This window comes from Brevibacterium aurantiacum (genome assembly GCF_900169065.1).
Lineage (GTDB): Bacteria > Actinomycetota > Actinomycetes > Actinomycetales > Brevibacteriaceae > Brevibacterium > Brevibacterium aurantiacum.
The window spans coordinates 1-112,732 of record NZ_FXZB01000011.1; the positions used below are offsets into that span (position 1 = coordinate 1).

The following is a 112,732-nucleotide window of genomic DNA, read 5'->3' on the forward strand; positions in this document are numbered from 1 at the left end:
CCACACCTGGGTTGATTCCTAGGAAGAGACACTGAACATGCTTCCAGAGCATGTTTAATCCTGTCTTGCCTTACTGTTTACTGGGGAAGGGGCCTATCCTGTACACACATTTATGCCGCTAACCCGCGAATCTCGGGCAGCGCATGGGTAGGTTATGCTTACCTTATGAACTCTTCTTCCCGCCGCGCCCGAGCAATGGCCGCAACGGCGTTGTCCGTCCTCCTCCTCACTACCGCCTGCTCTCCAGGCACCGACAACGACAAGAATGAGGGCACAGGCAAAAAGGATGTCGCCACAGGTGGCAAGGCCTTTGCCACCGCGGATGAGGAGACTGCGAAGCTGGGCAGCGATGCCGACCCCGGAGCCTTCCCGCGTTCGATCGAACATGCCAACGGCACAACCGATATTGCTGAGAAGCCCCAGCGGGTCGTCGTCTTGGATACCGGAGAACTCGACGATGTCCTCTCCCTGGGCATCACACCTGTCGGTATGGTCACGACCGAGGGAGCAAACCCCGTCCCGTCCTATCTGGCCGACCGTGTCAAAGGCGTCGACACGGTGGGAACGATCAACGAACTCGATCTGGAGGCGATTGCCGCGCTCGAACCGGACCTGATCCTCGGCAGTCAGCTGCGCGCCGATCAGCTCTATGACGAACTCGATTCCATCGCACCCACGGTGTTCTCGATTCGCCCGGGCTTCCCTTGGAAAGAGAACTTCATGCTCGTCGGGGAGGCTCTGGGAATGGAGACGGAAGCGACCGACGTGCTCAACGGCTACGCCACGGCCACCGACGAACTCGATGATGGAGTCGAAGGCAACCCGACGATCTCACTGGTGCGTTTCATGCCGCAGCGCCTGCGACTCTACGGCAATAAATCGCTCATCGGAGTCATCCTCGACGACGCAGGACTTGCTCGCCCGAAAGCACAGGACGTCGAAGAGCTCGCAGTCGAGATCTCCCCAGAGAACCTCGATCAGGCCGGTGGCGACTATGTCTTCTACACCAGCTACGGCGACCCTGATGCCACCGGTGAGACTGCGGCGCTTTCCGGCAGCCAGTGGAAGAGTCTCTCGGCCGTAGAGGACGATAGGGCCTTCCGCGTCGACGACGATGTGTGGTTCCTCGGGTTGGGCCCCATCGGAGCCGGCCAGATCGTCGATGACCTCGAAGGCCACTTCGCGAACTGAACACTTCACGGCAGATCGGCCGCTCCCCCGCGCTCAGGCCCGAATACCGCCGTTGAACAGATGACTCAGGCCTCTGGGATCCGATCGGATCCCAGAGGCCTGAGTCTCATTCAGTGTCGACCTTGCCCGGCGTCAGTTGCCTCCGCTTTCATCAGCCGGAGCACTGGCTGGAGCAGACGCCCCATCCTTCGAACCATCCTCGGCGAGTGAAGGATCGGCTGCCACCGCATCTTCAATCGCATTCTTCAGACGGTCCTGGGCCTTACCGTACTCCTCGAAGTCACCCTCCTTGAGGGCTGCATCGGAATCCTCCATTGCCTTCTTGGCTTCCTGCAGCGCCTCATTGAGGTTCTGGTCATCCTTCGGCGCCGCGGCGGAGTCGCCTCCGCTGCTTGACCCACCGGACTCACCTGCAGCACCGCTGTCCTCGGTGCCTGCGTCACCGGCCTTGGCGCCGGAATCGCCGCCGAAGACCTGGTCGAGAGCCTCGTCAAGGGTCGGAGCGAATCCGATGTCCTCACCGAAGGCCACCAGCACGTGCTGAAGCAGCGGGTAGGACGTATCGCCGGCGGACCGGACGTAGACGGGCTGGACGTAGAGCAGACCGCCGCCGACAGGCAGAGTCAGCAGGTTGCCGTTCTGAACCTCAGACTCACCCTGACGCAGCAGGTTGAGGCTGCGCTGCACATCGGGAGCAGTGTTGAAGTTGTTCTGCGCCTGCCCGGGGCCGGGCACCGTCGTGTTACGCGGAAGCTGCAGAAGCCTCAGCTTTCCGTAGCCGTCTGCCACCTCGCCCTTGGAACTGCCGGCGTCAGCATCAGCTGAGAGGAACCCGGTCAGGTTGTTCCGGGCCTGTCCTTCAGAAGACCGTGCCGGAATATAGGAACTTGTCAGGGAGAAGGACGGATTCTTCTGCCCCGGCATCTGCAGGGTCATGTAGAAGGGAGGCTGAGTAAGGCCGCTGTTGGCCTGTTTCGTCGGATCCGTCGGCAGGGTCCAGAAGTCCTGGCCGGTGTAGAACTCACTGGCTGTGGTCACGTGGTACTTCGTGAGCAGATCACGCTGCACCTTGAACAGGTCTTCGGGATACCGTACGTGGCTCATCAGGTCGCCCGACATCTCGGAGGACGGTTTGATGAGGTCTGGGAAGATCTTCATCCACGTTTTGAGGACGGGGTCTTCCTTGTCCCACTGGAACATGTCGACCGAGCCGTCATAGGCGTCGACCGTGATCTTGACCGAGTTCCGGATGTAGTTGACCTCTTCATCCGGAAGTGTGGCCACGGCGTTCGGCGCGGTCGCCGTCACCGAATCCTCGGTAGCCTCCCGCAGAGGCTGAGGGGTCGAATACGGGTAGTCCTTCGCCGTCGTGTAACCGTCGAGGATCCACTTGATCTTGCCGTCGACGACAGCGGGATAGGGGTCGCCGTCGATCTTGAGGAACGGTGCCAGCTTCTGCACGCGCTCACGTGGGTGGCGCTCGTAGAGGATCTGAGAATTCTCGTTGACAGCGTCAGAGAGCAGGATCTGCTCATCCTGATACTTGAGTGCATAGGCCAGTCGGTTGAAGAGGCCTCCCACAGATGGACCGCCGTCGCCGGTGAACGTGTTGTTCACCTGGCCCGAACCGCTGTCCTCATCGGAGGGGTAGTCGAGCTCTCGAGGAGTCGCGTCCTTCGCACCGCCGACGATCGAGTAGTCCGGTGAACTCTCGCCGAAGTACACACGCGGCTCGTATTCGGGGAACTCTCCCTTAGGCGGGATGTCGGATTCCATGAACAGCGGCTCACCATCAGGACTGCGCTGGTTGCCGTTGGCGGCAACGACACCGAACCCGTGAGTGTAGACGATCGCGCGGTTGTACCAGCTTTGGTTGTTCACCGAGTCCGGAGCCAGTTCGCGCACCGCGATCACGGTATCGCGCATATCGCCGTCGATGTTATAGCGATCGACGTCGAGCTGCTCAGGGAAGGAGTAGTAGGGCCTGACCTGCTGCGCCTGGCGGAATGTATCCGAAACCAGGTTCGGATCCAACAGACGAATCGACGCAGCAGTCTCGGCGTCCGCACGCAATGCGCCCTTCTCACCGGTCGTGCTCGGTTCATAGGGGGTCACGTCGATGTCTTCGAAGTCGAAGCCGTCACGAGTCGCATCGATGTTGTGCTGAATGTATTCCGACTCCAGGCTCTGCTGGGACGGGCTGACCTGGAACTGCTGAACCAGCGCGGGGTAGGCGATGATCGAGATGCCGCCGAGGACGATGAGCGTGGCAGTCGCAATGAGCGAGATACGCCAGTTGCCCTTCCACGCCGTGTAGACGAACAGGAACGCTACGAGCACCGCTGCGATTGCGACGATGGCCATGGCTGGCAGTGCCGCCCTGTCGTCGGTGTAGGTCACACCCGGAACGATGCCGGTGGTGCCCGTCAGCCGCTCATAGCGGGCAAGCCACAGTCGACCTGCCTGCACCAGGATCAGAGCCGCAACTGTGATTCCCAACTGCCACTGGGCTGTCTTCGTGAGGATGACGCCCTTCTGCTCGCCTGGCCGAATGCCGCCGAAGAGATAGTGCCCGACGAGAGCAGCGATGAGAGAGAGCAGGATCGCCATCCCCACCTGGTCGCCGATGAGCCGCAGGCCCGGCAGGACGAAGACGAAGAAGGATTTGTCCATCCCGAACTGGGCATCCTTCGAGCCGAAGGACGTGGAATTCATCCACTGCAGGACAGTGTTCCAATGCGCCGAGGCGGTGATTCCGCTGAGCACACCGACCACCGCTGGGATCGCGAATGTCGCAACCTTGCGCAGGGGTTCGATCGCTTCACGGTACCGGTCGAGGTTCTCCTGTCGCGGAGTCGTCGGAGCGTATACCGGGCGGCTGCGGAAGGCCAGATGCAGGCTCAGCCACACGGGAACGGCCATGACGATGAACCCAGCCAAGAAGGTCAGGCCACGAGTGAACCACATAGTGCGGAACACCTGCGAGGCGTCGATCTGCTTGAACCACAGGACTTCGGTGTACACCTGTGTGAACGCGATGAAGGCGACGAGCAGAATCGCCACCGACACGAGAGTGAGCAACAGGGGCGAACGTCTGGGCCGGTTCGTCGGCATTCGTGCGGAGGTGGGTGAGGACGGAGAGCTCACTACTGCCCTTTCTCGTTGTTGTCGGCGCCGCCGGCTGAACACTTCTTGAGGTTCGAGGTGTCTCCGGCTGCGTACTGCTCCACGGCGTTCTGCGCGTCATCGAGCGTGTCGATGCGTGCCACCGTGATTTTGGACTGATCGGCAGCTTCGATGACCTCTGCACAGTTGTCTGCGGGCGAGAGGAAGAGCTTGGCTCCCTTCGCCGTCGAGGCTGCTACCTTCTGTCGGGCACCACCGATGGGCCCCACATTTCCTGCAGGATCGATCTCCCCGGTTCCTGCCACGTGCTTTCCACCGGTCATGGCACCGGGGGTGAGTTCGTCGACGATCGCCAATGCGAACATGGTGCCGGCGGAGGGACCGCCTATGCCTTCGACGTTGAATGCCACGTCGACGGGGAATTCGAAGTCCTGCTTCATGCTGATGCCGATGGCTTTGCGCCCATCGATCGTTGCCGGCTTCAACGCGACATCGACTTCCTTGTCGCCGCGTTCGACGACGAGGTCCACGGAATCGGAGGACTGGACCGTCTCGCTCATGATCTGCGCTGCTGCCGGATCGGAGTCCAGCTTCTTCCCATTGACGGAGATGATGCGATCATCTTTGCGCAGCTCCGCCTCGGCGGGCGAATCGGGAACCACGTCGCCGACGAGGAGATGAACCTTGTACGGCTTGTCGAGCTGTTCCATCGCTGCGGCCACGGCCACATCCTGGCTGGAAGACATCTCCACTGCGTTCGAAGCGGTCACGTCCTCACGCGTCGTGTCCAGAGGATAGTAGGCCTCGGTGGGGATGACGGTCTCCTTGCCGTGGAGCAGAGCGCCCAGTGCCTGAGAAGCGTAGGTGTCACGCCCCGGACCGCCGCTCACGGCCACGGTGAGCATGTCGATACGGCCATCGGTCGGGTAGGTTTTGGCGCCGGAGACATCGATCATGGGCTTACCCTGATAGTCACCGAGAGTGTTGAACACGGGTCCGGGCAGCTGCAACATGTATGGAACTGGCAGTAGAACTGCAAGAGCGATGAGGATATATGTCATGACCCCTGAAGTCGTGGTCAGACGTGGAGCGCGTCGTCGAGTTTCGCCACGCATCGGTGCTGCGGGCACCGGCACGGCCCGAGGGGCATTATCTGTCATGTGTTCCTTTCGCTGCACCGCCCCACCAGTCTAGTTGAAACCTGACCGTGAGTTTCACAGACTCCTTTCGCCTGGTGCGAACATCCTCCGAAACCTCCCGGAATTGGGAAGCTTCCCACATCCGGAACCGTTAACGTAGAAGACAAACCGATTCTTGGGGGCATTGAGAAAATGAGCGACGACAACAACAACGAGCAGAATCCGTTCGAACAGATCTTCGGAATGCTCTTCGGAGCGAATGGTCCCGGCTCCGGTCAGGGCGAGGACAAGTACGGCAATGCAGGTCCGCAGGGCTTTCAGATCGACCCGGCGATGATGTCAACCATCATGAACCAGATGCAGGGTCTCTTCGGGCAGGGTGCCGATCCCCAGGCCCAGGCAACATCGATCGCTCAGAAGTCGGTTCCGAGTCCTGATCCCGCTGTGGGAGACGAAGCGGTGAAAGCCACGACTGATGCCTTCCGTCTGGCTGAGCTGTGGCTGGCCGAAGCGACCGAGTTCTCCGTGTCCAATCGCACGGCCCGCACTGTCACCCGCGCGGAGTGGGTCAGCGAGACGATGCCCGGATGGCAGAAGTTCGTGCTCCCGATCAAGGCGAACATGTCCTCTGCCCTGACAGAGACCCTCGAGACTCAGGTTCCAGCGGAGATGAAGGGCATCCTCGCCGGTGCCTCGTCGATGTTCGGTTCGATGAGTGACTCGATGTTCGCGATGCAGATCGGACAGGCCGTGGGCGCATTGTCGGAGAGCGTTCTCACCGGCACCGAGGTGGGTCTGCCACTTCTGCCTCATGACACAGCGGTCCTCGTGGAGACCAATGTGGAGAAGTTCGCCTCGGAGATCGATGTCGATGCGTCTGAGGTTCGCATCTTCCTCGCAGCCCAAGAGCTTGCGCATCTTGCGCTGTTCGAGCGCGCCCCATGGTTGAGCGCCCAGGTCGAGACTGCACTGACTCGCTATGCACAGGGCCTGAAGGTCGATACTTCTCAGATCGAGGACATGGCGACTCAGATCGACCCGTCCAACATCTCCGACCTCAGTGACAACATCCGTCAGGGGCTGTTCAACCCTCCGACCACTGAAGATCAGAAGAAGGCACTGACGAATCTGGAGAACCTCCTTGCCGTCATCGCAGGATGGGTCGACGTGGTCGTCTATTCCGCATGTGCGCATCTCCCAGGACGCGATCAGATCCGGGAGGCGCTGCGCCGCCGCCGGGCTACTGCAGGTCCGGCCGAGAAGACGTTCTCGACCCTGGTGGGCCTGGAGTTCAACCCCCGGCGTCTGCGCGATGCTGCCGCACTCTTCGGGTATCTCGAAACTCAGGGCGGCACCGAGGCCAGAGACAAGGTGTTCTCACACCCCGACCTTCTGCCGACGACACAGGATCTCGATGATCCCTTGGGCTACTCGGAGCGTCGTCACGCCGAATGGACCAGCGAATCGACACTCGACGAGGCGCTGAGCCGCATTCTCGACGAGGGAATCGAAGGAACTGAGACCTCCGAATCCAACTCCGACTCGGGCTCCGATTCCAAGTCGGAATCCGGCTCGGAATCCGATGGCGATGAGGGCACAGATGACAGTGATGGTACCGGCGGCCGCGGCGAGAGCTGAATGATTCGTCTCGATACCGCCCGCGCCGAGGTTGGAGCTGCGCCGACTGCAACCGGCTTCACGCGCGACTTCGACCACTTGTTCTCCACTGTCGGCGATGCCGCGCTGCGGCGCGATGCAGGTGGTGAGCATGTCACGGCCAGTTGTCTGGTCATCGATCCCGACACCGAGTCCGTGCTCCTCAACCACCACCGCAAGGCTGATCTTTGGTGCCAATTCGGCGGGCATCTCGAGCCCGAGGATGACAGCCTGTGCTCCGCCGCGCACAGAGAAGCCACGGAGGAAAGCGGACTGAGCAACCTGTCTTGGTTCTCCCCCACCCCGATCGACCTTCATGTCCATGACCTGTCGGCTTCGTTCGGTGCGTGCGAACGCCACTTCGATGTGGTCTTCGCAGCATTCGCCTCCGTGAACCAGGCCCCTACGGTCTCGGCGGAGTCCTTGGCGGTGAAATGGTTCCCGCTGACTTCTCTGCCGGCATCGCTAATGCCTGATCTCGTGGTCCGTCTGCCGAAGCTCTACCGGGCAGCTGTGGAGTCGCGGCAGGTCAGCGACATCAACCGCGGCTGAACTGCTCCCCCGCGCTGAAGCCTTCAAGATAGTGCTTCGCGTCTGCCTGTCTCGGATGTCTGTCGGCCAGTTCATGAAAGGCCTTGGAATGCGGTCCGATCTGCAGGTGAGCGAGCTCATGGACGATGACCGTCTCCAAGACCCAACGAGGCACCGCCTGCAGGCGGTGGGAGACCCGAATATCACCTGACGAGGTCGTTGTGGATGCCCAGCGGCTGATGTTCTGATTCGTCACCCATCTGATCGACTGGGGACGCAGGCGGCCATCGAAGTAGCGTCGGCTCATCTCCTCTGCCAATCCGACGAGGTCCTCCGCCGATGAATGGTCCCTGGCCGCCAGCCGATTGAACAGATTGGTCAACGACCTGATGTTGTGCTCCACGCTGTATCTCACCGGCGTGCTGAGCACATACGTCCCCAATTCCTTTGAGACCGAGATGGTCTTCTTCCGACGTGCCGAACGGCGCACTTCGATCTCCCCACGGGCGATCGCCCGCAGTACGTCCTCTTCGGTCCATCGCTGTTGAGTCACCACACACCCATCATAGGAAATTCGACGCCGGCAGATTCACCGGCCTCTTCTTGTGAGTTTGCTGAGTATCGATATTTCACCTTAATCAACAGGCTGTCCACAGGACGGATTGTGCGTTGCTAGCAGGGGAAGCGGAAGTGACCTACGCTTTCACTCTCCTCTGTGGCCATCGTGCAATCATTCAAGGCACCTTTTCTCCACAACTCATGTCGACATATCCACAGGTTATCCACACGCTGTTGACTTGCCTGTGGAAGAACCGACATTGACGGGGAGGCAAATGAAGAATAGGTTCTATGATTGACCCCGGAAAACCCGGAGATGCGTGCGGAAGGGGAAGCTGCACGAGTCTCCGCGAGCGCCTGGGGCTCAAAGCGGTTGAGGGCACGTCGGAATGCATATTCCGGTCTGCCCTCAACTGTTTTCCACAGGCTTTTCCACAGAATCACCTCGACTCTGGCGCACGCCTTCGACCTTCACTACTGTGGAAGTCTGAGGCAGCCGATGCGAGGTGGAGACATGTTCCGGATTTTTCCCAGTGTGCCGATCACATGGCGGTCGTCGGCGTGTGTCCAGTTCGGTGTCGATGACCCTGTCCTCATCGATGGCCTTCTGCCGGCAGATGTCGCTCTCATCGAGGAATTGCGAATGGGAGTCGGTTCGGCGCAGTACTACTCTCGTGCACAGGATCTCGGTGCTGATCTGGGTCGCGCGAGCTCCCTGATAACGTTGCTCGACGAGGCGGGCGTCATGGTTCCCGATGATTCCGATGCCGCAATGGTGACGAAGAGCTCATCTCTGCTGGCTACCGCGCAGATATTCGCCCTCTCACCCGATCGTGTGTCGAGGCTCCTCAGTGGTTCACCAGTCGTGGTCATGGGTCCGCTGAGAGCCATCACCGAACAGTATCTGTCGGCCTCCGGCTTCGCCATAGCGCCACACCATCACGTCGACGACCTTGATCTCCTGACCTCACCGCTGGTGATCACGACCTCCTACCTCGTCCCGGATCTCCACACGGCCGCCTGGCTCACGGATCGCGAGGTCCCCCACTGCCAGGTTGTGATCGGAGAATATTCTCTCGAGGTCACCGGTCTCATCCGTCCCGGCGCAACGCCTTGCGTCATGTGTGACTGCCTGCGACAGAAGGATGCCGATGACTCCTGGCTGAACCAGTACTCCCACATCCGGGCTCTCCCGGATCGAGACAACCTCAGCGACCCTCTGTCACGGGCGCTCGGCGGACTCAACGCCGTGCAGATCCTCCGGCGTTCTCTGCTGTGCCCAGACGCTGACCCGGTGTGCAGGAGGGTCTCACTGGCCACAGGGATCGGAACCGAGGAACCGCTGTCGTTCCACCCGCGGTGCCAATGCCGCGTCCCCGTTCCACACTTCGATCTAGTCGACGAGCAGGCTCAGTAACCCTGAACCATAGAGTTCGAGCTTGGTGGCACCTACGCCGGGAATCCGCGCCAATGACGCCATGTCCTGAGGCTTGATTTCTGCGATCGCCGAAATGGAGGTGTCGGTGAGAACAAGATAGGGGGGAAGCCCCTGTTCCAAACCGACACGGGCCCGCCACCGTCGCAGACGGTCAAGGAGTTCGAGGTCGAGGTCGGCAGGACAGTTCGCACACCGCGACAGCGCTCGATCGACTTGGGACACAAGCACCTTGCCGCACGATCGGCAGCGGTTCATCGCCACCGATGTCGCCGTCCGACGACCCTGCCCCACGGTCTGCTCGACACGGCCGAGTTCGCTGAGGAATCGCGACGGTTTGCGTGGCCGTTGCTTGGAGTCGTGGCGCGACAGCGACCAACTCATACTCAGGTCTGTACCTGCACGAGTCAGCGCCACATAGAACAGGCGCCGCTCCTCAGCGATCGCTCGAGGCGTCTGTGCGTAGCTGATCGGCAACAGTCCCTCGCTGAGTCCGACAAGGTGCACGCTGTCCCATTCGAGACCCTTAGCCGAGTGGAACGAGGCCAAGGTGACACCTTCGATATCGGGAGCGAACTGGTGCTCGGCCCGATCGCTGAGATCAGCCAGAAACGTCTCCAACGGCACTGGCAGTTCAGACCCTGCCTGGAGCGTCTCCGCCAAGTCGACCAAAGCCTTCAGAGACTCCCACTTCTGCCGGCTGGCCCCGGCGGCGGGCGGCTTGGTCGAATATCCCAGGGAGATGAGAACTTCGGCGACGACTTCCGGCAGGGGCCGACCGCTCGAGGTGGCACGGGCCGCCTTGAGCATGAGAATCGCTTCTTTGACTTCCTTGCGAGCGAAATACCTCTCTCCACCCCGCAGCACATAGGGAATCCCAGCTGTGGCCAGGGCTTGCTCGTAGGCGGGACTCTGACCATTCGTGCGAAACAGCACAGCGATGCTTCGCGGCCGCCGTCCGGCATTGATCTCGGCGGAGATGGCCTTGATGACACCCGCAGCTTCGGCATCGTCGGTCGGATACTCAGTCATTGCCGGCTGTCGGCCGTCTGGGTTGTCGGTACGCAACGTCAACGCAGTCCGGGAGGTGTGCCGAAGCAGGTTGTTCGCCGTGGACACAATCGCCTTCGACGAACGATAGTTGCGCACCAGTTGGATCGTCGTCGACGTCGGCAGCGAGGAATCGAGCGTTCCCAACAGTGAGGAGTCCGCACCGGCAAACGAATAGATCGTCTGGGCTGGGTCGCCGACGACACACAGATTGTCGCGTGGCCCCAACCAGCGTGAGAGCACATCGTATTGGAGCGGAGACACGTCTTGGAACTCGTCGACGACGAAGTGGCGGTATTGTTCGCGAATGTCCGCTGCGATTGCTGGATACTCCGCCAGCACCCCGTTGAGGACGAGCAGCACGTCTTCGAAATCCATGAGTCGGCCACGTGTCTTCGCTTCGCTGTAGGCCTCGAAGATGCGCACCATATCTTCGACACTCAGTTGGCCGGGCAGATCGCGGCCGGCTGCCTGAGTCGCGTAGTCGTCGACTCCGAGTAGAGACGCGGCAGCGAACTCCAGTTCAGAGGCCACGTCCCGATTCAGCTCCCGACTGGTCTCGATTCCCATTCCCTGCAGCACCGAGCCGAGGATTCCGGCCTTGTTGTCGATGATCCGGGGGAAATCGCCCGTTGCGAATCGATCCCAGAAAAAGCGCAGCTGGCGAAGTGCCGCGGAGTGAAAAGTCCGGGCCTGGACCGCGGGAACTCCGAGGTCGCGCAGACGTGACCGCATCTCACCCGCGGCCTTGGCCGTAAAGGTCAGGGCCAGCACGTGGTTGGGAGGAAACACCTCGGTGGCGATGCCGTAGGCGATGCGGTGGGTCATCGCACGAGTCTTGCCTGTCCCTGCTCCGGCGAGGACGATCACCGGGCTGGAGAAATGTGTGGCGACCTCTCTCTGCTCCTCGTCGAGAGCATTGAGCAGTGCTGCAGCCTGAGCGTTCAAATGTTGTCCAGCCAGCTGTAGAGGAGCTGTCCGGCGATCGATACGAGTCCGGGAGCACGGACCTTGCCGTGCTCGATGGCCGCACGCAGCTCGTCTCGAGTGAACCAGGTCAAGGTAGCGATCTCCGCTTCGTCGGCGGCGAATTCGAGGCTTGGCGCCTCTGCTGAGAAGCCGAGCATGAGCGAGCAGGGGAAGGGCCAAGGCTGGGATCCGAGATACCTCGGGTTCTCAACTTCGACGTGGGCCTCTTCATAGACCTCACGGATCACTGCGCGTTCCAGGGTCTCACCAGGTTCCACGAACCCAGCCAGCAGGGAGTAACGGTCTGCTTCCCAGGCTGCGTTGTTGCCCAACAGCACTCTTTCGATTCCCTCATCGTCAGTGTTGATGATGAGGACGATGACGGCAGGATCCGTACGCGGGAAGTGTTCGCTTCCGTTGTCTGGGTCTGTTCTGACCCACCCGCCGAGCGTGGGATGTGTCGCTCGTCCGGTGCGGGGCGAGAATTGGTGAGCCCGATGCCAATTGCCCAGTCCCACGATCTCGCACGCCAGGGAGACTTGAACGTCGTCGAGGGATTCAGCCAGCTGACGCAGGGGCAGCCATACGGGTTCGGAACTGTCGATGCCTTCCCCTGGGGCGGTCAGCAGATCGGTGGCATCGCGTGCACGCGATGTCGACAGAGCGGTGTCCAGCTCGCTGCGGCCTGCGTCATCGAGAGAGACCCCGATGTATCGGTTGCCGTCGGCATCGCGGCCCAGGTAGATCTCGGTCTGCTTCCCCGGAACCATTCCCGGCTCAGTGCTGAAGAGTCCCCCCGCCGCCACGAGGAGCGAACCACGATGTTCGAAGACGGGACTGGCTCCGCTGGCCCATAGTTCACGCAGGTCACCGTCCTGACCCCGTGAGAGATGGTCACGATCGATTCCATGGCGAGCCAGACTCATCGGCTTCACGGGTGGCAGTGGCTTCATGCCTTCCACGATAACGCAGGGCACTGACGTGGGAAGCGCGGGTGCTGACACGCTCAACAGCCGAATCCTCGGTCTTCGGCCATGTCAGACGGTAGATTGGGGAGGGTGAATACCAAGGCGCTCAAGTTGGCAGCTGTCGCGGCAACGATGCTCGATGACTATTCCCCGACGGAATGGGTTCCCCTGCCGTCGTTGGGACTGGGAATCAGAGTTCTCGTCGACGACGGTCAGCAGCAGTTGGTGGCGACGGCACAGACGGGTCTCGACCGTTCCGCCGACACCGGATCTGCTGCTGAAGCTGGTCGGATCTACGACTCGATGTATCCGCATGCCGGGTTCACCTGGCCCCATCTGCGCGCCATCACCGAGGTTGAGGCCGATTACTTCGGCACGTCTGCACCGACGACAGTCACCCTCATCGAGCCTCTGCCCGGTGCCCCCGTAGGCGATCAGGCCATCGCCGACACTGCACGGGCGAGTTCCTTGGCGCAGGCTCTTGCCACGCTGCATTCGGCGGCGCCCGAATCGATCTCCGAGGCGGGATTCCCTGTCGAAGACCCATCGCGTTTCCAATTTCAGATCTTGGAGCGACTCGATCAGGCGGCAGCCACCGGACGAGTGCCTGCGGGCCTGCTCCAACACTGGGAAGAGGAATTCGAGAAGGTCTCGCTTTGGCGCTTCCTCGCCACTCCCATTCACGGTGCAATCGATGAGACGAGCGTCTTCACCGATCAGGAGCGTGTGCTCGCGCTGTCTGGAATCGAGCGCCTGCGAGTCTCCGATCCAGCCATTGATCTGGCCGCAGCCTCAGCGCTCATCGATCCGGCCGCAGTCCCGACCTTCTTCAGTGAGTACACCAATTCACGGCCCCGTGCCGACGAACACGTGATCACACGCGCCGAGTTGCTGGCAGAGTTTGCTGTCCTCGACTGGCTGCTTGAAGCGGTGGACTCTGGTGACGAAGAGGCGATCCAAGACGCTGGCGAGCTGCTGTCCTCGTTCAACGACGTTCTGTTCTCCCACGACGCGGCGGAACCGGAAGCGGTCGAAGACAGTCCCCCATCGACCCCAGACACAGAGCTGACCTCGGAAGCAGAGGACGTCGTCGATGAGGGAACAGCACCGGACGAATCCGGCTCGGCAGACGACACTCATCGCCCCTGACTTTGTCAGCTGATCTGATCAGATGACCTGGTCAGACCCTACGGCTGAGAAGCCGGTTCGTCACCCGGTCATCCCTTTCCAGCACTTCACGCGCGATCGTTGGCCTCTAACCATGCAATGATCTCGGTTTCCTCCGGCAGGTGGGTGAATCTCACTATGTCGTCGCTGCCGACGAAGTAGAACGTTCCGGTCACCTCGGTGATTTCGGGATGCACCCGCTGAATGGCGAAACGGTACAGAGCCAGCTGCCACTTCATCACCTCAAGAGTCTTCTCCTCGGGCAGTTTCGAAGTCTTCCAGTCAACGACTTCTGCATGATCGCCGGTGATGAAGACCGCGTCGATCTTGCCCGGGACCCTGAACCTCCCAAGGACGAGTTCGAACGACATTTCGATGTGGTCGGCATGCCTGCTCGCGAACTCAGAGCCGATGAACGTCTGCTGCAGGCGTTCAATGGTCGCTGTGTCGATGGGCCGGACCTGCTGCTCGTCCTCGATGTCGATGCTCGCCTGGCCGAAGTGCTGCTCGACCCAGGAGTGAAAAGTGGTGCCGATCTCTGCGGCTCGGCTCGGCGGACTGGGCACGGGCCGCAGCGTCTGCTTCATGAAGTCGTTCGGATCGCGACGCCACGACACGAGTGCGGTGGCTGAGAGCCGATCCGGGACTGCTCCGGTGCCCTCACGTTCCGGACGGCTGCTGATTCGCAGGGCTTGACGCGCATACTGCCCCACAGGGGTGGGCTTCTGGGCGAGTTCACTGAGTCCTGTCGGTGCGGCACGACTGACCCATTCGGCGGCACGTCGGGCGGTCGAGACGAGGGCTGTGCGGGGAACGGGCCAGACGCTCGTCTCCACACGATCCTCAGCTGATTCGTCAGCCGGCTCCGGCATGTCGACATCCAGGTTCAGTTCCTCGATCGCTTCCATCAGGAACGGGGATGGTTCGTCGGGGTTGGCTCGCGCGCCCATCAGCTCTGCCCCCAGCCACAGATGGTGTTTGGCGCGGGTGAACGCCACGTACGCGAGGCGTCGCTCCTCTTCCTCATGTGCATCGGCGATAGCGGGTTTGATGAACTCGTTGACCCATTCGTCAAGAGCCTTCTTCGTGTCGAAGTCGGCGGTGCGCAGATCGTAGTCGACGAGATGGGCGCGGTCACCGCGCAGCGGATAGGGCAGAGCCGTCCTCTCCATCCACCCTTCTGGGTCGCGCGGTGAGGTCGGGAAGTCCTTGACCACCAACGATGGAACCGCCACCGCTTCGAATTCGAGGCCCTTGGACGCGTGGACGGTCATGATGTCGATGGCCTCGGCCGCAGAGTTCGGCTCGGCCACGCTGAGTGCGTCCTTCTCTTCCATCAGGCTCAGCCATTCGAGGAAGCCGGGCACCGATGGCTGGTCATCAGCCGCCGAATACTGGCTCGCAGCAGAGAGGAACGAATCGATGGCCGAACGATGGAGGTTGCGCAGCGAATCGCTCAGCCCCCAGATATCGGTGTCGACTCCTGTCTCGGTCATCGCGGTACGGATGATCGAGGCGATGGTGCCCGAACCTGACCGCACGTGCCGCAGAGCCTGAGCCAACCTGACGAGACGCTTCAGAGCAAGCTCGCTCAGCCCCGAGTTGCGGAAGTTGCTCACCATCGCCCGCGCACCGGGGAACTTCGCTGAGCCCGACAGTGCTTCGAAGAGATCGACGAGCTCATCGAGGCCCTCGACGATCGTCGCCTGGTCGATGTTCTCCGGAACAACTCCGGAATTCTCGGGATCCTCGCCCAGGAATTCGGTGACTCGCGAATCGTTCTGTCGTCTGGTGAACGATTGCAGCGCTGCGATATCGGTGGCGCCAAGACCCAGCAGTCGACCGCTGATCAAGCGCATGAGACTGTCCCCGGCCATCGGATCGACCGCTGCGGTGAGCACGGCCCGCAGGTCGGCGACGAACGGATCGCTGAGGAGGCCGGAGGAACCATGCACATGCACGGCGTAGCCGGCAGTCTCCAGAGCTGCGGCCACCGGCGCGAAATGTGCCCGTTTGCGGCACAGAACCGCCGTCGACGACCCGTCGGGAAGACTGGCGACCCATTCGGTCAATGAACGCAGTCCCACGGTGAGGAAATCGGGGTCATGTGCACCAGAGCTGATGTCGATGGCCACGTCTCCCTCGCCGGCGCCGGTGCGCGCGGACAGAGGTGTCTCCCGGCTGCCCGCCAATCCGTTCGCGGTGCGGTTGGCGACGGTGAGGATTCTGTGGTCGTTGCGCCAACTTGTGCTCAGAGTCAGTGACTCGACGTCGTGGAAGTCCGAGGAGAAGCGGATCATGTTGTCCGCACTCGCCCCGCGCCAGCCGTAGATGGCCTGTCGCGGGTCGCCCACGGCCGTCACCGCTGTTGAGTGGAACAGGTCGCGCAGAAGCTTCAGCTGTGCAACAGAGGTGTCCTGGAACTCGTCGAGGAGAACGATCTTCCACCGGTGCTGTTCAGCTCGGCGCGCGGCGGGCACCTCGTCGAGGATGCGTTGGGCGAACCTGACCTGGTCTGAGAAATCCATAGCCAGGTTGCGTCGCTTCGCGGCCATGTACTCGTCGGCGAGCTTCGCCGTCTTGATCTTCGCCTCGAGCTTCGCCCGTCGGCCGCTGGGGTCGACGGGTTTGCCTTTGCTCGACACCAGCGCCTGCAGGCACTGGTCGAGGTAGTCCGTGACCTCGTCGACATTGCGCCCGTGATCGTTCATTGCGGCCGCCAGCGCGATGATATCGGCAATCATCGTCTCCCGCGCCTTGTCACCGGGAATGTCCTCTGTGCTCGCTGCGTCGATGATTCCACCGGCGATCGTGTGAGCCGCGGCCTCATCGAGCAGCACGGTCTCAGGTTCGATGCCGATGCTCACACCGTGTTCGCTGACGATCGATGCCGCATATGAGTTATAGGTCGACACCGTAGGATTGTCGAGCCCGGGCAACGTCATCTCACTTCCGAGCCCCAGATTGTGACGCAGCCTGGCCAGCAGCACCCTGATCCTGCCGCCCAGCTCTCCCACGGCCTTGCGGGTGAAGGTGAGACCGAGGATCTCTTCAGGATCGACGAAGCCGTTGGCCACCAGCCATATGACCCGTTGGGAGATGACGGTCGTCTTGCCGGAGCCGGCTCCGGCCGTGACCTTCATCGACTGCTGCGGGTCGGCCTCGATGATGATCCTCTGTTCCTCACTCGGCGGAAAGGCCTGGGCAGGATCGGCAGCGGTGAGACGGGCGAGTTGCTCAGCGGAGAAGCGCATCAGGAATCTTCCAACATCTTGGGCCCGATCGCCGGGCAGGAGGTTCGGACAGGGCAGCTCATACATTTCTGGGGTTCGACTCGTGCCGGGAACTCCGCGGCACGCATCCGTCCGGATACGTCGTTGATGAGGTCTCTGGCCCAGCCTGGATCCTCATCGATCTCGAGAGCGGACTGCTCCCTCTTCTTCTGCTTGGTATATCGGAGGAAGACGAGTTCAGCACCGTAGGCCTTGGCATCGACCACTTGATCGTCGCCGATTGTGATCGAGCCGGAGTTGATCGCCTCCTGGTAGACCCCGAGCTGGGCATGGCGTGGCATCTCCTGGCCTGTAGGTGTGTTCTTGCCGGTTTTGAAGTCAACGATCCGGATACCCTCGGGCGTTCTCTCGATGCGGTCGAGGCGCCCTGTGACCTTCCATTCCTGCCCGTTCTCGTCGACGCCGGTGGCGTACACCTGGGCCTCGACTCCGATGGGTTCGCCCGGTGAGTCCTTGATGTACTCGCCGAGTCGGTCGGCCATCTTCATAGCCAGAACGTGCTCGCGGTCTCGTTCCCATTCGGCGTCGAAGTCCAGCGTCTTGAACTCTTCGTCGACGAATTCTCGGATCGCCGAGGCGGGCCCCTGTGGGTAATTCTCTGCAGCGGCATGGATGATCGTTCCCAGGCTCTGGGCCAGGGAACCGGGCCGGTCTCCGCCGTTGCGGGTGAGGAACCACCGCAGTGAGCAGTCGGTGAAGGATTCGACCTGTGACGGCGAGACCTTCACCAGGTCCTCAGCACCGTAGAGGGGCTGGGCGGAGGTGATGTCTTCGGTCTCACGCCAACGTTCGGGCGGATCGACCGTGGAGCTGGTGGCAGACAGCGCGGCCATCAGCTGTGCCCATTCCTCCACGTCCTCGGCTGCTGTCTCCTGCTCGGAATCTGCGGCGGCTCTCAGCAGCCGTGCCCGCGCGTGTGCGGCCATCTCGGCCAGCGACAGAGGCAGAAGCTCGTCTTCGTGTGTGATGGCGTATCCGTCGGCGTCCTGCGTGCCCTTCGCCGTTCCAGCGGCGAGAACATCGAAGAATGGGGAAGGATTGCTCTCCGCATCGGAGATCGCAGTGACGATGACGTGCTCTTCGGCACGGGTCAGAGCGGTGTAGAAGAGCTCTCCTTCTTCCCGCAGGTTCGTGCGTTTGGCATGGGAGTGGTAACCGGGGTCACTCGTGACGGTCTCCCCGGTCAGCAGAACGGCGCTGAGGTCGTCGAGGCCGAGGATGCCGCCGCGGATCTTCGGGTTCGGCCATACGCCTTCATTCACCTCGGCGATGATGACGAGCGGGACCCTCAGGTGGGCCAGGGACGACGGTGTTCCGACCTGCACAAGGTCGTCAGTGCCTGCCTGGGCGGCCAAGGAATCCTGGGCGATGTCCTGTTCGGCCACAATGCCTGCGAAGGACCGTGCGGTGAACCCGCCACGATCGGAGATCTTCTCTGCCAGAGTGAACAGTCGCAGCACGGAGTCCAGGTGCGCATTCGCCACCGACTCGGGATCTTTCAATGCGTCGGTCTGCCACTTGTCTGCGATGCCGGCGGCCTCCCAGATACCCCACAGAGCCTCGTGCGGATCAACCGAGCCCACCTCCGCCGCGGCATGGAGCATGCGCGAGATCGTGGCGAGTCCCGGAGGAGATGACTCGTCGATGTCGCTGCGCAGCGCCTGAGCCAGAGAATTCGAGCTCTTCGCTGCGGGGAACTGCTTCCGCACTACACGTTTGAAGCGTCTGATCTGCACCGGATCGAGGCGCACGTAGATGCTGCCGGCCAGGGACAGTGCCTGTGCGGCGATGGATTCGTCATCGTCGAAATCCGGGGTGCGGGCGAGCAGCTCGAGAAGCGGAGCCGTGGCGGGGTCGATGCTCAACGGTTGCATGATGTTCGCCGTTGCCACGCCCGAGGCGCTCAGCTCATTGGCGACGACGCGGGCAGTGGACGTGTTCCGGCACAGCACTGCCACGTCTGACCACGCGTGGCCGTCTTCGACGAAGTTCGTCACCCGACGGGCCAGGTATCGGTAGCTCGATGCTGCGCCCTCGAACACATGTGTATCCACCTTGTCCGGGCTGCTCGCGACCGGCTCAGGCTCGCCTTCCCCCTGCTGCGGCCCGGCGTCCACCGGTTCGATCCCATCGGCCGACTCGCCGGTGCGTGCGGCACCATCGGGGCGCGGCATGTGCTGCAGCCCCCACCTCGTGGTGATCCGGCGGCCGAAGTCATCACCGACGGCAACGAGCTCGTCAGCAGTATTCTTCACCTCCGGCAGAACCACGGTCGTAAACCGCTCGTCGGAGGCGCTGCGATCGATGATCGAGGCATCGGCTCCGTGGAAGCGACCTGTCACGGTCTCCGGGCTGCCGAACAGCGCCAGTGCGCTCCCGCGCTCGCGCAGCTGCTCCAGCAGTCCCCAGCTTGCGGCAGGGAAGTCCTGGACACCGTCGGCCAGGACAACGGTGGGCACCGCATCGGGGGCGAACGTCCACGCTCGACCCGCGGTCACCTCGGCGGGTTCATGCAGAATTTCGAACGCGGCCCGCGCAAGAACCGTCGCAGAGTCGGTGCCGCCGTAGCCGGGCATGCTCATAATGTCGAGGTATTCCTCGAGGACCTGTGCCACGGCCTCCCACCGAGGATCGCGATGGTGTTCAAGCACCCGGTCAAGAGCGCTGCGCCCGAAGTCGAACACGAACTCGGGAGTCTGTTCCGGTCCACCGCCGGCGCTCGGGGCCGGAATCCGTACGCCGAAGTCGAACTCCATCACCCGATTGAGGAAGTCACGGACCTCGGTCCGAAACGCGGAGGTCGACCGCACCTCTGCGGTGATCTCAGCTGGCCAGGCGGGCCCACGGCCATGACCGAGTTCGTGCCCGGCAAGGAGATCAGCGAGGAAAACGTCCTGATCGGCGCCCGAGATGAACTCGAGGTCATCACCGGTCTGGGTCGTATGAGCGGCACGTGCAATTCCGTAGGCGAACGATGAGATGCTGCGCGCAGGCGCGGATGCCAGCACCGCGTCCCTGGGTACCGCGAGACGGTTGCGCAGCACGTCGGCATGATCGCGGTTGGGGGTGAGGACCAGCACCGATGACGGGCTGACCGATGACATCAGCTGGGCGTAGACGGATTCGAGCATCGTCGTCTTGCCCGTACCGGGACGGCCCACGACCGTCACCGACTCCCCCGCGAGCAGCTTCGCGCCGATCCCCTCTGTCACTTCATCCATACTCGTATTCCATCATGAGGCACGGACATAGGGGCGAAGTGGCCATGATCGAGCGCGTTGCCAGGTCCTCCACTTGGTTTTCGCGTAGCATGATGGAATGTCGAGTCCGCACCAAAGATTGCCCCGTGAACAGCGCCGTGACCAGTTGGTGGGGGTGGCACGCTCTGTCTTCGCGACCCGTGGATATCGGACCACCTCGATGGACACAATCGCCGAGGCGGCTGGAGTGTCGAAGCCGGTCCTCTATCAGCACTTCGCGTCGAAGCAGGATCTCTACCTCGCGCTCATCGACGATTCCGCAGCGCACCTCGATACGACTCTCGATGCCGCAATCGGGTCGACGAACGACCCGCATGAGAAGGTTCGTGCCACGTACCGTTCCTACTTCGAGTTCATCGTGTCCCATCGTGAGGAATTCGTCATCCTCTTCAATTCCGATGTCTACGAGCCCGAGGCTCAGAACCGTATCCGCGGTCTGCGCGAACGGACCGCCTCCCGTGTCCTGACCGCGCTGAAGAGCTACACCGACCTCGACGACATCCAGGCTCGGCTGCTGTGCCGGACGCTCATCGGCACTGCCGAGGTCGTCGTCAAACAGCTCGAGACGACTCCGGAGATCGACGTCGACACGGCTGTGAGCCTGCTGACCCAGATGAGCTGGGGCGGACTGCAGTCCTTCACCACGAAGTGACTGCGAACTCCCACCAGACGAGGGAAGAAAACCCGGCCTCGCTGACGTTATGCTGAGGACGAGTCAAACACGATCCGCACAAGGAGCACAATGGAAATCAAGATCGGCGTCAAGCAGTCACCGCGAGAGATCGTCATGGAATCCGACGAGACACCCAAGGATCTCGCCGCGCGCATCGAAGAATCCGTCAAGGCCGATTCGCTGCTGTCCTTCACGGACCTGAAGGGACGCCAGGTATTCGTTCCTGCGGCCGCACTCGCCTATGTCGAGATCGGCACCGAGGCTGCCCGCCGCGTCGGCTTCGGAGCCTGAAGGACCGACAGTACGCACCATCGCATGCGGGTGAACACCGAACCTCGGTAAATTCCCCGTGAATAGGTTCAGGGTCCGGTACATCACCGGACCCTGAACCTATTCACGCAACGTTGACGGGCGCTCTCAGGCGACAAGCCCCAGTGCCGACATCCGTTTCGAATGATTGGCCGTCACTGCCGGTATCGAGGCCACCACTCTTTCCTCATCGATGCCGAGGAAGGGGTCGGTGAGGAGGTTGCGTCCGCGACCCAGAGTTTCGGCCACGAGCTTGCGTCCCCACAGCGCCAGACGAGAGGCCAGCTGAGTGTCCGCGGCGACGTCGGCTGTCAGGCGATTGCGCACATAATCGGTCGCACGTGTATCATCAAGAATTGTAATTGCCAGGCTGTATCCGGGCTCGCTGAGCTCATCCACGGCCGTGCGGTAGAAGTCATTCATGATTCCGTCGAAGACGAATCCTTTCATGAGGCTTTCGTGCCAGTCACGAGGACGAGTCCGTTCAGCCAGCACGGTGAAGGTCGGCTCGAAATGCTGACAGAGCTCGACCGCATCCTGGCCCAATCGACTGATGTGCTGCGAGAGCTCTTCGAAGTTCGCAAAGGACAGAGAGGCCAACCGCGCCAAAGTGACTTTATCGTCCATGTGCACAGCGGTGGTCGCGTTGGTGGCCATTCGTTCGAAAGCGGTCAGCTCGCCGAACGCCAGAAGCGCGAGCGTAGCAGCATTATTACCGGCCAATGGGGCAGAATCGGGCATAACTCAAGAGTACCGGTTCACGACCATGACGAGCGCGAAGGCGCTAAAAGGAGTTTGAAACATGGCGGAGACAGAACCTGATTTCGCAGAACTGGGAGTCGCTGGACCGATCGTGGCCTCGCTGGCTGCCAAGGGCATCACCCACCCCTTCCCGATCCAGGCGATGACGCTGCCCGTGGCACTGTCCGGAGCAGACATCATCGGCCAGGCGAAGACCGGAACGGGAAAGACTCTGGGCTTCGGCATTCCCCTCCTGCAGCGTGTCGTGGGCAAGAACGAAGATGGTGCCGCACCGGCTGATCCTGAGAATACTCCGGAGATCGTGTCCGACAGCACCGAGACACGCCTTCCCCAGGCCCTGGTCGTCGTACCGACTCGTGAGCTGGCCAAGCAGGTCGCCGCTGATCTCGTCACCGCCTCCACGCAGCGTGACATCGACATCATGACCATCTACGGCGGCATGGACTTCGACCCGCAGATCAAGAAGCTCAAGTCCGGCGTCGATGTCGTCGTCGGCACTCCGGGTCGCCTCCTCGACCTGTACGGGCGCAAGGTTCTGCGACTGCACAAGGTCCGCACGGTCGTCCTCGATGAGGCCGATGAGATGCTCGACCTCGGGTTCCTGCCCGACGTTGAGAAGATCATCAACGCGGTGCCCGCACACCGTCAGACCATGCTCTTCTCCGCCACCATGCCCGGTGCGGTCATCACCCTGGCTCGCCGTTACATGAGCCGACCCACCCACATCCGTGCCCACGACAACGAAGACCTGTCTCTGTTGGGCAAGAACACGGAACAGTTGGTCTACCGTGCACATTCGATGGACAAGAGCGAACTCGTCGCCCGCATGCTGCAGGCCGAGGGACGCGGGCGCACCATCATCTTCACTCGCACCAAGCGCACCGCAGACAAGCTCGCCGCCGAACTCGGCGATCGCGGCTTCCAGGTCAAACCTCTGCACGGAGACCTCGGTCAGGCGCAGCGGGAGAAGGCCCTGAAGTCCTTCCGCGAGGGCCAGGTCGACGTCCTCGTCGCCACCGACGTTGCCGCACGCGGAATCGACATCGACGATGTCACCCACGTCGTCAACTACCAGTGCCCCGACGACGAGAAGACCTACGTCCACCGCATCGGCCGCACCGGGCGTGCCGGCAACACGGGCATCGCCGTGACGCTCGTGGACTGGGATGACATGCCTCGGTGGCGCCTCATCAACAAGGCTCTCGGTCTTGACCATGATGAGCCCGCGGAGACCTACTCGACCTCACCTCACTTCTTCGCCGATCTCTCCATTCCGAAGGGGACGAAGGGGCGTCTGCGCAGGCAGCAGACCGAGGAGTCGGACGACCATGCGGGTCCGAAGAAATCCGAACAGCGCCGAGGCGGATCCTCGGGCCGCGGCGGGTCATCATCAGGTGATGACGCACCTCGGAAGCCGCGACGCAGCCGGGAACGTCGTCGCACCCGCGGCGGCAAGCCGGTGGGGCGCACCTCGACTGCCCCCAACGACCGCCAGAACTCCGCAGAATAGGGCAACAGCCCACCACCGGACTCAAACGAACGGCCTCGACCACCTCTGGTCGGGGCCGTTCGTTCATCTTGCGTGTGCTGGCCGGGCTCACGGTCATGGTCGGACATTCCGGTGGAGTCCTCATCGGACGCGGTGAACGGGCGGATGCCGATTTCGTGCCGCTCTTCGCCTGGTCGGACATCTTCATCCTCGGCTGAGGCCAAGAGGCTGAGTCCAAAAGACAGCGCCCCGCACCCGTACCCGGGCTCAGCGACCGCGATTCACCCCTGGATGAAGTCGACTCCCCCGGGTCGGGAGTTCGCGCGGTCAAGCAGCTTCGCGAACATGTGACTCGTCGTCACGTGCTCGCCCAGCCGGTTGGGCTTTCCTGTGCCGTGGTAGTCACTCGAACCGGTGATGATCAGATCATGGTCGTGGGCAAGCCTGCGCATGATCTCGCGTTCGCTCTGCGGATTGTCGCGGTGATCGACTTCGAGTCCGTCGAGTCCGGCCGCGATGAAATCCGCCATCGCCGTGTCGGGCACGACAAGTCCGCGCATCGCGGCGCGAGGGTGGGCGAAGACCGAGACTCCCCCGGCTTCGCGGATCAGCGCGATGGCCGTGATCGGATCGATCGTCGGCAGGCTCACATGGTATTTGCCGTGGCTGGACAGGATGGAGCCGAAGGCTTCGGTGCGCGATTCGACGATGCCCGCAGCAACCAGGGCATCAGCGATATGGGGTCGGCCGATCGTCGCATCTTCGCCGGAGACGGCAAGGACCGCGTCCATGTCCACGGGGTAGTCCTCAGCGAGGCGGTCGATGATGAGGTGCGTGCGATCGAGCCGGGCCCGACGAGTCTCTTCGACGACCGCGGCCAAACCGGTGTCATAGGGGTCATGCAGGTAGGACAGCAGGTGCACGCTGATTCCCTCGTGCCGACACGAGATCTCCATCCCCCGGACCAGACCCAGGCCGTAGACCCGTGCGGCTGCTTCCGCTGGGGCCCATCCGGCAGTGGTGTCGTGGTCCGTGACGCCGAGTACGTCGATGCCTTCCATCGACGCTTCGGATAAGAGTTCGGACGGGGTTTGAGTCCCGTCCGAGAACGCAGTGTGCACATGGAGATCTATGACCATGTACCCAGTCTATCCGCAGTCACACAGGATGCTCGTCCTCGTCCCGGCAATCACCGTGAGCAGTGCCTAGAATGGAAACATGACAACCCAGAATGAAGACAGCACCGAGCAGACCCAGGCCCTCGACGATCGAGTCAACAACCGTTCCCATCGCCCCAACTCCCAGGCATTTCGTGATTTCGTCGCCGAGGGATGGGACCGTACACCACTCGATGCCCAGGCTCTGGCCGCAGCCGGATTCACACCAGCACGCCGGGCGCAGGTCTCCGCCGCCTTCCCCGGAGAACGACTCGTCATCCCCGCCGGGGGCCACAAGGTCCGGTCCAACGACACCGACTACCGTTTCCGCGCCCATTCGGCGTTCATCCACCTGACCGGCCTCGAAGCCGATTCCGAGCCGGACGCCGTTCTCGTCTTCGAGCCGGAGGACGATGCTCACACTGTGACTCTGTATTTCCGGCCCCGCGCGGGTTCGGATACCGTCGAGTTCTTCTCCGATTCCAGGTACGGCGAATACTGGGTCGGTCCCCGCGCCGATCTCGAAGCGATGTCGACGATGACCGGCATCACCACCGAAAGCGCCGCGACGGTCGACGACGCGATCACCAAGGACCTCGGCGCGATCTCAGTGCGTCTGGTCCGCCAGGCCGATGTCCGCATCGACTCCGTCATCGATGTCGCCCGCACTCAGGTGCAGGCCGATCTTGAGACCTCGGAGGCCGGAGATGCCGAGCTGGCCCAGCTGCTGTCCGAGCTGCGACTGATCAAGGACGAACACGAGGTCGCCGCCCTGCGCGAAGCCGTCGCCATCACCCGCACCGGCTTCGACAACGTCGTCGCCGCCCTGCCCACCGCAGTGACTCATCGACGCGGTGAACGCATCATCGAGACCGCCTTTGAAACCGCCGCCCGCTCCGAGGGCAACGGCATCGGCTACGACACGATTGCGGCCGCGGGCAACCATGCCTGCACCCTGCACTGGATCCGCAATGACGGTGCGGTGCGCGAGGGCGACCTCGTCCTCGTCGATGCCGGGGCAGAAGCCGATTCGCTCTACACGGCCGATATCACCCGCACACTCCCGGTCTCAGGCACGTTCACCGACGTTCAGGCGAAGATCTATGATGCCGTCCTCGACGCATCGGATGCGGCCTTCGCCGTCGCCGCTGACCATGCCAACCGTGAGGTGAAGTTCCGCGAGGTCCACGAAGCCGCGATGGAGGTCATCGCCGCCCGCCTCGAGGAATTCGGCATCCTGCCGGTCTCTGCAGCCCAGTCGCTGTCACCGGAGGGTCAGCATCACCGGCGCTGGATGGTGCACGGGACCAGTCACCACCTGGGCCTGGACGTCCACGACTGTGCTCAGGCACGTGCCGAGATGTACTTGGATGCGGCGATCGAACCTGGCATGGTCTTCACGATCGAACCTGGCCTGTACTTCAAGACCGACGATCTGCTCCTGCCCGAGGAATTCCGCGGCAACGGTGTGCGCATCGAAGACGACGTCCTCGTCACCGCCGACGGAGTCGAGAACCTTTCGGCAGGATTCCCGCGCACCCGCGCCGAGGTCGAGGCCTGGGTCCAGGGACGATGACCCCTGGGCCGTTCCGGGGCCGGGGCATCCTCGAGATCCCGGGAATCACGCTGGGCCACGCCGGCGAGTTCGGCCCGGACCGGTTGACCGGCGTCACCGCCGTCCTGCCACCACCCGGTGCGCAGGTCGGGGTGGACGTCCGTGGTGGCGGTCCGGCCACTCATGAGACCGATGTCATCGCCCCCGGCACCCATTCCTATGGTGCCGATGCGATCGTCGTCACCGGTGGATCCGCATTGGGTCTGCAGTCGGTCAGCGGTGTGGTGCGCGCCCTCGCCGAGGCGGGGCGCGGTTTCCCTGCTCCTGGACTTGCCGACACCGTCATTCCACTCGTCCCCGCCGCCGCGATCTTCGACCTCGGCCGAGGCGACGGGACCGCGCGTCCTCCTACGGATGTCGACGGTGAGGCCGCGGCACGGGCAGCCCTTCGCTCAGCACACGATAGGACACAGGCACCCGGCGTCAGGGGCAGCCTCGGCGCGGGTCTGGGTGCACGTTCGGGACAGCAGACCATGCGCAGCTCCACGGGGTCGATCGCGATCCGTCTGCCCGGCGGCTACACCGTTGCCGCTCTGGTGGTGGCCAACCCGCTGGGCACGATCGGGACGCCCGACGGCAACCTGTGGGCGGGCCCGCTCCTGGACTCGTATGGATTCGATCTGCCGCGGATCGGTCATCTGCCGGCCACTCCCGAGTCCACGGCCGAGGCCACCTCGGCGAAGAACACGACCATCGCCATCGTCGCCACGGACGCGGCCCTGAACCCGGCGCAGGTCACGCGTATGGCCTCCGGTGCCCATGCCGGAATCGCGCGGGCGATTCACCCCTCGCATACGCTCTTCGACGGTGACACGGTCTTTGCCGTCGCCACCGGTGATGTGAGCCTGCCGGAGGACTTCGCGGCCTCGACACTCGACCAGGTCGCGATCACCGCAGCTGCTGCCGATGCCCTGAGCCTGGCCGTCATCGATGCTCATGTCGCTGCCGCTCCGGTGGAGGACTCGTGGGGTCAACCACCGACTCTCAGCGATGTCGCGCCCGATTTCGCTGAGGCCTTCGCCGCACTGGAATGAGGCGTACCGGACTGAGGTTCTCTGGCCTCAGCCGGGCGCAGACAGAGACTGGGGCGGGCACCGACATCATTGATGCCGGCGACCGCCCCTTTCCTGTGCGAATCTGCTTCAACAGCCTCGCTCGGAGTCAGCAGTCTCCCTCAGGGGATTCGATCAGTTCGAGTCCGCCTGGCGAGCCTCTTCCGAGTCGAGTCCCTTACGGTCGTCTGCGTCGGCCTTCTTCTCCTGCTGAGTGCTGAAGCCGTCCTTCGCCAGCTGCTTCTTCGAGGTCTGAGCCGCAGCGGCCTCGTCCTCGACAACGGTGAAGCGGACGGTCTCCGTGAACTCACGGCCGTCGTTGACGTCATCGAAGACCTGACCCTTCAGAGTCTCCGGGTCATCGGCCTGTCCACGGTCCACCTGCACGTGGCCCTCATAGAGTTCGGCGGGAGCATCTGCTGCAGCTGCAGAGCTTGCGCCCACCAGCGGTGCCATCAGGGCGAGGGCGGCACATGCGCTGAGTCCTGTCACCACGTTCGGACGAAATCGTCGTTCCGACATTGAAGTCTCCTTGTGTTCGGTAGTGGGAAGTTCTGCCGAGAAAAGACCCTAGGGAGCCTGAGAGAATCCTGAATGGATGCGACAAGACAGCTTGGTGAACGGAGAGTGATGGGCTCATGGCGACCGCCGACAGCCGCTCGCACAGCCGCGCTTCGCGCATCCGATAGGGCTGACCCCGTAGGCTTGAGAGCATGAGTGGTCCACCGAAAAGAGTCTTCGTCGCGCGTCTCATCGCCGTCCCCGTCTTCGACCCTCTCGGAGATCAGGTCGGACGTGTGCGAGACGCCGTCATCGTCTACCGCGCAACCATGCGGCAGTTCCCCCGCGTCATCGGCCTCGTCGTCGAGGTTCCGGGCAGACGACGAGTGTTCGTGCCGATGGGACGTGTGACCTCCATCGACTCCGGTCAGGTCATCACCACCGGACTGGTGAACATGCGCCGCTTCGAACAGCGCCACTCGGAGACGCTGGTCGTCAACGACCTCCTCGACCGGCGCCTGCGGCTGCGCGAAGACGACTCCCCCATCCAGATCGAAGACGTCGGCATCGAACAGCAGGTGAACAAGGACTGGGAAGTCACCCGGCTCTTCGTGCGCAGAGTCCAGGAACGCAGCGCCTTCTCCGCCTTCCGCCGGCGCGGTGAGACCATGCAGATCTCATGGACCGACACCGAGCACCCGGCCGACTCAAACGTCGATCAGGAGGCCACGCAGCTCATTGCCGCGTACCAAGACACGAAACCCGCCGACCTCGCCGACGTCCTGTTCGAGATGAAGCCCGAACGTCGACTCCAGGTCGCCCGCGCCCTCGACGACGAACGCCTGGCCGACGTCATCGAGGAGCTGCCCGATGAGACACAGGTCGAGCTCCTCTCCGCCCTCGACACCGAACGTGCGGTGACGGTGCTGGAGGAGATGGAACCCGATGACGCGGCCGACCTCCTCGGCGAGCTCAGCGATGAGCAGGCAGAACGGTTCCTCGCACTCATGGAACCTGACGACGCCGAGGATGTGCGCACCCTGCTGTCCTACGACGACGACACCGCCGGTGGTCTGATGACCACGGAACCCGTCATCCTGACCCCGGAGACGACCGTCGCCGAGGCGCTCGCTCACGTCCGCAGAGAGGATCTTCCCGCGGCGCTGGCGGCTGCGGTCTTCGTCTGTCGGCAGCCGGTCGAGACGCCGACGGGGAAATATCTGGGGATCGTCCACATTCAGGAGATGCTGCGCCATCCCCCGCACGAGGCCGTCGGCATCATGCTCGACACGGAGGTCGAGGCGCTGCCACCGGACTCACCGCTGGGCGAGGTCACGAAGCTGCTCGCGGCGTACAATCTGGTGTCGGTGCCGATCACCGACGAGAACGACCGCCTCATCGGCGTGGTCACCGTCGATGACGTCCTCGATGAGCTGCTGCCCGATGACTGGCGAGTCACCGGGCGCGATGACCATAGGAGGGGATAGCTGTGGCTGCTGACGATTTCGACGTTCCCCGTTCGAGCAGACGCAGACTGCCGAACATTGCGATGTCCCCGGAGACCTTCGGACGCGGAGCCGAAGGCTTCGCCCGGTTCATGGGCACCCCCGCGTTCCTCGTGGGGATGACCGTGTTCTGCGCTGTCTGGTTGATTTGGAACACGCTCCTCCCCGAGGCCTGGCAGTTCGATCCTCGGTCGTTGAACTTCACCTTGCTGACGCTGATCCTGTCGCTGCAGGCCTCCTACGCCGCCCCGCTGATCCTGTTGGCGGAGAACCGCAGCACCGACCGTGACCGTGTCGAGTTCGAACACGACAGGCAGCGGGCCGAGCGCAACCTCGCCGACACCGAATACCTGGCACGCGAGGTCGCGGCGCTGCGCATCGCCATGCGCGAGGTGGCGACCCGAGACTTCATCCGCTCCGAACTCCGAGACCTGCTCAAGGAGCTCGAAGAGGACGCGAAGGAGCCCGTCAGAGACCCGGTCCGAAGTGACCGGTCCGACGACGAACAGGTAGGCTGAAGGTCCCGCGAAGACCGAGCGGGAAGTGAAAGGACGTGAGCACATGAGTGGGCCATCCGAGGACGCAGTCAGGGAAGCTCTGACAGGTGTCATCGATCCGGAGATCCGCCGCAGCATCGTCGAACTCGACATGGTCGAGTCCGTCAGCATCGAGGGCGGGAAAGTCACCGTCACCGTCCTGCTCACCATCTCCGGCTGTCCGCTCAAGGACACGATCACCAAAGACACCACGGCAGCGGTCTCGCAGGTCGACGGTGTCACCGATGTGTCCGTGATCCTCGGGACCATGACTCCAGAGCAGCGCACCGCGATGCGCGAGAAGCTCCAGGGCCCGGGCACCAGCCGCGAGGTTCCGTTCAACAAGCCCGACTCACTGACGAAGGTCTACGCCATCGCCTCGGGCAAGGGCGGAGTCGGCAAGTCATCGATCACCGCGAACCTCGCCGTCTCCCTGGCTCAGAGCGGACTGCGCGTAGGCGTCGTCGACGCGGACATCTACGGCTTCTCGATTCCGGCAATGCTCGGCCTCTCCGGCAAACCGACCCGGGTCGACGACATGATCATCCCGCAGGTCGCTCACAACGTGAAGGTCATGAGCATCGGCATGTTCGTGCCGCCGAACCAGGCTGTCGTCTGGCGGGGACCCATGCTCCACCGCGCCCTCCAGCAGTTCCTCACCGACGTCTTCTGGGGCGACCTCGACGTCCTTCTCCTCGACCTTCCTCCGGGCACCGGTGACATTGCGATCTCCGTAGCGCAGCTGCTCCCAGGGTCAGAGCTTCTCGTCATCACAACACCGCAGCAGGCGGCCGCACAGGTCGCCGAGCGCGCGGGATCGATCGCCACCCAGACAGATCAGCGCCTGGCCGGAGTGATCGAGAACATGTCATGGATGGAGATGCCCGACGGCACTCGGATGGAGGTCTTCGGCTCCGGAGGCGGCGCCCAGGTGGCCGCAAACCTCTCGGAGACGATCGGTTCCGAGGTCAAGCTGCTGGGCCAGGTGCCACTCGACACGCAGGTCCGCGAAGGCTCGGATTCCGGACTGCCGGTGGTGTTGGGCTCCCCCGACTCCCCCGCAGCACGCGAATTCGCCTCGTTGGCGTCGACTCTGTCCCATCGCTCACGCGGCCTGTCGGGACGATCCTTGGGTCTCAGCCCGGTCTGAAGTCTGGTCTGATCCGCCTGTTTGGGATCAGATTCGCCTGCTTGAGATCAGGTGGCTTCGGTGTCGAAGGGTGCAGTGGCTGAACGGTCGCGCAGAGCGGACTGAGCCTGGAATCGCTCGATCGGCGACAGGGTCTTGGTGCGGGGCTCACTCGGCGTGGAATCCGCGTCACCGACGCTGCCTGCGGACGCTGAATCGAGCGACTGAGCGGGTGTGTCACTCGAGGCAGCCGATGATTCCCGAAGCTTGGACTCGCGGATCGCTGAGTCCTCCTCGACGAGAGCCTCGCGCACGATACGCCTGGGGTCGTACTGACGTGGATCCAGCTTCTGCCAATCGACGTCATTGAAGTCATCGCCGAAGTCGCGGCGCACGCTGTCCTTGGCTCCCTCAGCCATCCGACGCATCTGTCGCACGAGGTCACGCAGCTTCTGCGCGTATTCGGGCAGGCGTTTGGGCCCGATGACGACAAGAGCCACTACCACCAGGATCAACATCTCGGTGCCGTTGATACCCAACATGGAAACAAGTCTACCGTGCACAGAAGTATGCTCGACTCACGGTCAGCACAGGATGGAGTGGAGCAGATGGATGAAGTGGTCGTGGAACGAGTCCTGCGCATCGTCGCGCTCGTCCCCGAGGGGCGTGTCGTCGCCTATGGCACCGTCGGACTGGTCGCCTCCTGCTCGGCGCGCTACGTCGGACGTGTGATGAAGGAGTTCGGCTCGAACGTCACCTGGTGGAGGGTGGTCAACGCCGCTGGAGTGCTGCCGGAGGCTCTGCTGCCCACCGCGCGTGAGCACTGGGAGGACGAGGGCACTACGCACACGCATGAGAAGGTCTCCAAGTCGGCCTTCGTTGACATCGATGATCTCGCGCAGCTGTGGCGCACCCACGGAATCGACCCCGCATGCAGTTAGACTGAAGTCCACATGTCAGCCGAAAGGGAGGGTCGATTGTCACGCGAGAATGCAGGTGATCTCACCTTCGCCGAACAGTACAACGGGCCCGACCCCTTGTTGGATGCCGCGCGAGCCCTCTCCCACGAGAACGGTTTGGCCCCGGTGTCGCAGACTACGGCGTCGACGCTGACCCTTCTCGCCCGGCTGCTCACTCCGGTTGCCGCAGTCGAAGTCGGCACCGGTGCCGGCACCTCGACGTTGGCCCTGCTGCGGGGAATGCCCAATGCAGGGATCCTGACCTCGATCGACACGAACTCCACAGCCCAGGCTGCGGCTCGTGATCTCATCGACATGGCAGGCATCAGGCACAGCCGTCTGCGCCTGATGAGCGGGCGTGCCGAGGATGTCCTGCTGCGTCTGGCGCCAGGGGCCTACGACATGGTCTTCCTCGACTCGGAGCCAACGAACCTCGAACGCATGATCGAGCCCGCTCTCCGGCTTCTCGATGCCAACGGACTCCTCGTCATCCACCAGACATTGCTCAAGGGCGGGGTGGCCGATCCCGTTGACCGTTCGCCGCGCACCCAGGCGGCACGTGGCCTGCTCAACCGTCTGGCCGAACAGGACCGCCTCGAACGCGTCCTGCTGCCCATCGGCCAAGGTCTGCTCATGATCCAGAAGACTCGTCGCTGAACAGGCCGACGACACCGTAGAAAACCAGGAAACCCTGGCTGCTGCGTCGACAGCGGCGCTGAATGCAAAGACAGTTGATTGCAAAAACAGCAGAGACTCTGCGAAGTCTCTGCTGTTCGTTCAGCCGCGCTGACTGCTCAGCTGAAGGAGTGTGCCGTGTCGATCACTGGCCCAAAGTCTCGGCCAGGGTGTCATGCAGATCTGCGGCTTCGTCTCTGCTGAGTTCGATCACCAGACGGCCACCGCCCTCGACAGGAAGCCGCATCACCATGCCTCGACCTTCCTTGGTCACTTCCAGAGGTCCGTCGCCGGTGCGGGGTTTCTGGGCTGCCATGTGGGCTCTTCCTTCCGTTGATTATGCAAAGACGGTTCACGCTCGATGGACCGAATGTTATATGGCCGATTATTCCACGATCCGGTCACCCACGGGTAACCCGACCGAATTCTGACATCTGGACCTCATCATCAGGGCGGCAGATCCGCCGGTGGGGTGAAGTGCCACAGGTAGGCGACCCAGACGATCTGGAGCAGGATGAACGCGCACAGAACAGCCGCCCTGTACCCGCGAGAGCGCACGAGAGCCAATGTCAGCGCCATCGGGAACAGCGGCAGCAGCAGCCGCAGGGTCGACGTCTGCGGAGTGAAGAAGATGAGCAGGTACACGCCGTAGGCCAGACAGAAGTACTGCAGAGTTCTGCCCATCTTGGCGCCCGCCGGGGAGAAGATGAGAGCCAGCATTCCTGCAATGACGACGAACAGTAGCACCGGGCCCAGCGGACCGATGAGGCTGTTGGCCTGAGCCAACCACTGCACCACGTACGTCGACTCACCGGTGTGCCAAGCCGCTTCGGTGTCCGTATACGCGGTCATCGACCCCGTTGACAACCAGGCGTGGATGGGATGGACCAATGCCGCGACGCACGAGAGCACACCCAAGGTCCAGGACCGCACCACCTCGGCGGTGGGATAGGGGTCGTGCCTGCGACGCATGAAGCGGTCGATGAGGTGCAGCAGCATGAAGAAGGCGAAGGCCACGCCGATCGGGCGCGAGAGATCCATGAGGAACACGACGGGAATCGCACTGAGATAGCGGCGTTCGACGACGAGGAGGAGCGCTGTGGCCTGCAGCAGCAGCGTCAGCGACTCCGCGTACCCGGTGGAGAAGATGGCCGCCGGGGGAAAGAACATGACGAGGGCCAGACCGGTCAGGGCCTGGCCGGGGTCGACGTATCTGCGAAACAGCACCAGGATGACAATGGCGGCGAGGCCCGCTGCGAGTGTCGACACGATCGGTGAGATCACTTCGTAGCTCAGTCCGGTCACGCTCGAGAGGTTGCCGACGATCGCCGGATGCAGCGGATAGAACGCCCATTGGTTCTCGGCCACCGCGCCGGTCTCATCGATCGGCAGGATGTTCGGGTAGCCCTCCTTCGCCACCCGGCCGTACCAGCCGCCGTCCCAGAAGTTGAGGAAGTCGTTGAGTGTGGTGGTCACCGGGCTGGAGGACCAGTTCGCCGGATCCTGACGTTTGAGGACGGCGGCGAAGATCGAGATGCTCACGACTCGTGAGACGAAGTAGACCGCGATGGCCTGCACCCACACCGGCAGGGTGAGGAACAGGGTGCTCAGGCGCGACAGCCTGGAGGAGCTGAAGACTTCGGGAGCGAGTGTGATTCCGGGCAGGTCGTGGGCTTTGCTCATTGCTGCTCGCGTGCGGCTTCCAGCTCGGTGATTCGGGTGCGCAGAGCTGTCACCGCGCTGTCGACGTCCTCCATGCGGTAGCCGCGCAGGGCGGGGCGGAACGAGAGCCCCTCGAGATCCTCAGGTGTGAAGTCCTGCGGCAGGGGCTGCCAGTCGGCCTCAGTCTCCTCAGCGGACTCGGCGGAGAAGACGTTGAACGTCGCCGCCAGCACGATCACGAGCACGAAGATCGCTGCGGCCACTCCGATCACAATCCACAATGGCATAACGTCATTTTCTCACAGTGAGCGCATCTGCTCAGCGCAGGCCGCGCACGGTGTGTTTGGGAGCTGCGTCACCGGTGATCGCCAGCGTCACCGCGATGGCGTCAGCGGTGGCGCGAACGTCGTGAGTGCGGATCATCGCAGCCCCCTTCGCCACCGCAAGCGCGGTGGCCGCGATCGTTCCGTTGAGACGCTCCCCCGGTGCCACGTCACCGATGGCCTCGCCGACGAAGTCCTTCCGCGAGATCGCCAGCAGCACCCGGAATCCGGTGTCGGTGAAGGTCTCGAGCTCCCGCAGCAGGCGCAGCGACTGGTAGGTGTTCTTTCCGAAGTCCGGTGTCGGATCGATGATGATCTTCTCAGCGGCGACTCCAGCGTCCAGGGCGGCTTCGGCCAGTCCGATCACTCCGTCCAGGGTCCGTTCGACGACCTCGCCGGCGCTCAGCCCGTACCGGTTGCGGTGGGCGTCGGTGCGTGGGGCCAGTCCGCCCGTGTGTGAGCAGACGATGCCCACGTCGTTCTTCGCCGCCACGGAGGCCAGTTCGGGATCGACTCCGGCCCAGGTGTCATTGAGCAGGCCCGCACCCGCGGTGCAGGCGGCCTGGGCGACTTCGTGGCGCCAGGTGTCGACGCTGATGAGCACGTCGGGGTGGCTGTGCGCGACGGCCTCGATGACTGGGCAGACACGGTCGATCTCCTCGGCGCTGGAGATCTCCCGCCCGCGGCCGGCCCTCACGCCTCCGATGTCGACGATGTGCGCCCCGTTCTGCACGGCGCCTTCGACGGCTGCGATGGCTTCCTCGGCAGTGGCCGCCGATTCGTAGAACGAATCCGTGGTCCGGTTGATCACGGCCATGATGGCTGGGCCGCCGGACCGGGCCTGTGCCAGTTGAAAGCCGCCGAGGTGGGGACTGGGCTCGGCTGTGTCCCTCACTGCTGTTCTCCCTTGATCGCGGGCGGAGCCGAAGATCGACACGGCAGGACCGATCTTCGCCAAGGAGTCGAAGCCTTCGACGAACTCGCCCTGGATCCGCAGCACCCGCCACGGATCTTCGTGTGTCCAGTCCGAGGGTCCGCGAGAATCGAGCAGGCTCTGGTCTGCGGTCGTCTCCGGCACCTGTGATCCGCGCAGGCGCAGCGGACCCTGGCTGTAGACATTGTCCTCAGCCGAAGCTGGAACCTCGGCGGTTGAGTCATGGTCGGTCATCGGTCTCAGCGGCCTTCGAGGTAGGCGTGCAGTGTCCGGGTGGCCTCGTCGACCTCGGTGACCGACACATGCTCATCCGACTTGTGGGCGTAGAGAGGATTGCCGGGTCCGAAGTTCACCGCCGGGACACCGAGTGCGCTGAACCTCGAAACATCGGTCCAACCCAGCTTCGGTGCCGGTGAGAGCCCAAGCGTGTCGATGAAGTCCTGAGCGATGGCGCGATCAAGGCCGGGCCGTGCCCCTTCGGCTGCGTCGGTGACGACGACGTCGAAGCCGGTGAAGAACTCGCGGAGGAAGCCCTCGGCCTCGGCGGCGGACTTGCTCGGTGCGAACCGGTAGTTCACGGCCACTGTGCAGGCATCGGGCACGACGTTGCCGGCGACTCCCCCGCTGATCGACACTGCCGACAGCGATTCACGGTAGTCGAGTCCGTCGACGTTCACGGTCCCGGTCTCATGGTCGGCCAGGCGCTGGAGCACCTCTGCTGCGGCGTGGATGGCATTGACTCCCATGAATGCGCGTGCCGAGTGGGCGCGAACTCCGGTCGTCGAGACGTTGACCCTGATGGTGCCGTTGCAGCCGCCCTCGACCGAGGCGTTCGAGGGTTCACCGAGGATCGCGAAGTCCCCTCCCAGCCAGTCGGGGTGGTTGCGGGAGACGCGGCCGAGACCGTTGAGGGAGGCGTCGACCTCCTCGTGGTCGTAGAAGACCCAGCTGACGTCGCGCGTAGGTTCGCGCAGGGCCGCGGCGGTGACCAGTGCCATCGCGACTCCGGCCTTCATATCGCAGGCACCCCTGCCCCAGATGACCTCGTCATCGGTGTAGTTCTCACCATCCATGTGGGTGCGCCGAGGCGGCAGGTTGTCCTCGACTGGAACCGTGTCCAAGTGGCCGGCCACGACGATGCGCTCGGCTCGTCCCAGGTGGGTGCGGGCCACGAGAGTGTCTCCGTCGCGCAGGATCTCCAGGTCCGGGCCAGGGCCTGCCCCGATGCGCTCGAGCACTGTTGCGACGGCGTCGGTGATGGTTGTCTCATTGCCTGAGACGGATTCGACGGCGCACAGGCGACCGGTGAGATCGGCCGGGTCACCGAGGGCCGCAAACAGGTATTCGGACAGGTCACCGGTGGGGGCGAAACGGGATTCGGTCTCAGCAGATGGATCGACAGTCATACCGCTTAGCCTAGTACTGCCGCCACCGACTAGTCTTGGAGGCATGACAGAACGCATAGTTTCCGCACGTGGCCTGGCCACCCTGCACAACGACTCCGTCCTCACCGCCTGGTACCCCACCCTGAGCACGGCCGATTCCTTCGAAGCCGCCGAGGCGGCCGCCGCCTCCCGCGCGGACGCTGACGGGCTCGATGCCCTCGTGTCCGCCGACGAGGCTCGGGGCACCCGGACCGAGGTCGTCACCACCACCATCGACCTCGACGCCGGTCCCGCTTCGGCAGCCGATGCCTACCTGCGCCTGCACGCGCTCTCCCACCGTGTGGTCGTTCCCAACGACGTCAACCTCGACGGCATCTTCGGTCACCTCGCGAATATCGTGTGGACCTCCGCTGGCGCCTGCTCGCCGGAGGATTTTGAAGCCACCCGCGCGAAGCTGATGGCCAAAGGCCCCGTCGCCGTCTACGGACTCGACAAGTTCCCGCGCATGACCGACTTCGTCATCCCCTCCGGTGTGCGTATCGCCGATGCGGACCGTGTTCGCCTCGGCGCACACCTGGCTGCGGGGACGACCGTCATGCATGAGGGCTTCGTCAACTTCAACGCCGGCACATTGGGCTCGGCCATGGTCGAGGGACGCATCTCCCAGGGTGTCGTCGTCGGCGACGGCTCCGACATCGGCGGCGGTGCCTCCATCATGGGCACGCTCTCCGGCGGCGGTACACACCGCATCTCGATCGGCAACGGCAGCCTGCTGGGCGCCAACTCCGGTGTGGGTATCTCCATCGGCGATGACTGCATCGTCGAAGCTGGTCTCTACATCACGGCCGGAACTCGCGTCACCGTTCCCGGTGAAGACGAGTCGGTCGTCAAGGCCTCCGAACTCAGCGGCCAGAACAACATCCTGTTCCGCCGCAACTCCGTCACCGGAGCCGTCGAGGCGATCTCACGCACATCCAAGGGAATCGAGCTCAACCCCGACCTGCACTGAGCAACAGCAACATCAACTCGGGCGCGTCCACGAAAGTGGGTGCGCCCTCGTGCTGTCTCGGCCAGTCTTACGTCGTGCCTCAACCCGTGGTGAGCGTGTGTCGTACGTCAGCCCCGCGCTGTCGTCGTGAGCGTGCGGCTCGAGCAGACATGACAATACGCCCTACACTCGGCTGCAAACCACCTTCTCCCAAAGGGGTGAAGCGGTGCTGAGTGTAGGGCGTATATGACCGGCGGTGCCTATTGCGAACGGCGGTGCCGGTTAAGAGTCGCGGTATGCATTACGAGTCGCGATACTGGTTGAGACCAGCCGCGCGATCGCGGATGCGATCAGCGCTCGTTCATTTCCTTGTAGTCGCGGGAGTAGGCACCCGTGTAGATCTGGCGCGGACGGCCGATCTTGGTCTCGGGATCGTTGATCATCTCGCGCCACTGTGCGATCCAGCCCGGCAGACGGCCGACGGCGAAGAGCACCGTGAACATGTTGGTGGGGAATCCGAGAGCCTTGTAGATCAGACCGGTGTAGAAGTCCACGTTCGGGTAGAGCTTGCGCTCGACGAAGTAGTCATCGGCCAGAGCGATCTCTTCGAGCTTCTGAGCCACCTCAAGCAGCGGGTCACCGCCGGAGCGTGCCAGGACCTCATCAGCGGTCTTCTTGATGATCTTCGCACGCGGGTCGTAGTTCTTGTACACGCGGTGTCCGAAGCCCATGAGACGAACGCCGTCTTCCTTGTTCTTCACGCGTTCCATGAACTTCTCGGGTCCGTCATCAGAAGCCGAGATCTCCTCGAGCATCGTCAGCACAGCAGAGTTGGCGCCACCGTGCAGCGGGCCGGCCAGAGCGTTGACGCCGGCCGAGATCGACTGGAACAGGTTGGCCTGTGACGAGCCGACGAGACGAACCGTCGAGGTCGAGCAGTTCTGCTCGTGGTCGGCGTGGAGGATGAAGAGCTGGTCCATGGCTTTGACGGCCAGCGGATCGGGCTCGTAGTCCTCTGCCGGCACTCCGAAGTTCACGCGCAGGAAGTTCTCCACGAGGCTCAGGGAGTTGTCCGGGTGGATGACCGGCAGACCCATGTTCTTGCGGTGGGCCAGTGCAGCGATCGTCGGCATCTTCGCGAGCAGACGGAACGTCGAGGTGTCGACCTGACCTTCGTCAAAGACATCGAGGTCATCTTGGTAGAAAGTCGACAAAGCGGCGACCGCGGCTGCCACCATGGGCATCGGATGCGCATCGTAGGGGAAGGCGCGGAAGAAGCGACGCAGGTCTTCGTGGACGATGGTGTGTCCGCGCAGTCGACCGTCGAACGCGTCGTACTGTTCCTGTGTCGGAAGTTCACCATGAATGAGGAGGTAGCTGACTTCGACGAAGTTGGAATGCTCGGCGAGCTGTTCGATGGGATAGCCGCGATACTGCAGAACACCTGTGTCACCGTCGATGTAGGTGATCGACGAGGAGCTTGAAGCAGTATTGGCGAAACCTGGATCATAGGTGACCGCGCCAGTGTCTTTCAGCAGCGAACCGATGCGATATCCGTTGTTGCCCGCTGAGGATGCCACCTCGGGCAGCGTCAGCTCCGTGTCCCCGACCTGCAGACTCGCATCCGATGGCATATGTTCTCCTCAGCTTTGACCCACCTCAAGAACTTCCTGAGGTGTCTTGCACAATTCCCTCAAAGACTACCGATAACTGCCAGAATCAGAAAATCCCAGCACTACCCTCAAACTGCTCGGTAACCCGTCTGATCTGGCTCTACTGGGCTTCTTCGAACCAAATTTCGGTAGGCTCAGCGTCCACCCTTTTGGACCTCAGAACCGCTCATTCTGCCGCCGCATGCAACCGTCGTGCGGCCGCCTCGATGCGCTCATCACTTGCCGTCAGGGCAATGCGCACATGGTCCGTAGCCGCCTCACCATAGAATTCGCCGGGACCGGCGATGATGCCGATGTCGGCCAGCCCGGACAGCGAATCCCAGCAGTTGATGTCGGCACTCGACCACAGATAGAGGCCCGCGCTCGAGTGATCGATGCGGAATCCGTAGTCTTCGAGACCGCTGCGCAGCAGGACCCGACGAGCCCGGTAGCGCTCCTTCTGTTCAGTGACGTGAGCAGTGTCTCGCAGACCGGCGATCATCGCCGCCTGGACTGGGAACGGCACGATCATTCCGGCGTGCTTGCGTGACTTGGTGAGGTCGCCGATGAGGTCGCGGTCACCGGTCACGAAGGCCGCGCGGTACCCGGCGAGGTTGGACTGCTTCGACATCGAGTACACGCTGAGAACACCGTGGTGATCTCCGCCGGTGACGTTGAGGATGCTCGGAGCCGGTGATTCGGATTCCCAGTTGAGCAGTCCGTAGCACTCATCGGAGGCAAGGACGACTCCAGATTCACGGGTACGGCGGACCACCTCGGCGAGGGTGTCGGTGTCCAGCACCTCACCCGTGGGATTGCCAGGGGTGTTGATCCACAGCAGTCCGATTCCGTCCAGGGAGGCACCGGCGGCAACGTCTGCCGCGTCGAGACGACGACAGCCGACACCGGCGATCGTGGCACCCATCTCATAGGTCGGGTAGGCCGCCGATGGGCAGGCCACTTCCAGACCAGCCTGGCGCAGTCCCAGCAGTGTGGGCAGCCACGCGACAAGCTCCTTCGAACCGACCGTGGGCAGCACCTCGGCGGCGGGATCGAGTGTGACCCCATGCCAATTCTGATACCACCAGGCGATGGCTTCGCGCAGTTCGGTCGTGCCCGCCGTCGTCGGATAGCCATGGGCGTCTCCGGCGGCGGCCAGTGCTGACTGGATCACCTGAGGAGTGGGATCGACCGGTGTGCCGATCGAGAGGTCGCAGACCCCATCAGGGTGCTGTGCGGCCCGATCGCGGAACTCGGTGAGTCGGTCCCACGGGTAGTCGGGCAGATTGAGGCCGAAGCGCGACGAGTCGAAGCGTGAAGACATGGCTCAGTCGTGAGCTTGCAGAGGCAGGGCGGCGATGATCGGGTGATCCAAGCCGGTGTTGCCCAGCTTCGCGGCGCCGCCGGGTGAGCCCAGCTCGTCGAAGAATTCGACGTTGGCCTTGTAGTACTCCGACCATTCCTCCGGTGTGTCGTCTTCGTAGAAGATCGCTTCAACCGGGCAGACCGGTTCGCAGGCGCCACAATCGACACATTCGTCCGGGTGGATGTAGAGGCTGCGCTCACCTTCATAGATGCAGTCGACCGGACATTCGTCGACGCAGGCCTTGTCCTTCAGATCGACACAAGGCTGGGCAATGATGTACGTCACGAGTACGACTCCTATAAAGACTCAACGAGATTGCACGTATACAGCCTAAGACTACGCCTTCCGGTCCGGTCAGGTCCCATCGGGTCGACGTGATCCTTCTTTCACATTCGTGTCCTCGGTCACGTCGGCGGCGGTGGGGATGGGGGCTGGATTAGGCTGGGGTGGCAAGAACTTCAAGGACGTTTCGGCGGAAGGCGATAAGTGGACGATCTGCAGCCCGGCAAAAGAGTGGTCGTGCGGTATTCGCTCGAACCCGGTGATTCGCATTCGACCTCGGATGCCCTCGGCGTCGTCAACAGTGCCGACGAGTCGTTCGTGGAGATCGGGACCAAACGCGGACCGATCCGCATCGCCCGCGAGCAGATCATGCTCGTCCACGAGGTGCCCCCGGCACCGACCAAATCAGGTCGCACCCACGAGATCGTCTCCGCCGTCGATCTGCGTCGGATCTCAGCAGCAGCATGGCTACCTGCTGACATCTCCTGGCTGCATATGGAGAACCTGCGCAATGAGAGTTCCGAATCCGATGCCGACATCGGACTGCTGCAGAAGGGCTGGCTGCTGCGCAGCTCCGACTCGGTGACCAGACGTGCCAACAGCTGCCTGCCCGTCACCGACACCGGAATGGACTGGGAGCAGAGCCTCGACGCCGTCGAAGCCTGGTACTCGGCCCGGGAGAAGCCCAGCTGCGTCCAGATCTATTCTGCCGATGACTCCAGTACTCTGGCGCCGGCATGCGAAGGGCTGGCCCCCCTGCTCTCCGCCCGCGGCTACTCCCCCTGTGAGCCCGTCTTCCTGCTGGCCGGTTCCACCGCCGAGGCGGCCGCTGGGGCCGCTCATCCCGGTGACGCAGCCGCTCCAGGCCTGTCTATCGACTTCAGCGAGGAGCCGAGCCCCATGCACTACGCGGCGTGGACGAGTGAGCGCGACCCCGGTTCGGCCGACGCTTTCCGCAGCCTCATCGAAGCTTCCGATCCGTGTCAGTTCGTCACGGCCTATGCCGATCACCCCGATGGCAGCAGGACCATGGTGGCCAGCGCCCGGATCGTCGAACGCAGCAAATGGGGCGTGCTGACGAACCTCGTCACCCACCCCGACCTGCGCCGGCGAGGAGCAGGTCGGTCGGTGGCCCGCGCCGCGGCGGCACTGCTGTCCCAGCGGGGAGTGCGTTCGTATCTCGTTGATGTGGAGGCGAGCAACGAAGCGTCCCTGAACCTCTTCACATCCCTGGGAGCCACGGTTCGTCACCGGTCCTGGTACGCCAGTCGCGGTTGAGTCGCGTCAACGACTCCGGCTGAAGCGATTCAGTCCTTGCACTCCACCTTGTTCACCGGACGGTAGACGGTGACGAATGAGTCCCTGGTCGTCTTGCCCGAGGCGATGTCCTCCATCGTCCGCGTGATCTTGATCGACCAACCCTGTTTGGGAGTCTGAGGCGTGCATTCAGGTCCCGACTCGGTCACGGACCCGGGTGAACTGTAGTTGTAGCGGTCAGAGGAATCGGACTTGACCTTGAGCTTCTTGTCGCCGAATACCTTTGCGTGGACCTCACCATCGGAGAGGTACATGTCGAGGACCACCGGCTGCTTCGAGGTGTTCGTGAACTTCATGTCGATCGTCGACCAGTCCAGCGTGGCCTCCCGGCCCTCTGGGTAGCGGGAGATGTAACGCGAATGAGCTTGGTGTTCGTCCAGTTCGAAACCGGCGAAGAAGGCGGCGTTGAACAGTGTCGTCGATACCTGCGAGACTCCCCCTCCGAAGTCCTCCTTCATCTGCCCGTCCGAGATGACGCCGGCGGCCTTGTACCCGTTTGCTGCTGTGCGCTGTCCGATGGCCTCGTTGAGGGAGAACTGCTCCCCGGGCTGAACGACCGTCCCGGAGACCTTTTTTGCCGCGACCTTGAGATTGGTGTCGCGGTTGGGTTCGGATGAGTAGCCGGTTGAGTATTCGGACATCACGTCGGAGACATCAGCCTTCTCCGCATCCTTCGTGGTGAAGTCCGGTTCCACCGAGGCGAGGGTGACGGTTGGTTTGTCGGTCTTGCCCGAGACGGCGTCAGTGACGGCTGTGGTCAGCTCGTCCTTTTTGATCCCGATTCCCGTTTCCGACTTCACGACCTGAGGCTTGCCGTCTTTGATCGTGAAGCTTGCATCCTTCGCGGGCTTCCCGACATCCTTGTTGGCCGCCAGGACCCGTTTCTGCAGGTCCTCCTCGTCGAAGACGGGAGTGAGCTTCGAGTCCTTGGGCTCGAAGGTCAGTGTCTTCGCGATCGTCGCGGGGCTGATCGTCATATCTCCGGCGTCGACATCCGAGGAGGCGTCTTTCGCGGGTTCGGCTCGCACGGTCAGGTCTCCACTCACTGCATCCTTGGCGAAGCCGTCGGCGACGTCTTTCGCCTCGGCAGTGGTGATGTCGGGTTCGACGTCGGCAGCTGTGACCGGCAGCGGCCCTTCGGTACGCAGCCACGAGTCCTCGATGGCTGTGCGCACCTGTTCGGCGTCGACGCTCTGACCATCGGTGCCGTCCTTGACCTCGGGCTTGGCTTTGACGTAGCTGACTTCGGCGTCGACGGGTTCGAACTTGAGTGATTCCGTGACCTTGCCGGTGGCGTCCTCGAATTTCTCATCGGCGATGCTGATGACCGGTTCGATTTCGTTATCGCCGAAGAGGCGGTCCCAGATGATGACGGGGTTGAGGGTGAAGCCGGTGGCTCGGCTGATGGTCTCCGAGATGTCGAAGCCGACCCCGGCTTTCTCAGGGTCGAGGGCGGCAGTGGGCTTGCCCGCCTTGAGTTCGATCTTCTCCCCCGCTGTCTCACCCAGCTCTTCACGCAGGGTCGATTCCGCGGAGGTGGTGGACTTGCCGCCGATGTCGACGCCGGCGACAGTCGTTCCGGGCGACAGCACGCGTCCGGTGAGGAATCCGATGACCAGGTAGAGGACGGCCAGGACCAGCACGATGAACCCGGCGATGAGCCACGGTCTCCGCTTCGGAGTCTCCGCGGTGCCCTGCGGGCGGCCGCCGGGGTTCGGTGAGGGGTGGGACAGTGTCTGCGTCGGCATAGTTCTCCCGATTCTAACGGGCTGCTGTGGGCCGCCGCACCTTGATGAACGCGAGGATTGCGGCGATGAACATCGGACCGATCAGCCAGGCCGCCGAGCGCAGCGTTCCGGTCACGATGATGTCCGCGCCAGGCAGCCACGTCGGCTGGCCGAGGACATAGGAGAGGATGACGATGACAAGTGCGGCCACAAGCATCGGAGAGGAGCTTAAGTACATGGTCTTGAGGTGCCAGAGTCCGCAGGCGGCCAGCAGCAGGGACAGTACGAGTCCCCAGGGCAGGATGACCGTGGCACCGGCGAGGTCGAACACGCTCACGTTGAGGTGCTGCATGGCCCCGAGGAAGCCGATGAGCACAGCTAAGACAACAGCATGGGCATAGGCGAAGAACCCTGGCTTCTTGGGCTCTCGACGTCGCCGGCGCAGGGGTGCTGCACCGACAGCGCTGGGGGTCTGGGTTTCGCAGGCAGCGATGTCGAGGTCCGTGAGCACATGAGGTGCAGGTCCTGATCGAAGCCTCTGGGCCGAGATGGGTGTTCCGGCACCGATGGAGTAGTACTCATGGTCGACGATCTTCATGCCGATGCCGTTCGACAGTGCGAAGAACCCGCCGGAGACCGCCACCTGGGTGCGGTGAGCGGCCAAGGCGCTGCGTTTGGCGCCGAGAACCGAGGAGATGTCCTGGGCGATGACGATCTCGCTCACGGGCGGTTTGGTGGGGATCGTCTGAGCTGGCGAGAAGCCGGTTTCGGCGAATCCGGGCTGATTCGCGTCGAATGTCTCGTGAGCCACCTCGGCGGGGACATCGACGAACAGCAGCCGTCCGGCTCTCCAAGCTGCGAGGTCGACGGCGGCCACAGTAGCCTCGTGAACGCGCACGTGGTCGGGGTGGCCGTAACCGCCGTTGGCGGCATAGGTGATGACCGCATGGGGGCGGACCTCGTCGATGACGGCGGCGATGTAGCGGGACACGGTCGAAAGTTCGGCAGCGCAGAGTGCGTTGGCGGGCATGGTCGAGGCGGCGACGGCATGACCGTCAGGGCCCCACTCCATCCCGGAGTCTTCGAAGGTGTGGGCGCTGCCGCCCAGGAACAGGTGCTCACGCACGCCCAAGGCAGCCATCGCCTCAGCGACCTCGGCTTCCCGGACGCGGGCGAGTCCGGCACGATTGCCTTCCAAGCCTTTGAGGTCGGCGGGGATGACCTCGCCGTCCTCACCACGAGTGGCACTCAGGACCGTGACCCGCGCTCCCTCGCCGACAAGTGCGGCGATTGTGCCTCCGGTCGTGATCGTCTCATCATCGGGATGAGCGTGCACGAAGAGGATGCGGGGAACGACGGCCATGGGGTCCTGAGTGCTTGTGGTCATGCTGGGTTGGTGGAACTCACGCGTTCTGTTTACGCAGCTTGGCGTAGGTCTTCGCGCGTTCCTTCGGGTCGAGTTCCAGCTTGCGGATGCGCACTGTCCCTGGGGTGACCTCGACGCATTCGTCCTCACGGGCGAATTCGAGGCTTTCCTCAAGCGTCAGCTTGCGCGGCGGGACGAGGTTCTCGAAGGAGTCCGCCGAGGCCGAACGCATGTTCGTCAGCTTCTTCTCCTTCGTGATGTTGACGTCCATGTCATCTGCGCGGGAGTTCTCGCCGACGATCTGGCCGGTATAGACCTCCGAAGTGGGCTGGACGAAGAAGGTGCCGCGTTCCTGCAGGTTGATCATCGCGTAGGGAGTCACAGAACCTGGGCGGTCGGCCACGAGGGATCCGTTGGTGCGGAACTCGATGTTGCCGGCCCAGGGTCCATAGCCTGCGGAGAAGGAGTTGGCGATGCCGGTTCCGCGGGTCTCGGTGAGGAACCGGGTACGGAAGCCGATGAGCCCGCGTGCGGGGACGGTGAATTCCATGCGGACCCAGCCGGTGCCGTGGTTGGTCATGGTCGACATGACACCCTTGCGGCTGGCCAGGAGCTGCGTGACGGCACCGAGGTAGTCCTCAGGCACGTCGATCTGCAGCTCTTCGAACGGCTCGTGGACCTTGCCGTCAATCTTCTTGGTGACAACCTGAGGCTTGCCGACGGTGAGTTCGAAGCCTTCACGACGCATCTGCTCGACGAGGATGGCCAGCGCGAGCTCGCCGCGTCCCTGGACTTCCCAGGCGTCGGGACGTTCGGTGGGCAGAACCTTGAGCGAGACGTTGCCGACGAGTTCCTGGTCAAGACGATCCTTGACCATGCGTGCGGTGACCTTGGTGCCCTTTTCGCGACCTGCCAGAGGCGAGGTGTTGATGCCGATGGTCATCGAGATCGCAGGATCATCGATTGTGATCGCAGGCAGGGGCTTCGGGTTGTTCAGGTCGGTGAGCGTGTCACCGATCATGATGTCGGGGATGCCTGCCACGGCGACGATATCGCCGGCAGATGCCTCGGTGGCCGGGACACGGTCGAGGCCCTGAGTCTCCAGGAGCTCGGTGATCTTGACCGAGCTGATGTCATCGCCACGAGCCCAGGCGACCTGCTGGCCCTTGCGCAAGGTGCCGCCGAAGATACGCAGCAGAGCAAGACGGCCGAGGAACGGCGAGGCATCCAGGTTGGTCACGTGGGCCTGAAGGATGTCGTCATCGTTGATCTCAGGAGCCGGGATGGTCTCGAGGATCGTCTTGAACAGCGGCTCGAGGTCCGGGTTCGACGGAGCTTCTCCATCAGCGGGCTGCTCGAGCGAAGCGGCGCCGACCTTGGCCGCAGCGAAGACGGTAGGCACGTCGAGGACCGAGTCGACATCGAGGTCGGGAACTTCGTCCGCGAGGTCGGAGGCGAGACCGAGGAGCAGGTCCTGGGCCTCTTCGACGACTCCGTCGATGCGAGCATCGGCACGGTCGGTCTTGTTGATCAAGAGGATGACCGGCAACTTCGCGGCCAGCGCCTTGCGCAGCACGAAGCGGGTCTGGGGCAGAGGGCCCTCGGATGCGTCGACGAGGAGAACCACGCCGTCGACCATGGACAGGCCGCGCTCGACCTCTCCGCCGAAGTCAGCGTGACCCGGCGTGTCGATGACGTTGATGACGATGGGGTCGTCACCGGCTGACGGTCCGTTGTAGAGAACCGAGGTGTTCTTCGCGAGAATGGTGATGCCCTTCTCGCGTTCGAGGTCGCCGGAGTCCATGACGCGTTCAGCAAAATCACCGTGTTCGCTGAACACACCGGTCTGGCGGAGCATGGCATCGACCAGAGTGGTCTTGCCGTGGTCGACGTGGGCGACGATTGCGACGTTGCGGCGGTTTTCCCGACGCGTGATGGCTTCAGTCATCAAGAACCTTATGAGCTAGAGAGATTGGTCCGGTGCGGACCCAACAGACCATTATACGGCCACACGCTTACCGGAAATGACAGGTGGTGTTCAAAGTCGGGCATGAAGAATGCGAGCGTGAATGCATTCGGTGGTCGCAGCGGCGAGTGAGAATCCGCCCGAAAGCGCATCTGACTCGTCCGCTGCGACCACCGAATTATCACGTAGGCCAGCTGGACTGCCTGAGGATCAGGCGTTGGCCGTGGCCTCCAGAACAGCGTCCCTGGCTTCGCGTCGCTTGCGCTGTTCGCGCGGGTCCGGAACTGGGACCGCGGACAGCAGCCGCTGGGTGTAGGGATGAACCGGGTTGGCGACGACCTGCGAGCTCTTCCCGATCTCGACCAAGTACCCGTGACGCATCACGGCGATACGCGAGGCGATGCGTTCGATGACTGCCAGGTCGTGGCTGATGAACAGGCACGCGAATCCGTATTCCTGCTGCAGACCCTCGAACAGGTCGAGGACCTTGGCCTGCACCGAAACGTCGAGGGCCGATGTCGGCTCATCGGCGATGAGCAGCTTCGGCCTCAGAGTCAGCGCACGGGCGATGCCGATGCGCTGCCGTTGACCGCCGGAGAGCTCGTGCGGATAGCGGTTGCGCATCGATGTGGGCAGCTCGACGGCGGTGAGCAGCTCTTCGACGCGCTTGCTCAGTGCTGGCCCCTTCATCCCCTCGTGGAGGTAGAGAGGTTCCCCGATGGACTCACCGACGGGCAGACGCGGGTTGAGCGAGGAACCAGGGTCCTGGAACACGATCCCGACTTCCTTGCGCAGCGGTCGCATCGCCTTGTTGCTCAGGCCCTTGATGCTCTTGCCGTTGACGACCATATCGCCTTCGACGGTGGGCAGAAGTCCCAAGGCAGCACGACCGATCGTCGTTTTGCCCGAACCGGATTCACCGACCAATCCCACGACCTCGCCGGGAGCGATCATCAGATTGATGTGGTGTGCGGCGCGGAAGGCCTTCTTCCGTCCGATCGCCGGATATTCGATCGCAGCATCGCGCAGCTGCAGTGCAGAAGGCTTCGAGAAGTCAGCCTGAGACCCGGGATGGTAGTAGGTCTCCGTGGAGTCCATCTCGATGTCGTGGGCATGCTTGGACTCCCCGGCTGCCTCCGCGGCCTCGGCCAGGCCCGAGACCCGGTCTGTTCCGCCCTCGGTCACCATCGGGCTGAGAGTCGACTTCGGCGGGTGCGCTCCACCGTCATTGCCGCCCGTCGTGACGTCGTCGGCGGTGCCGTGGGAGGCTTCCGTTTCGTGGACTACGGCCGAGTCCTCGACACCGGCGGGATCGGCACCGAAGGCCTCCCCCTCAATCGCCGTGCCGAGGTGCGGCACAGCTTCGAGGAGCTGCTTCGTGTACGGATGCTGCGGGTTGTAGAAGATCTCTTCCGCATTGCCAGATTCGACGACACGACCAGCCTTCATCACAATCATGCGATCAGCCATATCGGCGACCACACCCATGTCATGGGTGATGAGGATGATGCCGGCATCGAGCTTCGACTTCAGCTCACGCATGAGCTTGAGGATCTCAGCCTGGACGGTGACGTCCAGAGCCGTCGTCGGCTCATCGGCGATGAGCAGCTTGGGCTGGCAGGCCAGAGCCTGAGCGATCATGATGCGCTGACGCTGCCCGCCCGAAAGCTGGTGGGGGAACGAATGGAACCGCTCCTCCGGGTCCGGGATCTCGACGAGACGCATGAGCTCGAGAGCGCGCTCTTTGGCCTCTGTGGGTCCGACGTCGAGGTGGACGCGCAGCGTCTCCACGATCTGGAAGCCCGCAGTGTAGACCGGGTTGAGTGCGGTCATCGGCTCCTGGAAGATGACCGAGATCTCGTTTCCGCGGATCTGCTGCATCTTCTCCGGCGGCATGCCGATGAGTTCGGTCCCGCCCATCTTCGCCGAGCCGGTGGCCCTGCCGTTGCTGGGCAGCAGACCGAGCAGTGACATGCTCGACTGTGATTTGCCGGAACCCGACTCTCCCACGATCGCCAGCACTTCACCAGCGTTAACTGTGTAGTTGAGATCTTCGGCGGCCATCCACCATTCGTCGTTGACCCAGAAGTTCACTCCCAGGTCCTTGACGTCGAGGACCGGTGATTTAGCTGTGTTTGTCTGTTCAGTCATCACTTCGCCTCTTTCTGGGTCATGCGCTCGGCCTTCTTCATCTTCCTCCAGCTCGGAATGGTCTTCATTCGGGGGTCGAACGCATCGCGTAGACCGTCGCCGATGAAGTTCACACACAGAGCAATGACGATGATGAACAGACCTGGCCACCAGAACAGCCACGGACGAGTGGCGAAGGAGGTCTGGTATTCGCTGATGAGCTGGCCCAGGGAGATTCCGGGCGCCTGGATGCCGAAGCCGAGATAGCTCAGCGCCGCTTCAAGCACGATCGCCTGGCTCATCACCAGCGTCGTATTGACGATGATGACCCCCATGGCGTTGGGCAACATGTGTTTGAACATGATGCGGAAGTCGCTGGCTCCGGCCACGCGAGCCGAATCGACGAATTCGCGTTCGCGCAGGGACATGAAGTCACCGCGGACGAGTCGTGCCAGGCCGGTCCACAGGATCGCACCCAAGGCCAGGCCGAGCAGTGGCCCGTTCGCGCCCCCGACCATCTTGCCGAGGATCGAGCCGATGACGATGACGGGCAAGATGATGAAACCATCCGTGATGCGCATCAGCAGGGAATCGATCCACCCGCGATAGTAACCGGCGACTGCACCCACGATTGTGCCGATGACTAGGCAGACCAGGCCGATGATGATCATGACGATGATGGAGATCTGCGTCCCCTTCATCACCCGGGCGAAGTTGTCACGTCCGATCTCGTCCTGCCCGAAGGGATGGTCACCCAGCGAGAAGAAGTTCGAGAAGGACCAGGTCGGCGCGCCTCCGGCGTTGACGATCGGGCCCGAGGCGGTGTGATTGTAGATCCACCATCCGGGGATCGGACCGAAGCCCACCGATGAGAAGGCGAAGAGGGCGACGAAGGCGAAGACTCCGATGCTGATCATCGCGCCCTTGTGGCGGAGGAACTTGCGGAAGACGATCTTGCCCTGAGACAGACCTTCGGTTTCCTTGGCTTCGATCGCATTGTCCCCGACGTCGTCGGAGGCGAGAGCATTCTGATTATCGTTGTTGGTACTCATGCGTTCACTCGGATTCTGGGGTCGAGGACTGCGTAGAGGAAGTCCGCGACGAGGTTGGCGATGATGGCGAGCAGGCCGGTGATGAGGATGTAGGCCATGATCGGATCGAGTTCGGACTGTCTCATCGAATCGATGAAGAGCTTGCCCATACCGTTCCAGCCGAAGATCGTCTCCGTGATGACGGCACCGCCGATCATGGTGATGATGTCGACGGGAATGATCGATGCCAACGGCAGCAGAGCATTGCGCAGTGCGTGGCGCATGACGACCGTACGCTCGTTGAGGCCCTTGGCCCGTGCCGTGCGGATGTAGTCCTGTCCCATGACCTCGAGCATCGAACCGCGTGTGTAGCGGGTGTATGAAGCGAAGGAGATGAGGATCAGGGCGATCGACGGGAGGAGCAGGTGAGTGAACGTGTCAAGGTTCGCTATCCAGAAATCGCCCTCAAGGTTCGGCGTCGATGCGCCGATCGTCGCAATCGGTCGGTTGTTGATCGCAGGCTGGTCGGAGTAGTCCCCCCACCCCTGCAGCACACGGTCGGCGAAGATGAGGACGGCGATGATCAGGCCGGTGAAGAACGTCGTGCGGACCGTGTCCCAGGGATCGGGACCGCGGAAGGCCAGACCCACGCCGACGGCCACACCGATCGTGACGATGAGGAGTCCGAGCATCCACAGCCAGTTCATCTCCTGGTAGTAGAAGAGGTACTGCAGCGGCATATAGAGCAGGGCTCCGATGACGGCCATCGTCAGAGACGCGTAGAGGACTCGCTTGTTCTTCAGGCCCGTCGACAGGAAGGTCATGACAACGGCATCGCCGAGGCCGATGACGACGATTCCCACGATGCCGATGCTCGGGTGCTGCAGCCAACCGCTGGCCAGAATGTAGTAGATCGTGGCGAAGGTGATCACTGTGGCAGCGAGGAAGGTGATGAGTCTGCGTTTGCCGCTGCCGCCCAGAGCACCCATCCAGAACAGTCCCATCGCAATGCAGACGAGGATGATCGGCACCCAGCTGCTCAGCGTCGGGTCGTTGATGAAGTTGTTGATCTCGATCGCGCCGTACTGCTTGAGCAGAACCGCGACCCAGAACACAGGCAGCGAGTAGAGGAGGAACGAGACGAAGGTGATGAAGTAGTCGAAGCCCGAGTACTGACGAATCGCCGAGACCATTCCGACGGCGATGCCGAGCACGATGGCCACGATCGTCGAGGCGGTGATGAGCTTGACCGTGTTGACGATTGCGCCCTGAAGCTGCGAGGTGACCTCTTGGCCCGATTTCCAAGCGATGCCGAAGTCACACTGCCCGACCACGCAGCCGCCTACGCCGGCCAGCCACTTGAAGTAGCGCACGATCGCCGGGGTATCGAGGTCGAGGAGCCTGCGGCGGGACTCGTAGAGTGCCTCGATGTTGGGAGAGGTGCTCGAACGCAGATCCCAGAAGAAATCGAGGGCGACGTTGAGCAGGAGGTAGAGGACGAATGTCACGACCAGGAGCACGAGTGCAGTCGAGAGTAGTCGTCTGAGGATGAATCTTGTCATTGGGTGTCCGTTTCAATCTTCCGAAAACGCCGCTGTGGGGATCACAGAGTGATCCCCACAGCATCTGGGGGTGAAGGAGAACCGATCGCGTCAGTCGCGGATCAGTTGGTCTCCCACTCCCAGTAGTTCCAGAAGATGGTCGGCGACACGGTAGTCGATTTCGCATTCTTCAATTTGTCTCGGTAGATAACCAGCTCCGGGTGCTGGAACAGCGGCGCACCGAATGCGTCAGTAGTCAACTGTTTTTCCAACTCTGTTGACAGTTTGGCGTGTTCAGACTCCGGCGCACCGACGATCTTGTCAAGAATTTTGTCAGTCTTCTTGCTCGAGTAGCCGCCGTAGTTGTTCTGGGCCCCTGTGCGGTAGTTCGCATCCGAGTCAGAAATTCCTGTCGATCCGGACTGCCAGCCGAACAGCGAGACGTCATAGGTGCCATCGCCGAGGCGGGTGCCCCAGTTGACGTCTCCGACGTCCTCAATCTTGAAACCGGCCTTCTCCGCCGATTCCTTGATCAGTTGGAACTCCTGCTGACGGCGTGAGTTCGTGTTGTCATACATCACGCGCACCTTAGGAGCATCGACACCTGCATCCTTGAGCAGCTTCTTAGCACCCTTCAGGTCAACCTCTTTGAGGTCTTCCATCCCATTGCCCTTGATGATCTCGTCGTACATCGGCGAGCCGGGAACCTGGTTGAAGGAGTCACGTGTCACCGCCTCAGGGTTGAGCGGTTTAATGATCTTATCGACGATGTCCTGGCGAGGCAGGGTCTTGAGGAACGCCTGACGCACCTTCTTCGCCTTCTCTTCATCGCCGCCATTGGCAGCCGGGTCAAAGGGCCCCTTGTTGTCAAAGGTGAAGTCCACATGTTCGTAAGTCGCACCGTCGGCTGAATCGACATTGACGCCGTCGATGTCTTCGGCTGCAGAGAGAACATCGGCGGTCGCCTGAGGCTGGGTGAAGTCGACCTCACCGTTTTCGATTGCTTGCACCATAGCCATTGGGTCACCGTTGTAACGAACTGTGACGGTGTCGACCTTCGGCTTCGTTGGGCCGGTGTACTTATCGTCAAGTTCAAGTGTGACGTACTGCCCCTCCTCGAACTTGGTCATCTTGTACGGACCGTTGTGGACGAGGAGGTCCTCGTCTTCGGGCATCGAGGTGAAGTCAAATCCGGTGTTCCAAGTGTTCGAGATCTTGGAAAGCTTCTCCGTATCCTTGTCCTTAATCGCCTTGAGTATCGCCTGTTTGCCCTTTTCAGGGTCATCAATTCCCAATGCCTTCTTCGCAACGATGTGGGAAGGGAGCCCTACCCCGTTAGGGCCGATTCCAGCAAAGCCGACCTGCCAATCAGCGAAGGGCTTGGAAAACTCAAAAGTAGCTTCGGAGCCGTCATCGGAAATCTCAGGGAAGTCCTTCACGAGCTTCGGACCGATCGAGGCCGAGTCGAAGTACACGGTCTTCGCATCGTTCTCCTTAACCGAACCGTCGTCGTTGTTGTTCTGATCGACGGTGTTGAAGTTCGACGACGTAGCAGCCCATGTGAGCGCCAGGTCGGCGGCGTCCACAGGGGTGCCGTCAGACCACTTCGCATCATCATTGAAGGTGTACTTGATCTTCAATGGATCATCAGCGACCTTCTCGAGCTTGCCAAGCGCACCGTCCTGCACCTCGAGGCTGTCGTCGTAATACCCGAAGTTGTCATTCATCATGTAGGTGAGAATGGCGTTCGAGACAGCATTACCGTTCGCTGACTGAGTATTCATCGAACGGAAGGACTCGTTCCAACCAATATTGAGGTTCGATTTCTCTGACGACTTCTCATCGTCTCCGCCGCCGGGGGGTGTGCACGCAGTGAGCACCATTGCTGCTGCGGCAACTGAGGCTCCGGCCGCGAGGAAGCGCTTGTTCACGTTCTCTCCTTGTAGTCATGAGGCTGTTTCGCCCGTGTAGCCACGCCCACAATCCGGGGCGTGATGCGCTCGATCACTCCCTGGTCGGGAGCGGGACCGCGTTCATGTTTTTCACATGGAATGCCTCAAAGTTAATTCACGCGACACTGTGACACAGTCCACATACTGAGCAAATTTCATAATCGTTACTGTTTCGAGACCAAGGAAACATGCACACAACACGGAGTCTCAGTGGATAGGATGTTCAGGTGGTTAACAGTGAGATAGATCGCAATTCAGGGAACGAACAGCCGACGATCGTGAGGACGACAAGCTCCACGGTGCTCTTCTTCGTCATCGCTGGACTCTGCGTGGTCGGCCTGGGTTCGATCATCGTCGGAGACTTCACCGCACGGGGCCTGGCCGTGGCGGGCATACCGGTCGCCATCATCACCGTCGTCTACGCCCTCTACCGGTTTCCGCGCGTCGAGCTGCGGCACAAGGAGATCGCACTGATCAATCCGATGCAGTCGGTGCACATCCCCTGGAACCTCGTCGACGGGTTCGACATCCACTTCGGACTCGGGGTGCGCACCCATGGGAAGGTCTTCTCCTCTTGGCCCCTGGCCAGCAAGGGTAAGAAGATGGAGAAGGACGAACACGGCATCCGCAGGCTGATGGACAATCCGAATCCTGCTGTCGACACCGTGCTCGACCGTCATTCCAAGCTCAGCGATGAGGAACTGTCGAACCCTCGCGGGGAACGCACGATCTCCAGCTCGTGGAACTTCGGCATCATCGCCGCGCTCGTGGTCGCCGTCATCTGGGCAGGCTTCGGCTTCGCGGCTCTGCCCAGCTGATCAGCCGCTTGGATGATCAGACAGTCGGCTTTTCAGCCGCCGCGACTGTTCACCAGCCGCGTTCGCGCCATTCGCTCAGCTTTGGACGCTCCGCGCCCAGCGTGGTGGCATCACCATGTCCGGGCAGCACCCGGGTCTCGTTAGGCAGCTGATCGAAGACGCGCTCTTCCAGATCGTCCATGAGCGAGGTGAAGTCCTCTGGTTTCCAGGTCTTGCCCGGTCCCCCGGGGAACAGCGAATCACCGGAGAACAGGATGGTCTCTCCCCCATCACGCAGCAGCAGAGCGATCGATCCGGGTGTGTGCCCGCGCAGGCCGATCGCCTGCAGGACGAACCCGCCGAAGTCGCCGACGTCGAGATGGTCGACGGAGCGTGCGATCTCGACCCCTTCGGCCGAGGTGATCGCCTCCGCGTCGGCGCTGCCGGCGATCGTCATCGCATCAGGGAATGCCGCCGAGGTGGCCGGCAGTGCCCGAATATGATCCCAATGCTGGTGAGTCGTAATGATCGCCTCCAGGATCGGTTCCGCGGAGGTGTCGTCACCGCCTGAGGCGATGAGTGCTGTGATCGCATCGGCATCGTCGGCGGCATCGATGAGCACCTGTGCCCCCGATTCCTTGGCGGTGATGAGGTAGACGTTGTTGGCCATGTCGGACACCGCAATGCTGCGGATGACGACGTGTTCGGTCTCGATTGTCTTCGTCATTATCAGTTCACCATGCTCCTCGTGTGTACTGCGGTGGATACGGTCCCGGTTCGACTCCGAGATCGTGGGCTGCTCTCTGTGGCCATGCCGGTTCGCGCAGAGCTGCTCTGGCCAGGAAGATCGCGTCTGCCTGTTCGGAGGCCAGGATCGTCTCCGCCTGTTCCGGATCGGTGATGAGGCCCACGGTTCCGGTGCTCACACCCTCTGCGCGGATCGCGGCCGACAGCGGCACCTGGTAGCCAGGACCGACGGGGACCTTGACGGGGAAGTTGCCTCCGGAGGAGACGTCGATGAGGTCGACGCCGCATTCGTTCAGGTCACGCGAGACCTCAACCGCCTCGGCGATGTCGAAGCCGCCTTCGCGCCACTCGCTGGCGGAGAGGCGGACGAAGACGGGCACGTCCTCCCCCACTGCGGCGCGCACGGCTTGGTAGGTCTCGATCAGAATTCGCGAACGTCCGGCTAGGTCTCCGCCGTACTCATCGGTGCGCACGTTTGACAGCGGAGACAGGAACGAATGGAGCAGGTAGCCGTGGGCGGCGTGAAGTTCGACCAGGTCGAATCCGGCATCGATGGCTCGAACGGCGGCCGCGGCGAAGGCCTCGACCACCTCGGCGATGTCGTCCTTCGTCATCTCTTCCGGGGCCTCATATCCGGGGTAGGCGACGGCACTGGCACCGAGGGTCGGCCAGCCGCCCTCGGCCTCGGGCACGCTGCCCCGAGGATTGCCTTCGAAGGGACGGTATGTGCTCGCTTTGCGACCCGCGTGGGCCAACTGCACACCGATCCGACTGCCCTGCGAATGGACGAACTCGGTGATCGAGGACCAGGCGTCGGCCTGATCGTCATTCCAGATGCCGGCGTCCTGAGGCGAGATCCGCCCTTCGGGCAGGACAGCGGAGGCCTCGGTGAGAATGAGTCCGAACCCGCCCTGGGCACGGGCACCCAGGTGAACGAGGTGCCAGGTGCCGGGCACGCCGTCTTCGGACTCGCAGGAGTACTGGCACATCGGGGCCAGCCAGATGCGGTTGGCGATCTCGGTGCCGCGCATTGTCATGGGTGAGAAGAGATGAGTCATGTCGTCAGTCTGCCAAGGTTCCTCGTCGATCACAGCATGATGTTGAATACTGGTACGGCGAGTACGTAGACGGTGATCGTGATGAGGACGATTCCGATGACGTTGAGCCATAGTCCGCCCTTGACCATCTGCGCCACTGTCACGTAGCCCGAACCGTAGGCAACAGCGTTGGGTGGTGTTGCCACCGGAAGCATGAAGGCGCAGGTCGCAGCCAGGGCCACCGGAATGGTGAGAAGCAGCGGGTCGAGGTCGAGCCCCATCGCCACGCCGCCGACAACGGGAACGAAGGTGGCTGCGGTCGCGGTGTTCGAGGTCAGCTCCGTGAGGAACAGGATGATCGTGGCGAAGATCGCGACAACGAAGACCGTCGGCAGTACTCCCAGACCGCTCGTGGATTTGCCGATCCATTCGGTCAGTCCTGAGGAGGAGAACTGTGCAGACAAGGCCAGGCCGCCGCCGAAGAGAAGTAACACACCCCAGGGCAGCTTCTCCGCGGTGTCCCAGTCGAGGAGGCGGACTCCGCGATTGGCTCCTCCGGGAATGAGGAAGAGGAGGAGGCCGATGACTATGGCGATGCCCTCATCGCTGATCGGTGGCTCCTCGAAGATCAGCGGCAGGGAGATCCAGCTGACCGCGGCGAGGATGAACATGCCCAGCACCAGCTTTTCCCCGGTCGACATCGGGCCGAGCTTTTCCAATTCGTCGCGGATGAGCTCGCGACCCCCTGGGATCTCATCGATCTCAGGCTTGAACAGCACTTTGACGAGGAGGAACCAGGCGATGATCATCATCACGATCGCCAGTGGGACTCCGACGAGCATCCACTGACCGAAGCCGATGGAGATGTCGTGGTTGTCCTTGAGGTAGCCGACGAGGAAGAGATTCGGCGGTGTGCCGATGATGGTGCCGAGAGACCCGATGGAGGCGGAATAGGCGATGCCGAGCATGAGTGCGGTGCCGAAGTTGGACTTCACCACCGCCCCGAGGCCGGAGTCGTCCTCCCCTGTCTCTGGCGCCTCGGCGGCCGAGTCCGCGGTATCGGAGTCCGCGGTTTCTGCCGCATCGGTGATGGCGCCGCCGACGACTTTGCTCACGATCATCAGCACCGAGATCCCGATGGGCAGCATCATCACCGCTGTGGCGGTGTTCGAGACCCACATGGAGACGAATCCGGTGGCGATCATGAAGCCTGCAATCATCGGTCCCGGCTTGTTGCCCATGATGGACAGGGTGATGAGGGCGATTCGCCGGTGCAGGTTCCAGCGCTGCATGGCTAAAGCGATGAGGAAACCGCCGAGGAACAGGAAGATGATCGGGTTTCCGTAGGAGGCACCGACAGTGTCCATCTCGACCTCGGTGCCGAATACGGGGAAAGCCACAAGCGGCAGCAGGGAGGTGGCAGGGATCGGCAGTGCCTCGGTCATCCACCACACCGCCATGAGCACAGCAACGGCGGCCGTCAGCTTCGCGCCGTGTTCGACCCCGTCCGGCATGATCGCGTAGACGAGGGTCGACAGGATGAGCCCGAGGAGGAAGCCGGTCCAGCGGATGCGCACCGTCTGTCTGGACAGCCCAGGCGCTCTCTCACCGGGTGACAGTTCGCGGAGGTCGGTCGAGGTCTCGCTTCGTGAGTGCTGTTCCTGAGTCATCTGCGCTCCTCATTGAGCAAGGTCGGATGCTGTGGACTACATCTACACCCTACTCAAGAACGCCTCGATGTGGTCGAATACGATGTCGGGATGTTCGGCCATCGGCAGATGAGCCGCATCAGGGATGACGACCATCGCTGAGTCGGCCACCTGTGCCGACAGCTCGGTCATGGCCTCGGGGGTGCAGCCCGGATCCTGTGATCCGGCGATGAACAGGGTCGGCGTGGTCACGGCCTCAAGGCGCCCAGTCACGTCGTATTGCGTCACAGCCCTTGCACAGGCGATATAGGCAGCATCATCGACCATTGCCAGGTCCGTGAGGATGGCCGGTCCCGATGCGATGTCCTCGGTGAGGAAACCGGCGGCGAACCACCGGTCGGCGGTGTCGTCGAGCTGGCCGCGGGTGCCGTCCTCGGCGACGTCCTTGATTCGCTCGGCCCAGGATTCGTCGGTGCCGAACTTCGTCGCCGTCGCACAAGCCACAAGACCGGTCAGCGAGTCAGGGTGTTCGAGTGCCAACGTCAGTCCGATGCCGCCCGAGATCGAGACACCGCAGTAGGTGAACTTCTCCACGCCCAGTTCAGCCAGGCTGGTCACGAGCCCGGCTGCGAGATCGGAGACCGTGAAGTCCGCGCCGTCATCGGTTCGAGGAAGTGTGTGACCGGGAAGATCGCTGAGGTAGATCTGGTAGTCATCGGCGAATCTGGCCGCGACCGCGGCCCAGAGGGAGACCCTGGTGCCGAGGGCGTTTCCGAAGACGATGGCCGGTGAACCCGGATTGTCGTTGAGGGGGTGGACTGCAATGCGCAAGAGTGCTCCTAGCGAGGTTCGAGATCAGATGAGATGTTCGAGGTCAGGAGTGCTGTCGGAAGGTCAGGAGACCACCGCACTCAGCCTACCGCCCGAGTACTGGAGATAACAGCGTGGGCACAGTGATTCATAGGTCACGGCATTGCCGTCGATAGCCACCTGATCACCGTCGAAGATGAACTGGCCATCGACGAGGCGTCCGTTGAACATGGCCTTGCGGCCGCACCTGCAGATGGTCTTCAGCTCTTCCAGAGTGTGAGCAATCTCAAGCAATCGGGCAGAACCAGGGAATGCCCTGGTGCGGAAGTCGGTGCGGATTCCGTAGCACATCACCGGCACCGAGATAGCAGTGGCGATGCGCATGAGCGAATCGACTTGGAGCGGTTCGAGGAACTGGGCCTCGTCGATGAGCAGGCAGGCCACGCTTGCCTTAGGGGTGTCGATGGATTCGAGCAGAGCATCATGATCGACGTAGTCGGCGTGTTCGCGGTAGATGGTCTCAACGTCGGAGCCGGCGGGGATGAGGAAGTCGACTTCGCGGGTGACGCCGAGGCGGGAGACGATCTCGCCAGCACCCTTCGTGTCGATGTGGGGTTTGGCCAGCAGCACTCGTTGGCCGCGTTCCTCGTAGTTGAAGGCGGCCTGCAGCAGGGCGGTCGATTTTCCGGAATTCATCGCCCCGTAACGGAAGTAGAGCTTTGCCACCTTCGTCCTCTCTGAGTCGTTCGTGATGATTTTGCTGTTGTTCGTGATGGGTGTCCTGTTGTGTGTGACGAAACAGAACCCTACCGGGAAGCTGAGCGCATCCGGGTCAACGGTAGGATGGTGAGGTCAAACCCCGAGACGATGTGGAGTAGTCCATCACCATGGCCAAAATCATTTATACGCGCACCGATGAAGCGCCTCTTCTGGCGACGTACTCGCTCAAGCCGATCATCGAGGCCTTCGCCACCTCGGCGGGTGTCGAGGTCGAGACCCGAGACATCTCTCTGGCCGCGCGTGTACTGGCACAGTTCACTGATCGCCTCCCCGAAGATCAGCAGGTCGCTGATTCCCTGGCCGAGCTGGGCGAGCTGGCCAAGAAGCCTGAAGCCAACATCATCAAGCTGCCCAATATCTCGGCGTCCGTCCCCCAGCTCAAGGCCACCATCGCCGAGCTCCAGTCACAGGGCTACGAACTGCCCGACTACCCGGACGAGCCATCGACCGATGAGGAACGCGATGCCAAGGCTCGCTACGACAAGGTCAAGGGCTCAGCCGTCAACCCCGTCCTGCGTGAGGGCAACTCCGATCGTCGTGCCCCGCAGGCCGTGAAGAACTTCGCGAAGGCCCACCCGCACTCGATGGGTGACTGGTCCGCTGATTCGAAGACCAATGTGGCCACCATGGCTGCCGGTGACTTCCGCGACAACGAGAAGTCAGTCGTCATCCCGGCCGATGACACCCTGCAGATCCGTCTGCGTCCCGCCTCGGGCGAGACCGTTGTCCTCAAGGAATCTCTGCCTGTCCTCGCCGATGAGGTCATCGACGCCACCAAGATGGACGTCGCAGAACTCCACAAGTTCCTCAAGGCGCAGATCGTACGCGCCAAGGAGGAGGGAATCCTCTTCTCCGTCCACCTCAAGGCGACCATGATGAAGGTCTCCGACCCGATTCTCTTCGGCCACGTCATCGAGGCGTTCTTCCCCGAGGTCTACGCCGAATACGGTGTTGCCCTCGCCGAGGCGGGCCTGACCTCCGACAACGGACTGGCCGCCATCCTCGGCGGACTCGACGCCCTCCCGGCCGATGTGGCCAAGGGTGTCAAGGACGGAATCGAGAAGGGCATCGCCGAGGGCCCCTCCTTGGCCATGGTCAACTCAGATAAGGGCATCACGAACCTGCACGTGCCCTCCGACGTGATCGTTGATGCTTCGATGCCCGCGATGATCCGCGTCGGCGGCAAGATGTGGAACAAGGACGACGCGACCCAGGACGCCCTGGCCGTCATCCCCGACTCCTCCTACGCCGGTGTCTACCAGACCGTGATCGAGGACTGCCGCGCCAACGGTGCCTTCGATCCGACCACGATGGGCACCGTCCCCAACGTCGGACTCATGGCGCAGAAGGCCGAAGAATACGGCAGCCACGACAAGACCTTCGAGATCGCCCAGGACGGCGTCGTCGAGGTCGTCAACTCTGCCGGTGAGGTCATCCTGTCCCACAAGGTCGCCGCCGGTGACATCTGGCGCGCTTGCCAGACCAAGGACATCCCGGTCCGCGACTGGGTCAAGCTGGCCGTCACCCGTGCCCGTCTCTCCGAGACCCCTGCCGTGTTCTGGCTCGATGAGACCCGCGCCCATGACCGCAACCTGCGGGCCAAGGTCGAGGCCTACCTCGGCGATCACGACACCGAAGGTCTCGACATCCGCATCATGAACCCGGTCGAGGCGACTCAGTTCTCGATCGATCGCATTCGTCAGGGCAAGGACACCATCTCGGTGACCGGCAACGTGCTGCGCGACTACAACACCGACCTGTTCCCGATCCTGGAACTGGGCACCTCGGCGAAGATGCTCTCCGTGGTTCCGCTCATCGCCGGTGGCGGTCTGTTCGAAACCGGTGCCGGTGGTTCGGCTCCGAAGCACGTTCAGCAGCTGGTGGAAGAGAACCACCTGCGCTGGGACTCACTCGGTGAGTTCCTCGCCCTGGCCGAATCGTTCCGTCACGAGTTCAACGTCCACGGCAACGCCCGTGCCGGTGTGCTCGCCGATACGCTCGATGCAGCGACCGGCAAGTTCCTCGAAGAGAACAAGTCGCCTTCGCGCAAGGTCGGCGAGATCGACAACCGCGGCAGCCACTTCTTCCTGACCCTCTACTGGGCACAGAACCTGGCCGAGCAGACGACGGACGAACCGCTGTCCGAGGCCATCAAGCCTGTTGCCGAGGCTCTGGAGACCAACGCTGAGAAGATCTCGGCCGAACTCCTCGAAGTCCAGGGCAGCCCGGTCGATCTGGGTGGCTACTACTACCCGGAAGAGGCCAAGCTCGACGCGGCCATGCGCCCCTCGGCCACGCTCAACGAGATCATCTCCACCCTGAGCGCCAAGGTCTGATCTCAGGTCTGATCTGACCAGCACACGTCTCTGATCTCACTTCTTCAGGTCAGAGAATGCAACACCACACTCATGCGCCCATCAGCGACTATGATGGGCGCATGAGTACTCAAGACCCACGTGGCGAATCACAGACGCCCGACGAGCTGCTGGCCGAGACGCAGTCCGTGCTCGGCGACGAGGATCCGGCGACCGGCAACACCCGCGAGGTCGCACCGACTCAGCAAGTGGATCCGACGCAGCGCATCGAGCCCGCACAGCAGACCGAACCTGAGCAACGCCAGGAGCCGACTCCTGCAGGCAAGGACGCGGACCTGTCACAGCTCAAGGGCGGGTCCGGCATGTCGGCGGGAATGTGGGCGTCGCTCATCCTCGGTGCCGCCATCGTCGTGCTCCTGCTCATCTTCATCCTGCAGAACAACGTCCCCGCCGAATTCCAGTACTTCGGTTGGCAGTTCCAGCTGCCGCTGGGCGTTGCCATGCTCTTCGCCGCAATCGGCGGCATCTTCATCGCCGGCATCATCGGATCCGTGCGCATCTTCGTGCTCAACCGCAAGCTGAAGAAGATTTCGAAGGCTCTGGGCCGCTGATACATGGAGTCCCACCCCGGTTTCACCCTCCTGCCCACCCAGCTCGATTCGACCATCGTCCTCGCCGACACTGACGCCGAGGCCGAATGGGCGCGCATCGATCTCTCCTCGCTGACGAAGCAGGAGATGAACTATGCGACGGAGTTCGAACCCGATGCGGCAGCCACTTGGGCTGCCGGTCGGGTCATTCTCCGCCATGTTCTCGGCACGCATCTGGACCGCGACCCCGCCGGCATCGAGATTCGTCTCGACTCTGCGGGCAAGCCCCGGGTCGAGGAATGCGAATTCTCCGTCACCAGAGCCAGGCGACTGGTCCTGGTCGCCGTTGCCGATGATCCCATAGGGGTCGATCTCGAGGCCGTGCCCGAACACGCGGTTGCCGCCGAGGCGATGTCGCTGCTGCACCCGAAGGAGCGAGCCGAGCTCGAGCAGGTGCCAGCATCTGAGCTGGCGACCGACTTCGTCCGTGTGTGGGCCCGCAAAGAGGCCTTCCTCAAGGCTCTGAGCACAGGCTTGGCCCGCGATCCCGGCATGGACTACATCGGAGCCGGAACCGCACCGAACTCCCCGCACCCCGACGTCGAGATCTTCGACCTGGAATCGGGTCTGCCCGAGGGATACCACGCGGCCATCGCGTTCAACCGCTGACAGCCACTCTCAGTCGCTCGCCGGTGTGGACCCACCGAATGCCTCGTCCTCGGCGAAATCGGGGCCATTGGCCCCGGTGGTGAACACGATGGCGATGGCCAAAGAGCCGAGAGCCGTGTAGCCGAACCAGACGAGGCCCGCCGCCGGACTTCCGACAAGGGCGAGGATCACGGCGATGATCGTCGACACCACCCAGAGCGAATCGAATATCGCCAGGTACTTCACATAGCGCTTCTCACCTCTGCGGGCGCCATAGGAGATCTCCGTGGCAGCGCTGAGGAAGAGCAGGACGATTGCCGTGATCGCCAACCACCTGGGTGCCAGCAGAAACGATTCGACCGCGGGAAGAAACGCGCAGAGTGCGACCGCGACGAGCAGTTTGAACACGCCATCGGCGACGAACCCGAATTTCATCATGCTCCGATCCTACTCAACCGACCCTGTACGAAAGTCACCGGTGGTCGGCCTCACTGAGCATTGACTGCACCGTCTCCAGCGCCTGACGCAGCACGGTCGCTTCGACGTTGGAGTGGGCGATGACGATTCCGTGCCGGACATCACTGTCGGCACTCCAACCGGCCGCCAACGATGCCACGAGGATTCCGCGCTCGGCCAGGTCGGTGCGCAGCCGTGCTGCCGTGTGCGCGCTCGTCTCGATGACGAGGGTGCGACCTTCGTGGACAAGACCGGGAACCTCACCGATCTGGGCCAGGACCGCCTCGGCGGCTCTGATCCTGCGTCGACCCCGGGAGATTCTGCGACGCAGCCCTCCCGAGGTGAGATAGGCCGCGATCGCGGACTGCATGACCGGGGAGAACGCCGGCCCCAAGGCGGTGCGCATCCGGCTCAAGCGCTTCCCCAGCTCCCCGTGGGCGATGATGTACCCGGTGGACACGGCCGAGGTCAGCAGAGTCGAAAACGTGCCGATGTGGACCACCTGGGCGGGGGCATCGGTCGATACCGCGAGGTCGTAGAGAGTCGGCACCACGGTGCGGGCGTAGCGGGCCTCGCTGTCGTAGTCGTCCTCGATGACGATGACGCCGGCGGCCTGTGCCCATTCCAGGAGTCTGACCCGCTGGTCGATGGGCATCGTGGTTCCGTGCGGAAACTGATGGTTGGGAGTCACCACGACCGCGCCGAGGTGGGCAGAAGCGGCACCGGACAGGTGCGCCGTGTCGATGGGGATGAGTTCACGATCGGTCATTGCCTGTCGCAGGCCTGGAAACCCTGGGTTCTCAACGCCGATGGCGCCGTCAACGCCCGTTGTCAGGAGCAGGCGCAGCCCGTCTCTCGATCCGCTGGTGAGGATGATGTCGTCGGGATCGACGCTCATCCCCCGAGTCAGGCGCAGGTGATCAGCGATCGCCCACCTGGCCTGCGGTTGTCCCAGCGCATCGATCGGACCGGGATCGAGGTCGAGGGAATCACGCCAGGCTCTCCGGAAGGCCGGTTCCTGCAATGGGTTGTCACCTCCGAACCCGGGACGCAGGTCGACGAAGCTGCGCAGCCGGCGCCGGGGCACCTGGGGCGGACGGCTCTGTGGCCCGGACGCTCGCGGAGTGCTCGGCAGCTCCGGGTTCACCCGTGTGGCCGAGCGCTCGGCAGTGATGAGAAAACCCTCGACGACGAGCTGGGCGTAGGCGGTCTCGACAGTCCCCCGGGAGACATGAAGATGGGCAGCCAGGCGTCTGCTGGCGGGCACCGGCTCTCCCGGGCGCACGGCCCCGGCAGCGATGAGTCGTCTGATCTCGGCCACCAGCTGATCCGGCAGCGGAGTCGACGTCTCGCGGTCGATCGCGATGGACAGTGCGATCCCGTCGGCCCGCGGCAGGACCACGTCTGGTGGGGCGGCTGCGGAGTCCGTCGGCTGAGCTGGAGACATGACACGATCATACTGGCCTAAAACTTTTAATACTTTCTGGCACTCTTCTTGGGCCACAGGTCGTTCTAGTCTTGTGGTGAACGGCCGTTCTCACCGATCAATTCGCCTCCATCAGGCACACCTCGAACGGAAAGCACCACACCAATGACTCAGACACAGACCCTGCTCAACACCGGCTTGGCACAGATGCTCAAGGGCGGCGTCATCATGGACGTCGTCAACGAGGAGCAGGCCCGCATAGCGGAGGCCGCCGGCGCCTCGGCGGTCATGGCGCTCGAACGCGTCCCCGCGGACATCCGCGCTCAGGGCGGAGTGGCCCGAATGAGCGATCCCGACCTCATCGACGGCATCACGGCCGCCGTGTCGATTCCCGTCATGGCCAAGGCCCGGATCGGACATTTCGTCGAGGCACAGATCCTCGAGACCCTAGGAGTGGACTACATCGACGAATCGGAGGTCCTCTCCCCCGCCGACTACGTCAATCACATCGACAAGTCCGTCTTCAAGGTTCCCTTCGTCTGTGGTGCGACCAACCTCGGCGAGGCGCTGCGCCGCATCACAGAGGGCGCATCGATGATCCGCTCGAAGGGTGAGGCAGGCACCGGCGACGTCTCCGAGGCGATGCGCCATCTGCGGACCATCAACTCCGAGATCAGGGCGCTGGGAGCCAAGAGCGAAGACGAGCTCTATGTTGCTGCGAAGGAGATTGCAGCCCCGTACCAGCTGGTCAAGCAGGTCGCAGGCCTCGGACGTCTGCCCGTCGTGACCTTCGTTGCCGGCGGCATCGCCACTCCCGCCGACGCGGCCATGATGATGCAGCTCGGCGCTGACGGCGTCTTCGTCGGTTCCGGCATCTTCAAGTCCGGCAACCCTGAGGCACGAGCCAAGGCCATCGTCGAGGCGACCACTCACTTCGACGATCCCATCGCCGTTGCGAAGGCCTCACGTGGGCTCGGCGATGCGATGGTCGGCATCAATGTCACCGACGTCGCTGCACCCCACCGCCTGGCAGAGCGCGGCTGGTGAGAGTCGGCGTCCTCAGCCTCCAGGGAGCCTTTCGCGAGCACCTCGGCGTGCTCGACTCCCTGGGGGTCAGCTCCAGCAAGGTCACGAGGCCCGAGCACCTTGATTCCATCGATTCGCTCATCGTGCCCGGAGGCGAGTCATCGGCCATGGTCCGCATTGCCGCCGGAACCGGACTCTTCCCCACACTCAGTGACAAGATCCAGTCCGGTCTGCCGATCTTCGGCACGTGTGCGGGACTCATCCTCCTCGCCGATCGACTCACGGATGATTCGCTGGACGGCTTCGACCGCCTCGGCGGGCTCGATATCACGGTGGCCCGCAACGCCTACGGCAGGCAGCGTGAGTCCTTCAGCACCCCCGTCCATGTGAGCGGGTTCGCCGAAGACTTCGAAGCCACCTTCATCCGTGCTCCGCAGATCATGGAACACGGGGATGATGTCGAGGTCCTCGCGGAGCACGACGGTTCACCGGTGCTGGTGCGGCAGGGCAATATCTGGGGCGGCAGCTTCCACCCGGAACTCGGTGCCGATACCAGGATCCACAGAGAATTCCTGCACAGCCTCAGCGTGACCGTGTAAAGATTGAACCATGACAAACGAGACGCTGCAGAAACTCAAGTCCGGATACACCTTCGATGCTCCGACACTGCAATTGGGGGGTGGCGCTGAACGAGGATGAGCCCGACAAGGACACCCCGATCTCGATCCCGCTGTCGATGCTCAACCGGCACGGTCTGGTTGCCGGAGCAACGGGCACCGGCAAGACCGTGACCCTGCAGGTCCTGGCCGAACAGCTCTCCCGCGCCGGTGTTCCGGTCTTCGCCTCTGACATCAAGGGCGACCTCTCGGGCATCGGTTCCGCGGGCAAACCTTCCGACAAGTTGAGCAAGCGTCTCGAGGCCTCGGGGCAGGAGTGGAATGCCTCGGCCAACCCCACCGAGTTCTACACCTTGGGAGATTCGGGACTGGGGACTCCGCTGCGGGCCACGGTCACCTCGTTCGGACCGATCCTGCTGTCGAAGGTCCTCGAGCTCAATGACACGCAGGAATCCGTGCTTTCGCTGGTCTTCCACTACGCCGACACCGCCGGTCTCGCGCTGCTCGATCTCTCTGACCTACGCGCGGTGCTGAACTTCCTCACCTCTGATGAGGGCAAGGCCGATCTCGAGGACATCGGTGGGGCGTCGAAGGCCACCGTCGGCGTCATCCTGCGCAAGATCTCCGAACTCTCCGCACAGGGCGGCGATGTCTTCTTCGGCGAACCCGAGTTCGACACCGCGGACCTGCTGCGCCTCGACGACAATGGGGCCGGCATCATCTCGGTCCTCGAATTGCAGAAGCTCAATCAGTCACCGGCACTGTTCTCCACGTTCCTGATGTGGCTGCTGGCCGACCTGTTCCAGGATCTGCCGGAGGTCGGCGATGCCGACAAGCCCTCGCTCGTGTTCTTCTTCGACGAGGCCCATCTCCTCTTCGCCGATGCGTCGAAGGCGTTCCTGCAGTCGGTGACGCAGACCGTGCGTCTCATCCGGTCCAAGGGAGTCGGCGTCTTCTTCGTCACGCAGACACCGAAGGACGTGCCCGAAGATGTGCTCGCCCAATTGGGTTCGCGTATTCAGCATCAGCTGCGGGCGCATACTCCCAACGATGCCAAGGCTCTGAAGTCGACCGTGCAGACATTCCCGAAGTCCGACTACGATCTCGAATCGCTGCTGACGACGCTGGGCATCGGCGAGGCTGTCGTGACGATGATGGACCCCGAGGGTGCACCCACGCCCGTGGCGCCCACGAGGATACGCGCGCCCGAGTCGCAGATGGGTCCGATGTCAGAGGACGAGATCAAATCGGCCGTCGCAGCATCTCCGCAGCACGAGAAGTACGGGACCGCCATCGACAATGAGTCGGCGCGTGAGATTCTCACGAAGCGCCTGGAGTCCGGCTCCGAGGCCCACGACGAGGAGCAGGCGGCCGGGAACAAGGTGGCGTTCCCCGAGGACTCGTCGAAGGGATCCCAGTCCGGATCGGGTTCACGTTCGGATTCTCGATCGGGTTCGGGGGCGGGCCAGAAGGAGGAGGACAGCATGTTCTCCAAGGTCGTGAAGTCCTCTGCGTTCAAGCAGCTCACTCGCACCGCGGTCCGGGAGATCACACGCGGAATCTTCGGAACCTCACGTCGTCGACGCTAATTCGGTGTGATGATCGTCAGTGAGGTCGTTCCGGCTCGCAGGTCCAATCGACGGCAGTCCCCGATGAGGTCGCCGTCGAGTTGGACCGGAGCCGGATCATCAAGGGTGATGCTGGCTTCAGTCCCCTGCCAGTAGTGCATCGCTGCGTGAGCCGCCGGACGTCGGTTCACGCAGCTCCACCCGATGAGTGCCCATTCGCCGAGGCGGTCGCCGGGTTTCGTCGTGCTCAGCTCCACGGCGAGAAGCTCGAATTTCGCGGCGGTGGGCCTCGCGCGGTCGAACACCGGGATCGGGCCGGCTGGTCGTGCCGTCTTCGAGGCCATGACCGACCACACATAGTTCGCAGTCGTGGTCTCGAGCGGAAGCTCATTTGGCTGCGAATCCGACTCCGCCCCCGGGGCTGCATGTCCACCGGGGCTCTGCCTCGGTGGACCGGAGCTCTGCCTCGGTGGACCGGAGCTCTGAGGAGTGGTCAGGTGCGCACTGATCAATGGGGCGAAGAGTGCCCGTCCGGCGCCATAGGCATAGCCGAGAATTCCCCATCCGAGACCTGTCGGGAGTCGAGTGCGCCCGGAGACTGCCCGCGCGTCTCCCCCGATCCCAGCCAGCGACAGAAAATGCTCGCGTCGTGGGCCCGCCTCGGTGAAACAGTCAGCGACGTTGACGGGCACCTCGCAACGCGGTGCGAACGGTGAGTCCAAATACTTCTGGACCAGCTGCAGTGCCTGCCGAGTCGACCTGATCCCAAGGTGCCTGGACAGGACGTTTGCGGTTCCGGTCGGAATGATGAGGACAGGAACATTCGCCGACGCCAGCACCGGAGCACTCACACGCAGCGTGCCATCGCCGCCGAGGATGACGATGAGATCGGCACCCCAGTCAAGCAGCTTCGAGGCCTGCTCGACACCTGGCCACTGCTTTGTCGTTGTGGCACTGCGATACCTGGTGTGACTTCGTCTGATGATCTCGACAAGTTCGCTGTAGGCACGCATGGTGTGCCCGTGTTTGGGATTGATGAGGATTCCGACCTTCATCACTGACTCAGACGAAGGCTGGGTGGGTGGCGGCCACAACCTCGGCGCGGGCGACGTCGACGGTTTCGTCGTCGAAGGGTTCGATGATCAGGCGGGGCCCGGTCTTGCGCGGTGAACGCTTCCATGTTGCCCGCGCTCGGGTGCCGTGGATGAGAGTGTTCTTGAACATGCCGTTGCCGCCGGGGACGACGAGCTTCTCGTGTGTCGGGTCGAGGGTGGCGCTGCGGTCTTTGTATCCCAAAATGATCTCGTCGAAGCCGGGCAGCAGCAGGAGTTCGCTGGCCTGCTTGCGGTTCTCGTGCACACGATCGTCCAGATCGGGCGCCTGGTAATAGTTACGGCCGTCGATGCTTATTTCGACGATCTCTGTCTCGGCGACGGCAGCGGCAAGGGCCTGGCGCACCGGGGTCTTGGGCAGCCCGGTCCAGCGTGCGGCGTCGTCGACTGTGACGGGCCCATGGCTGAGGACATAGCGTCGCATCCATTCGTGCAGGGCCGCCTCTGCGTCGAGATCGACAGGGTTCGGGATCCAGTCCGCGGTGAGGACGTACTTCATGTCGTCCTTGTCCTCGACCATTGGACCTTGGGCGATGATGTTGCGCAGGGCCAGGGTGGTGATGAGGTAGCGTTCGTGCCCGTATTCCTTGCCCGCCTGCAGTGGTGCAAAGGCATCGAGCAGTTCCTGACGGGTGACCGGACCGCGCTCACGAATCGTCTCTTCGGCCAGTAGTGCGGCGGAATCGACCATCGCGTCAGTGATGCCGAAGACCTCGCGCCGCTTTGCCACGGCTTTGAGTGTGCGCTGTCCCGTCAGTTGGAGAACCCATCCGAGATCCTCGGCGGCGACCAGATGGATTGTGCCCCGCTGTGTCCACGTCCTGACGATGTCTCCGGCGTTCATGGCCTCACGGACGGCTGTGACCGAGGTGCCGGTGCGCAGAGCGATCGAGACCAGTGCACCTCCCAGAGCCTGAGCCTGGACGCAGCCGAGATGGCTGACCACCGACAGCGTCGTGGCACTCGTGGAGTGCGACGAATCGGTGAGTCCTTGGGCGATCAGTCGGGCAGCCGAGACTTCGTGTGAGTCCATGACTTCACGATAGTCCACGGCACTGACCCGAGTGGGAAACAACTGTCGGGGCTCGGGCTCTTCACCGACCCGGATTTGACCTGGATTCGGCCCGAATTCAGCCCAGAATGTCGATGAGTCCGGGCACGGGAACCCGTGGCAGGGCACCGGAGGTTGCGAAGCGCCCCCAGATGGTGCGCAGTTCCGGGCCGGCGATCTGTGCCGTCTCACCGTAGTCGAGGAAGCTGTCGTGCCAGACGTCGCCGGGGAACAGCAGCGGAAGGTCGCCCGAATGCGCGGCATCGAAGAAGCTGCCATCTCCGCGGGAGACGATGAGGAGGCGTGTGCCTTGGCCTCCCGACATGCGGTGGCGATCGTAGAATTCCTTGGCCGCACGCGTGTACACCGCCGAGGTGATGCCCGAGATCAGCGATTCAAGCATCGGAGAGGTCAGATGCCGGTTGTGCAGACGTCGGAAGGCGGGAACGAAACCGGCGAAGAACGCGATCTCGCGTTCTGTGCGGGTCATGAGCGCGTCGTATTTGCGTGCGGCTTCTGACCATGCGGCTCCGGTGTCGGACTTCGCCGGCAACGGGTAGTCCCCGTAGTGGACGCCGAAGCACATGCCTGCGTGCAGTCCACCGACCATGGCGGCCTTGTGCACTTCGTCCTGCGCGGCCAGGATGTCTGCGACGCTGGCGTCGGGGTCAATCTTCTCGGCGACCTTCGCCATGGCCCAGTTCATCGGTTCGGTGCCACCGGCAAGTCCCAGGGGTGCTGATGCCAAGATCACACGGTGGAAGAGACCCTCGGTCGCCTCGGCGATCATGAGGTGTGCACAGGAGTCGGCACCTGCGCTCTGTCCCGCGATTGTGACATTGCTGGGGTCTCCCCCGAAGGCGGAAATGTTGCGCTGAACCCAGCGCAGGGCCGAGATCTGGTCGAGGAGACCGAGATTGGAATGTTCGGGTTTGCCCGTGCCCAAGAACCCCAGCACGCCGAGGCGGTAGGTGCCTGAGACGACGATGATGTTCTGTTCTTCGACGAGGGTGTGCGGATCGTAGATATCGGCATCTCCGGCACCGGCGACGTAGGCACCGCCGTGGATCCACACGAGCACGGGGAGTTCGGAGTCGTGTCCACCCGCCTCGGAGGGCATGGTCACACTCACCCGCAGGCAGTCTTCGCTGGTGGGAAGGCCGCCGAGCTGGTCGAAGGTCATTCCCGCGTTCGGATCTCGGCGGTACTGCGGGCTTCCAGGGCCGGGGTCTTTGCCGTCGATGGTCTCGACGGGTGGCTCGTCGACGGGATGGGCGAACCGCTGCGCGCGGGCATAGCGAATGCCCCGTGCACGGATCACTTTGCCGTCGACGTAGGCTCTGACCCGACCGCACGGGGCGTCGACATCCCGCCAATCGTGCATCACCGTCTGCTGCCTATTTGGAGGCGACGACCGGTGGCTCGGCCGACCATGGGAAGACGATCCACTGATCGGTGCGCTTCCACACGAAGTCCGGGTCGATGATGGATGCCGACTTTGCGTAGATGACTGCGGACTGAGCTTCGGCGCCGTGCTTCTTGAGCAGCTCGAGGACGAGTGCGAGCGTGCGGCCCGAATCCGCGACGTCGTCGACGACGAGCAGCTTCTTGCCCTTGATGGCATCGATGTCGAGCATCGGGGCCAGAAGAATCGGGTCGGGCAGAGTCTCGTGGACATCGGTGTAGAACTCGACGTTGATGGCGTCGGAGAGTTTGAGGCCGAGCGCATAGGCCAGTGCCCCGGCTGGCAGCAGGCCGCCACGGGCGATCGCGATGACGATCTCGGGGTCGTAGTCGGAGTCGGCGATGGTCTGTGCCATCTCCCTGGCCGACGTACCGAATGTGTCCCACGTGAGGATCTCTTTGTCGTTGAGATCGGTCGAATCGGCGTGGTATGCCTGGCCCATGGATGCTCCTTGTGTTTGCCCGGTGTTGACCCGAGCTTCAAGGATACGCGGTTGCCGACTCAGCGCAGAAACTCCTCGAATACGGCTGTCTCCTGGAGCTGGTTGCCTCGGCGCTCGGGCAGCGCCGAGTTCACCCAGTACTGGCCGGTGTGAGCATTGCGTTCCAAGTACCGGTAGTCGATGAGTTCCCGCCGCAGACGTGCAAAGTCCGGGTGGAAGGCGCTGAGGATCGAGTTGACGTCCTTCTCGCTGTAGGTCCGGTCGGAGTCGAAGGCTGCGAGCAGCTGAAGCAGGATCACGACGAGCGCCTTGCGCTTCGTGGGAATTGATTCCAGTCGGCCCTCGCGCATGAATGTTCTCAGCGTTTTGGCCCTGAATGCCTCCGCCTCGGGTGCGGTCGCTGCTGCCCGGTGGCGGCCCTGGTCGTCCAGTAGTGCCGCACGGGCGGAGGTGAAGTTCTCCCCGGTCACGGACATACGGTGGCGGACGAGCTGTTTGAAATCTTTGTGCTTGGTCATGGCGTTCGTTCCTCAACGACCAAGTCTCCCCCAGCACGAAACCTGGTCAGGAGATCACCGTGACAGGTTCGTCCGAGGATTCTCTCCCCTTCGCCGATTGATCGGTGAGCTGGGATCACGACCGTGGCTGGGCGATGGATGCGCCGCTGCCAACAGTATAGACACAGTCCAGCGCGTGCGAAGCCCGCTCAGTCGAGGGCGTCTAGATATACCCACCGGCCCGCCCTGCGGACGAATGATGAGTTCTCTTCCAGTGTGTGCTCGCCGAGGTGGTCCCGGTAGGTTGCCCGAAAACGTACCATTCCTGTTTCGTCGGATTCCGATCCGCCGGTTGTGTCCACGATCTCCAGGCCCAGCCACTCGGTGTCAGCATCCACGCCGATGTCGCTGGGCCGCGTCTTAGCGTGCCAGGTGCGAAAGAGGTGGTCTTTGTGTCCGCGTGCGAATGCGGTGTAGCGGGAGCGCATGAGCGCCTCGGCAGTAGTCGGCCAAATCAGTCCGTCCAAGGCGGGACGGCAGCAATTGTCATAGTCGGTGCCGGGTGGCATTCCGGAGCAGGGGCAGATCATATTTCGATGGTATCTCCGGGGTGCTTGCAAGCAGGTTACGTGCCACTATGGACGCACAAGTTCAGTATTCCTCTTCGGCAATGCCGAAGCCGACGCCCTTCTCGCCGATGACCCCTTTGCCCTGCTGATGGGCGTACTGCTTGACCAGCAGATCGGAAACCCACAACACTTACGGACAATCCAGCCGTTCCCGACCCAAGAGCTCAGATGCGCACCGTGAAGAATGAAATCGAGATCCGCTTTTTTCCTGATTGGGGTCGGAAGGAACCGCTCTGGAGTCATGACACCTGGGACATTGCAGTCAGGACCTCCGACCTTCCGATTTCGATGGAACTCGCCCATGATCTTCATAGTTACATGGATTTCTGGGGCGACCACTTCGACCCGTTCGACGACTGGGATTCAGAATCGTCTCGGGCCCATTTTGCGGCCGAAGGGTCCCGTCTTATCCACGAGTTGAAAGAGCAGCTCAGCGGATACGCAGTCATTGTGGACGAAAGAGATGAAGACTTTCAGTTGTAAATCCCTACACGGTGATTGCTCAGCCGCCTGCACTGCCAGCAGATGCCCCCGTCCTGGCATCCAGGTGCGGACTACGGCAAAATTGGATGCATGACTACCAATTCTGTCTACCTGTCTGGTGATCCAGCATCCGACGAACTTCTAGCACGCGATCCCTTTGCCCTGCTGATGGGCATGTTGCTTGACCAGCAGGTGCCGATGGAGGTCGCATTCGCCGGTCCGGCGAAGCTTGCTGAGCGTCTGGGCAAGCTGGATGTCGTTGACATTGCTGAGATGGAGCCCGACGAGTTCCTGGAGAAGTTCTCAATCAAGCCGGCAGTCCACCGTTTCCCGAAGTCGATGGCCACGCGAGTGCAGAAGCTCGCAACAGAGATCGTTGACGAATATGACGGCGACACAGCTGCGATTTGGACCTCGGGCGATCCGACAGGACCGGAACTCCTCAAACGCCTGAAGAAACTGCCCGGATTCGGAGAGCAGAAGGCGAAGATCTTCCTAGCCCTCCTCGGCAAACAGTTCGATTTCAACGCCGATGGATGGCGAGAGGCTGCTGGCGACTACGGGACGAAAGACAGCCGTCGCTCCATCGCAGACGTGGTCGATGAGGACACCTTGTTGGAAGTTCGGGCATTCAAGAAACAGCAGAAGTCAGCCGCTAAAGCAGCCAAGAAGCAGGCTCTTCCACTGACGGGCAGGTTATCCACAGATTCAACTTCGCCTGTTCTCAAAGTCACGGTTCTCGCATAATGTAGAGATTCCGGGCGCGATTGATACATCGGCGCCGGAGTTGTCGACCACAGAGGCGTGGAATGAAAATCGGACTTGACAGACGTGTCCGCGTTCGAGCTGCAACAGCTCTGACTTTGACCGCTGCACTCTCAGTGCCCCTATTGCTGTCAGGATGCGAAGACCATTCCCCCGTAGCCGCGCCAACCTCAACCCTGCCTGCCAAAGACTCCGCAACGGCGTCACCGGCCGCTGACCCGCAACCCACAATCCCCGCCTACGAAACTGACCTGAATCTGAGTTCAGAGGAGACGGAAGCCGTAGAAGGGGCGCTGGTTGCGTTTGAGGGGTTCTTAGTATCAATCAATGGAGCCTACTCAGGCCATTATGAAAAGGTGGAGGACTTTTCCAAATTTTCAAGTGGCGAAGCGCTCGCGTCTATCAGCGATGAAGCCGAATCTATAAAGAACCAACAGGCAACATTCGAAGGAGAAATCAATCCACTATCTGTCGAGATATTCAAAATATCTGACTCACCTGATCGCCGACCCTCATCAAACGTAACAGTTCACTTCTGTGTAGACACTAGTCAGTGGTCTCTTACACAAGCTGGTGCCAAACCGACAACAAATCCTGACGGTCTGGTGATGATGGAACACGAAATTTTGTTTGAAGACGGCTCATGGACGGTTGATAAACAATCGTTATGGGAGCGTAAGTGCTAATACTCAGAGGGTTCAAAATCATCATTGCTGGTTTCGCCGCGATGATGATTTTTCTGTCTTTTTCGACCCCAGCGCTGGCCGGGCCCGGTTGCAGCATTGGCGACACCAGCAAATGTGACGTTGTAAAGCCTCCGCCTCCTCCGGGACCAGGAGGAGGCGGCGGAGGCGGAGGCTCCGGCGGTTCCGACGGAGGAGGCTCCGGGGGTGGCTCTGGTGGCGGTTCCGGAGGTGGCGGTTCCGGCGGAGGCGGCGGGGCCGATATGCCCGATTGCATTCTCGAGGAAGTCGGACATATCTGTGCAGACCTCCCGGGTCCGGGCCCCGGTCCCGGAGGGGGCGGCGGCGGTGCACCCGTCAGGCCAGAACCACCCACCCGGATTCCAGAGTCCCAGTTTCAGACTTTCGACATACCAGCTCCGACGATTCATGCCTGGCCCAAGGACTGGTCCGTCATCGGCAAACCGGCTGCCTTCTGGACCGATGCAGACACCAGCTACATCGATATGACACTGCTGACATACGCCGTTACGGTCAAGGTCACTCCTGAGAAGTTCTACTGGGATTTCGGCGACGACACCGGCGGGACAACGACGAAGACCGGATCCAAGCCACGCCCCGGCGACGAACCGCAGATCGGACACGACTATCAGAAGACAGGAGCGAAGACTGTCGACATGACCGCGACGTTCAGCGGGGAATTCTCCGTGGACGGTGGACCTTGGCTGCCCATCGACGGTTTTGCACACGTAGCAAGCAACGAGATCTCCATCGATGTCTACCGCTACCACCGCTATCTCGTCGACGAGGACTGCTACATGAACCCACAGGGTCCAGACTGCAACTGATCTTCACCCTCAGCTCGGATCTTCAATCCAGCCCGAAGGCAGAAGGCCTGACCGTCGTTCACAAGGGGCGGAAACAACTCCACCAACCTCCCAGGGCAAATACGGCAGGAACCTGAAACAATGGCCACATGGTGTGCCGCATTTCGGAGTTGCTCGTCGATTCCCATTGGCCGATTGTCATCATCGGCGCAGGTCAAGCTGGTCTTTCGGCAGCTCATTATCTATGGCGCGACGGGCTGGTGCCGGGAAAGGATTTCATCATCCTCGACGCCGGAGCTGGGCCCGGCGGTGCGTGGCGCGAGAGATGGGATTCCCTGACGCTGGGTTCAACGAACCACGTGGCGGATCTACCGGGCTTTCCACTGGGTACGCCAGACCCCTCAGTACCCGCCTCGGCGGTGGTCTCCGATTACTACTCGCGTTTCGAACGTGAACTCGAACTCTGCGTCGTCCGCCCCGCCGAGGTGGTCACGGTCAAATCCCCCACCCCCGGCTCCGGACCTCTCGAGATCACGGCAGATATCGATGGTGAACGTGTTCAACTCTCAAGCCGGTACCTGATCAACGCGACCGGAACCTGGACCCATCCGTACGTTCCGTTCGTCCCGGGCATCGCTGAATTCGAGGGCCGGCAACTGCACACAGCGAACTTCCGTAACGTCGAGGACTTCCGAGGACTGCGGACCCTGGTGATCGGCGGTGGCATCTCTGCCACACAGTTCCTGCTCGAGCTGGCGAAGGTCACCGAGACTTTGTGGGCTACCCGTCGTCCCCCGAATTTCACCTCACGGGAGTTTGACGGCAATTGGGGCCTCGAGGTTGAACGAGCCGTGCGGTCTCGCACATTGGCTGGCCTCGCCCCAGCCAGCGTCGTTCGCACCACTGGACTTCCTGTCCGCCAGGACTTTCTCGACGGCGTCGAATCCGGTGTGTTCGTCTCACGCGGAATGATCGACGCGATCATGCCTCATGGAGTCCATTTCCCGGGGCAGTCCGCCGAAGAACAGTCCACCTCGGAGGGGCTTGGTCCCTCGGCAAGCGATCACCTGGCGCTGCCCGAATCCTGGCATCCCTTCGAAGACGAACGTGTCGAGGAGGTCGACGTAATCTTTTGGAACACCGGTTTCCGGGCCGCTCTGAACCATCTGGCACCGCTGCGTCTGCGCACACCCGACGGGGGAATCTCCATGGAGACCGAGGTCGCGGTCAAAGACGACCGTCGAATCTTCCTCGTCGGCTACGGGTCCGCGAGCTCAACCGTCGGTGCTACTCGCGCTGGCAGGATCGCGGCACGAGAGCTGCTGAAACGGCGCGCACGAGCACAGCACGCACCGGCTCAGGAGAAAGCCGGCGTATCGAGACCCTGATCGGCGAAACGAACGGTCGGCAGCATCTGTGCGAAGAGTTCAGCAGTGGTTTCGTCGCTGGCAAGCGTGACCATTTCGACGCTGACTTTGTAGAGTCGACCGTTGTCGGAGATCCCGGCCACAGCACCGAAGAGCACAGAGTCGGTTTGGTCGATGGCTCGGACCTCCTGACCTGCGAGCAGCCCGTGGACTGTCCAGTATTGACCACCGGTCACCGTCCCGGTCTTCTCTTCTAGAATGCTGGAACCGGACTCACCGAAGGTCTGTTCCTGGGCCGAGGCGACGACGGACTGTGCCGTGTCGTCGCCGGCTTCATAGCAGTTGACGGTGATGATGGCACCGTTGTCGCGGCTGTAGAGCTGATAACTGTCGTAGGCGAGATCGTCGTTCCACTGCCCATCCATGGCCAGTTGCACCTTGATCGGGCACTCCGGGCCCAGATCAGCCGTCACCTGAGACATGCCGGACGGGATCGCAGGAGTCTCGGAATCCTGCGACGACTGCGCTTCGGAGCCGTCATCGATACCGACGGCGATCGGCTTCGAATCGCCCTCAGCGGTGCTGATGCGCAGCGCAGAGCATCCGGAGAGGAACAGACCCAGCACCACCACGGATGCCAGGAGGAGACTCCGATACATGGGCCTGCTTTCGAATCAGGGAACGGCACTGCGTCGACAACGCCATACACATAGTACCCACAGGACCCGCCGACTGCTCTGGCACAAGCGCCGCCGGGGCCTTAGCCTGGGACCATGACTGAACTCCCGATCTTCAACGACGATGATGTGACCCGACTCCTGTGCATCGTCGCCCACCCCGATGACATGGAATACGGCGCCTCCGCGGCCGTCGCAAAATGGACAGACCAAGGTAAGCCCGTGTCCTACCTGCTGCTGACCCGTGGCGAGGCGGGAATCAGGGACATGAACCCTGAGAAGGTCGCCCCGCTGCGCGCAGATGAGCAGCGACAGGCGTGCACGATCGTTGGGGTCGAAGACCTTGAGATCCTCGAGTTCCCCGACGGACTCCTCGAACCGAACCTCGAGCTCAGGCATGCGATCGCGAAGAAGATCCGCCAATTCAAACCCGACGCCGTCATGGTCACCAAGTGGGAACTCAACATGCCGTGGGGTCTCAACCATGTCGACCACCGGGCCGCTGGTATTGCCACTGTCGATGCGATCCGAGACGCCGACAATCCGTGGGTCTTCACCGACCTCAAGGAGGCTGGCCTCGACGCGTGGAAGGCAGACAAGCTGCTGGTCAATGGCGCTGACGCCACCCATGCCGTGGTCCTCGACGATGAACACGTCGACCGGGCAGTGCGTTCACTGGAGGCCCATACCGTCTATCTGGAGGCACTGCCCGACCATCCGGTTCCATCGGAGATGATTCCCGGAATCACCTCGGAAGCCGGAACACGGGCAGGCGTGAAGTACGCGCTGCCCGTGCAGGTGTTTGACATGTAGCTCCCGGCCCACCGATTCGGTGGTCGGGTTCGACGCAATTATGCGCTGAGTGCCGCGACCGCCGAGTCGTAGTCCGGTTCGGTCCCGATCTCGTCGACGAGCTGCTTGTGAATGACAGTGCCCTCTTCGTCGAGGACGACGACAGAGCGGGCCAGCAGCCCGGCAAGAGGACCGTCAACCATGGTCACACCGAATTCCTTGCCGAAGGCGCTGCGGAAACCTGATGCGGCGACGACGTTCTCAATGCCTTCGGCGCCGCAGAAGCGAGCCTGGGCAAAGGGCAGATCGTTAGACACGCACAGAACGGTGGTGTTCTCCAGGCTCGCGGCGAGTTCGTTGAACTTGCGCACCGAGGCGGCACAGACTTCGGTGTCCACGCTGGGGAAGATGTTGAGGACAACACGCTTGCCTGCCGTGTCTGCAGAGCTCACCTCACCGAGGTCGTTGCCCACGAGGCTGAACGCCGGTGCCTGCGCACCCTTCTCCGGGAGGTCTCCAACAGTCTTGACCGGTGTGCCCTGGAATGCCGTGGTGGCCATGCTTGGTTCTCACTTTCTTTCGTGATCATTGCTGTCAGACCCCACCCTACGTGAAGTGACCGACATGAGAATCGGCTGCTCAGATGCGACGGCGGCGCGCGATCCAGACGAGTCCAGCACCCATTGCGATGATGGCTGCCGCAATACCGATCGTGCTTCCAAGTTCCACACCGGTGCGTGGCAGATCTCCACCGGCATTGGCATCCCCGCTGCCGTCGGCAGAGTCAGATCCGCTGGCCGAATCGGTTCCGCCAGCTGAATCGGATCCGTTCGCCGAGGCGGTCCCACCGTCGGCATCGGATGTGGCATTCTCGTCGGCTGTGGAATCGGCACTGTCGTTGGCACCAGCTTCGACATCGGCATTCGCACCGCTGTCGTCACCGTCGGCACTGTCGGTGCCATCGGCAGCGTCAGCGTTTCCGCCATCTGCCGTCGCGTCCGAGTCGGTTTCGGCCGTGGCGTCCGGCTCGGCGGTGTCATCGGAAGATGCCTCGTCCTCATCGCCTGGGTCCTGTGTGGACGTGACGACCTGCCAGTTCTCGTCGTAGAAGTCAGTGGGGTCAACCACCTCGTTGTCCTTCACCCAGTCGATGAGCGCCTGACGAACCTCGACCTGTTCGTTGTAGACCTCTTTCAGGTCACCTACTGGGTAGTCGCCGCCTCCGGACTGACGATAGTTGTTGATCGCGAGAATGAAGGTGTCGTCATCACCAATGGTCTTGCCACTCTTATCGGTGAGGTTCTCGATGCGTTCACCTACTGGTTTGGACACGTTGATGTCGTAGTCGATGCCCGACAGCGCGTCGTAGTTGTAATCGGGAATCGGCCGATCGAGTACGTCGTCGATGGCATTGGTTCCGGTGGCTGGGTCGAAGTCGGCCCCTTCTTCTGTCTGTTTGAAGTAGCGGGCGGAGAACTCCAGGTAGTCACGCAGCTGTGAACCGTTGATCTCTACCCCGCCGAGCGTGTTGTCGAAGACATAGAGTCCGGCGACGTCGCGGATGGTGATGTCACCTGCAGGGAATTCGGCAGTTCGACTGAATGGTGATGCCTGGGAGATGATCGGCACGTCCTCGTATTCGGTGCCTGCCAATGCCGACTCCACCGTCTGAGACTGCACCTTCGAGATGAAGTCGAGGATTGCGGTGTCCTCGTAGTACGAGGTCGAGGCGCTCATGGTCTCGGTCACGGAGCCGATCTTCGTGTTGACGTAGTCGATCGTCTTCTTGTGCTGGGAGTCGATGAGGTCCTTGATCTCGGGGTCCTCGGCGACGTCGCCCTGTGTTGCCAGCGGTGTGGCTTCGGGCTCGGCACTGCCCCAGTCGATGCCCATGTCCTCGAGATCGATGGGCAGGTCTACCTCGGAGACCGACCGTGCCCAGTAGTTGGGCTGAGTGATGAGGGCCTTCGTGCCGTCTTCGCGTGAGACCACCTGGGTGGGCTCGTTCTGATGCGTGTGCCCGGCGACGAGGACGTCGACTCCCGGCACCTTCGCGACTGAGGTGCTCACGTTTTCCTGCAGTTCCGAAGGATCCCAAGCCTGGCCTTCCGGATCCTTACCCGAGTGGGAGAGGACGACGACGATGTCTGCACCGGCCTCTTTCATCTGTGGGACGTACTTCTTCGCAGTCTCGACCGGGTCGTCGAAATGAACTTTGCCGGAGAGATTGTTCTTGTCCCAGATCCGACTGCCGGGGGTCGTGACTCCCAGGACGCCGATGGTGATCTCCTGACCGGAGACGCGCTTCTTCACCATGGTGTAGGGGTCAAGGTGGGACTGCCCATCGTCGTCATTGATGACGTTGGCGCCCAGGACTGGGAAGTCCACCTGTTCCTTGTATTTGGCGAGCAGGTCAAGTCCGTAGTTGAACTCATGGTTGCCCACGACCTGTGCGTCGTAGCCGACGTTGTTGAAGGTCTTGGCCATCGGATGTGTCTCACCGGTTTCGGTGATGCGCTCCTGTTGTGCGTAGAAGTAGGTCAACGGGGTGCCTTGGATCGTGTCACCGTTGTCGACGAGAAGCACCGAGTCCTCACCCTTGGCTTCCTTCACACCCTTGATCAGGGTGGAGGCACGCGACATGCCCAGCTCCTCCCCGGCCGGGTAGGGTGCGTTGGCGAAGTAGTCCCAGTTGAGGACGTGACCGTGGACATCGGTCGTCGCCAGAAGCGTGAGCTCCCCCGCGCTTGCTGCCTGTTCCTCGTCCGGAGGTCCGCTGCCCAGTCCCGACGCCGAGGCGGCTGCCGGTCCCGCAACGATGAGTGTCAGTGCCAATGTGGACGAGGCCAGGGTTCGCAAGCGCATGAGTCTCCAGATGTCGTTGTGATTCAGATCTCCCACTCTATTCCGAAACATCGCGAATCTGAGCAAATCCTGAGCGAAATCTGCACAAACTGTGTTGACACTATTTCTCGCCGAGGTTGCCCTTCCCTGTCTTCGCACCAAGGGTGGATTCGATGATGATGAGGACAACCACAACTGCCGCACCGATGGCGGCGAGGACAATCGGCATCCACACCGGATCGGCCGGCGCGAGCAGACCACCGGTATCGGTGGTGGACTGCCATGGCCACAGCGCACGCAGGGAGCCGAGCATCAGTCCTGCCATCGCCACCAGCGTCCACCACCGGTGATTGTGGAGGAAATAACGCAAGATGTTGACGAAGAGTGCGAGACCGAGAATCGCGCCGAGCCCGAACACAGCGATGTAGACGAGGTCGCGGTCGTTCACCGCACGCAGAGTGGTGGCGTAGAGGCCGACTGCGAGGAGGAAGAACGATCCTGAGACTCCGGGAACGACCAAGGCGCAGATGGCGATGGAGGCGACGAAGAAGACTGCGATGAGTGGTGGATTCTCAACGTCTGAGCCTCCGGCAAGCCCGGTCATCCAAAAGGCAAGGGCAGCAGCGGCGAGGAAGACGAGTATTCCCAGCAGCAGCGGTTGCCCTGTTCGGGCCGGCAGCATGCGCAGTGGGACAGCGATGCTGGCCGCGACGAGGCCGAAGAACAGGCCGCGGGAGAGTTCTGGGTTGCCGGTGACGAAGCTCTCCAACATTCCGGCAATGGTGAAGACCGCTGTCACCATACCCAGCAGAACGGGGATGACGAGGAACCAATCGGTTCGACGCAGCTCGGCAACCGCGCCATGCCACCGGTCTGGGCCGGTGACCACGGTCTTTGCGGCCTTGACGACGTGGGCGGCGGAATCGATGAGTTGGTCGTAGACGCCGGTGACGAGGGCGATCGTTCCGCCTGAGACCCCAGGCACGAGTTCGGCCGACCCGATCAGGAAACCGCGGAGCAGATCGAGGGGAATCAGAGCTTTCGAACGGGTGGATTCCACGTGTGCGGCCACCTCGGGGCTGGGGTTAGTCATAGTGCCTCCACCCTACGAGATTCCGGCTTTCTCATACGAAAAATAGGGCCGAAGTCACCGATTCGACTTCTCAGTCGCCGGTGGCTCCGTCGATGCTCTCACGGATGAGGTCGGCATGGCCGACGTGTCGAGCGTATTCCTCGATCATGTGGATCAGCACCCAGCGCACGTTGAATCGATCGCCGGAGGACGGCTCCCGCGCCACCAGGGTGTCAAGGTCATCGATTCCCGCGAGGATCTGCCTCGACTGCTCACAGGCTTCGGCATGGAGTGTCAGTAGATAGTCCGGCGTATCAGCGGATGCGCTCTCGAAGTCCCAGTCACGATCTCCTTGCCAGTCAACACTCCCCCACGGCTCAGAGAGTTCCTGGCCCAGAATGTCTTCGACGAACCATTGTTCTTCGACCAGACTCAGGTGTTTGATGATCCCGCCTAGGGTCAGGCTCGAGGCGGCCACAGTCTTATTGAGTGCAGTCGAGTCGAGTCCGATGACCTTTCTGCGCATCACTTCTCGGTAGTAGTCGAGGAACTCTTCGAGTCCCTGTCGTTCATTCGGGGCTTCAGTGGGCTCGACCGGTGGCTGGCTCATGCGGGGTCCTCATTCTCATCTGTGGGTACTTTCCTGCCGATGTCGAAGACGTTGCCTTCGGGGTCGGTCAACGTGGTCCATTCGATTCCGTACTCGGCAAATCCCGCCACCTTCTCTGCACCTAGTGCCACGGCACGTTCGACGTCGGCAGGATAGTGCGGATCGTCGAGGTCGATGTGAAGGGGGTTCTTTCCCTCATCGCGGTCTTCGACCTTGAGGAAGAGCATGCCTGGCGTCGTGGATTCACCGTTGTGGACGCCGCCGATGCTGGCGACGAATTCGTTCGCGCCCTCGTCGAGGTCGACCTGGAGAAGTTCAGCCCAGAACAGCGATTGGGTTTCGACGTCTTTGCAGTCGAAGGTGATGCTCAGCGAGGACAAAGACGCCATGGCTGATGGTCCTTTCGTGAAGATGTCTGCGTGGACCACACTCTAGACGCTGGATCTGACACGAGGTGGGCGTCGCGACATACTTCGTTCCTCAGTCTCGTGGCTGTCTGGCCAACTGTCGGGACTGTGCGACCAACCGGCCGGCGGAGTCCCAGAGCTCGCAGTCTTCTTCGAACATGCCGCCGGCGATGTTGCGGGTTTACAGCTTTGCTCGGATCCAGCCCGGTGCCGGCTCAGCACGCAGGTGGGCGGTCAGCTCCATGGTCGGTGCCCAGTTGAAACGGCCGAGGTCGAACATCACCGGCGGGAAGGCATCGAGGAATGCCAACAGGGACAGCGCGTCTGGTGCGGTTCCGTCTGCCAGGCGAATCCAGCCCTGCAACAGGCCGCGGCCGCTGGGTCGACCGGTTGCGAAGCCGGCAGTCTCGGGGTCAAGTCTCATGTCATAGCGTTTCATCAAGGGCGCGGACTCTATGAAGTCTCCGGGCGCCTCGGCGACGTTGATGCATTGATCCGGATCGGGCAGCTCAGGTGGAATCGCTGTTGTCGCGACATCGTCGGGCAGGGCAGCAAGGTTGCCCATCGTCGCCAAGGCTGTGATCTTCGGTTCTGTGTTCTGGGACAGGTCGACGGCGAAGGTGGCACTCGACCGGCCCTCACGAATCAGGCGCGTGGTAATTTCGGCTCTGCCGCCCTGGCTGGGGCCCAGGTAGTAGGTGGAGAGCACTAATGGGTCGGGTGCTTTCGCGCTGTTGTTGCGCAGTGCCAGTCCGGCAACGCTGAGGAGGTATCCCCCGTTGACCGCGCCGGCGACACTCCAGTCCCCGTCGATGTCGGCAGTGAAGCTCGTATCGGACTGGCGTTCTACGGCGATGGCGGAGGCGAATTCGCTTTCATGCGTTTCGTTGATACTCGTTGGGCTCATGTGACTCACATTACCAAGAGCTGAACAATCGTCCGGTCAGTGCGGGCGATTGACGTGCCGTTCATTGCCGCGGCGGTAGTTGCCGGTTGCCCGGGCGAGCAGCTGTTGGTCAGCATCTTCGCTGACCCCAAGTTTCGGAATCAGTGCGGCGGCCTTCTTACCCCCGATCTCCATCACGGTTCGACCGTTACGCGCAATGATCAGCATTCCTGATTTCGTGATGCGGTAGTCGAACGGGTCGTCTTCGAGGCTCAACGTCATCACTCCCCTGTCCTGACGCAGCCGGTTAGCCTGGTGACCATGAGCATATCCCTGTCACGCCTCGATCCCAATGGTGCCGATCGTTCCGGACTCATCGAATTCTTCACCGGCAATGACTTCCCGTTCCATGTTCGGCCTGCGCCCTGGACGGCCGACAAAGTCGTGGAAATGATCGGCACTGGCGCCTTCTGCAATGATGACAACGACTCCTTCTGGATTTTCGATGACGATTTGGGTGTCGTCGGCTACGTCCGGATAGAAGATCTCAACGATGACACACCCATGTTTGACCTGCGTCTGTCCACCGAGTTTCGCGGTCGAGGACTCGGCGTCGCGTGCCTGAGTGCTGTCACTGACCACGTGTTCGAGACCAAGGACGTCAAACGATTCGAAGGTCATACTCGCGCTGACAATATCGCAATGCGATCTGTGTTCCTTCGTGCCGGTTGGTCGAAAGAGGCTCACTATCGCCGCGCGTGGCCGGTCGCGGGCCATACCCCTCAGGACTCGGTCGCCTATGCCATTCTGCGCGAGGAATGGGAATCTGGGGTCTCGGTTGACGTCAATTGGCACGATTTTCCCTAAGGCCGGAAAAATACACAGAGTGCCCCTGGTCCGAAGACCAGGGGCACTCTGCTGAGCACTCAGGCGATCATTTGCTGATCGTGTGAGCTACCCTCAGTTGTTCTTCTTGCGACGCATGGTCAGAACGACTGCGGCTCCACCGACAACGAGGAGTCCCGCACCGGCTGCGAGGCCGGTCAGTTCAGCACCGGTACGTGGCAGATCAGATCCGCCGTCACCATTGCCGTCATCGTCATTGTTGCCATTGTCGCCGTCGTCGTTTCCGCCGCCGCCGTTGCCGTCTTCGTCAGCAACAACCTCGAATGATCCGGTCAGAGCCGACTCATCCTCAGTGTCATTGGCACCGGTCACCTCAACGTTGTACTTGCCGAGATAGACCGACGGGTCGGATGCGCTTGTTCCGTAGATCGAGAATGCGGCAACACCGTCGGCGTTGGCAGTCTCATCAAGGGTGATGCCCTCAACGTTTTCAGGACCAGCAACGACTTCGAGTGAGACCTTTTCGCCCTCTTCGAAGCCTGCAGCCATGATCTGCACGCCCTTGTCCTGCTTCACGAAGTCAGAAGCAGAAACTTCCTTAGGCTCGATCGAGAGCTTGCGCTCTTCGGGAGCTTCGCCGTCCTTCGAACCATCGGAGTCAGCATTTGACTCTGCGTTCTTAGCATCGGCAGCTGCACCGGCGTCCGAGTCGTTGCCATCGGCATCGGCTTCGGCACCGTCTGCACCAGCGTCTGCTCCGTCCGCGCCAGCGTCGTCTGCAGCGTCGTCTGCAGCATCGTCAGCTTCCACGGTCACTGTGAACTCGGTTGATTCCGAGGTTCCGGCAACGGTGGTCGCGGTAGCGGTGTATGCGTACGTGCCAGTCTCTGAAGGAGCCTCGGCTGTGAAGTTGCCCTCGGCATCCGCAGTGACAGTCACGGAACCTTCAGCTGCGGCCTGAGCCTGAAGCGCTGCCTGTTCGCCGTTTGCAGCAACAGGCTTCCAGTCAAGCTTCACCTTGGCATCGGCCTCAGTCTTGCCAGTGATCTGACCGCCTTCGTCGACCTTCTGGTCCTCGACTACTGGTGCTTCAGGCGCCTCAGGAGCGTCTGCGTCGGAGTCAGCATTTGCGTCCTTGGCATCGGCACCTGCATCGGAGTCAGCGTCCTTGGCGTCGGCGCCAGCATCGGAGTCAGCGTTTGCGTCCTTGGCGTCGGCGCCAGCATCGGAGTCAGCGTTTGCGTCCTTGGCGTCGGCGCCAGCATCGGAGTCAGCATCCTTGGCATCGGCGCCAGCGTCAGAGCCGGCATCCTTCGCGTCGGCACCACCGTCAGCGTTTGCATCGTCGTCGCCCGGGGGCTCTTCATTCGGCTTTTCGAGGTTGAAGTCAACGCCCGACTCTGTGATCGAGTGGTCGAGGTCGGCTACCCAACCGAACTGGCTGCCGTCGGCTGTAGGTCCGCCACCGGAGATGACGCCAACAGCGGTGTCACCCTGGAACACAGCTCCACCTGAGTCGCCCGGCTGGGAGAAGGGCTTGTCGGCTGGGGAGGTCACTGCGAAGCCGTGTACCCAGTATCCACTGATGTTGGCGTACTCGAAGATCTCGTTGTACTCGGCGTCGACTTCACCCTCGGTCAGGCCTGTGGTGCGGCCGGACTTCTGAATCTTACCGTCCGTGTGAGCACCCACCTTGGTGATCTCAGTCGCGAGGCTCTTCGAGAGGTCGTCGTCGCCGGCTGTCGTCCAGTCGGTCACACCGTTCTTCACTCCGTACTTCGACTTGTCAACGTTGATGACTGCGAAGTCGATGTCGCTGCTCTGAGCGTTATTGGGATTCTCCGAGGTGTCGTGCTGCCCGCTCTCACCGAAGCTGGTGAATTCCCACTTACCGAGAACACCGATTCCGGACAGCTCAGACTGCTCTGAACCGGCTGCGGGAGCCGTGGAGGGCCTCTCGGTGTCGTTGACGATGCTGTCACCGGTAATTACAGCAGCCTTGTCCATGATCTTCGCGCAGTGGCCCGCGGTCAGGACAACAGGATTGCCGTCGCCGTCCCACCCGGAGAACCCGGTCGAGCAAACGCCGGTGGCACTGCTGGCTTCGCCGACGGTGTAGCCAGCGCCACCGACAACATCGTTGCCGGCATATGCTTCAAGTTCCTTGATGCCCTCAGTGAAGTTGACGTTCTCATACTTCTTCTCGAGGTCCCTCATTTCCGCTGTCTTCTTCTCAACACCGAGATTGAGCTCTCCGCCCTTTGCACCGTAGGCATTGACGCCATCGATGTCGGACAGTGCCTTCTGCACCTGAGCGTCGTTCTGCACATCGAGTTTCTGCGGGCCGTCGGCTATGGCTGGGGATGCGACGAACGCACTGCCAAGACCGAGCGCCGCTGCGGCGGTCAGTGCCAGCGAACTCTGAACGAGTTTCTTCTGCATACTCTTGGGTTCCCTTGATCGTAATCACTGTTGCAATTGTCTGTGTACTCTTCGCCCCGCACCTCAACAACAGTGCGGATGTTTCTGAGAACAGTCTTTCAACCACATGAAAGGTTACGGTTTGGCAACGATGGGAAGCAACCACAATGCGTGTTGGTCGTGAACACAACTTACAAAACCTGAGTTGGCAAGCAATCTTCCGAGTTGTCCATGGACCTGTCAAGGGTGGCCGTTATGATCGGAGCATGCTCAACCTCACTTCAAACAGACCTTCCGCAACGTTACGACGTGCCTTGGGAGTAGCTGTCCTTGGTCTCGCTCTGCCGCTTGCCGCGTGCGGACCAGGTTCCGAACCCAGCGAGCCAACCAGCTCTGCACCCACAGAATCCAACACTCCCTCGGATTCCGCGGATTCCACTGCACTTGACCCGACAGGCAAATGGGCTTCTCCTGAGGCGGGAGAGCCTTTCCTGGAGTTCTCTGCGGACGGACAGGTCAAGGGAACCGATGGTTGCAATCCGATCAAGACAACATGGGAAGTCGATGGTGACAAGGTCATCATCACCTCGTTCACGTCGACTCAGAAAGCCTGTGCGGGAGTCGACACGTGGTTGTCAGGTGCCGTGTCGGCGACGATCGATGGCAACGTCATGAAGGTGATGGACGGTAAAGGCAAGGTCATCGGCGGTTTGGAGAAGGAGGAGAAATGAGCAATTCAGTCAACGGCAAATGGGTCAGCTCCAAAGACGGATCCTCAGCGTTCCTCAAGTTCGACGAAGACGGAACACTGACAGGCAGCGATGGCGGAAACCGAATCGCGACCACCTGGGGGTCGGAAGGTTCGGGAGCGGTCATCAAACCCTTCGCCACCACGCAGCGCGCCGTCATGGGCATGGAGGCCTGGGTGGGCCGAGTTCACCGTGTTGAGGCCGACGGTGACGTACTCACCGTCTTCGACCACGGCGGCAACCACCTCGGCGAGTTGGCCAAAGACACCGGTTCGAACGAACCCGACGAAGGACGATAGATGGCCGGCGGTCTGTTTGCCCTCCTCGACGACGTCGCAGCGCTGGTAAAGCTCTCCGCGGCCAGTCTCGACGACGTTGCCGCCGGAGCCTCACGATCGAGCATCAAGGCTGCGGGAGTCGTCGTCGATGATGCTGCGGTCACGCCGAAGTTCGTCGAAGGCGTCGGTCCGAAGCGAGAGCTGCCCATCATCAAACGCATCGCTCTCGGCTCTCTGGTCAACAAGATCCTCATCATCTTGCCCATCATCCTGCTGCTCAGTCAGTTCCTCCCCTGGCTGCTGACTCCGCTCCTCATGGTGGGCGGCACCTACCTGTGCTTCGAAGGTGCAGAGAAGATCCTCGAGAAGCTCGGGTGGATCAAACACCACGAAGAGCCGAAGAAGGAATCCAAGCACGGCAAGAAAGACGACGGCGACGCGGAAAAGAAGATAGTCCGCTCCGCCATCACCACCGACTTCGTCCTCAGCTGCGAGATCATGGTCATCGCACTCAATGAGGTAGCCGACGAGACGCTGCTCTCACGTGCCATCATCCTCGTCATCGTGGCCCTGGGCATCACAGTCGGCATCTACGGCACTGTCGGCCTCATCGTAAAGATGGACGACATCGGCCTGCACATGGCGAAGAAGGACAAACCGGGCACACAGAAGTTCGGCCGCTTCCTCGTCAAAGCGATGCCCAAACTTCTTGCCGGTCTCTCGGTCATCGGCACGTTCGCCATGCTGTGGGTCGGCGGACACATCATCCTCGTGGGTACCGACGAACTCGGATTCAACGCCCTCTATGATTTCGTCCACCATCTCGAAGAACCCGTGGCCGCGATCGCCGGAGTCGGAGGCTTCCTGGGCTGGCTGGTCAATACGTTCTTCTCGCTCATCCTCGGCGCCATCTGGGGCGGAATCGTGGCTGGCATCGCCATCGGCTTCACTGCTCTGCTGAAGTCGGGGAACAAGGACGACAAGGACCACAAGGACTCCACCGGGCAGGAGGACGACGAGGTACCCGCCGATATGGCTGCTGCAGAAAGCTCTGCCGCCGATGCGTCCTCAACCGCGGACTCGACCTCAACTGCAGATCACGGCGCGGGAAGCGCAGATCACGGTGCGGGACCTAAGCCGAACTACGCCCCGAATCCGGGTAAGGACTCGTCGGGAAGTTGAGTACTACTTCTCCAGCACGTCCTCGATGCCGCTGTCGTTGATGAGCCAGTCAAGGCTGGCCGGACTCGCTCCGTTGATCGCGGTCGTGAAGTCGGCGTCGACGAATTTCGCGGTCCCGTTCTTCACCGCGGGCAGGGAGTCGTAGCTGGGATTGTCCTCAACCATCGATTTCGCGTCCTCATCCATAGCCCAGATGAAGAGGTAGTCGGCATCGAGCTGATTGAGCTCCTCCGCTGAGAGGGTGAACCTATTGACCTCTTCCGGAGTCTGATGCTGGCCCGGCTTCAGACCGAGGAGTTCAAGAGGTGCCGCATTTCCGAAGTAGATCCCATCGGATCTCGGTGAGATGACCTGATAGGTCTTCCCCTCCACCTCGAGTTCCTCCCCCAGTGACTTCATGGATTCCTTGGTCGCCGCGATGGCCTCTTCGACCTCGTCCTTCTTACCCAACGCCTCACCAACGACTTGAGCACTGACATCCCAATCGGGATTGGTCGACTCCGACTTCGGCACCACGACCGGGGCAATGTCCGAAAGATGGTCATAGACGGCATCATCGGTGACGTTCCAAGGAGCCGCAAAGATGACGTCAGGCTCATAGGAGGCCACCTTCTCAACGTCGACGTCGTAGCTGTCACTGACCAATGAATCGTCTGCGACCTCGTCGAGGACACCCTGTTGCCACGCATTGAGCTCATCGGCACTGGTGCCGACTGCCACGGGCGTGGTGCCCAATTGCGCGGAAACGTCCGCCGACGGGGTATTGAGAGCGACTACAGTCTCCGGGTTCGCCGGAACTTCGACCGTCCCTTTGAGCGTATCGACGCTCACCGGCCCGCCCGATCCGCTCTCATCGCCTTCGGAGGGACTGCCGGGTGAGGCACTCGAACAGCCGTTGAGGGTCATAGCCCCCACGGTGAGAGCGACAACGACGATGTTGCTTCTCTTCATGATGCACTTTCGGTCAGGGCGGCAGTCTGCTGGTCAGCGGTCTGCGAAGGTCTTCTTCGGCCTGCCGGGAACGATCATGGGTGCACCAGTGACGGGGTCGTCGATGATGGTGCAGTCGATGCCGAAGACCCGGTCCACCAACTCCGATGTGATGATCTGGGCTGGTGGGCCCTGGGCGACGATTGCCCCGTCCTTCATCGCGATGATCTCGTCGGCGTAGCGGCAGGCCTGGTTGAGGTCGTGGAGAACGGCGACGAAGGTGTGGCCGTGTTCGTGATTGAGCTGTGCGAACAGATCGAGCAGGTCGATCTGGAAGGCCAGGTCCAAGAACGTGGTGGGTTCGTCAAGCAGCATCAGCGGTGTTTCCTGTGCGAGGACCATCGCCACCCAGACCCGTTGCCGCTGACCGCCGGAGAGTTCGTCGACCTGGCGGCCCGAGAGGTCTTCGGTGTTCGTTGCCCGCAGCGCTGAGAGCACGGCAGTTTCGTCCTGGTCTGTCCACTGTTTGAGGAACGACTGGTGCGGGTGGCGCCCGCGAGCCACGAGCTCGGCCACGGTGATGCCGTCTGGGGCGATCGATGTCTGTGGGAGCAGTCCCAGCCTTTTGGCGATCTGCTTCGTCTTCAGTTTCGCGATATTTCCGCCGTCGAGGAGAACCGTGCCCTTCGCCGGGGTCATCAGTCTGGCCAGTGCCCGCAGCAGCGTCGACTTGCCGCAGGCGTTGGGGCCGACGATGACGGTGAACTTGCCCGGAGCGATCTCTACGTTGAGGTCGGTGATGACCTGGCGATGGTCATAGGCCAGGTCGAGGTTCTGGGCCGCCAACGGCGTCGCGGTCGACGTCGCCGTATCGGTCGCGCCAGCTTTGCCGACATTGCCGGTCGTCCCGGACTTGCCAGTCGTATCAGCGTGATCGGTCATATCGGATGAGATGCTCATTGTGCCTTCCGAGCTTCTTGGATGAGGAGCCAGATCAGGTAGATGCCGCCGATGCACACGGTGACGACTCCGACGGGAAGTTGGGTTTCGCCCAGGGCGTGCTGAGCGATGAGATCGGCAGCGACGAGCAGGAGCGCTCCAACGGCTGCAGCCGACAGCAGGCTGGTGCCTTGGGACTTTGCGATCCTGCGTCCGATCTGTGGGGCGGCAAGGGCGACGAAGGCGATGGGTCCGGCGGCGGCCGTGACCACGGCGACGAGCGCCACGGCTACGAGAATGAGGCCGGCTCGCAGGGGTTCGTTGCGCACCCCTAGCGCCTTGGCGGTGTCGTCGCCGAGTTCGAGTGTGCCCAGGCCGCGGGAGAAGAGGCCGCATCCCAGCCCCAGGAGCACCGTGCCGATGGCTGCTGGCAGCAGTGTCGACCAGCCCATGCCGTTGAGTGTTCCGGCTCCCCAGGTGGCTGCCGCCATCGCGAGGTCGAGGTCGGCGCGCATGATCAGCCAGGTGTTGAAGGCGTTGAGCATGGCGGTCAGGGCGATGCCGACGATGATGAGGCGGAAGCCTTGGACCCCGCCCTTCCACGTCAGAAGGTAGACCACGATGGCGGTGAGGAGGCCGCCGATGATCGCACCGAAGGCTGTGGAGACGAAGCTGGAGCCGAAGACGATGATGGTGACGATTCCGCCGGTGTAGGCACCGGTGGAGAAGCCGATGATGTCGGGGCTGCCCAGTGGGTTGCGGGTCAGTGATTGGAAGACTGCACCCGAGATGCCCAGTCCGGCTCCGAGGACGATTCCGGCGATGATGCGTGGTGCCCGCCATTCGCCGACGACGGTGTTGACGATGCGTTTGTCGGCCTGGCCGAACAGCCCTTGGAAGACCTCGCCGGGGGTAAGCGAGAACTCTCCGAGGAGCAGTCCCAGGAATCCGCAGCCCAACGCCAGCACAGCGACGATGGCGCTCGTGACGACGACGCGCAGATCGATGCGGAAGCCGAAGGCTCGCAGCATCGGACGGCCGAAGTCGACCTTCTCCCCCGGCAGGACCCGCTGGCCGGGAACGAATTCGGTGGCGTCTCCGATCGGTGAGTGCGACGATTTCACAGTCCGCTCGCCTTCTTTCTGCGAACGAGGGCGATGAGCACCGGTGCACCGACGAAGGCGGTGACGACGCCGACCTGGAGTTCACCCGGTTTCATCACCACCCGTCCGAGCACATCGGAGACGAGGAGCAGAATGGGCGAGAGGATGACGGAATAGCTTAAGATCCATCTCTGATCGGGGCCGACGATCCAGCGCGCGATGTGGGGAATCATCAGTCCGATGAACCCGATCGGCCCGGCGGCAGCGGTGGCACCGCCGGCCAGGAGGGTGACCGCGAGGATGGTGAGGATGCGGGTGCGGTTGACCGAGGTGCCCAGACTGGCAGCCAGATCGTCGCCGAGTGCCACTGCGTTGAGCGAGTGGGCCAAGAAGAGTGCGAGGACGATGCCGCCGATGATGAATGGAGCCACGGCGTAGACCGTGTCGAAACCACGACCGGCGATGGCTCCGACATCCCAGGCACGGAAGGCGTCGAAGGCTCGTTCATTCGTCAGCAGCACGCCTTTGGTCAATCCAGTCAGCACAGCTGCCACGGCGACTCCAGCCAAGGTCAGCCGGATCGGATCCACGCTGTGGTTTCGACCGGAGGACCCGATGATGTACACGCCTGCCGTGGCGACGAGGGCACCGAGGAAGGCGAACCAGATGTAGCCGTTGATCGAGGTGATTCCGAAGAACCCGATCCCGATGGCGACGGCGAAGGAGGCCCCTGCGTTGACGCCGAGGATGCCCGGGTCGGCCAGCGGGTTGCGCGTCAGCGCCTGGATCAGTCCGCCAGCCAGACCCAGTCCCATACCGACGAGTATGCCCAACACGGTTCGCGGGAAGCGCAGTTCGAGGACGACCAGCTGGTCGTCGCTTCCGCTGGGATCGAAGAATGCGCCCAGTACTTCCGAGACCGGCATGTCACGGGTGCCGATGGCCAGTGAGGCCAGCACCACGAGGACCAAGACGATGACCGCGATGATGAGCCCGAGGGTGCGTCTGACCTTCAGCGCCCGTGTCGCCTTCTGACCGGTGACCTCAGAGGGCTTCGCCGAGGCTGTGGTGGCGAGACCGGTCATCGGAGGGTTCCTTAGTATCGACTAATTAAGGGCAGGCTAACCACAATCTAGTCGAAAACGGCGGCTCATCCAAACGATTTCTCGTTCACTGAGCTGTGATCTTGCCGATCCTTTCGGACGTCTGGCGCTGAATTCGGGAGAGCATTCCGCTCATCCCCCGCAGCCGCAGCGGGCTCACGAGGTCCGTCATCGACAGACGCAACGGCAGGTCAGACGGGATGGACAGGACCACCTCGGCGGTCTGTCCGTTGAGTCCTTCGTGAAGGATTCCGGCGAAACCACGGGTCGTCGGCGCCTCGGGAGGTGCGGAGAAATGCAGCTTCACGATCGCGGCACCCCCCTGCTCGGGGTTCTCCACCTCGGTGACGAGGAAGATCGGAGACTGGCATTCGGGGACAGGTTCGAGCAGCTCGGGGTGCTCGCTGTAGCGCGGTGGCAGCTCGGGCAGCTCGGAGGCGAGCTCGAGCAGAAGCTGCAGCCGGTCACTGGAATCGGTCTCCGCGAAATCGGTGACGATCTCGGCCAGGCTCTCCGGCAGGTCCGAGGACTCTGGGGTGTCTGTTGCGGCGCTCATCAGCGGTTGGGCACCTCCCCGGCCTCTGCTCCAGTGACGATGGGAACACCGACGACGTTGCCCCATTCGGTCCAGGACCCGTCGTAGTTGCGGACGTTGGTGTAGCCGAGCAGGTGCTGGAGAACGAACCAGGTGTGGCTGGAGCGTTCGCCGATGCGGCAGTAGGCGATGACCTCGTCGGCGGTGCCGAGTCCGGCCTCATCGGTGTAGATGGCCTTGAGTTCAGCTGCCGACTTGAAGGTGCCGTCCTCGTTTGCGGCCTTTGCCCAGGGCACCGAGGCTGCGGTGGGGATGTGTCCTCCGCGCAGTGCGCCCTCTTCGGGGTAGGCGGGCATGTGTGTGCGTTCGCCGGTGTATTCCTCGGGGCTGCGCACATCGATGAGGGGACGCGTGCCGATGCTGTCTCTGACCTCGGGCAGGAATGCCCGCAAGCTCGTGTCATCACGCTCGATGACCGGGTATTCGGTCGGCTCCGGGCGTGGCTTGTCCGTGGTCAGTTCACGATCTTCGGCCTGCCATTTGGCACGGCCTCCGTCCATGAGGCGGACGTCTTCGTGGCCGAACAGGGAGAAGACCCACAGGGCGTAGGCTGCCCACCAGTTGGATTTGTCGCCGTAGAAGACGATGGTGTCCTCCCGGGAGATGCCCTTGGCGGACATGAGTGCGGCGAATCCTTCGCCGTCGACGTAGTCGCGGGTGACCCTGTCATTGAGTTCGGTGTGCCAATCGACCTTCACCGCGCCGGGGATGTGCCCGGTCTCGTAGAGGAGGACGTCCTCATCGCTTTCGACGATGACCAGTCCGGGTTCACCGGCATGCTCAGCCACCCATTCGGTGCTGACCAGACGTGATCCGTCTGCGTATTCGGCGAATTTGGCCGTGGAATCAGCCGGGATCGCTGTGCTCACTCGTTCCTCCTTGTGATGGTGTGGCTCTTCGGGCCTCTGTGCGGGTCAACGCCACCGCCCACCAGCATATTCCTCCACAGGCACGTCCCGATGCAGGGGTATTGCTGGTGAGATGCGGGTGTCACCGACGAGTTCGGGACGCTAGTCGCGTGAGAAGAATGTCTGCAGGGCGGAGATAAACGTCTTCGGCTGCTCCGAGTGGACCCAATGGCCTGAACCTTTGACGGTGAGCAGTGTGGCCCGGGGAAAGAGGGAGCGCATGAGCGGCAGATCCTCACGGGAGACGTAATCCGAATTCTCGCCGGCCATCCACAGGACGGGACCGTCGAAGCTCGCCTCCCCCATGTCGGGGAAGTCTCCGATAGTCGGCAGGCTTTCATGGAGCAGGGTGAGGTTGGGCTGCCAGGCATATCCCGCCGAGGTGGTGCGCAGGTTCTGGAGCAGGAATCCCCTGATCGTGTCCTCGGGGATCTTCGCCTGCAATGCCTCGTTGGCACCGGTGCGTGATTCGATCTCGTCGAGATCGACTTCGGCCAGACTGGAGAGCAGGTGCTCAAAGACTCCGAGGGATCCGCCTGCGGTGGGGGCGATGTCGACGACGACGAGACGGTCGATGAGCTCTGGGTGGCGCAGGGCCAGGACCATCGCGACCTTGCCTCCCAGGGAATGTCCGACCAGGTGCACGGGCAGATCATCGGGTGCGGTCATCTCGGCGATCATCGCGGCCACGGAGTCGGCCATGTCCACATAGCTGAAGTCCTCGGTCCACTCCGAATCCCCGTGGTTGGGCAGGTCGACGAGCAGGCTCGAGTAGTCGGGCTCGAGTGCTTTGGCGATCGACGTGAAGTTCTTGCCGCGGCCGAAGAGTCCGTGGAGGAAGACGATGCGCTTACCGGTGCTGCCGATGAGTTTGCTGGCGATGTCAGTCACGTCACCAGCCTACCCGGGACCTCTCACCGGGTCATTTGTCGGTGACCGCCTGGTCGAGGGCCTGCAGTGACCGGTCGAGATATTCGGGGCTGACGACGGGGAATCCGCCGAACGCCTCGCGGATCTCCTGCGTCGTGCGTGACCAGTCATAGGTCAGGGTCACCTCGGTGCCGGACTCGGTCCCTTCGAGGTCGTAGCGCCACCGCCAACCTCCGGGTTCCACGTGTCCGTCCTCATCGGCTTGGCCGGGATCCCAGGCGATTGCGTGATCGGGTTCGAAGGTGGTCACCGTGTTGTCAATTCGATAGTCACCGTTCTCGTCGTTGAAGTGCATGTTCATGGAGAAGATCTGTCCGGTGGCCGTGATCGGCTGCGCATCGATGGCATCACGCACCCAGTCTGTGGGTTCGGTGTCACGGTGCCGGGTGGGGTCGGCCAACACCGCGAAGATCGCGTCGGAGGAGGCGTCGATCGTACGTGTGCGGACGATGTGCTCGTTGGGATACTTCGCTGCTTCGGCCATGCGACCAGCCTATTCACCCGACCTCGGCTTGGGAAGTGATACCCACAGGTAGGGTGAGTCCATGCACTTCTCCGATTACGACACACGACTGGCCGGCTATGCGGTGATCGTCAACGACGACAGAGAAATCCTGCTCAGTTGGTTCAACGGCGGCAACGAACCGGCTCATGCACTGTGGACCCTTCCCGGTGGCGGGATCGAGTTCCACGAGAGCATCGAGACCGGAACGATTCGTGAGATCAAGGAGGAGACGGGCTTCGATGCCGAGCTGGTGCGTCCGTTGACGACGCACACCTTCACGGAGAACCGGAGCAGCTCGTCGCGCCGCAGGACGGTCTCACGACCGTTCAAAGGTGTCCGCGTCGTCTATGAGGCTCGGATCACCGGCGGGACACTGGGAACTCTCGAGGTCGATGGGACCACGGACCGGGCCGAATGGCTGGCACTCGATTCGCTGGCCGAGGTGCGCCACGCTCGGATCATCGACATCGGATTGGATGCGTGGCGCACAGCCGTCTGAGCTCGTCGGCTATTTGACCTTATCGGCCACGAGGTCGGGCATCTTCTCTGCCGCGAAGGATGCGGAGAGCACCGAGTTGAGTGAGAATGCCTGGCGCACATCATTGAGGTCCTCGGTCAGTACGAGGCTCCGACCGTCTTCGACCGCCGGGATGCGCTTGAAGGCAGCGTCCTTAGTCACCTCGGTGTCGGGGATGTAGATCGGAAACGCCACGAGCAGGTCCGCATCGAGATCGTCGAGCTTCTCCTCGGACACTGTGGCGGTGAAGCCTTCCGGTTTGAGTGCCGCGACCTTCTCCGACTGTTTGAATCCGAGCTGTTCCATGAACTGCACGCGCTCGGATCCTTCGACATAGGCTCCCCAGCCTTCCGAGGTCTTCGCGGCCACGCTCACGGATTTCCCGTCGAACTCCGGATGGGCCTTGCGAGCGGCTTCGTACTTCTTATCGAGCTCTTCGAGGACCTTCTTGCCTTCGTCTTCCTTGCCCAGCGCCTGGGAGACCAGGTTGACCTGCTGGTCCATCGTGGTCAGGTAATTGTCGCCGCCTTCAGGTGCTCCCACGGTCGGGGCGATCTCTGAGAGTCGGTCGTAGCGCTCCTGTTCACCGGAGCTCTTGGTGTCGAGGATGAGGTCGGGTTCGAGGGCCGCGATCTTCTCGAAGTCGGGTTCCATCGTGTCGATGATCTCCGGAGCCTGATCGTAGAGGTCCTCGGCCCAGGGACCGACACCCTTGCCGCCGAACTCCACCCAATCGGAGGCGCCGACCGGCTGCACGCCGACTGCCAGCGCGGTCTCCGCGTCGCCCCACCCCAGGGCCACGACCTTCTTCGGGTCTTTCGGGACCTCAACGGAGCCGAATTTGGTGTCGATGCTGATGCCCGAGGCCGCTTCCTCTTCACCACCGCCACCACCACAGGCAGCGAGCAGGAGGACGGAGGCGAGCACGGGAGCGAGAATTCGGCGCATGAGATCCTTCTTGAGTAGTTAGGCGAGCCTAGCTTAACCCATGCGCGGGGTCGCTGCGACTGACCGCATCCGCCTATCGGCCTCTGAGCCCATTCAGGGTTTGATCTCGAGTCCTTCGACGTCCATGTCGTTGAGGGGCACGGTGCGGGAGCGGCGACCGGTGACCAGGCGGTGGATGAGCCACAGCAGAAGGAACGCCGGCAGCCCGATGTAGGCCGAGGCGACCTCGAGGACTCGTCCGTTGACGACGGCTTCGACGTTCTGGCCGATGATGACGATGACCAACATGACGAGCGCGATGATCGGCCCGACTGGGAACAGCGGGGCACGATACGGCAGGTCTGCGATGTCATGGCCCTGCTTGACGTAGGCCCGCCGAAAACGGAAGTGACAACACGCGATGCCGACCCAGACGATGAACCCGGAGAGCCCGGAGACGTTGATCAGCCAGGTGTAGGCACCGCCGTCGCCCATCACCTCGGAGAGGAAGCCGAAGAGTCCGATGACGGCGGTGGCCAGCAGCGCCATGACGGGAACGCCGCGTTCATTCAGGCGGGCGAACAGCCTCGGCGCGGTCCCCTCCTTGGCCATTGCATAGAGCATGCGGGTGGAGGCGTAGAGTCCGGAGTTTCCGGCGGAGAGGATCGCGGTGAGGATGACGGCGTTCATCACCGATGCGGCCACTGCGATTCCGGCACGCTCGAAGACGAGGGTGAAGGGTGAGGCGGTGACGTCCTCGTTGTTCGCCGAGGCCAGCAGCGAGGGGTCGGAGTAGGGCAGGAGGAAGCCGATGATGATGATCGCGCCGATGTAGAAGAGCATGATGCGCCAGAACACGGTGCGGATGGCCCGGGGCATGTCGCGGCGCGGGTTGGCCGACTCGCCGGCGGTGACGCCGACGAGCTCCGTGCCTTGGAAGGAGAAGCCGGCGATCATGAACACGCTGATGATCGAGACCCAGCCGCCGACAAACGGTGCTTCGTCTCTCGTCCAGTTGCTCATGCCCGGCGATTCGCCGCCGATGATGCCTGCGATCATGAGCACGCCGAGGACGAGGAACGCAAGCACTGCGGTGACCTTGATGGCGGCGAACCAGAATTCGCCCTCGCCGAAGGCCTTGGCCGAGAGGAAGTTCAGTCCGGTGAGCAGGGCGAGGAAGATCGCCGCCCACACCCAGGACGGGACATCTGGCAGCCAGAAGGACATGATGACCCCGGCGGCAACGAGTTCAGCCGCGAGGGTGATCGCCCAGTTGAACCAGTAGTTCCACCCCATGGCGAAGCCGAACGAGGGGCTGACGTACTTCGATCCGTAGGTGTGGAAGGAGCCGGCGACCGGCAGGTGGGTCGACATCTCCCCCAGCGACTGCATGACGAAGAGAACCATGATTCCGATGACGGCGTAGGCCAACAGTGCGCCGCCGGGGCCCGCCTGCGAGATCGTGCCGCCCGAACCGAGGAAGAGGCCGGTGCCGAGGGCACCTCCGATGGCGATCATCTGCAGGTGACGAGACTTCAGCCCCCGCTTGAGTTCGCGACTCTCCCCCGCCGAGGTGGCTGCTTCGTTCATCGTGTTCCTTGACTGTCGTACCGGCGGGATCCTGTTCGGGCCCCGGCCATTCTTACCACATTCAGGTGTCGGTCTTCGCAATTGCCGCAGTGGGCAGCCCCCTGGCCAGCTGCGGTCCGAGGTCGGCGATGGTCCGGGCACCCATCAGTCCCATGGCGGTCAGTATTTCGGCCTTGATGAGGTCGATGGCCCGCTCCACGCCGCGCTGTCCACCGGCCATGAGCCCGTAGAGGTAGGCCCGGCCGATGAGCACGAAGTCCGCTCCGGCGCACAGGGCCGTCACGACATCGGTGCCGGACATGATTCCGGAGTCGAGGATGAGTTCCATATCGTCACCGACCGCTGCCCGCACTTCTGCCAGTGCGGTCAGGGAATCGGGTGCGCGGTCGAGCTGGCGGCCTCCGTGATTGGATACGACCAAACCGTCAGCCCCGACGGACCGGGCCCTGTTGGCATCCTCGGCAGTGAGGACTCCCTTGACGAAGAGTTTGCCCTGCCACTGTTCGCGGATCCATTTGAGGTCATCGAGATCCAGCGTCGGATCGAACATGGTCCGGGTCATCTCAGCCAGTGATTGAGACGTGTTGGACAGGGACGCGTATTTCGGCGGCTCGGTGGTGAGGAAGTTGAACCACCAGCCGGGCCGGTAGGAGGCGTCGGCGATCGTCTTCAATGTCAGCTTCGGCGGGATGGAGAGCCCGTTGCGGTTGTCGCGCAGTCGCTGACCGGTGATCGGGGTGTCGACGGTGACGAGCAGCGTCTCGTACCCACTCGCCTGGGCTCGTTGGAGCAGGTCGAGGCTGCGTACGCGGTCCTTCCACAGGTAGAGCTGGAACCAGCGAGTCGAGGACGGTGCGGCCTGTGCGACCTCTTCGATGGAGCGGGTGCCCATCGTCGACAGGGAGAAGGGAATGCCGGCCTTCGTCGCGGCCCTCACTCCTCCGATCTCTCCTTCCGAGTGCATCATCCGCGTATAGCCTGTCGGGGCGATGCCGAATGGAAGCGAAACGTCCTGACCGGCGATAGTCGTCGATGTGTTCGGGGCGTCGACTCCGTGCAGGATGCGTGGGAGGAGTTCGACGTCGGCGAAGACCTGCCGGTTCTTCCGCAGGGTGTGCTCGTCAAGGGCCCCACCGTCGACGTAGTCGAAGGGGGCTGTGGGTGTCACCCGTTTGGCGATCTTGCGCAGATCCCAGATATCGGCTGCGGAGTCGAGTCGCGCACCTACCCGGTCAAGTCTAGGCAGACCGAACTGCAGGAGAGGGGCGAGTTCCTTCACGTCAGGCAGTTGCCGTTTCATCGTTCTCCTCATATTCGACACTGAATCTCATCGGGTTCGAGACGCCTGCGAGTCTAGCGAGGGGGTCGTCGTCACTGGAACTGGGATCACCATGAGAGATATTCCCGTTTATTTCCCTATGTGGGCTTATCGTTTAGACTGTTCCCATGTCCGACTCCGCTGGTCCCCTGTCCGATTCTGCAGTTCCTGTGCCCGCAGCGCAGACAGAGACCAGACCGTGGCGCCAGGAGTTTCGCGGCGGAACGATCGACGACAGAAAATTCGCCGAGGTGTCCGTCTCCATTCCAGCCCGCATCGGCTCGGTCGACCTGCGACTGCCCTCCGAGCTCGCCGCACGCTCGGAAACCGCGGTCCGTGCGATCTCCCGGCTCGATGCCGAGCACGGTCGCACCCTGATTCCACTGTCGTACCTGCTGCTGCGCAGCGAATCGATCGCCTCATCGAAGATCGAAGCCGAAGAGGCACCCATCGACGACTTCGTCCGGGCCCTCCACGGTGCGAAGTCCAATTCCTCGGCCACTGCGATGGCTGCCGCAACGGGTGCGCTGGATCTGCTGACATCGGGAGCGATCAGTGCCGATTCGGTTTCTCGCGCCCATCGGCTGCTGCTCAAGGACGATGCCGGCGAGGCTCATCTGGCGGGCCGACATCGTCCGATGCAGAACTGGATCGGCGGCTCGGATCATTCGCCTCGCGGTGCACTCTACGTTCCTCCTCCCCCGGAGCTCGTCCCCGAGCTCATGGACGATCTGCTGACCTTCTCACTGCGCGAGGACATTCCCACGATCGCGCAGGCGGCCGTCGCCCATTCGCAGTTCGAAGCGATCCATCCCTTCACCGACGGGAACGGGCGGATCGGACGAGCCTTGGCGGCTGGGATCCTCCACTCTCGAGGTGTCACGACCGGGATCACTGTTCCCCTGGCTGCTGCCCTGGTCGAGGTTCGAGACCGCTACTTCGCGGCGTTGAATTCCTATCACTCAGGTGATGCCGGACCGGTCATATCGCTGTGGTCTAAGTCTTCGGTGATCGCGGCGGAGGAAGCTCAACTGACCGCACATCGGCTGGCTGGACTGCCTGATGAGTGGGCCGACCTCCTCGGCCATAGGCGTGAGAACAGCGCCGCAGCCAGGATCCTGACCTACCTTGCATCGGACCCGGTGTTCACCATCGACGATCTTGAGGACTCGTTGAAGCTGTCCAGCTCCTCCGCGAACAGAGCGGTCTCCGCGCTGACGGAAGCCGGGGTCCTGCGCGGCCTGACCAGTCGCAAGCGCAATCAGATCTGGGGTGCTGGCGATGTGCTCGCCGAACTCGAAGACCTCAACCTGCGCATCGGTGCCCGAGCCCGTTCCGAACTCTGAGGGTATGCCGCGCCGGTCAGCGCTGCCGCACCTGACTGCGCTCAGGATTGGTCGAGGTAGTGCAGGACTGCTGCGACTCGCCGGCTCGTGGTCTGTCCGGCATGGAGTCCGAGCTTGTCGAAGATCGAGCTGATGGCCTTCTCCACCGAGCTGATGGACACATAGAGGCGTTCAGCGATGCCGCGATTCGACAACCCCTCGGCCATGGTCTCGAGGACCTCGTTCTCTCGGGGTGTGAGTGCCGACAGTGAGTTCTGCTTCTCGGACGAGCTCAGCAATTGTCGGACCACCTCGGGGTCGATGACAGTTCCGCCTTCAGCAATCCGGTTGACGGAATCGAGGAAACGGTCGATGTCGGTAACCCGGTTCTTCAGCAGGTAGCCCACGCCCACGGTCTCGGTGCTCAGCAGCTCGGTCGCGTATTCGCGCAGCACGTACTGGCTGAGGACAAGCACCCCGATGTCGGGGAAGCGACGTTTGATCGCCAGGGCCGCTTCGAGTCCTTCGGTGGTGTGCGTGGGCGGCATTCGCACATCGACGATCGCCAGGTCTGGACGGGTGTCCGCGACTGCCGCCAGCAGCTGGTGACCGTCGTCGACCGAGGCGACGACGGAGATGCCCTCGTCTTCGAGCAGGCTCCTCACCCCTTCTCGCAGCAGCACGGAGTCATCGGCCAATACCACTCGCATGGGAACCTCGTTGATGGCCTCGACCGCGGATTCGGACATGCCGGATTCGGTCACGCCGGGTTCAGACATAGGGGATCTCCGCTCTCACAGTGGTTCCGGTTGTTTCCGTGCTCGTCACAGTCAGTGTTCCATCCAACGCTCCGACCCGACGATTCAATCCTTTCAGCCCACCGCCGGTGGGATCGGCACCACCGGAACCGTCATCGACCACCTCGGCGATCAGTGCCTGCTCCTCGTCGATGACGCTGATTCTGATGCTCGTGGCATTCGCGTGTTTGACGACGTTGGTCACCGCCTCTCGGACGACGAAGTATGCAGCAGACTCGGTGGCCTGGGACACTCGCCGAGACGGGACTGCGGTGAGCTCGACCGGTATCGGGCAGTGATCGGCCACCCGGTTGAGGACGGTGCCCAACCCGTGCTCATCCAATGCTGTGGGGTAGACCCGCCAGGCGACCTCGCGCATTTCGTCGATGAGGTCCTGGGATTGGACGAGAGCGTCGTCGAGGAGGGCGCTGGCCTTGTCCTGGTCCTTCGCACGTTGGGCGCGGGCGATGAGCACGGACAGGGAGACGACGTTCTGCTGCACCCCGTCGTGGAGGTCGCGTTCGATGCGGCGCCTCTCCTCGTCGATGGCCATGACCACTCCGTGCCGGGTCATGAGGAGCTGGGTGATACGCGTGTGAGGTGCGTTGGGGCGGCTGACCTGGGTGAACCTGGCGTCGATGATGCCGTGGAGCCAATTGGCCACCTCGGCGAGAATGATGACTCCGATGAGGTTCGCGGCACCGTAGAGCACTCCGACGAACAGCGTCGGCTGGCTGATGGTCCAGAAATCGAAGCCGATGGTGATGCTGCCGCCGATGAACAGGCCCTGGATGAGGGAGCCGATGGTCACAAGCAGGAAACCGGTGAGCAGATTGAGCATGGGCACGGCGATGATCCCGGCGAGGGCGCCGGTGAGGACGAAGAAGCCTCTCCTGACCGGGAGCTGGCCCATGACGATGCCGAAGCACTTCGCCTGCCGGGACCTCTCCCAGCCGAGGACTCGACGGCTCAGCCGAGATGTTGACGAGGGGACGGCTGCAAGCAGAAGCGGAAGGCACAGGGCCACTCCCCAGAGGATGCCCAGCACCGAGGTGGCCCAACGGGTGACGAACATGCGGGATTCTCGGGGAATCCTCGCGGTCAGCGACGTCGGCCAGGGCATGAGTTGATCGTAGCAATGCCTTATACGGTCGCCCAGAGGATCGACCGCAGTCCTTTCTTCCGGTTTTCCGCATCATCTCTTCGGGGCGCCGTCCCGCAGGTGTGCACTGCGCCGCGTTCCGGGTGCGGTCGCGCTTCGATAGCGTCTGTGGACATGGACCTTGCCCCTGATATCCTCCGCACCACCGTCGAATCCCCGTGGGTGTACCTCCTCGTCTTCGTCATCGCGGGCATGGATTCCCTGTTCCCCATCGTGCCCTCGGACACCGTGCTCATCACGGCCGCCGCCTATGCCGCCGCCGGCATCCCGAGTCCCCTGGGCCTGCTCCTGGCAGCCGTGGTCGGAGCCCTCATCGGCGACTTCGCCGACCACCTCGTGGGGCGTGGAGGGGGTTCCCTGGTGCAGCGGTGGACCAGGTCTTCGAGGGCCAAGCGATTGCTTGCGCACACCGAGGAGATCTTTGCCCGCCGAGGTGGGGTCGTCCTGATCGCGGGACGTTTCATTCCCGGTGGGCGTTCGGCCACAACCCTGAGCTCCGGGATTCTGAAGTATCCACGCACCCGCTTCCTCATCTTCGACGCTCTCGGCTGTCTGGCCTGGGCGATCTATTCCATCGGGGTCGGTCTGCTCGGCGGTGTGCTGTTTGAGGACCAGCCTCTGCTCGGCGTGGGATTGGGCATCGGCATCGCCCTGGCCATCACCGGTGTAGCGGAACTCACGCGCAGACTGCTGGCCAGGAGGAAAGCCCGTGCAGACCAGGATCCAGCGGCGCACCGAGACCCTGCAGATTGGACAGCCGCAGCCGTTGACGTGGCATGATGAATGGGATGTCTCAAGCGCTCGTGTGGTATGTCAGCTATGGGTCGAACATGCATCGTGACAGGCTCGCCTGTTACCTGCAGGGCGGCCGTCCTCCAGGTGCACTCGTCACCTATCCCGGCGCGAGAAACACCGATCCGCCGCTGGCAGAAATGGGCATCGAACTTCCCGGATCCATCTACTTCGCCGGCAGCTCCACCGTGTGGGGCGGCGGCGGAATGGCCTTCTATGACCATCAGGTCCCAGGCCCCACTCCGGCAAAGGCGTATCTCATCACTGCCGAGCAGTTCGCCGATGTCGCTGATCAGGAGATGAACCGCCCACCGTCATCCGCGAATCCGCTGGAGACTTTGGCCTGCGAACTTCCCGTCGGTTCCGCCCATTCGGTGGGACCGGGCAAGTACGAGACGCTCCTCGTCCTCGACCGCAGGGACTCGATCCCGCTGGTGACCTTTACGGCCCCGCACGGATCCGAGGCAGTCCCCCACACCGTTCCCAACGAACCGTATCTGACGATGCTGCGCCTCGGCGCAGAGGAGGTCAGGTCCGTGACGACGCTCAGTTCAGCCTCGGAGCTCAACTTTGAATCGGAGCTCAGTTCAGCGTCGGAGCTCAGCTCTGCCGCAGCGACTCCCCAGCCCGCAGCTGCACGAGTGTGAGGTCGAGCAGCGGCGTCGCCACAGACAGATCCGCTGCCGTTCTCGCAAGGTGTCCGAGGATGTGCTCGGTTTCGCTGGGCAGGCCCGAAGTCACGTCACGGTAGAGCGATGAGGTGAACGACGAGCCCTCGGCGGTGAGCATGGACAAGGTCATCTCCCTGGCCTTGGCCGAGACCGGGTGTCCGCCCGCAGCCGCGACGGCCTCGAGCTCGTCGACGATCCGAACAATGTGCGCATGCCCTCCGGCCGCCATGATCGCCCCGACGGGTGCCCGGAACAGGCAGGTGACGACCCCGGCTGCGGCGATGAAGATCCACTTCTCCCACAGGGCGTCGGTGATGTTGTCCAGAATCTGCAGCTTAAAGCCGGGAACATCGAGGGCCTGGGCGATGGAATCCGGGACGCCCGTTCCGTCGAGATCGCCGATGGTCATAACGGCGAGGTCCGTCATCTGGTGGACGGCACCGTCCATGATCGTCCCGACGATCTTGACCAGACCGCCCAGCACCTGGCCGGGGAACTCCTCGACCAATCGTTCGATCTGAGCCATGCCATTGAGGAACGGAATGATGAGGGTGTCCTCCCCCACTGCGGGTCTGATGTCGTCGATGATCGACTCCAGACCGTTGGCCTTGACCGCGACGATCACCAGGTCGAAAGACGTCGAACTCGAGCCGTTGGCAGTGGCGAGTTCGGCTGCGGTGAGGACGGGGATGTGGTTCGTCCGGTCCTCCCCGGGTGCAACGAATCGCAGACCGTTGGCCCTCATCGTCTGTGCTCGGGCCTCGCGGACGAAGAATGTGACATCGCGTCCTGCTTCGAACAGGCGGGTGCCGAACGCTCCGCCGGTTGCGCCGGCTCCGGCAATGAGTATCTTCACTGTGTGCTCTCCCATGTCAGATGGATTCCGTGGCGTTTGCGTTGTGCGCTGTCACAATGCCTGTTTGAGTTCCGTAGCTGCCGCCGCGGGGTCATCTGCTGCGGTCACTGCGCGGACGACGACGATGCGCTGTGCTCCGGTGGCCTGGACTTCCGCCTGCCGCTCACCAGCGGAGATCCCACCGATCGCAAACCAGGGTTTGGCTGCGGTGGTGGCGAGCGCACGCAGGGGTTCGACTCCGATGGCGGCCCGGCCGGGTTTGGTGGGGGTCTCCCACACGGGGCCGAGACAGAAATAGTCGATCTCGGGGTCCGCCTCGGCGGCGTGGGCCTGTTCGATGGAGTGTGTCGAGCGGCCCAGGATCACGTCGGGGCCGAGGACCGTGCGTGCCTGTTCGCTGGTGAGGTCGCCCTGGCCGATGTGGAAGACGTCGGCGCCGACGAGGAGGGCCACATCGGCACGGTCGTTGACGGAGAACAGCTTCCCGTGACGATGGGCTGCCTCCCTGAGGACTTCGAGTGCTTCGATCTCAGCGCGGGCTTCGAGGCCCTTGTCGCGCAGCTGGATGATGTCGACGCCACCGGCATAGGCGGCATCAAGGAACTCGGGGAGATCGCCCTGCGCGCTGCGGGAATCGGTGCAGACATAGAGCCTGGACGCGTGAAGCCGGTCCAGTCGTGCGGCTCTGTCTGTGTCGTGGACTGCGGCGTCCATTGTCATATCTGCGGCCATGCTCCTAGAGTAGAGGAGTTCGCGGGAGCCTCATAAAGGGGGCTGAGAGGGCTTTGTGCCGACCGTTCAACCTGATGCGGATCATGCCGCCGGAGGGAGAAGCACGTGCACGTCATTGTTGTGGGGGCCGGGATCATCGGCTTGTCCACTGCCTGGAATCTGCGCCGTCGCGGCGTCAGCGTCACCATCATCGATCCGGCTCCCGCCATGGGTGCCTCCCATGCTGCGGCGGGGATGCTGGCTCCGGCCGCCGAGGTGGTGTGGGGGCAGTCTCCCCTGTACCCGCTGATGCGTGCCTCAGCAGACCTGTACCCGGACTTCGCCGCCGAGCTGGCTGCCGCGTCTGGCCATGATCTGGGGTATTCGAGCGCCGAGACCTTTGTGTGTGCCGGTGACCGGGCCGATCTCGCCTCTCTGCGCGAACTCATCGACCTGCAGCGCGCAGCCGGTTTCGACGTCTCCCTCGTTCCCGGGTCAAGAGCCAGGGATCTGGAACCGGCGCTCTCACCCGGGGTATGCGGTGCGGTCACCATTCCCGGGGATCATTCGATCGATCCCCGACGGCTCACCGGCGCACTGCTGGCCGTCCTCGGCGACGCCGTTGTCCGTGCCCGAGTGACCGGTCTGCTCTCTCAGGCGGATCGGACCGTCGGTGTCGAACTCGAGGATGGGACGAGACTGCAGGCCGATCAGGTCGTCGTGGCCGCGGGCGGTTCCTGCAACGACATCTCCGGAGTTCCCGCGCTGCCCCTGCGCCAGGTATGGGGCGAGGTGATCAGACTGCGGGCGCCCGAGACTCTGACCCCGCTTCTCACACGCACGATCCGTGGGCTGGTCAAAGGTCGGCCCGTCTACGTTGTGCCTCGTCCCGACGGTGAACTCGTCCTCGGTGCCACGAGTCGTGAGGACGGTCGGTCCGGGATCAACGCCGGAGGCGTCCACCAGCTGCTGCGCGACGCCGAACGTCTCGTCCCTGCCATCCTCGAGGCCGAGATCACCGACATCACCACCCGCGCCAGGCCGGGCTCACCCGATGACGTGCCGATCATCGGGCGCATCGATCCCGGCTGTGTGGTGTCCACCGGCTTCTTCCGGCACGGCATCCTCCTCGCCCCGCTGGGTGCGAACCTCACCGCCGACCTTGCGTGCGGGAGCGAAACCCTGGCGGGGCCGCCGGGGACACTCGCCGCGGTGGCGCCCGACCGATTCACCGAAGCCGCTCATGCTCAGCAGCTCCAGACCACACCGAACGAAATGTTTCAGCAACCGACAGGGAGTCGACTGTGACCGACACGATCAGCATCACGCTCAACGGCGAGCGCCATGTACTCGCCCGTCCCACCACGGCCAAGGACCTCGTCTCCGGTCTCGTTGACAAGGACATCGCCGTCGATGGCACACCCGTCGACGGCAGTCGTCTGGGCATAGCGCTCGCCGTTGACGGTGAGGTGATCAGGCGCGGGAAGTGGTCCGACTTCACCTTGGCCGAGGGGCACAGTGTCGACATCGTCACCGCTGTGCAGGGAGGCTGACATGAGTTGGAACGTCGACGAGGTGACCCTGAACTCCCGACTGGTCATGGGCACCGGGGGCGCCAGTTCGCTGAGCATCCTCGAACAGGCCCTGGAAGCCTCGGGCACCGAACTGACGACTGTGGCCCTGCGCCGATATGACGGGACGGCCCGGGACTCGGTGTTCGCCATGCTCAACCGTATGGGCATCCGTATTCTGCCCAACACTGCCGGATGCTATACGGCTCGTGATGCTGTGCTGACTGCCCAGCTGGCCCGGGAGGCACTCGAGACGAACTGGGTGAAGCTCGAGGTCATCGCCGATGAGGAGACTCTGTTGCCGGATCCGGTTGAGCTGTTCAGGGCCGCGGAGGAACTCGTCCTCGACGGGTTCACGGTCTTCGCCTATACGAACGATGATCCGGCGTTGGCTAAGAGGCTCGAGGACGCCGGTGTCGCCGTGGTGATGCCGGCCGGTGCTCCGATCGGCAGCGGATTGGGCATCCTCAACCCCCACAACATCGAGACGATCGTCAACCGTGCCCAGGTGCCGGTGATCCTTGATGCCGGCATCGGCACCGCCTCCGATGCGGCCCTCGCGATGGAGCTCGGCTGCACCGCGGTCCTGTTGGCATCGGCTGTGACTCGGGCACATGATGCGACCGCCATGGCCCGAGCGATGTCCCTGGCCGTTGAGTCCGGTCATCTGGCTGCCCACGCTGGCCGGATTCCGAAGCGTCCGTTGGCCCTGGCCTCGTCGACCTTCGAGGGGATGGTGACTCCGGCATGAGCACCGCGAGCAATCCGGGTCCACTGGTCGCACCGACCGATTCTCTGAGCCCACGGGAACTCGAACGCTACGCCAGGCATCTGAGCCTGCCGGGGATCGGCATCGAGGGGCAGCGGCGACTGCGGGCCGCCTCGGTGCTGGTCATCGGTGCGGGCGGACTGGGAGCACCGGTCCTGCACTACCTGGCCGCGGCGGGGATCGGGTCGATGACGATCATCGACGACGATGTGGTCGAGGCCTCGAATCTGCAGCGCCAGGTCCTCCACCGCGATGCCGATATCGGCCGGGCCAAGGTCGATTCCGCCCGTGATGCTCTGCTTCGTCTCGATCCGGAGCTTGCAATCACCGCGATCAGCGAACGGTTGAGTCCTGACAATGCACTTGAGCTGTTTCGCTCCCATGATGTCGTCCTCGACGGAGCCGACAATTTCGCGACCCGCTACCTGTCCAATGATGCCGCCGAGCTCACCGGCACCCCGCTGGTCTGGGGCACGATATTTCGCTTCGCAGGTCAGGTGAGCACGTTCGTCCCCGGGCCTGGGCCGATGCTGCGTGACCTGTTTCCCGATATTCCTGAGGCCGATTCGGTCCCCAACTGCGCTGAGGGAGGGGTGCTCGGGGTTCTGTGCGGCACCGTCGGCTCCGCCATGGCCACAGAGGCCGTGAAACTCATCTGCGGCATCGGCACACCGCTGATCGGTCGTCTGCTGCGCTATGACGCGTTGGAGGCCGACTACTCGACGCTTCGGTTCTCACCGGATCCTGATCGCCCGCCAGTCACCGACCTCGCCGAGGTGGCGGTGGCCTGCGCCGCTGCCGACCAAGGACTAGGGCGCCAGAATGCGAAGGGCTCAGGTGCCGAAGGTCAGTGCGCGCGACGGGACGATGAGGTCAGCATTGAGGAGTATCTGGCCGAGTCCTCCCCTGCCATCCTCATCGATGTGCGTGACGGGTGGGAACGGCAGATTTCGACCATTCCCGGCTCCGTCCACCTGCCGCTGAGCGTGCTGCAGGTCCAGGGATGGAAGGCGGTGGAAGCCGCGACTGCTCTTCCGCCACGCGAGGTCATCATCCACTGCAAGTCGGGGGCACGGTCTGCTCAGGCCGTGGCTCTGCTCAAGGAGGGTGCGCCGGGGGCCGTGCGTCTGCGTTCGCTGCGCGGTGGCATCGACGCTTGGTGGGCTTCAGGACACGAGACGGTTCAGGCGCCTGGCCAGACCGCAGTGTCCGGCTCTCATCACTCGTGAGTGCATCGACGTCGCCACCGGCCGCAGCAGCCGAATCGACCGCCGACGAGTGGTCACGCACCACACTGAGCTGATCGTGGTGATGGGGCCGGTCTGCTGCAGCGACCAAGCTCCGGTCCCCCTCAGATCACCGGCGGCGGAGAAGATCACGAAGTACGGTGCCTCAGTTTCCTGAAGTTCGATGCTGAAGCTCAACGTCACACCGATCGGGCTGTCGACCTGGATGTCGGCTCGGCTTCCGGGGGCGATCGTGTCATCGATGGGCACAGCCACGGGAAGGCTGGGCCACCATTGCGGCCACGCCTCGATGTCACTGAGCACTGACCACACATCCCGCACAGAGGCATTGACCCTCCACCGATTCTCGAAGTGGAATGGTGCTGACTCACCGGCCTGCGGTCGGACAAGGTGGTGGAGTGAGAGCTGGTGATCGTTCGTCATGGATCCCCTGGTGTTCGTGGATCGACGGGCGCTGATAAACCCGTTCTGACTCGACGGTACTGTGGAGACTGTGATTGAGGAAAGTTTCATCAGCTCCCGCCGACCTTCGCCTCTGGGAGGACGTAAGCCGACGAAGGACGACCTCGCAGAGTTCGCCACCGACGA

106 protein-coding genes, 1 pseudogene and 1 riboswitch (1 of these 108 cut by a window edge) are annotated in these 112,732 nt (G+C 62.6%); of the genes and pseudogenes, 43 read left to right on the forward strand and 64 right to left on the reverse strand.

What is annotated here, in order from left to right; all coding sequences use genetic code 11:
• Positions 1-165 precede the first annotated feature (165 nt).
• Positions 166-1,191, forward strand: coding sequence for an ABC transporter substrate-binding protein (locus BAUR9175_RS08765; protein WP_029417288.1), 1,026 nt, complete (start codon positions 166-168; stop codon positions 1,189-1,191).
• Positions 1,192-1,323: 132 nt separating this feature from the next.
• On the opposite strand, the gene BAUR9175_RS08770 is transcribed toward BAUR9175_RS08765, so the two are convergent.
• Together BAUR9175_RS08770 and BAUR9175_RS08775 are read right to left on the reverse strand one after the other, a co-directional pair.
• Entirely contained in the window at positions 1,324-4,305 is a 2,982-nt protein-coding gene (locus BAUR9175_RS08770) for a UPF0182 family membrane protein (protein ID WP_257944303.1), read from the reverse strand.
• Between the two features lie 32 nt (positions 4,306-4,337).
• A complete protein-coding gene (locus BAUR9175_RS08775) occupies positions 4,338-5,477 on the reverse strand; it encodes a YlbL family protein (RefSeq protein WP_009883919.1) in 1,140 nt (379 codons plus the stop codon).
• A 171-nt stretch (positions 5,478-5,648) separates the two neighbouring features.
• On the opposite strand from BAUR9175_RS08775, the gene BAUR9175_RS08780 reads away from it, so the two are divergent.
• Positions 5,649-7,094, forward strand: coding sequence for a zinc-dependent metalloprotease (locus BAUR9175_RS08780; RefSeq protein ID WP_101583539.1), 1,446 nt, complete (start codon positions 5,649-5,651; stop codon positions 7,092-7,094).
• Positions 7,095-7,664 carry an NUDIX hydrolase gene (locus BAUR9175_RS08785; RefSeq protein WP_009883921.1) on the forward strand — a complete coding sequence of 190 codons (570 nt, stop codon included), beginning with the start codon at positions 7,095-7,097 and terminating at the stop codon, positions 7,662-7,664.
• Here BAUR9175_RS08785 and BAUR9175_RS08790 read toward each other — a convergent pair.
• Complete coding sequence (locus BAUR9175_RS08790; RefSeq protein ID WP_009883922.1) at positions 7,651-8,199, reverse strand: M48 metallopeptidase family protein; 549 nt, start codon at positions 8,197-8,199, stop codon at positions 7,651-7,653. The two genes, BAUR9175_RS08785 and BAUR9175_RS08790, sit on opposite strands and share 14 nt — an antisense overlap.
• A 516-nt stretch (positions 8,200-8,715) precedes the next feature.
• On the opposite strand from BAUR9175_RS08790, the gene BAUR9175_RS08795 reads away from it, so the two are divergent.
• Entirely contained in the window at positions 8,716-9,618 is a 903-nt protein-coding gene (locus tag BAUR9175_RS08795; protein ID WP_069600013.1) for a hypothetical protein, read from the forward strand.
• Here BAUR9175_RS08795 and BAUR9175_RS08800 read toward each other — a convergent pair.
• Complete coding sequence (locus BAUR9175_RS08800; RefSeq protein WP_101583541.1) at positions 9,595-11,634, reverse strand: UvrD-helicase domain-containing protein; 2,040 nt, start codon at positions 11,632-11,634, stop codon at positions 9,595-9,597. The genes BAUR9175_RS08795 and BAUR9175_RS08800 overlap by 24 nt on opposite strands.
• Positions 11,631-12,608, reverse strand: a complete 978-nt coding sequence (gene nudC, locus BAUR9175_RS08805; RefSeq protein WP_009881730.1) for an NAD(+) diphosphatase — start codon at positions 12,606-12,608, stop codon at positions 11,631-11,633. The genes BAUR9175_RS08800 and nudC overlap by 4 nt, the downstream gene beginning before the upstream one ends.
• A 105-nt stretch (positions 12,609-12,713) precedes the next feature.
• On the opposite strand from nudC, the gene BAUR9175_RS08810 reads away from it, so the two are divergent.
• Positions 12,714-13,772, forward strand: coding sequence for a protein kinase family protein (locus BAUR9175_RS08810; RefSeq protein WP_009881729.1), 1,059 nt, complete (start codon positions 12,714-12,716; stop codon positions 13,770-13,772).
• An 86-nt stretch (positions 13,773-13,858) separates the two neighbouring features.
• Here the strand turns inward: BAUR9175_RS08810 and BAUR9175_RS08815 are convergent, their stop codons facing one another.
• Both BAUR9175_RS08815 and BAUR9175_RS08820 read right to left on the reverse strand, forming a co-directional pair.
• Positions 13,859-17,044 (reverse strand): ATP-dependent helicase, encoded by a 3,186-nt coding sequence (locus tag BAUR9175_RS08815; protein WP_101583543.1) that lies wholly within the window; start codon positions 17,042-17,044, stop codon positions 13,859-13,861.
• Positions 17,044-20,304: a PD-(D/E)XK nuclease family protein gene (locus BAUR9175_RS08820; protein ID WP_101583545.1), complete on the reverse strand. Its 3,261-nt coding sequence runs from the start codon at positions 20,302-20,304 to the stop codon at positions 17,044-17,046. Before BAUR9175_RS08820 ends, BAUR9175_RS08815 begins: the two co-directional genes overlap by 1 nt.
• A gap of 97 nt (positions 20,305-20,401) precedes the next feature.
• Between BAUR9175_RS08820 and BAUR9175_RS08825 the strand changes: the two genes are divergently transcribed.
• Both BAUR9175_RS08825 and BAUR9175_RS08830 read left to right on the forward strand, forming a co-directional pair.
• On the forward strand, positions 20,402-20,995 hold the full coding sequence (locus BAUR9175_RS08825; protein WP_029416568.1) for a TetR/AcrR family transcriptional regulator: 594 nt from the start codon (positions 20,402-20,404) through the stop codon (positions 20,993-20,995).
• A 90-nt stretch (positions 20,996-21,085) separates the two neighbouring features.
• Positions 21,086-21,307: a DUF3107 domain-containing protein gene (locus tag BAUR9175_RS08830; protein ID WP_009881725.1), complete on the forward strand. Its 222-nt coding sequence runs from the start codon at positions 21,086-21,088 to the stop codon at positions 21,305-21,307.
• A gap of 126 nt (positions 21,308-21,433) precedes the next feature.
• Here BAUR9175_RS08830 and BAUR9175_RS08835 read toward each other — a convergent pair whose 3' ends face one another.
• Complete coding sequence (locus BAUR9175_RS08835; protein WP_009881724.1) at positions 21,434-22,066, reverse strand: ferritin-like fold-containing protein; 633 nt, start codon at positions 22,064-22,066, stop codon at positions 21,434-21,436.
• Between the two features lie 61 nt (positions 22,067-22,127).
• Between BAUR9175_RS08835 and BAUR9175_RS08840 the strand changes: the two genes are divergently transcribed.
• Positions 22,128-23,597, forward strand: coding sequence for a DEAD/DEAH box helicase (locus BAUR9175_RS08840; RefSeq protein ID WP_096146862.1), 1,470 nt, complete (start codon positions 22,128-22,130; stop codon positions 23,595-23,597).
• A gap of 260 nt (positions 23,598-23,857) precedes the next feature.
• Here the strand turns inward: BAUR9175_RS08840 and BAUR9175_RS08845 are convergent, their stop codons facing one another.
• Positions 23,858-24,715: a PHP domain-containing protein gene (locus BAUR9175_RS08845; RefSeq protein WP_009881721.1), complete on the reverse strand. Its 858-nt coding sequence runs from the start codon at positions 24,713-24,715 to the stop codon at positions 23,858-23,860.
• Positions 24,716-24,794: 79 nt separating this feature from the next.
• On the opposite strand from BAUR9175_RS08845, the gene BAUR9175_RS08850 reads away from it, so the two are divergent.
• Entirely contained in the window at positions 24,795-26,309 is a 1,515-nt protein-coding gene (locus BAUR9175_RS08850; protein WP_101583547.1) for an aminopeptidase P family protein, read from the forward strand.
• Complete coding sequence (locus BAUR9175_RS08855; RefSeq protein WP_101583549.1) at positions 26,306-27,382, forward strand: P1 family peptidase; 1,077 nt, start codon at positions 26,306-26,308, stop codon at positions 27,380-27,382. The genes BAUR9175_RS08850 and BAUR9175_RS08855 overlap by 4 nt, the downstream gene beginning before the upstream one ends.
• A 153-nt stretch (positions 27,383-27,535) precedes the next feature.
• Here BAUR9175_RS08855 and BAUR9175_RS08860 read toward each other — a convergent pair whose 3' ends face one another.
• The gene (locus tag BAUR9175_RS08860; RefSeq protein WP_101583551.1) at positions 27,536-27,922 is read right to left on the reverse strand and encodes a hypothetical protein; all 387 of its coding nucleotides are present in this window, start codon (positions 27,920-27,922) and stop codon (positions 27,536-27,538) included.
• A gap of 191 nt (positions 27,923-28,113) precedes the next feature.
• On the opposite strand from BAUR9175_RS08860, the gene BAUR9175_RS08865 reads away from it, so the two are divergent.
• Genes BAUR9175_RS08865 through BAUR9175_RS08875 form a run of 3 tightly spaced genes read left to right on the forward strand, consistent with a single transcriptional unit; the run spans position 28,114 to position 31,092 of the window.
• Positions 28,114-29,388, forward strand: a complete 1,275-nt coding sequence (locus tag BAUR9175_RS08865) for a magnesium transporter MgtE N-terminal domain-containing protein (RefSeq protein WP_009881717.1) — start codon at positions 28,114-28,116, stop codon at positions 29,386-29,388.
• A 2-nt stretch (positions 29,389-29,390) separates the two neighbouring features.
• Positions 29,391-29,924 (forward strand): DUF1003 domain-containing protein, encoded by a 534-nt coding sequence (locus tag BAUR9175_RS08870; protein ID WP_009881716.1) that lies wholly within the window; start codon positions 29,391-29,393, stop codon positions 29,922-29,924.
• A 43-nt stretch (positions 29,925-29,967) separates the two neighbouring features.
• On the forward strand, positions 29,968-31,092 hold the full coding sequence (locus BAUR9175_RS08875; RefSeq protein WP_009881715.1) for an Mrp/NBP35 family ATP-binding protein: 1,125 nt from the start codon (positions 29,968-29,970) through the stop codon (positions 31,090-31,092).
• A gap of 47 nt (positions 31,093-31,139) precedes the next feature.
• Here the strand turns inward: BAUR9175_RS08875 and BAUR9175_RS08880 are convergent, their stop codons facing one another.
• On the reverse strand, positions 31,140-31,613 hold the full coding sequence (locus tag BAUR9175_RS08880; RefSeq protein WP_069600005.1) for a twin-arginine translocase TatA/TatE family subunit: 474 nt from the start codon (positions 31,611-31,613) through the stop codon (positions 31,140-31,142).
• Between the two features lie 66 nt (positions 31,614-31,679).
• Between BAUR9175_RS08880 and BAUR9175_RS08885 the strand changes: the two genes are divergently transcribed.
• Positions 31,680-32,012: an MGMT family protein gene (locus tag BAUR9175_RS08885; RefSeq protein WP_257944297.1), complete on the forward strand. Its 333-nt coding sequence runs from the start codon at positions 31,680-31,682 to the stop codon at positions 32,010-32,012.
• A gap of 36 nt (positions 32,013-32,048) precedes the next feature.
• A complete protein-coding gene (locus tag BAUR9175_RS08890) occupies positions 32,049-32,687 on the forward strand; it encodes an O-methyltransferase (protein ID WP_009881712.1) in 639 nt (212 codons plus the stop codon).
• 163 nt (positions 32,688-32,850) lie between these two features.
• Here BAUR9175_RS08890 and BAUR9175_RS08895 read toward each other — a convergent pair whose 3' ends face one another.
• From BAUR9175_RS08895 to dapE, 5 genes are all read right to left on the reverse strand, one after another.
• The gene (locus BAUR9175_RS08895; RefSeq protein ID WP_101583555.1) at positions 32,851-33,021 is read right to left on the reverse strand and encodes a DUF3117 domain-containing protein; all 171 of its coding nucleotides are present in this window, start codon (positions 33,019-33,021) and stop codon (positions 32,851-32,853) included.
• A gap of 131 nt (positions 33,022-33,152) precedes the next feature.
• Positions 33,153-34,388, reverse strand: a complete 1,236-nt coding sequence (locus BAUR9175_RS08900; RefSeq protein WP_096146860.1) for a hypothetical protein — start codon at positions 34,386-34,388, stop codon at positions 33,153-33,155.
• A complete protein-coding gene (locus BAUR9175_RS08905; protein WP_069600003.1) occupies positions 34,385-34,654 on the reverse strand; it encodes a DivIVA domain-containing protein in 270 nt (89 codons plus the stop codon). The genes BAUR9175_RS08900 and BAUR9175_RS08905 overlap by 4 nt, the downstream gene beginning before the upstream one ends.
• 31 nt (positions 34,655-34,685) lie before the next feature.
• The gene (folP, locus tag BAUR9175_RS08910) at positions 34,686-35,858 is read right to left on the reverse strand and encodes a dihydropteroate synthase (RefSeq protein WP_226833656.1); all 1,173 of its coding nucleotides are present in this window, start codon (positions 35,856-35,858) and stop codon (positions 34,686-34,688) included.
• 5 nt (positions 35,859-35,863) lie between these two features.
• On the reverse strand, positions 35,864-37,030 hold the full coding sequence (gene dapE, locus BAUR9175_RS08915; protein ID WP_009881706.1) for a succinyl-diaminopimelate desuccinylase: 1,167 nt from the start codon (positions 37,028-37,030) through the stop codon (positions 35,864-35,866).
• Between the two features lie 43 nt (positions 37,031-37,073).
• Between dapE and dapD the strand changes: the two genes are divergently transcribed.
• Positions 37,074-38,018, forward strand: a complete 945-nt coding sequence (gene dapD, locus BAUR9175_RS08920) for a 2,3,4,5-tetrahydropyridine-2,6-dicarboxylate N-succinyltransferase (protein ID WP_009881705.1) — start codon at positions 37,074-37,076, stop codon at positions 38,016-38,018.
• Positions 38,019-38,347: 329 nt separating this feature from the next.
• Here the strand turns inward: dapD and BAUR9175_RS08925 are convergent, their stop codons facing one another.
• The 3 genes from BAUR9175_RS08925 to fdxA form a co-directional block, all read right to left on the reverse strand.
• Entirely contained in the window at positions 38,348-39,631 is a 1,284-nt protein-coding gene (locus BAUR9175_RS08925) for a citrate synthase (RefSeq protein WP_101583556.1), read from the reverse strand.
• A gap of 205 nt (positions 39,632-39,836) precedes the next feature.
• A complete protein-coding gene (dapC, locus tag BAUR9175_RS08930) occupies positions 39,837-40,973 on the reverse strand; it encodes a succinyldiaminopimelate transaminase (protein WP_101583558.1) in 1,137 nt (378 codons plus the stop codon).
• Between the two features lie 3 nt (positions 40,974-40,976).
• Positions 40,977-41,300 (reverse strand): ferredoxin, encoded by a 324-nt coding sequence (gene fdxA / locus BAUR9175_RS08935; RefSeq protein WP_069600000.1) that lies wholly within the window; start codon positions 41,298-41,300, stop codon positions 40,977-40,979.
• Between the two features lie 201 nt (positions 41,301-41,501).
• Here fdxA and BAUR9175_RS08940 point away from each other — a divergent pair, with 201 nt between their 5' ends.
• Entirely contained in the window at positions 41,502-42,575 is a 1,074-nt protein-coding gene (locus BAUR9175_RS08940) for a GNAT family N-acetyltransferase (RefSeq protein ID WP_069599999.1), read from the forward strand.
• Positions 42,576-42,604: 29 nt separating this feature from the next.
• Here the strand turns inward: BAUR9175_RS08940 and BAUR9175_RS08945 are convergent, their stop codons facing one another.
• From BAUR9175_RS08945 to BAUR9175_RS08975, 7 genes are all read right to left on the reverse strand, one after another.
• Positions 42,605-44,362 carry a VanW family protein gene (locus BAUR9175_RS08945; protein WP_101583560.1) on the reverse strand — a complete coding sequence of 586 codons (1,758 nt, stop codon included), beginning with the start codon at positions 44,360-44,362 and terminating at the stop codon, positions 42,605-42,607.
• A 13-nt stretch (positions 44,363-44,375) separates the two neighbouring features.
• Positions 44,376-45,728, reverse strand: coding sequence for a PIG-L family deacetylase (locus tag BAUR9175_RS08950; protein WP_226829485.1), 1,353 nt, complete (start codon positions 45,726-45,728; stop codon positions 44,376-44,378).
• A 16-nt stretch (positions 45,729-45,744) separates the two neighbouring features.
• Positions 45,745-47,655: a translational GTPase TypA gene (gene typA, locus BAUR9175_RS08955; protein WP_009881698.1), complete on the reverse strand. Its 1,911-nt coding sequence runs from the start codon at positions 47,653-47,655 to the stop codon at positions 45,745-45,747.
• A 228-nt stretch (positions 47,656-47,883) separates the two neighbouring features.
• Positions 47,884-49,824 (reverse strand): ABC transporter ATP-binding protein, encoded by a 1,941-nt coding sequence (locus BAUR9175_RS08960; protein WP_009881697.1) that lies wholly within the window; start codon positions 49,822-49,824, stop codon positions 47,884-47,886.
• Complete coding sequence (locus BAUR9175_RS08965; RefSeq protein ID WP_096167036.1) at positions 49,824-50,855, reverse strand: ABC transporter permease; 1,032 nt, start codon at positions 50,853-50,855, stop codon at positions 49,824-49,826. Before BAUR9175_RS08965 ends, BAUR9175_RS08960 begins: the two co-directional genes overlap by 1 nt.
• The gene (locus BAUR9175_RS08970; RefSeq protein WP_101583562.1) at positions 50,852-52,396 is read right to left on the reverse strand and encodes an ABC transporter permease; all 1,545 of its coding nucleotides are present in this window, start codon (positions 52,394-52,396) and stop codon (positions 50,852-50,854) included. Before BAUR9175_RS08970 ends, BAUR9175_RS08965 begins: the two co-directional genes overlap by 4 nt.
• A 101-nt stretch (positions 52,397-52,497) precedes the next feature.
• A complete protein-coding gene (locus BAUR9175_RS08975; RefSeq protein WP_101583564.1) occupies positions 52,498-54,306 on the reverse strand; it encodes an ABC transporter family substrate-binding protein in 1,809 nt (602 codons plus the stop codon).
• A gap of 299 nt (positions 54,307-54,605) precedes the next feature.
• Here BAUR9175_RS08975 and BAUR9175_RS08980 point away from each other — a divergent pair, with 299 nt between their 5' ends.
• The gene (locus BAUR9175_RS08980) at positions 54,606-55,145 is read left to right on the forward strand and encodes a hypothetical protein (RefSeq protein WP_081448509.1); all 540 of its coding nucleotides are present in this window, start codon (positions 54,606-54,608) and stop codon (positions 55,143-55,145) included.
• 49 nt (positions 55,146-55,194) lie between these two features.
• Here the strand turns inward: BAUR9175_RS08980 and BAUR9175_RS08985 are convergent, their stop codons facing one another.
• From BAUR9175_RS08985 to BAUR9175_RS09005, 5 genes are all read right to left on the reverse strand, one after another.
• Positions 55,195-55,851 carry an MBL fold metallo-hydrolase gene (locus BAUR9175_RS08985; RefSeq protein ID WP_009881692.1) on the reverse strand — a complete coding sequence of 219 codons (657 nt, stop codon included), beginning with the start codon at positions 55,849-55,851 and terminating at the stop codon, positions 55,195-55,197.
• A 7-nt stretch (positions 55,852-55,858) separates the two neighbouring features.
• Positions 55,859-56,929, reverse strand: a complete 1,071-nt coding sequence (locus tag BAUR9175_RS08990) for an NADH:flavin oxidoreductase/NADH oxidase (protein ID WP_096158647.1) — start codon at positions 56,927-56,929, stop codon at positions 55,859-55,861.
• 29 nt (positions 56,930-56,958) lie between these two features.
• Positions 56,959-58,578 (reverse strand): SLC13 family permease, encoded by a 1,620-nt coding sequence (locus BAUR9175_RS08995; protein ID WP_101583567.1) that lies wholly within the window; start codon positions 58,576-58,578, stop codon positions 56,959-56,961.
• A gap of 42 nt (positions 58,579-58,620) precedes the next feature.
• On the reverse strand, positions 58,621-59,388 hold the full coding sequence (locus BAUR9175_RS09000) for an alpha/beta fold hydrolase (RefSeq protein WP_101583568.1): 768 nt from the start codon (positions 59,386-59,388) through the stop codon (positions 58,621-58,623).
• 63 nt (positions 59,389-59,451) lie between these two features.
• Complete coding sequence (locus BAUR9175_RS09005; protein WP_009885010.1) at positions 59,452-60,093, reverse strand: thymidine kinase; 642 nt, start codon at positions 60,091-60,093, stop codon at positions 59,452-59,454.
• A 161-nt stretch (positions 60,094-60,254) separates the two neighbouring features.
• Here BAUR9175_RS09005 and BAUR9175_RS09010 point away from each other — a divergent pair, with 161 nt between their 5' ends.
• The 3 genes from BAUR9175_RS09010 to BAUR9175_RS09020 all read left to right on the forward strand — a co-directional run bounded on the left by BAUR9175_RS09010 (position 60,255) and on the right by BAUR9175_RS09020 (position 63,721).
• Positions 60,255-62,483: an NADP-dependent isocitrate dehydrogenase gene (locus BAUR9175_RS09010; RefSeq protein WP_009885011.1), complete on the forward strand. Its 2,229-nt coding sequence runs from the start codon at positions 60,255-60,257 to the stop codon at positions 62,481-62,483.
• 101 nt (positions 62,484-62,584) lie between these two features.
• On the forward strand, positions 62,585-63,073 hold the full coding sequence (locus BAUR9175_RS09015) for a LapA family protein (RefSeq protein ID WP_009885012.1): 489 nt from the start codon (positions 62,585-62,587) through the stop codon (positions 63,071-63,073).
• Positions 63,074-63,076: 3 nt separating this feature from the next.
• Entirely contained in the window at positions 63,077-63,721 is a 645-nt protein-coding gene (locus BAUR9175_RS09020; protein WP_009885013.1) for a 4'-phosphopantetheinyl transferase family protein, read from the forward strand.
• A 9-nt stretch (positions 63,722-63,730) separates the two neighbouring features.
• Here the strand turns inward: BAUR9175_RS09020 and BAUR9175_RS09025 are convergent, their stop codons facing one another.
• Entirely contained in the window at positions 63,731-64,138 is a 408-nt protein-coding gene (locus BAUR9175_RS09025) for a hypothetical protein (RefSeq protein WP_101583570.1), read from the reverse strand.
• A 34-nt stretch (positions 64,139-64,172) separates the two neighbouring features.
• Positions 64,173-65,603, reverse strand: a complete 1,431-nt coding sequence (gene pdxR, locus BAUR9175_RS09030) for a MocR-like pyridoxine biosynthesis transcription factor PdxR (protein ID WP_101583572.1) — start codon at positions 65,601-65,603, stop codon at positions 64,173-64,175.
• A gap of 144 nt (positions 65,604-65,747) precedes the next feature.
• On the opposite strand from pdxR, the gene pdxS reads away from it, so the two are divergent.
• From pdxS to BAUR9175_RS09045, 3 genes are all read left to right on the forward strand, one after another.
• Entirely contained in the window at positions 65,748-66,629 is an 882-nt protein-coding gene (pdxS, locus tag BAUR9175_RS09035) for a pyridoxal 5'-phosphate synthase lyase subunit PdxS (RefSeq protein WP_009885016.1), read from the forward strand.
• A complete protein-coding gene (gene pdxT / locus BAUR9175_RS09040; RefSeq protein WP_069599986.1) occupies positions 66,626-67,207 on the forward strand; it encodes a pyridoxal 5'-phosphate synthase glutaminase subunit PdxT in 582 nt (193 codons plus the stop codon). The genes pdxS and pdxT overlap by 4 nt, the downstream gene beginning before the upstream one ends.
• Positions 67,208-67,287: 80 nt before the next feature.
• Positions 67,288-68,814, forward strand: coding sequence for a helicase HerA-like domain-containing protein (locus BAUR9175_RS09045; protein WP_257944298.1), 1,527 nt, complete (start codon positions 67,288-67,290; stop codon positions 68,812-68,814).
• Here BAUR9175_RS09045 and BAUR9175_RS09050 read toward each other — a convergent pair.
• The 6 genes from BAUR9175_RS09050 to BAUR9175_RS09075 all read right to left on the reverse strand — a co-directional run bounded on the left by BAUR9175_RS09050 (position 68,811) and on the right by BAUR9175_RS09075 (position 73,950).
• On the reverse strand, positions 68,811-69,848 hold the full coding sequence (locus BAUR9175_RS09050) for a diacylglycerol/lipid kinase family protein (RefSeq protein ID WP_101583574.1): 1,038 nt from the start codon (positions 69,846-69,848) through the stop codon (positions 68,811-68,813). The two genes, BAUR9175_RS09045 and BAUR9175_RS09050, sit on opposite strands and share 4 nt — an antisense overlap.
• A 7-nt stretch (positions 69,849-69,855) precedes the next feature.
• A complete protein-coding gene (locus BAUR9175_RS09055) occupies positions 69,856-70,938 on the reverse strand; it encodes a winged helix DNA-binding domain-containing protein (protein ID WP_069599984.1) in 1,083 nt (360 codons plus the stop codon).
• 97 nt (positions 70,939-71,035) lie between these two features.
• On the reverse strand, positions 71,036-72,340 hold the full coding sequence (locus BAUR9175_RS09060) for a carboxylesterase family protein (protein ID WP_101583576.1): 1,305 nt from the start codon (positions 72,338-72,340) through the stop codon (positions 71,036-71,038).
• 13 nt (positions 72,341-72,353) lie between these two features.
• Entirely contained in the window at positions 72,354-72,863 is a 510-nt protein-coding gene (locus tag BAUR9175_RS09065; RefSeq protein WP_009885022.1) for a phosphoribosyltransferase, read from the reverse strand.
• A 59-nt stretch (positions 72,864-72,922) separates the two neighbouring features.
• Entirely contained in the window at positions 72,923-73,381 is a 459-nt protein-coding gene (locus BAUR9175_RS09070; protein ID WP_101583578.1) for a DUF2087 domain-containing protein, read from the reverse strand.
• Between the two features lie 188 nt (positions 73,382-73,569).
• Complete coding sequence (locus BAUR9175_RS09075; protein ID WP_257944299.1) at positions 73,570-73,950, reverse strand: YchJ family protein; 381 nt, start codon at positions 73,948-73,950, stop codon at positions 73,570-73,572.
• Between the two features lie 207 nt (positions 73,951-74,157).
• Here BAUR9175_RS09075 and BAUR9175_RS09085 point away from each other — a divergent pair, with 207 nt between their 5' ends.
• The 5 genes from BAUR9175_RS09085 (at position 74,158) to BAUR9175_RS09100 (ending at position 78,135) form a co-directional block, all read left to right on the forward strand.
• Positions 74,158-74,472, forward strand: a complete 315-nt coding sequence (locus tag BAUR9175_RS09085) for an immunity protein CdiI family protein (RefSeq protein WP_101583584.1) — start codon at positions 74,158-74,160, stop codon at positions 74,470-74,472.
• Positions 74,473-74,562: 90 nt separating this feature from the next.
• Positions 74,563-75,219 carry an HhH-GPD-type base excision DNA repair protein gene (locus BAUR9175_RS09090; protein ID WP_101583586.1) on the forward strand — a complete coding sequence of 219 codons (657 nt, stop codon included), beginning with the start codon at positions 74,563-74,565 and terminating at the stop codon, positions 75,217-75,219.
• A gap of 62 nt (positions 75,220-75,281) precedes the next feature.
• A complete protein-coding gene (locus tag BAUR9175_RS19170) occupies positions 75,282-75,923 on the forward strand; it encodes a hypothetical protein (RefSeq protein ID WP_141322670.1) in 642 nt (213 codons plus the stop codon).
• Between the two features lie 260 nt (positions 75,924-76,183).
• Entirely contained in the window at positions 76,184-76,768 is a 585-nt protein-coding gene (locus tag BAUR9175_RS19675) for a hypothetical protein (protein ID WP_180959223.1), read from the forward strand.
• A gap of 128 nt (positions 76,769-76,896) precedes the next feature.
• The gene (locus BAUR9175_RS09100) at positions 76,897-78,135 is read left to right on the forward strand and encodes an oleate hydratase (protein ID WP_101583590.1); all 1,239 of its coding nucleotides are present in this window, start codon (positions 76,897-76,899) and stop codon (positions 78,133-78,135) included.
• On the opposite strand, the gene BAUR9175_RS09105 is transcribed toward BAUR9175_RS09100, so the two are convergent.
• Positions 78,105-78,773 (reverse strand): hypothetical protein, encoded by a 669-nt coding sequence (locus BAUR9175_RS09105; RefSeq protein WP_226823798.1) that lies wholly within the window; start codon positions 78,771-78,773, stop codon positions 78,105-78,107. The genes BAUR9175_RS09100 and BAUR9175_RS09105 overlap by 31 nt on opposite strands.
• A 114-nt stretch (positions 78,774-78,887) precedes the next feature.
• Between BAUR9175_RS09105 and BAUR9175_RS09110 the strand changes: the two genes are divergently transcribed.
• A complete protein-coding gene (locus tag BAUR9175_RS09110) occupies positions 78,888-79,604 on the forward strand; it encodes a PIG-L deacetylase family protein (RefSeq protein ID WP_101583591.1) in 717 nt (238 codons plus the stop codon).
• A gap of 38 nt (positions 79,605-79,642) precedes the next feature.
• On the opposite strand, the gene tpx is transcribed toward BAUR9175_RS09110, so the two are convergent.
• The 7 genes and pseudogenes from tpx to BAUR9175_RS09145 form a co-directional block, all read right to left on the reverse strand.
• A complete protein-coding gene (gene tpx, locus BAUR9175_RS09115) occupies positions 79,643-80,143 on the reverse strand; it encodes a thiol peroxidase (RefSeq protein WP_101583593.1) in 501 nt (166 codons plus the stop codon).
• A 79-nt stretch (positions 80,144-80,222) separates the two neighbouring features.
• On the reverse strand, positions 80,223-82,448 hold the full coding sequence (locus tag BAUR9175_RS09120) for a bifunctional metallophosphatase/5'-nucleotidase (protein ID WP_101583625.1): 2,226 nt from the start codon (positions 82,446-82,448) through the stop codon (positions 80,223-80,225).
• Between the two features lie 100 nt (positions 82,449-82,548).
• Positions 82,549-83,520 (reverse strand): DUF368 domain-containing protein, encoded by a 972-nt coding sequence (locus BAUR9175_RS09125; RefSeq protein WP_096146842.1) that lies wholly within the window; start codon positions 83,518-83,520, stop codon positions 82,549-82,551.
• Positions 83,521-83,590: 70 nt separating this feature from the next.
• Positions 83,591-84,109, reverse strand: coding sequence for a DinB family protein (locus BAUR9175_RS09130; protein WP_101583595.1), 519 nt, complete (start codon positions 84,107-84,109; stop codon positions 83,591-83,593).
• Positions 84,106-84,498: a VOC family protein gene (locus tag BAUR9175_RS09135; protein ID WP_096146840.1), complete on the reverse strand. Its 393-nt coding sequence runs from the start codon at positions 84,496-84,498 to the stop codon at positions 84,106-84,108. The genes BAUR9175_RS09130 and BAUR9175_RS09135 overlap by 4 nt, the downstream gene beginning before the upstream one ends.
• 91 nt (positions 84,499-84,589) lie before the next feature.
• Positions 84,590-85,423 (reverse strand): annotated as a pseudogene (locus BAUR9175_RS09140) (thioesterase family protein).
• Between the two features lie 36 nt (positions 85,424-85,459).
• The gene (locus BAUR9175_RS09145) at positions 85,460-85,684 is read right to left on the reverse strand and encodes a hypothetical protein (protein WP_226823831.1); all 225 of its coding nucleotides are present in this window, start codon (positions 85,682-85,684) and stop codon (positions 85,460-85,462) included.
• A gap of 39 nt (positions 85,685-85,723) precedes the next feature.
• Between BAUR9175_RS09145 and BAUR9175_RS09150 the strand changes: the two genes are divergently transcribed.
• Positions 85,724-86,269, forward strand: coding sequence for a GNAT family N-acetyltransferase (locus BAUR9175_RS09150; RefSeq protein WP_096158635.1), 546 nt, complete (start codon positions 85,724-85,726; stop codon positions 86,267-86,269).
• 93 nt (positions 86,270-86,362) lie between these two features.
• Here BAUR9175_RS09150 and BAUR9175_RS09155 read toward each other — a convergent pair whose 3' ends face one another.
• Positions 86,363-88,690: an LPXTG cell wall anchor domain-containing protein gene (locus tag BAUR9175_RS09155; protein ID WP_101583597.1), complete on the reverse strand. Its 2,328-nt coding sequence runs from the start codon at positions 88,688-88,690 to the stop codon at positions 86,363-86,365.
• Positions 88,691-88,935: 245 nt separating this feature from the next.
• Here BAUR9175_RS09155 and BAUR9175_RS09160 point away from each other — a divergent pair, with 245 nt between their 5' ends.
• From BAUR9175_RS09160 to BAUR9175_RS09170, 3 genes are read left to right on the forward strand one after another with little or no spacing between them, the layout of a single operon-like run.
• Positions 88,936-89,400 (forward strand): META domain-containing protein, encoded by a 465-nt coding sequence (locus tag BAUR9175_RS09160; RefSeq protein ID WP_096158632.1) that lies wholly within the window; start codon positions 88,936-88,938, stop codon positions 89,398-89,400.
• Positions 89,397-89,717 (forward strand): META domain-containing protein, encoded by a 321-nt coding sequence (locus tag BAUR9175_RS09165; protein WP_096158631.1) that lies wholly within the window; start codon positions 89,397-89,399, stop codon positions 89,715-89,717. Before BAUR9175_RS09160 ends, BAUR9175_RS09165 begins: the two co-directional genes overlap by 4 nt.
• On the forward strand, positions 89,718-90,878 hold the full coding sequence (locus tag BAUR9175_RS09170; RefSeq protein ID WP_206430650.1) for a DUF808 domain-containing protein: 1,161 nt from the start codon (positions 89,718-89,720) through the stop codon (positions 90,876-90,878). It begins immediately after the preceding gene.
• A 3-nt stretch (positions 90,879-90,881) separates the two neighbouring features.
• Here BAUR9175_RS09170 and BAUR9175_RS09175 read toward each other — a convergent pair whose 3' ends face one another.
• From BAUR9175_RS09175 to BAUR9175_RS09210, 8 genes are all read right to left on the reverse strand, one after another.
• Complete coding sequence (locus BAUR9175_RS09175) at positions 90,882-91,829, reverse strand: ABC transporter substrate-binding protein (protein ID WP_101583599.1); 948 nt, start codon at positions 91,827-91,829, stop codon at positions 90,882-90,884.
• Positions 91,830-91,862: 33 nt separating this feature from the next.
• Entirely contained in the window at positions 91,863-92,768 is a 906-nt protein-coding gene (locus tag BAUR9175_RS09180) for an ABC transporter ATP-binding protein (RefSeq protein WP_180959224.1), read from the reverse strand.
• The gene (locus BAUR9175_RS09185) at positions 92,765-93,871 is read right to left on the reverse strand and encodes a FecCD family ABC transporter permease (protein WP_096177400.1); all 1,107 of its coding nucleotides are present in this window, start codon (positions 93,869-93,871) and stop codon (positions 92,765-92,767) included. Before BAUR9175_RS09185 ends, BAUR9175_RS09180 begins: the two co-directional genes overlap by 4 nt.
• Entirely contained in the window at positions 93,868-94,935 is a 1,068-nt protein-coding gene (locus tag BAUR9175_RS09190) for an iron chelate uptake ABC transporter family permease subunit (RefSeq protein WP_009883777.1), read from the reverse strand. The genes BAUR9175_RS09185 and BAUR9175_RS09190 overlap by 4 nt, the downstream gene beginning before the upstream one ends.
• An 85-nt stretch (positions 94,936-95,020) precedes the next feature.
• Complete coding sequence (locus BAUR9175_RS09195; RefSeq protein WP_096146830.1) at positions 95,021-95,509, reverse strand: SufE family protein; 489 nt, start codon at positions 95,507-95,509, stop codon at positions 95,021-95,023.
• Positions 95,509-96,417 carry a sulfurtransferase gene (locus BAUR9175_RS09200; RefSeq protein WP_009883775.1) on the reverse strand — a complete coding sequence of 303 codons (909 nt, stop codon included), beginning with the start codon at positions 96,415-96,417 and terminating at the stop codon, positions 95,509-95,511. Before BAUR9175_RS09200 ends, BAUR9175_RS09195 begins: the two co-directional genes overlap by 1 nt.
• Positions 96,418-96,558: 141 nt before the next feature.
• Positions 96,559-97,347 (reverse strand): alpha/beta fold hydrolase, encoded by a 789-nt coding sequence (locus BAUR9175_RS09205; RefSeq protein ID WP_069599961.1) that lies wholly within the window; start codon positions 97,345-97,347, stop codon positions 96,559-96,561.
• Between the two features lie 31 nt (positions 97,348-97,378).
• Positions 97,379-97,870: an SRPBCC domain-containing protein gene (locus BAUR9175_RS09210; protein WP_096146828.1), complete on the reverse strand. Its 492-nt coding sequence runs from the start codon at positions 97,868-97,870 to the stop codon at positions 97,379-97,381.
• 61 nt (positions 97,871-97,931) lie between these two features.
• Between BAUR9175_RS09210 and BAUR9175_RS09215 the strand changes: the two genes are divergently transcribed.
• A complete protein-coding gene (locus tag BAUR9175_RS09215; protein WP_009883772.1) occupies positions 97,932-98,390 on the forward strand; it encodes an NUDIX hydrolase in 459 nt (152 codons plus the stop codon).
• A gap of 9 nt (positions 98,391-98,399) precedes the next feature.
• Here the strand turns inward: BAUR9175_RS09215 and BAUR9175_RS09220 are convergent, their stop codons facing one another.
• From BAUR9175_RS09220 to BAUR9175_RS09230, 3 genes are all read right to left on the reverse strand, one after another.
• Positions 98,400-99,356 (reverse strand): iron-siderophore ABC transporter substrate-binding protein, encoded by a 957-nt coding sequence (locus BAUR9175_RS09220; RefSeq protein WP_096146827.1) that lies wholly within the window; start codon positions 99,354-99,356, stop codon positions 98,400-98,402.
• Between the two features lie 93 nt (positions 99,357-99,449).
• Positions 99,450-100,925, reverse strand: coding sequence for an amino acid permease (locus BAUR9175_RS09225; protein WP_101583601.1), 1,476 nt, complete (start codon positions 100,923-100,925; stop codon positions 99,450-99,452).
• A gap of 61 nt (positions 100,926-100,986) precedes the next feature.
• The gene (locus BAUR9175_RS09230) at positions 100,987-102,225 is read right to left on the reverse strand and encodes an alpha-hydroxy acid oxidase (RefSeq protein WP_101583603.1); all 1,239 of its coding nucleotides are present in this window, start codon (positions 102,223-102,225) and stop codon (positions 100,987-100,989) included.
• A 146-nt stretch (positions 102,226-102,371) separates the two neighbouring features.
• Here BAUR9175_RS09230 and BAUR9175_RS09235 point away from each other — a divergent pair, with 146 nt between their 5' ends.
• Positions 102,372-103,589 (forward strand): Fic family protein, encoded by a 1,218-nt coding sequence (locus tag BAUR9175_RS09235; RefSeq protein ID WP_096158620.1) that lies wholly within the window; start codon positions 102,372-102,374, stop codon positions 103,587-103,589.
• A 41-nt stretch (positions 103,590-103,630) separates the two neighbouring features.
• Here BAUR9175_RS09235 and BAUR9175_RS09240 read toward each other — a convergent pair whose 3' ends face one another.
• Both BAUR9175_RS09240 and BAUR9175_RS09245 read right to left on the reverse strand, forming a co-directional pair.
• Complete coding sequence (locus BAUR9175_RS09240; RefSeq protein ID WP_009883767.1) at positions 103,631-104,347, reverse strand: response regulator; 717 nt, start codon at positions 104,345-104,347, stop codon at positions 103,631-103,633.
• Positions 104,340-105,488 (reverse strand): histidine kinase, encoded by a 1,149-nt coding sequence (locus tag BAUR9175_RS09245; RefSeq protein ID WP_096146823.1) that lies wholly within the window; start codon positions 105,486-105,488, stop codon positions 104,340-104,342. The genes BAUR9175_RS09240 and BAUR9175_RS09245 overlap by 8 nt, the downstream gene beginning before the upstream one ends.
• Positions 105,489-105,641: 153 nt before the next feature.
• On the opposite strand from BAUR9175_RS09245, the gene BAUR9175_RS09250 reads away from it, so the two are divergent.
• A complete protein-coding gene (locus BAUR9175_RS09250) occupies positions 105,642-106,307 on the forward strand; it encodes a DedA family protein (protein ID WP_180959225.1) in 666 nt (221 codons plus the stop codon).
• A gap of 8 nt (positions 106,308-106,315) precedes the next feature.
• Complete coding sequence (locus BAUR9175_RS09255; protein ID WP_096167401.1) at positions 106,316-106,966, forward strand: histone deacetylase; 651 nt, start codon at positions 106,316-106,318, stop codon at positions 106,964-106,966.
• Here BAUR9175_RS09255 and BAUR9175_RS09260 read toward each other — a convergent pair.
• Positions 106,920-107,861, reverse strand: a complete 942-nt coding sequence (locus BAUR9175_RS09260; RefSeq protein WP_009883763.1) for a 2-dehydropantoate 2-reductase — start codon at positions 107,859-107,861, stop codon at positions 106,920-106,922. The two genes, BAUR9175_RS09255 and BAUR9175_RS09260, sit on opposite strands and share 47 nt — an antisense overlap.
• A gap of 36 nt (positions 107,862-107,897) precedes the next feature.
• Positions 107,898-108,566 carry a thiamine phosphate synthase gene (gene thiE, locus BAUR9175_RS09265; protein WP_009883762.1) on the reverse strand — a complete coding sequence of 223 codons (669 nt, stop codon included), beginning with the start codon at positions 108,564-108,566 and terminating at the stop codon, positions 107,898-107,900.
• A gap of 23 nt (positions 108,567-108,589) precedes the next feature.
• Positions 108,590-108,693: riboswitch (TPP riboswitch) on the forward strand.
• Between thiE and thiO the strand changes: the two genes are divergently transcribed.
• The 4 genes from thiO (at position 108,684) to moeB (ending at position 112,126) form a co-directional block, all read left to right on the forward strand.
• Positions 108,684-109,865, forward strand: coding sequence for a glycine oxidase ThiO (thiO, locus tag BAUR9175_RS09270; protein WP_101583628.1), 1,182 nt, complete (start codon positions 108,684-108,686; stop codon positions 109,863-109,865). (Overlaps the previous riboswitch by 10 nt.)
• Positions 109,862-110,110, forward strand: a complete 249-nt coding sequence (gene thiS / locus BAUR9175_RS09275; RefSeq protein ID WP_096146820.1) for a sulfur carrier protein ThiS — start codon at positions 109,862-109,864, stop codon at positions 110,108-110,110. The genes thiO and thiS overlap by 4 nt, the downstream gene beginning before the upstream one ends.
• A gap of 1 nt (position 110,111) precedes the next feature.
• Complete coding sequence (locus BAUR9175_RS09280) at positions 110,112-110,879, forward strand: thiazole synthase (protein ID WP_096146819.1); 768 nt, start codon at positions 110,112-110,114, stop codon at positions 110,877-110,879.
• Positions 110,876-112,126, forward strand: a complete 1,251-nt coding sequence (moeB, locus tag BAUR9175_RS09285; RefSeq protein ID WP_101583606.1) for a molybdopterin-synthase adenylyltransferase MoeB — start codon at positions 110,876-110,878, stop codon at positions 112,124-112,126. Before BAUR9175_RS09280 ends, moeB begins: the two co-directional genes overlap by 4 nt.
• Here moeB and BAUR9175_RS09290 read toward each other — a convergent pair.
• The gene (locus BAUR9175_RS09290) at positions 112,064-112,567 is read right to left on the reverse strand and encodes an SRPBCC family protein (RefSeq protein ID WP_101583608.1); all 504 of its coding nucleotides are present in this window, start codon (positions 112,565-112,567) and stop codon (positions 112,064-112,066) included. The two genes, moeB and BAUR9175_RS09290, sit on opposite strands and share 63 nt — an antisense overlap.
• Positions 112,568-112,637: 70 nt before the next feature.
• On the opposite strand from BAUR9175_RS09290, the gene BAUR9175_RS09295 reads away from it, so the two are divergent.
• On the forward strand, positions 112,638-112,732 hold the 5' end (the start) of the coding sequence (locus BAUR9175_RS09295; protein WP_009883756.1) for a mismatch-specific DNA-glycosylase. 550 nt of this gene lie beyond the right edge of the window; 95 of the gene's 645 nt are visible here — the first part of the coding sequence; it begins with the start codon at positions 112,638-112,640; its stop codon lies beyond the right edge, outside the window.

Coding starts and splice junctions, on each gene's coding strand:
- BAUR9175_RS08970 (WP_101583562.1), bottom strand. CDS start 52,396: ATGACAAGATTCATCCTCAGACGACTACTCTCGACTGCACTCGTGCTC.
- BAUR9175_RS08965 (WP_096167036.1), bottom strand. CDS start 50,855: ATGAGTACCAACAACGATAATCAGAATGCTCTCGCCTCCGACGACGTC.
- folP (WP_226833656.1), bottom strand. CDS start 35,858: ATGACCGACCATGACTCAACCGCCGAGGTTCCAGCTTCGGCTGAGGAC.
- BAUR9175_RS09105 (WP_226823798.1), bottom strand. CDS start 78,773: ATGTATCGGAGTCTCCTCCTGGCATCCGTGGTGGTGCTGGGTCTGTTC.
- BAUR9175_RS09245 (WP_096146823.1), bottom strand. CDS start 105,488: ATGCCCTGGCCGACGTCGCTGACCGCGAGGATTCCCCGAGAATCCCGC.
- dapE (WP_009881706.1), bottom strand. CDS start 37,030: ATGACTGTCGATCCATCTGCTGAGACCGAATCCCGTTTCGCCCCCACC.
- BAUR9175_RS08990 (WP_096158647.1), bottom strand. CDS start 56,929: ATGACTCATCTCTTCTCACCCATGACAATGCGCGGCACCGAGATCGCC.
- typA (WP_009881698.1), bottom strand. CDS start 47,655: ATGACTGAAGCCATCACGCGTCGGGAAAACCGCCGCAACGTCGCAATC.
- BAUR9175_RS09175 (WP_101583599.1), bottom strand. CDS start 91,829: ATGAAGAGAAGCAACATCGTCGTTGTCGCTCTCACCGTGGGGGCTATG.
- BAUR9175_RS09240 (WP_009883767.1), bottom strand. CDS start 104,347: ATGTCTGAACCCGGCGTGACCGAATCCGGCATGTCCGAATCCGCGGTC.
- BAUR9175_RS19675 (WP_180959223.1), top strand. CDS start 76,184: ATGCCCGATTGCATTCTCGAGGAAGTCGGACATATCTGTGCAGACCTC.
- BAUR9175_RS08880 (WP_069600005.1), bottom strand. CDS start 31,613: ATGTTGGGTATCAACGGCACCGAGATGTTGATCCTGGTGGTAGTGGCT.
- BAUR9175_RS09195 (WP_096146830.1), bottom strand. CDS start 95,509: ATGAGCGCCGCAACAGACACCCCAGAGTCCTCGGACCTGCCGGAGAGC.
- BAUR9175_RS08770 (WP_257944303.1), bottom strand. CDS start 4,305: ATGCCGACGAACCGGCCCAGACGTTCGCCCCTGTTGCTCACTCTCGTG.
- BAUR9175_RS08815 (WP_101583543.1), bottom strand. CDS start 17,044: ATGCGCTTCTCCGCTGAGCAACTCGCCCGTCTCACCGCTGCCGATCCT.
- BAUR9175_RS08995 (WP_101583567.1), bottom strand. CDS start 58,578: ATGACTCAGGAACAGCACTCACGAAGCGAGACCTCGACCGACCTCCGC.
- BAUR9175_RS08785 (WP_009883921.1), top strand. CDS start 7,095: ATGATTCGTCTCGATACCGCCCGCGCCGAGGTTGGAGCTGCGCCGACT.
- BAUR9175_RS09090 (WP_101583586.1), top strand. CDS start 74,563: ATGACTACCAATTCTGTCTACCTGTCTGGTGATCCAGCATCCGACGAA.
- BAUR9175_RS08765 (WP_029417288.1), top strand. CDS start 166: ATGAACTCTTCTTCCCGCCGCGCCCGAGCAATGGCCGCAACGGCGTTG.
- BAUR9175_RS08960 (WP_009881697.1), bottom strand. CDS start 49,824: ATGACTGAACAGACAAACACAGCTAAATCACCGGTCCTCGACGTCAAG.
- BAUR9175_RS09290 (WP_101583608.1), bottom strand. CDS start 112,567: ATGACGAACGATCACCAGCTCTCACTCCACCACCTTGTCCGACCGCAG.
- BAUR9175_RS08780 (WP_101583539.1), top strand. CDS start 5,649: ATGAGCGACGACAACAACAACGAGCAGAATCCGTTCGAACAGATCTTC.
- BAUR9175_RS09165 (WP_096158631.1), top strand. CDS start 89,397: ATGAGCAATTCAGTCAACGGCAAATGGGTCAGCTCCAAAGACGGATCC.
- BAUR9175_RS09145 (WP_226823831.1), bottom strand. CDS start 85,684: ATGACGTTGAGCCTCGAAGACGACCCGTTCGACTACCGCATCACGAAA.
- BAUR9175_RS09025 (WP_101583570.1), bottom strand. CDS start 64,138: ATGATGAAATTCGGGTTCGTCGCCGATGGCGTGTTCAAACTGCTCGTC.
- pdxR (WP_101583572.1), bottom strand. CDS start 65,603: ATGTCTCCAGCTCAGCCGACGGACTCCGCAGCCGCCCCACCAGACGTG.
- tpx (WP_101583593.1), bottom strand. CDS start 80,143: ATGGCCACCACGGCATTCCAGGGCACACCGGTCAAGACTGTTGGAGAC.
- BAUR9175_RS08925 (WP_101583556.1), bottom strand. CDS start 39,631: ATGCCATCGGATGCGAGTCTGCAGGTCGGGGACACGGAGCTGACGCTG.
- BAUR9175_RS09020 (WP_009885013.1), top strand. CDS start 63,077: ATGGAGTCCCACCCCGGTTTCACCCTCCTGCCCACCCAGCTCGATTCG.
- BAUR9175_RS08850 (WP_101583547.1), top strand. CDS start 24,795: ATGACAACCCAGAATGAAGACAGCACCGAGCAGACCCAGGCCCTCGAC.
- BAUR9175_RS08840 (WP_096146862.1), top strand. CDS start 22,128: ATGGCGGAGACAGAACCTGATTTCGCAGAACTGGGAGTCGCTGGACCG.
- BAUR9175_RS09215 (WP_009883772.1), top strand. CDS start 97,932: ATGCACTTCTCCGATTACGACACACGACTGGCCGGCTATGCGGTGATC.
- BAUR9175_RS09015 (WP_009885012.1), top strand. CDS start 62,585: ATGAGTACTCAAGACCCACGTGGCGAATCACAGACGCCCGACGAGCTG.
- BAUR9175_RS08830 (WP_009881725.1), top strand. CDS start 21,086: ATGGAAATCAAGATCGGCGTCAAGCAGTCACCGCGAGAGATCGTCATG.
- BAUR9175_RS09150 (WP_096158635.1), top strand. CDS start 85,724: ATGAGCATATCCCTGTCACGCCTCGATCCCAATGGTGCCGATCGTTCC.
- BAUR9175_RS09180 (WP_180959224.1), bottom strand. CDS start 92,768: ATGAGCATCTCATCCGATATGACCGATCACGCTGATACGACTGGCAAG.
- BAUR9175_RS09065 (WP_009885022.1), bottom strand. CDS start 72,863: ATGGGCCAGGCATACCACGCCGATTCGACCGATCTCAACGACAAAGAG.
- BAUR9175_RS08820 (WP_101583545.1), bottom strand. CDS start 20,304: ATGGATGAAGTGACAGAGGGGATCGGCGCGAAGCTGCTCGCGGGGGAG.
- BAUR9175_RS08860 (WP_101583551.1), bottom strand. CDS start 27,922: ATGTCGGAACGACGATTTCGTCCGAACGTGGTGACAGGACTCAGCGCA.
- BAUR9175_RS08985 (WP_009881692.1), bottom strand. CDS start 55,851: ATGACGAAGACAATCGAGACCGAACACGTCGTCATCCGCAGCATTGCG.
- BAUR9175_RS08865 (WP_009881717.1), top strand. CDS start 28,114: ATGAGTGGTCCACCGAAAAGAGTCTTCGTCGCGCGTCTCATCGCCGTC.
- BAUR9175_RS09060 (WP_101583576.1), bottom strand. CDS start 72,340: ATGCACGATTGGCGGGATGTCGACGCCCCGTGCGGTCGGGTCAGAGCC.
- BAUR9175_RS09230 (WP_101583603.1), bottom strand. CDS start 102,225: ATGAAACGGCAACTGCCTGACGTGAAGGAACTCGCCCCTCTCCTGCAG.
- BAUR9175_RS08845 (WP_009881721.1), bottom strand. CDS start 24,715: ATGGTCATAGATCTCCATGTGCACACTGCGTTCTCGGACGGGACTCAA.
- BAUR9175_RS09100 (WP_101583590.1), top strand. CDS start 76,897: ATGGTGTGCCGCATTTCGGAGTTGCTCGTCGATTCCCATTGGCCGATT.
- BAUR9175_RS09160 (WP_096158632.1), top strand. CDS start 88,936: ATGCTCAACCTCACTTCAAACAGACCTTCCGCAACGTTACGACGTGCC.
- moeB (WP_101583606.1), top strand. CDS start 110,876: ATGAGCACCGCGAGCAATCCGGGTCCACTGGTCGCACCGACCGATTCT.
- dapC (WP_101583558.1), bottom strand. CDS start 40,973: ATGTCTTCACGCTTCGACTCGTCGCGCTTCGGCCTCAATCTGCCCGAC.
- BAUR9175_RS09280 (WP_096146819.1), top strand. CDS start 110,112: ATGAGTTGGAACGTCGACGAGGTGACCCTGAACTCCCGACTGGTCATG.
- BAUR9175_RS09130 (WP_101583595.1), bottom strand. CDS start 84,109: ATGAGCCAGCCACCGGTCGAGCCCACTGAAGCCCCGAATGAACGACAG.
- BAUR9175_RS08775 (WP_009883919.1), bottom strand. CDS start 5,477: ATGACAGATAATGCCCCTCGGGCCGTGCCGGTGCCCGCAGCACCGATG.
- BAUR9175_RS08950 (WP_226829485.1), bottom strand. CDS start 45,728: ATGACCACAAGCACTCAGGACCCCATGGCCGTCGTTCCCCGCATCCTC.
- BAUR9175_RS08945 (WP_101583560.1), bottom strand. CDS start 44,362: ATGCCGACGCAGACACTGTCCCACCCCTCACCGAACCCCGGCGGCCGC.
- BAUR9175_RS19170 (WP_141322670.1), top strand. CDS start 75,282: ATGAAAATCGGACTTGACAGACGTGTCCGCGTTCGAGCTGCAACAGCT.
- BAUR9175_RS09170 (WP_206430650.1), top strand. CDS start 89,718: ATGGCCGGCGGTCTGTTTGCCCTCCTCGACGACGTCGCAGCGCTGGTA.
- BAUR9175_RS08795 (WP_069600013.1), top strand. CDS start 8,716: ATGTTCCGGATTTTTCCCAGTGTGCCGATCACATGGCGGTCGTCGGCG.
- BAUR9175_RS08835 (WP_009881724.1), bottom strand. CDS start 22,066: ATGCCCGATTCTGCCCCATTGGCCGGTAATAATGCTGCTACGCTCGCG.
- BAUR9175_RS09135 (WP_096146840.1), bottom strand. CDS start 84,498: ATGGCGTCTTTGTCCTCGCTGAGCATCACCTTCGACTGCAAAGACGTC.
- BAUR9175_RS09110 (WP_101583591.1), top strand. CDS start 78,888: ATGACTGAACTCCCGATCTTCAACGACGATGATGTGACCCGACTCCTG.
- thiE (WP_009883762.1), bottom strand. CDS start 108,566: ATGACAATGGACGCCGCAGTCCACGACACAGACAGAGCCGCACGACTG.
- BAUR9175_RS09190 (WP_009883777.1), bottom strand. CDS start 94,935: ATGACCGGTCTCGCCACCACAGCCTCGGCGAAGCCCTCTGAGGTCACC.
- BAUR9175_RS08825 (WP_029416568.1), top strand. CDS start 20,402: ATGTCGAGTCCGCACCAAAGATTGCCCCGTGAACAGCGCCGTGACCAG.
- BAUR9175_RS09235 (WP_096158620.1), top strand. CDS start 102,372: ATGTCCGACTCCGCTGGTCCCCTGTCCGATTCTGCAGTTCCTGTGCCC.
- BAUR9175_RS09055 (WP_069599984.1), bottom strand. CDS start 70,938: ATGGACTCACACGAAGTCTCGGCTGCCCGACTGATCGCCCAAGGACTC.
- nudC (WP_009881730.1), bottom strand. CDS start 12,608: ATGAAGCCACTGCCACCCGTGAAGCCGATGAGTCTGGCTCGCCATGGA.
- BAUR9175_RS09075 (WP_257944299.1), bottom strand. CDS start 73,950: ATGATCTGCCCCTGCTCCGGAATGCCACCCGGCACCGACTATGACAAT.
- BAUR9175_RS09220 (WP_096146827.1), bottom strand. CDS start 99,356: ATGCGCCGAATTCTCGCTCCCGTGCTCGCCTCCGTCCTCCTGCTCGCT.
- BAUR9175_RS09260 (WP_009883763.1), bottom strand. CDS start 107,861: ATGGGAGAGCACACAGTGAAGATACTCATTGCCGGAGCCGGCGCAACC.
- BAUR9175_RS08900 (WP_096146860.1), bottom strand. CDS start 34,388: ATGAGCAAAGCCCACGACCTGCCCGGAATCACACTCGCTCCCGAAGTC.
- BAUR9175_RS09010 (WP_009885011.1), top strand. CDS start 60,255: ATGGCCAAAATCATTTATACGCGCACCGATGAAGCGCCTCTTCTGGCG.
- BAUR9175_RS09070 (WP_101583578.1), bottom strand. CDS start 73,381: ATGACCAAGCACAAAGATTTCAAACAGCTCGTCCGCCACCGTATGTCC.
- BAUR9175_RS09255 (WP_096167401.1), top strand. CDS start 106,316: ATGTCTCAAGCGCTCGTGTGGTATGTCAGCTATGGGTCGAACATGCAT.
- pdxS (WP_009885016.1), top strand. CDS start 65,748: ATGACTCAGACACAGACCCTGCTCAACACCGGCTTGGCACAGATGCTC.
- BAUR9175_RS09210 (WP_096146828.1), bottom strand. CDS start 97,870: ATGGCCGAAGCAGCGAAGTATCCCAACGAGCACATCGTCCGCACACGT.
- BAUR9175_RS09225 (WP_101583601.1), bottom strand. CDS start 100,925: ATGAACGAAGCAGCCACCTCGGCGGGGGAGAGTCGCGAACTCAAGCGG.
- BAUR9175_RS08905 (WP_069600003.1), bottom strand. CDS start 34,654: ATGCCATTGTGGATTGTGATCGGAGTGGCCGCAGCGATCTTCGTGCTC.
- BAUR9175_RS09120 (WP_101583625.1), bottom strand. CDS start 82,448: ATGCGCTTGCGAACCCTGGCCTCGTCCACATTGGCACTGACACTCATC.
- BAUR9175_RS09250 (WP_180959225.1), top strand. CDS start 105,642: ATGGACCTTGCCCCTGATATCCTCCGCACCACCGTCGAATCCCCGTGG.
- BAUR9175_RS09125 (WP_096146842.1), bottom strand. CDS start 83,520: ATGACTAACCCCAGCCCCGAGGTGGCCGCACACGTGGAATCCACCCGT.
- BAUR9175_RS08895 (WP_101583555.1), bottom strand. CDS start 33,021: ATGGCAGCCCAGAAACCCCGCACCGGCGACGGACCTCTGGAAGTGACC.
- BAUR9175_RS09050 (WP_101583574.1), bottom strand. CDS start 69,848: ATGAAGGTCGGAATCCTCATCAATCCCAAACACGGGCACACCATGCGT.
- BAUR9175_RS08885 (WP_257944297.1), top strand. CDS start 31,680: ATGGATGAAGTGGTCGTGGAACGAGTCCTGCGCATCGTCGCGCTCGTC.
- BAUR9175_RS08855 (WP_101583549.1), top strand. CDS start 26,306: ATGACCCCTGGGCCGTTCCGGGGCCGGGGCATCCTCGAGATCCCGGGA.
- BAUR9175_RS09085 (WP_101583584.1), top strand. CDS start 74,158: ATGCGCACCGTGAAGAATGAAATCGAGATCCGCTTTTTTCCTGATTGG.
- BAUR9175_RS08875 (WP_009881715.1), top strand. CDS start 29,968: ATGAGTGGGCCATCCGAGGACGCAGTCAGGGAAGCTCTGACAGGTGTC.
- dapD (WP_009881705.1), top strand. CDS start 37,074: ATGACAGAACGCATAGTTTCCGCACGTGGCCTGGCCACCCTGCACAAC.
- BAUR9175_RS09155 (WP_101583597.1), bottom strand. CDS start 88,690: ATGCAGAAGAAACTCGTTCAGAGTTCGCTGGCACTGACCGCCGCAGCG.